The sequence below is a fragment of the Lentzea terrae genome, assembly GCF_003265345.1.
Classification (GTDB): Bacteria; Actinomycetota; Actinomycetes; order Mycobacteriales; family Pseudonocardiaceae; genus Lentzea; species Lentzea terrae.
Genome location: NZ_QFWW01000006.1, coordinates 366,985 through 482,031, shown reverse-complemented (window position 1 = coordinate 482,031; position 115,047 = coordinate 366,985). Strand labels below are relative to the sequence as shown.

At 68.7% G+C, this 115,047-nt stretch carries 98 protein-coding genes, 2 pseudogenes and 1 riboswitch (1 of these 101 only partly in view); of the genes and pseudogenes, 46 read left to right on the top strand and 54 right to left on the bottom strand.

What is annotated here, in order from left to right; all coding sequences use genetic code 11:
- The 4 genes from DI276_RS11355 to DI276_RS11340 form a co-directional block, all read right to left on the bottom strand.
- Window positions 1–249, bottom strand: the 5' portion of a protein-coding gene (locus DI276_RS11355) for a DUF3618 domain-containing protein (protein WP_112263211.1). 39 nt of this gene lie to the left of the window's left edge; the window shows 249 of its 288 coding nt (coding positions 1–249); its start codon is at window positions 247–249; the stop codon falls past the left edge of the window.
- Window positions 246–635, bottom strand: coding sequence for a phage holin family protein (locus DI276_RS11350; RefSeq protein WP_112263210.1), 390 nt, complete (start codon window positions 633–635; stop codon window positions 246–248). Before DI276_RS11350 ends, DI276_RS11355 begins: the two co-directional genes overlap by 4 nt.
- A 33-nt stretch (window positions 636–668) precedes the next feature.
- Complete coding sequence (gene trxA, locus DI276_RS11345; protein ID WP_112263209.1) at window positions 669–1,034, bottom strand: thioredoxin; 366 nt, start codon at window positions 1,032–1,034, stop codon at window positions 669–671.
- Window positions 1,035–1,217: 183 nt separating this feature from the next.
- A complete protein-coding gene (locus DI276_RS11340) occupies window positions 1,218–1,655 on the bottom strand; it encodes a peptidase inhibitor family I36 protein (RefSeq protein WP_112263208.1) in 438 nt (145 codons plus the stop codon).
- A gap of 550 nt (window positions 1,656–2,205) precedes the next feature.
- Here DI276_RS11340 and DI276_RS11335 point away from each other — a divergent pair.
- Genes DI276_RS11335 through DI276_RS11320 form a run of 4 tightly spaced genes read left to right on the top strand, consistent with a single transcriptional unit; the run spans window position 2,206 to window position 6,321 of the window.
- Window positions 2,206–3,105 (top strand): ABC transporter substrate-binding protein, encoded by a 900-nt coding sequence (locus DI276_RS11335; protein ID WP_408610530.1) that lies wholly within the window; start codon window positions 2,206–2,208, stop codon window positions 3,103–3,105.
- Window positions 3,095–3,910 carry an amino acid ABC transporter permease gene (locus tag DI276_RS11330; protein WP_112263206.1) on the top strand — a complete coding sequence of 272 codons (816 nt, stop codon included), beginning with the start codon at window positions 3,095–3,097 and terminating at the stop codon, window positions 3,908–3,910. Before DI276_RS11335 ends, DI276_RS11330 begins: the two co-directional genes overlap by 11 nt.
- A complete protein-coding gene (locus tag DI276_RS11325) occupies window positions 3,897–4,655 on the top strand; it encodes an amino acid ABC transporter ATP-binding protein (RefSeq protein ID WP_157984650.1) in 759 nt (252 codons plus the stop codon). The genes DI276_RS11330 and DI276_RS11325 overlap by 14 nt, the downstream gene beginning before the upstream one ends.
- Window position 4,656: 1 nt before the next feature.
- Window positions 4,657–6,321 carry an aminotransferase class V-fold PLP-dependent enzyme gene (locus DI276_RS11320; protein ID WP_112263204.1) on the top strand — a complete coding sequence of 555 codons (1,665 nt, stop codon included), beginning with the start codon at window positions 4,657–4,659 and terminating at the stop codon, window positions 6,319–6,321.
- A gap of 7 nt (window positions 6,322–6,328) precedes the next feature.
- On the opposite strand, the gene DI276_RS49870 is transcribed toward DI276_RS11320, so the two are convergent.
- Window positions 6,329–6,574, bottom strand: a complete 246-nt coding sequence (locus DI276_RS49870) for a hypothetical protein (RefSeq protein ID WP_157984649.1) — start codon at window positions 6,572–6,574, stop codon at window positions 6,329–6,331.
- Window positions 6,575–6,584: 10 nt separating this feature from the next.
- On the opposite strand from DI276_RS49870, the gene DI276_RS11315 reads away from it, so the two are divergent.
- Both DI276_RS11315 and DI276_RS11310 read left to right on the top strand, forming a co-directional pair.
- The gene (locus DI276_RS11315; protein ID WP_157984648.1) at window positions 6,585–7,463 is read left to right on the top strand and encodes a trypsin-like serine peptidase; all 879 of its coding nucleotides are present in this window, start codon (window positions 6,585–6,587) and stop codon (window positions 7,461–7,463) included.
- Window positions 7,464–7,472: 9 nt separating this feature from the next.
- A complete protein-coding gene (locus tag DI276_RS11310) occupies window positions 7,473–7,709 on the top strand; it encodes a hypothetical protein (RefSeq protein WP_112263202.1) in 237 nt (78 codons plus the stop codon).
- A gap of 61 nt (window positions 7,710–7,770) precedes the next feature.
- On the opposite strand, the gene DI276_RS11305 is transcribed toward DI276_RS11310, so the two are convergent.
- The 3 genes and pseudogenes from DI276_RS11305 to DI276_RS11295 form a co-directional block, all read right to left on the bottom strand.
- A complete protein-coding gene (locus DI276_RS11305) occupies window positions 7,771–7,872 on the bottom strand; it encodes a DUF397 domain-containing protein (protein WP_112263201.1) in 102 nt (33 codons plus the stop codon).
- A 66-nt stretch (window positions 7,873–7,938) separates the two neighbouring features.
- Window positions 7,939–8,342, bottom strand: a pseudogene (locus tag DI276_RS11300) (Scr1 family TA system antitoxin-like transcriptional regulator).
- Entirely contained in the window at window positions 8,257–8,754 is a 498-nt protein-coding gene (locus DI276_RS11295; RefSeq protein ID WP_112263199.1) for a helix-turn-helix domain-containing protein, read from the bottom strand. Before DI276_RS11295 ends, DI276_RS11300 begins: the two are co-directional and overlap by 86 nt.
- Before the next feature lie 156 nt (window positions 8,755–8,910).
- Here DI276_RS11295 and DI276_RS11290 point away from each other — a divergent pair, with 156 nt between their 5' ends.
- The 5 genes from DI276_RS11290 (at window position 8,911) to DI276_RS11270 (ending at window position 14,216) form a co-directional block, all read left to right on the top strand.
- On the top strand, window positions 8,911–11,181 hold the full coding sequence (locus DI276_RS11290; protein ID WP_232836600.1) for a chitobiase/beta-hexosaminidase C-terminal domain-containing protein: 2,271 nt from the start codon (window positions 8,911–8,913) through the stop codon (window positions 11,179–11,181).
- A 66-nt stretch (window positions 11,182–11,247) separates the two neighbouring features.
- Window positions 11,248–11,628: a PPOX class F420-dependent oxidoreductase gene (locus DI276_RS11285; protein ID WP_112263197.1), complete on the top strand. Its 381-nt coding sequence runs from the start codon at window positions 11,248–11,250 to the stop codon at window positions 11,626–11,628.
- The gene (gene cbiE / locus DI276_RS11280) at window positions 11,609–12,766 is read left to right on the top strand and encodes a precorrin-6y C5,15-methyltransferase (decarboxylating) subunit CbiE (protein ID WP_112263196.1); all 1,158 of its coding nucleotides are present in this window, start codon (window positions 11,609–11,611) and stop codon (window positions 12,764–12,766) included. Before DI276_RS11285 ends, cbiE begins: the two co-directional genes overlap by 20 nt.
- On the top strand, window positions 12,763–13,503 hold the full coding sequence (gene cobM, locus DI276_RS11275; protein WP_112263195.1) for a precorrin-4 C(11)-methyltransferase: 741 nt from the start codon (window positions 12,763–12,765) through the stop codon (window positions 13,501–13,503). The genes cbiE and cobM overlap by 4 nt, the downstream gene beginning before the upstream one ends.
- Window positions 13,500–14,216 carry a cobalt-precorrin-6A reductase gene (locus DI276_RS11270; protein WP_198680565.1) on the top strand — a complete coding sequence of 239 codons (717 nt, stop codon included), beginning with the start codon at window positions 13,500–13,502 and terminating at the stop codon, window positions 14,214–14,216. Before cobM ends, DI276_RS11270 begins: the two co-directional genes overlap by 4 nt.
- Here DI276_RS11270 and DI276_RS11265 read toward each other — a convergent pair.
- A complete protein-coding gene (locus DI276_RS11265) occupies window positions 14,198–14,572 on the bottom strand; it encodes a hypothetical protein (protein WP_112263194.1) in 375 nt (124 codons plus the stop codon). The genes DI276_RS11270 and DI276_RS11265 overlap by 19 nt on opposite strands.
- 341 nt (window positions 14,573–14,913) lie before the next feature.
- Between DI276_RS11265 and DI276_RS11260 the strand changes: the two are divergent.
- Window positions 14,914–15,833 (top strand): annotated as a pseudogene (locus DI276_RS11260) (nSTAND1 domain-containing NTPase).
- Here the strand turns inward: DI276_RS11260 and cobJ are convergent.
- From cobJ to DI276_RS11240, 3 genes are read right to left on the bottom strand one after another with little or no spacing between them, the layout of a single operon-like run.
- On the bottom strand, window positions 15,818–17,269 hold the full coding sequence (gene cobJ / locus DI276_RS11250; protein WP_112263191.1) for a precorrin-3B C(17)-methyltransferase: 1,452 nt from the start codon (window positions 17,267–17,269) through the stop codon (window positions 15,818–15,820). The pseudogene DI276_RS11260 and the gene cobJ overlap by 16 nt on opposite strands.
- The gene (locus DI276_RS11245) at window positions 17,266–17,886 is read right to left on the bottom strand and encodes a precorrin-8X methylmutase (protein WP_198680564.1); all 621 of its coding nucleotides are present in this window, start codon (window positions 17,884–17,886) and stop codon (window positions 17,266–17,268) included. The genes cobJ and DI276_RS11245 overlap by 4 nt, the downstream gene beginning before the upstream one ends.
- Window positions 17,883–18,923: a hypothetical protein gene (locus tag DI276_RS11240; protein ID WP_112263189.1), complete on the bottom strand. Its 1,041-nt coding sequence runs from the start codon at window positions 18,921–18,923 to the stop codon at window positions 17,883–17,885. The genes DI276_RS11245 and DI276_RS11240 overlap by 4 nt, the downstream gene beginning before the upstream one ends.
- 11 nt (window positions 18,924–18,934) lie before the next feature.
- Window positions 18,935–19,065, top strand: a riboswitch (cobalamin riboswitch).
- A 35-nt stretch (window positions 19,066–19,100) separates the two neighbouring features.
- Here DI276_RS11240 and cobN point away from each other — a divergent pair.
- Complete coding sequence (gene cobN / locus DI276_RS11235) at window positions 19,101–22,664, top strand: cobaltochelatase subunit CobN (protein WP_112263188.1); 3,564 nt, start codon at window positions 19,101–19,103, stop codon at window positions 22,662–22,664.
- A 47-nt stretch (window positions 22,665–22,711) separates the two neighbouring features.
- Here the strand turns inward: cobN and DI276_RS11230 are convergent, their stop codons facing one another.
- Together DI276_RS11230 and DI276_RS11225 are read right to left on the bottom strand one after the other, a co-directional pair.
- Window positions 22,712–23,305 carry a hypothetical protein gene (locus tag DI276_RS11230; RefSeq protein WP_112263187.1) on the bottom strand — a complete coding sequence of 198 codons (594 nt, stop codon included), beginning with the start codon at window positions 23,303–23,305 and terminating at the stop codon, window positions 22,712–22,714.
- Between the two features lie 96 nt (window positions 23,306–23,401).
- Complete coding sequence (locus DI276_RS11225) at window positions 23,402–24,049, bottom strand: helix-turn-helix transcriptional regulator (RefSeq protein ID WP_112263186.1); 648 nt, start codon at window positions 24,047–24,049, stop codon at window positions 23,402–23,404.
- 78 nt (window positions 24,050–24,127) lie between these two features.
- Here DI276_RS11225 and DI276_RS11220 point away from each other — a divergent pair, with 78 nt between their 5' ends.
- From DI276_RS11220 to DI276_RS11210, 3 genes are read left to right on the top strand one after another with little or no spacing between them, the layout of a single operon-like run.
- Entirely contained in the window at window positions 24,128–24,505 is a 378-nt protein-coding gene (locus DI276_RS11220) for a hypothetical protein (protein WP_119724474.1), read from the top strand.
- A complete protein-coding gene (gene folE, locus DI276_RS11215; RefSeq protein ID WP_269814248.1) occupies window positions 24,502–25,053 on the top strand; it encodes a GTP cyclohydrolase I FolE in 552 nt (183 codons plus the stop codon). Before DI276_RS11220 ends, folE begins: the two co-directional genes overlap by 4 nt.
- A gap of 10 nt (window positions 25,054–25,063) precedes the next feature.
- A complete protein-coding gene (locus DI276_RS11210) occupies window positions 25,064–25,621 on the top strand; it encodes a maltokinase N-terminal cap-like domain-containing protein (RefSeq protein WP_112263184.1) in 558 nt (185 codons plus the stop codon).
- Here DI276_RS11210 and lgt read toward each other — a convergent pair.
- Entirely contained in the window at window positions 25,551–26,423 is an 873-nt protein-coding gene (gene lgt, locus DI276_RS11205; protein WP_112263183.1) for a prolipoprotein diacylglyceryl transferase, read from the bottom strand. The genes DI276_RS11210 and lgt overlap by 71 nt on opposite strands.
- An 81-nt stretch (window positions 26,424–26,504) precedes the next feature.
- The gene (locus DI276_RS11200) at window positions 26,505–27,275 is read right to left on the bottom strand and encodes an EF-hand domain-containing protein (RefSeq protein ID WP_112263182.1); all 771 of its coding nucleotides are present in this window, start codon (window positions 27,273–27,275) and stop codon (window positions 26,505–26,507) included.
- Between DI276_RS11200 and DI276_RS11195 the strand changes: the two genes are divergently transcribed.
- Window positions 27,160–27,714, top strand: coding sequence for an RICIN domain-containing protein (locus tag DI276_RS11195; protein WP_112263181.1), 555 nt, complete (start codon window positions 27,160–27,162; stop codon window positions 27,712–27,714). The two genes, DI276_RS11200 and DI276_RS11195, sit on opposite strands and share 116 nt — an antisense overlap.
- A gap of 56 nt (window positions 27,715–27,770) precedes the next feature.
- The gene (locus DI276_RS11190) at window positions 27,771–30,536 is read left to right on the top strand and encodes an AfsR/SARP family transcriptional regulator (RefSeq protein ID WP_112263180.1); all 2,766 of its coding nucleotides are present in this window, start codon (window positions 27,771–27,773) and stop codon (window positions 30,534–30,536) included.
- Here DI276_RS11190 and DI276_RS11185 read toward each other — a convergent pair.
- A complete protein-coding gene (locus DI276_RS11185; RefSeq protein ID WP_198680563.1) occupies window positions 30,476–33,022 on the bottom strand; it encodes an AAA family ATPase in 2,547 nt (848 codons plus the stop codon). The genes DI276_RS11190 and DI276_RS11185 overlap by 61 nt on opposite strands.
- Before the next feature lie 279 nt (window positions 33,023–33,301).
- On the opposite strand from DI276_RS11185, the gene DI276_RS52950 reads away from it, so the two are divergent.
- Window positions 33,302–35,926 (top strand): helix-turn-helix transcriptional regulator, encoded by a 2,625-nt coding sequence (locus tag DI276_RS52950; protein ID WP_157984644.1) that lies wholly within the window; start codon window positions 33,302–33,304, stop codon window positions 35,924–35,926.
- On the opposite strand, the gene DI276_RS11175 is transcribed toward DI276_RS52950, so the two are convergent.
- Genes DI276_RS11175 through DI276_RS11165 form a run of 3 tightly spaced genes read right to left on the bottom strand, consistent with a single transcriptional unit; the run spans window position 35,880 to window position 37,812 of the window.
- Window positions 35,880–36,275, bottom strand: coding sequence for a LapA family protein (locus DI276_RS11175; RefSeq protein WP_198680562.1), 396 nt, complete (start codon window positions 36,273–36,275; stop codon window positions 35,880–35,882). The genes DI276_RS52950 and DI276_RS11175 overlap by 47 nt on opposite strands.
- Before the next feature lie 52 nt (window positions 36,276–36,327).
- The gene (locus tag DI276_RS11170; protein WP_112263177.1) at window positions 36,328–36,849 is read right to left on the bottom strand and encodes a DUF742 domain-containing protein; all 522 of its coding nucleotides are present in this window, start codon (window positions 36,847–36,849) and stop codon (window positions 36,328–36,330) included.
- 39 nt (window positions 36,850–36,888) lie between these two features.
- Complete coding sequence (locus DI276_RS11165) at window positions 36,889–37,812, bottom strand: anti-sigma factor RsbA family regulatory protein (RefSeq protein ID WP_112263176.1); 924 nt, start codon at window positions 37,810–37,812, stop codon at window positions 36,889–36,891.
- 102 nt (window positions 37,813–37,914) lie between these two features.
- Here DI276_RS11165 and DI276_RS11160 point away from each other — a divergent pair, with 102 nt between their 5' ends.
- Window positions 37,915–38,736 carry a MerR family transcriptional regulator gene (locus tag DI276_RS11160; RefSeq protein ID WP_112263175.1) on the top strand — a complete coding sequence of 274 codons (822 nt, stop codon included), beginning with the start codon at window positions 37,915–37,917 and terminating at the stop codon, window positions 38,734–38,736.
- On the opposite strand, the gene DI276_RS11155 is transcribed toward DI276_RS11160, so the two are convergent.
- From DI276_RS11155 to DI276_RS11110, 10 genes are all read right to left on the bottom strand, one after another.
- The gene (locus DI276_RS11155; RefSeq protein ID WP_232836577.1) at window positions 38,723–39,811 is read right to left on the bottom strand and encodes an MFS transporter; all 1,089 of its coding nucleotides are present in this window, start codon (window positions 39,809–39,811) and stop codon (window positions 38,723–38,725) included. The two genes, DI276_RS11160 and DI276_RS11155, sit on opposite strands and share 14 nt — an antisense overlap.
- Window positions 39,812–39,887: 76 nt before the next feature.
- Window positions 39,888–40,520: a GTP pyrophosphokinase gene (locus tag DI276_RS11150; RefSeq protein ID WP_232836576.1), complete on the bottom strand. Its 633-nt coding sequence runs from the start codon at window positions 40,518–40,520 to the stop codon at window positions 39,888–39,890.
- A gap of 16 nt (window positions 40,521–40,536) precedes the next feature.
- Window positions 40,537–42,468, bottom strand: coding sequence for a DUF4231 domain-containing protein (locus DI276_RS11145; RefSeq protein ID WP_157984643.1), 1,932 nt, complete (start codon window positions 42,466–42,468; stop codon window positions 40,537–40,539).
- On the bottom strand, window positions 42,465–43,535 hold the full coding sequence (locus DI276_RS11140; protein ID WP_112263172.1) for a TRAFAC clade GTPase domain-containing protein: 1,071 nt from the start codon (window positions 43,533–43,535) through the stop codon (window positions 42,465–42,467). Before DI276_RS11140 ends, DI276_RS11145 begins: the two co-directional genes overlap by 4 nt.
- Window positions 43,535–44,476, bottom strand: a complete 942-nt coding sequence (locus DI276_RS11135) for a hypothetical protein (protein WP_112263171.1) — start codon at window positions 44,474–44,476, stop codon at window positions 43,535–43,537. Before DI276_RS11135 ends, DI276_RS11140 begins: the two co-directional genes overlap by 1 nt.
- Window positions 44,473–46,605 carry a hypothetical protein gene (locus DI276_RS11130; RefSeq protein WP_157984642.1) on the bottom strand — a complete coding sequence of 711 codons (2,133 nt, stop codon included), beginning with the start codon at window positions 46,603–46,605 and terminating at the stop codon, window positions 44,473–44,475. Before DI276_RS11130 ends, DI276_RS11135 begins: the two co-directional genes overlap by 4 nt.
- Complete coding sequence (locus DI276_RS11125; protein ID WP_112263169.1) at window positions 46,602–49,757, bottom strand: tubulin-like doman-containing protein; 3,156 nt, start codon at window positions 49,755–49,757, stop codon at window positions 46,602–46,604. The genes DI276_RS11130 and DI276_RS11125 overlap by 4 nt, the downstream gene beginning before the upstream one ends.
- A 28-nt stretch (window positions 49,758–49,785) precedes the next feature.
- On the bottom strand, window positions 49,786–51,978 hold the full coding sequence (locus tag DI276_RS11120; protein WP_112263168.1) for a vWA domain-containing protein: 2,193 nt from the start codon (window positions 51,976–51,978) through the stop codon (window positions 49,786–49,788).
- A 179-nt stretch (window positions 51,979–52,157) separates the two neighbouring features.
- The gene (locus DI276_RS11115; protein WP_112263167.1) at window positions 52,158–53,129 is read right to left on the bottom strand and encodes a D-cysteine desulfhydrase family protein; all 972 of its coding nucleotides are present in this window, start codon (window positions 53,127–53,129) and stop codon (window positions 52,158–52,160) included.
- Window positions 53,130–53,146: 17 nt separating this feature from the next.
- Window positions 53,147–53,677 (bottom strand): NUDIX domain-containing protein, encoded by a 531-nt coding sequence (locus DI276_RS11110; protein ID WP_112263166.1) that lies wholly within the window; start codon window positions 53,675–53,677, stop codon window positions 53,147–53,149.
- A gap of 179 nt (window positions 53,678–53,856) precedes the next feature.
- Here DI276_RS11110 and DI276_RS11105 point away from each other — a divergent pair, with 179 nt between their 5' ends.
- Window positions 53,857–54,204: a hypothetical protein gene (locus tag DI276_RS11105; protein ID WP_157984641.1), complete on the top strand. Its 348-nt coding sequence runs from the start codon at window positions 53,857–53,859 to the stop codon at window positions 54,202–54,204.
- A 57-nt stretch (window positions 54,205–54,261) separates the two neighbouring features.
- Here the strand turns inward: DI276_RS11105 and DI276_RS11100 are convergent, their stop codons facing one another.
- Complete coding sequence (locus DI276_RS11100; protein ID WP_157984640.1) at window positions 54,262–55,035, bottom strand: hypothetical protein; 774 nt, start codon at window positions 55,033–55,035, stop codon at window positions 54,262–54,264.
- Window positions 55,036–55,191: 156 nt separating this feature from the next.
- A complete protein-coding gene (locus tag DI276_RS11095) occupies window positions 55,192–56,565 on the bottom strand; it encodes an IucA/IucC family protein (protein WP_112263163.1) in 1,374 nt (457 codons plus the stop codon).
- A 22-nt stretch (window positions 56,566–56,587) separates the two neighbouring features.
- On the opposite strand from DI276_RS11095, the gene DI276_RS11090 reads away from it, so the two are divergent.
- Window positions 56,588–58,015 (top strand): IucA/IucC family protein, encoded by a 1,428-nt coding sequence (locus DI276_RS11090; protein ID WP_112263162.1) that lies wholly within the window; start codon window positions 56,588–56,590, stop codon window positions 58,013–58,015.
- Here the strand turns inward: DI276_RS11090 and DI276_RS11085 are convergent.
- Together DI276_RS11085 and DI276_RS11080 are read right to left on the bottom strand one after the other, a co-directional pair.
- Entirely contained in the window at window positions 58,012–59,121 is a 1,110-nt protein-coding gene (locus DI276_RS11085) for an aKG-HExxH-type peptide beta-hydroxylase (protein ID WP_112263161.1), read from the bottom strand. The genes DI276_RS11090 and DI276_RS11085 overlap by 4 nt on opposite strands.
- The gene (locus tag DI276_RS11080; protein ID WP_112263366.1) at window positions 59,121–60,221 is read right to left on the bottom strand and encodes an FxsB family cyclophane-forming radical SAM/SPASM peptide maturase; all 1,101 of its coding nucleotides are present in this window, start codon (window positions 60,219–60,221) and stop codon (window positions 59,121–59,123) included. The genes DI276_RS11085 and DI276_RS11080 overlap by 1 nt, the downstream gene beginning before the upstream one ends.
- 152 nt (window positions 60,222–60,373) lie before the next feature.
- Between DI276_RS11080 and fxsA the strand changes: the two genes are divergently transcribed.
- The 4 genes from fxsA (at window position 60,374) to DI276_RS11060 (ending at window position 66,522) form a co-directional block, all read left to right on the top strand.
- Complete coding sequence (gene fxsA / locus DI276_RS11075) at window positions 60,374–60,541, top strand: FxSxx-COOH cyclophane-containing RiPP peptide (protein WP_093587801.1); 168 nt, start codon at window positions 60,374–60,376, stop codon at window positions 60,539–60,541.
- Between the two features lie 97 nt (window positions 60,542–60,638).
- A complete protein-coding gene (gene fxsT / locus DI276_RS11070; protein ID WP_112263160.1) occupies window positions 60,639–64,310 on the top strand; it encodes an FxSxx-COOH system tetratricopeptide repeat protein in 3,672 nt (1,223 codons plus the stop codon).
- A gap of 12 nt (window positions 64,311–64,322) precedes the next feature.
- Window positions 64,323–65,288: a hypothetical protein gene (locus tag DI276_RS11065; protein ID WP_112263159.1), complete on the top strand. Its 966-nt coding sequence runs from the start codon at window positions 64,323–64,325 to the stop codon at window positions 65,286–65,288.
- On the top strand, window positions 65,281–66,522 hold the full coding sequence (locus DI276_RS11060; RefSeq protein ID WP_112263158.1) for a pentapeptide repeat-containing protein: 1,242 nt from the start codon (window positions 65,281–65,283) through the stop codon (window positions 66,520–66,522). Before DI276_RS11065 ends, DI276_RS11060 begins: the two co-directional genes overlap by 8 nt.
- Here the strand turns inward: DI276_RS11060 and DI276_RS11055 are convergent.
- From DI276_RS11055 to DI276_RS11045, 3 genes are all read right to left on the bottom strand, one after another.
- Entirely contained in the window at window positions 66,497–68,635 is a 2,139-nt protein-coding gene (locus DI276_RS11055) for an AAA family ATPase (RefSeq protein WP_112263157.1), read from the bottom strand. The genes DI276_RS11060 and DI276_RS11055 overlap by 26 nt on opposite strands.
- Window positions 68,632–69,585 carry a P-loop NTPase family protein gene (locus tag DI276_RS11050; protein ID WP_112263156.1) on the bottom strand — a complete coding sequence of 318 codons (954 nt, stop codon included), beginning with the start codon at window positions 69,583–69,585 and terminating at the stop codon, window positions 68,632–68,634. Before DI276_RS11050 ends, DI276_RS11055 begins: the two co-directional genes overlap by 4 nt.
- 142 nt (window positions 69,586–69,727) lie before the next feature.
- Complete coding sequence (locus DI276_RS11045) at window positions 69,728–70,882, bottom strand: cytochrome P450 (protein ID WP_112263155.1); 1,155 nt, start codon at window positions 70,880–70,882, stop codon at window positions 69,728–69,730.
- Window positions 70,883–70,966: 84 nt separating this feature from the next.
- On the opposite strand from DI276_RS11045, the gene DI276_RS11040 reads away from it, so the two are divergent.
- Complete coding sequence (locus DI276_RS11040; protein ID WP_157984639.1) at window positions 70,967–71,545, top strand: TetR/AcrR family transcriptional regulator; 579 nt, start codon at window positions 70,967–70,969, stop codon at window positions 71,543–71,545.
- On the opposite strand, the gene DI276_RS11035 is transcribed toward DI276_RS11040, so the two are convergent.
- Together DI276_RS11035 and DI276_RS11030 are read right to left on the bottom strand one after the other, a co-directional pair.
- Window positions 71,526–71,966, bottom strand: a complete 441-nt coding sequence (locus DI276_RS11035; protein WP_112263153.1) for a hypothetical protein — start codon at window positions 71,964–71,966, stop codon at window positions 71,526–71,528. The two genes, DI276_RS11040 and DI276_RS11035, sit on opposite strands and share 20 nt — an antisense overlap.
- A gap of 73 nt (window positions 71,967–72,039) precedes the next feature.
- On the bottom strand, window positions 72,040–73,236 hold the full coding sequence (locus DI276_RS11030; protein ID WP_112263365.1) for a serine hydrolase domain-containing protein: 1,197 nt from the start codon (window positions 73,234–73,236) through the stop codon (window positions 72,040–72,042).
- Window positions 73,237–73,598: 362 nt separating this feature from the next.
- Between DI276_RS11030 and kdpF the strand changes: the two genes are divergently transcribed.
- From kdpF to DI276_RS11000, 6 genes are read left to right on the top strand one after another with little or no spacing between them, the layout of a single operon-like run.
- Window positions 73,599–73,700 carry a K(+)-transporting ATPase subunit F gene (gene kdpF, locus DI276_RS11025; RefSeq protein WP_112263152.1) on the top strand — a complete coding sequence of 34 codons (102 nt, stop codon included), beginning with the start codon at window positions 73,599–73,601 and terminating at the stop codon, window positions 73,698–73,700.
- A complete protein-coding gene (gene kdpA, locus DI276_RS11020; RefSeq protein WP_112263151.1) occupies window positions 73,700–75,322 on the top strand; it encodes a potassium-transporting ATPase subunit KdpA in 1,623 nt (540 codons plus the stop codon). The genes kdpF and kdpA overlap by 1 nt, the downstream gene beginning before the upstream one ends.
- Before the next feature lie 23 nt (window positions 75,323–75,345).
- Entirely contained in the window at window positions 75,346–77,325 is a 1,980-nt protein-coding gene (kdpB, locus tag DI276_RS11015) for a potassium-transporting ATPase subunit KdpB (protein WP_232836597.1), read from the top strand.
- A gap of 1 nt (window position 77,326) precedes the next feature.
- Window positions 77,327–77,854, top strand: a complete 528-nt coding sequence (locus DI276_RS11010) for a potassium-transporting ATPase subunit C (RefSeq protein WP_112263149.1) — start codon at window positions 77,327–77,329, stop codon at window positions 77,852–77,854.
- On the top strand, window positions 77,832–80,405 hold the full coding sequence (locus tag DI276_RS11005; protein WP_112263148.1) for a DUF4118 domain-containing protein: 2,574 nt from the start codon (window positions 77,832–77,834) through the stop codon (window positions 80,403–80,405). Before DI276_RS11010 ends, DI276_RS11005 begins: the two co-directional genes overlap by 23 nt.
- A complete protein-coding gene (locus tag DI276_RS11000) occupies window positions 80,402–81,079 on the top strand; it encodes a response regulator (protein ID WP_112263147.1) in 678 nt (225 codons plus the stop codon). The genes DI276_RS11005 and DI276_RS11000 overlap by 4 nt, the downstream gene beginning before the upstream one ends.
- On the opposite strand, the gene DI276_RS10995 is transcribed toward DI276_RS11000, so the two are convergent.
- On the bottom strand, window positions 81,042–82,223 hold the full coding sequence (locus tag DI276_RS10995) for a DUF418 domain-containing protein (RefSeq protein ID WP_198680561.1): 1,182 nt from the start codon (window positions 82,221–82,223) through the stop codon (window positions 81,042–81,044). The two genes, DI276_RS11000 and DI276_RS10995, sit on opposite strands and share 38 nt — an antisense overlap.
- Window positions 82,224–82,415: 192 nt before the next feature.
- On the opposite strand from DI276_RS10995, the gene DI276_RS53375 reads away from it, so the two are divergent.
- From DI276_RS53375 to DI276_RS10965, 6 genes are all read left to right on the top strand, one after another.
- Complete coding sequence (locus DI276_RS53375; RefSeq protein ID WP_408610529.1) at window positions 82,416–83,087, top strand: GbsR/MarR family transcriptional regulator; 672 nt, start codon at window positions 82,416–82,418, stop codon at window positions 83,085–83,087.
- Window positions 83,088–83,189: 102 nt separating this feature from the next.
- A complete protein-coding gene (locus tag DI276_RS10985; protein WP_112263146.1) occupies window positions 83,190–84,011 on the top strand; it encodes a DUF4097 family beta strand repeat-containing protein in 822 nt (273 codons plus the stop codon).
- 41 nt (window positions 84,012–84,052) lie between these two features.
- Window positions 84,053–87,124, top strand: coding sequence for a BTAD domain-containing putative transcriptional regulator (locus DI276_RS10980; protein ID WP_112263145.1), 3,072 nt, complete (start codon window positions 84,053–84,055; stop codon window positions 87,122–87,124).
- Between the two features lie 91 nt (window positions 87,125–87,215).
- Entirely contained in the window at window positions 87,216–88,424 is a 1,209-nt protein-coding gene (locus tag DI276_RS10975; RefSeq protein WP_112263144.1) for a cytochrome P450, read from the top strand.
- Window positions 88,425–88,451: 27 nt separating this feature from the next.
- Window positions 88,452–89,228, top strand: coding sequence for an alpha/beta fold hydrolase (locus DI276_RS10970; protein ID WP_198680559.1), 777 nt, complete (start codon window positions 88,452–88,454; stop codon window positions 89,226–89,228).
- The gene (locus DI276_RS10965; protein ID WP_112263143.1) at window positions 89,221–89,430 is read left to right on the top strand and encodes a hypothetical protein; all 210 of its coding nucleotides are present in this window, start codon (window positions 89,221–89,223) and stop codon (window positions 89,428–89,430) included. The genes DI276_RS10970 and DI276_RS10965 overlap by 8 nt, the downstream gene beginning before the upstream one ends.
- Window positions 89,431–89,440: 10 nt before the next feature.
- Here the strand turns inward: DI276_RS10965 and DI276_RS10960 are convergent, their stop codons facing one another.
- Window positions 89,441–90,136 carry an ankyrin repeat domain-containing protein gene (locus tag DI276_RS10960; RefSeq protein WP_112263142.1) on the bottom strand — a complete coding sequence of 232 codons (696 nt, stop codon included), beginning with the start codon at window positions 90,134–90,136 and terminating at the stop codon, window positions 89,441–89,443.
- Entirely contained in the window at window positions 90,123–90,725 is a 603-nt protein-coding gene (locus tag DI276_RS10955; RefSeq protein ID WP_198680558.1) for a TetR/AcrR family transcriptional regulator, read from the bottom strand. The genes DI276_RS10960 and DI276_RS10955 overlap by 14 nt, the downstream gene beginning before the upstream one ends.
- A gap of 106 nt (window positions 90,726–90,831) precedes the next feature.
- On the opposite strand from DI276_RS10955, the gene DI276_RS10950 reads away from it, so the two are divergent.
- Complete coding sequence (locus DI276_RS10950) at window positions 90,832–91,740, top strand: nuclear transport factor 2 family protein (protein ID WP_112263141.1); 909 nt, start codon at window positions 90,832–90,834, stop codon at window positions 91,738–91,740.
- Window positions 91,741–91,746: 6 nt separating this feature from the next.
- Here the strand turns inward: DI276_RS10950 and DI276_RS10945 are convergent, their stop codons facing one another.
- Window positions 91,747–94,596: a glycosyl hydrolase family 95 catalytic domain-containing protein gene (locus DI276_RS10945; RefSeq protein ID WP_157984638.1), complete on the bottom strand. Its 2,850-nt coding sequence runs from the start codon at window positions 94,594–94,596 to the stop codon at window positions 91,747–91,749.
- Window positions 94,597–94,943: 347 nt separating this feature from the next.
- Here DI276_RS10945 and DI276_RS10940 point away from each other — a divergent pair, with 347 nt between their 5' ends.
- Window positions 94,944–95,735 (top strand): alpha/beta fold hydrolase, encoded by a 792-nt coding sequence (locus DI276_RS10940; protein ID WP_112263140.1) that lies wholly within the window; start codon window positions 94,944–94,946, stop codon window positions 95,733–95,735.
- Window positions 95,736–95,738: 3 nt separating this feature from the next.
- Here the strand turns inward: DI276_RS10940 and DI276_RS10935 are convergent, their stop codons facing one another.
- Together DI276_RS10935 and DI276_RS10930 are read right to left on the bottom strand one after the other, a co-directional pair.
- Window positions 95,739–96,671, bottom strand: coding sequence for a M56 family metallopeptidase (locus tag DI276_RS10935; RefSeq protein ID WP_112263139.1), 933 nt, complete (start codon window positions 96,669–96,671; stop codon window positions 95,739–95,741).
- Window positions 96,668–97,030 carry a BlaI/MecI/CopY family transcriptional regulator gene (locus tag DI276_RS10930; RefSeq protein WP_112263138.1) on the bottom strand — a complete coding sequence of 121 codons (363 nt, stop codon included), beginning with the start codon at window positions 97,028–97,030 and terminating at the stop codon, window positions 96,668–96,670. The genes DI276_RS10935 and DI276_RS10930 overlap by 4 nt, the downstream gene beginning before the upstream one ends.
- A 79-nt stretch (window positions 97,031–97,109) precedes the next feature.
- Between DI276_RS10930 and DI276_RS10925 the strand changes: the two genes are divergently transcribed.
- A complete protein-coding gene (locus DI276_RS10925) occupies window positions 97,110–98,498 on the top strand; it encodes a VWA domain-containing protein (protein ID WP_112263137.1) in 1,389 nt (462 codons plus the stop codon).
- Here the strand turns inward: DI276_RS10925 and DI276_RS10920 are convergent.
- Window positions 98,479–99,285 carry an alpha/beta fold hydrolase gene (locus DI276_RS10920; protein WP_112263136.1) on the bottom strand — a complete coding sequence of 269 codons (807 nt, stop codon included), beginning with the start codon at window positions 99,283–99,285 and terminating at the stop codon, window positions 98,479–98,481. The two genes, DI276_RS10925 and DI276_RS10920, sit on opposite strands and share 20 nt — an antisense overlap.
- 180 nt (window positions 99,286–99,465) lie before the next feature.
- On the opposite strand from DI276_RS10920, the gene DI276_RS10915 reads away from it, so the two are divergent.
- Window positions 99,466–100,131 (top strand): response regulator, encoded by a 666-nt coding sequence (locus DI276_RS10915; protein WP_112263135.1) that lies wholly within the window; start codon window positions 99,466–99,468, stop codon window positions 100,129–100,131.
- Between the two features lie 10 nt (window positions 100,132–100,141).
- Here DI276_RS10915 and DI276_RS10910 read toward each other — a convergent pair whose 3' ends face one another.
- Entirely contained in the window at window positions 100,142–101,095 is a 954-nt protein-coding gene (locus DI276_RS10910) for a Rieske 2Fe-2S domain-containing protein (protein ID WP_112263134.1), read from the bottom strand.
- A 1-nt stretch (window position 101,096) separates the two neighbouring features.
- Complete coding sequence (locus tag DI276_RS10905) at window positions 101,097–102,308, bottom strand: monooxygenase (RefSeq protein ID WP_112263133.1); 1,212 nt, start codon at window positions 102,306–102,308, stop codon at window positions 101,097–101,099.
- Between the two features lie 205 nt (window positions 102,309–102,513).
- Here DI276_RS10905 and DI276_RS10900 point away from each other — a divergent pair, with 205 nt between their 5' ends.
- On the top strand, window positions 102,514–104,649 hold the full coding sequence (locus tag DI276_RS10900) for an MMPL family transporter (RefSeq protein WP_112263132.1): 2,136 nt from the start codon (window positions 102,514–102,516) through the stop codon (window positions 104,647–104,649).
- Between the two features lie 53 nt (window positions 104,650–104,702).
- On the opposite strand, the gene DI276_RS10895 is transcribed toward DI276_RS10900, so the two are convergent.
- The 5 genes from DI276_RS10895 to DI276_RS10875 all read right to left on the bottom strand — a co-directional run bounded on the left by DI276_RS10895 (window position 104,703) and on the right by DI276_RS10875 (window position 109,269).
- Window positions 104,703–106,112: a HAMP domain-containing sensor histidine kinase gene (locus DI276_RS10895; protein ID WP_112263131.1), complete on the bottom strand. Its 1,410-nt coding sequence runs from the start codon at window positions 106,110–106,112 to the stop codon at window positions 104,703–104,705.
- Window positions 106,109–106,792 (bottom strand): response regulator transcription factor, encoded by a 684-nt coding sequence (locus DI276_RS10890; protein WP_112263130.1) that lies wholly within the window; start codon window positions 106,790–106,792, stop codon window positions 106,109–106,111. Before DI276_RS10890 ends, DI276_RS10895 begins: the two co-directional genes overlap by 4 nt.
- 99 nt (window positions 106,793–106,891) lie before the next feature.
- A complete protein-coding gene (locus DI276_RS10885) occupies window positions 106,892–107,479 on the bottom strand; it encodes a TetR/AcrR family transcriptional regulator (protein WP_112263129.1) in 588 nt (195 codons plus the stop codon).
- A gap of 35 nt (window positions 107,480–107,514) precedes the next feature.
- Complete coding sequence (locus tag DI276_RS10880) at window positions 107,515–108,381, bottom strand: alpha/beta fold hydrolase (RefSeq protein WP_112263128.1); 867 nt, start codon at window positions 108,379–108,381, stop codon at window positions 107,515–107,517.
- Between the two features lie 36 nt (window positions 108,382–108,417).
- A complete protein-coding gene (locus DI276_RS10875; protein WP_112263127.1) occupies window positions 108,418–109,269 on the bottom strand; it encodes an alpha/beta fold hydrolase in 852 nt (283 codons plus the stop codon).
- Window positions 109,270–109,433: 164 nt separating this feature from the next.
- Between DI276_RS10875 and DI276_RS10870 the strand changes: the two genes are divergently transcribed.
- Window positions 109,434–110,435 (top strand): NADP-dependent oxidoreductase, encoded by a 1,002-nt coding sequence (locus DI276_RS10870; RefSeq protein ID WP_112263126.1) that lies wholly within the window; start codon window positions 109,434–109,436, stop codon window positions 110,433–110,435.
- Between the two features lie 31 nt (window positions 110,436–110,466).
- Here the strand turns inward: DI276_RS10870 and DI276_RS10865 are convergent, their stop codons facing one another.
- Window positions 110,467–113,568, bottom strand: coding sequence for an RICIN domain-containing protein (locus tag DI276_RS10865; protein WP_112263125.1), 3,102 nt, complete (start codon window positions 113,566–113,568; stop codon window positions 110,467–110,469).
- Window positions 113,569–114,240: 672 nt separating this feature from the next.
- Here DI276_RS10865 and DI276_RS50825 point away from each other — a divergent pair.
- Window positions 114,241–115,047, top strand: an 807-nt coding sequence (locus tag DI276_RS50825; RefSeq protein WP_112263124.1) for a family 43 glycosylhydrolase, incomplete at its 3' end; no start/stop codon positions are given.

Genomic DNA, 115,047 nt, shown 5'->3' with positions numbered 1-115,047 from the left:
CAGCGTGATGAGCACTGCCGCAATGGCCGCGGGATGCCGGCGCGCCTTCTCGACCTGCAGGGCCACCGGCTCCGGCAGGGAGTCGATCGCCTCGTTGGTCGCCACGGTCATCCTGACCTTGGTGTCGCGCGCCTGTTCCTTGACCCGACCGGGCACGTCGACCTTGTGCGCCAACGCTTCCACGGTCTCACCGAGCTCACGGCGGGTGCGCTCGACGTCTTTCTGGAGCTCGTCCTTGGGATCGCTCATCGGTGCGCACGCTCCTTGATCGTCGCGATGTCCTCCTGGACGTTGTCCATCGCCTGGCGCGGCACCGGGGGAGTCGCCTGCCGGACCTGGCTGCGACCCATGAGCGCCGCGACGCCCGCGATGAGCAGAAGGGCGGCCGCGACGATCAATGCGGCCGCCCACGGCGGAAGTACGAGGCTGAGGGCGAGGATGATGCCCGCGACGATGCTGAGCCCACCCCACCACGCGAACACGCCGGCCGCGCCGAACATCCCGGCGCCGACACCGGCGTGCTTGCCCTTGTCCTTGAGCTCAGCGACCGCGAGACGAATCTCGTCGCGCGCGAGCCTGCTCACCTGCTCGGACAGCTGGTTCACCAGCTGAGCGGTCGACGTGTCGGTGTTCATGCACGTCAGGTACCCACGGCCGGGGTTTGTGAATCAGCCCTGCTGAGCTTCCTTCACCTGCGCGTGGACCTCTTCCATGTTCACGTCACGCGCCTGCTGGATGAGGCTGTCCAGCGCGTTGCCCGGCAGCGCACCCGGCTGCGAGAACAGCACGACGCCTTCCCGGACGATCATCAACGTCGGGATGCTGCGGATGCCGAACGCAGCCGCCAGCTGCTGCTGCGCCTCGGTGTCGACCTTGCCGAACACGAGGTCCTCGTGCTTCTCCGACGCGGCCTCGAACGTGGGCGCGAACGCCTTGCACGGGCCACACCAGTCGGCCCAGAAGTCGACCAGGACGATGCCGGACCCACCGACCACCTCGTCGAAGTTCTCCGTGGTCAGCTCGACCGTCGCCATTGGGGTCCTCCTCGTTGTCCCTGGGGTACTCCGTATCAACGAACCTCGCTGGTCCGGAATTCCCCGTCGCTCAGGTCGGGCAGATCCGTCCGGTGCTGCGCGTTGAGCTTGCGGTAGACGCGGGTGAGGTGCTGCGATCTCCCGGTGCCGAGAGGGGGCGGGTGGACCCGCCCCCTCTTCACGTCAATTGCAGGTGCTCGAAATCCACCGGTGGGAGCGGAGGAGAACGCCGCCCGCGGTTACGTTCCATCCCTGTCCGCCTTGCAGGACGCAGTGGAACTTGCCGATGTAATCCGCGTTGCGGTAGATCTCGACACCGGTGAAGCTGCCGCTCGTGCCGTTGTTCTTGTAGGACTGCACACGCGTCGAACCGGCCCACGAACACCGGACGTTTCCGGACAGCCAGTCCGGGTCGGCGCCCGACCAGGCGCACCTGGAGCCCGTGCCGTTCAGGCCCGTGTAGGCGCAGAAGTGCCCGGACGGACATTCCCAAGCCATGATCGACACGTCGGCGGCCGTGAGCTCGGCGGTTCTGGGCTCGGCGGCACTGGCGTTTCCAGCTGTCAGTACGAACGCGGCCAGCACGGCGAGAAAAGCGACCACAAATCGTTTCATCTGCATGACGAACTCCCCTCAACTAGGTGGATGTGACAGAAATCAGGGCGCGAGTGCCCACGCACGCAGCGCGCTCTGGCGGCAGAAATGCAGCCGGCGGCTCTGCGCGGTGATCGCGCCGTCTGACCTGGTACGGGCCAGCACGGCGGACGAGCGGCTCTGGGTCTGCGGACCCCGGTCGCCGTCGATCCCGGTGTCGTGCCGTCCAGTGGTTCGGTGTCGAAGCGCGGAAGTTCTGGTGCCAGGTTTCCAGCCGCGCGTAGAACCCCGGCTCGTACCGAAACGATGTGGCCGCGCCATTCGGCTCGTAGTAGGTGGCGCAGAACCGGCTGCGGCCGCGGCGAGAATCCCTCGGCGCGACACATCTCGTGAGCGGTCGGGCATGACAGCATTTTTCGACGGCGCCCACGTCGCCCGCCCTAGTCCTGAGACCAGTTTTCGCAAAGCGGGCAACGCTGCCGGAGCTGCGGCCGACCGCGGCAGACGGGCCAGCTGGGCAGGTGGTTTCAACTTTTTGTGGACGTGTTCAACGTGGCGTTGTACGGTGCCCGCCATGATGCCGCGCCTGCTCGTGACCGCGTTGCTCGTCGCAACGCTTGCTGCTTGCGGAGGCACGTCTGACAACACGCAGACGAGCACCCCGCCGTCGTCGGACCTGTCGAGCGTCAAGAAGGACGACAAGCTCGCCGCGCTGGTACCCGCCGAGATCGCGTCGAGCGGGAAGCTCAAGGTCGGGTCGAACATCCAGAACCCGCCGAACAACTTCTACGACCAGGACGGCAAGACGCCGATGGGGTCGGAGGTCGACCTGATCAAGGCGATCGCCGCCAAGCTCGGGCTCCAGGCCGAGCACAGCGACATGGCGTTCAGCTCGCTGATCACCAGCCTGGAGACCAAGCGCGTCGACGTGACCATGGCCGCGATGAACGACACCGCCGAGCGGCAGCAGAAGATCGACTTCGTCGACTACTTCACCTCCGGCATCACGATCATGGTGCAGAAGGGGAACCCGCAGGGCGTCAAGGGTCCGGACGACCTGTGCGGCAAGGGCGTGGCGGTGAACCTCGGCAGCTCGCAGGAGCAGTTCGCCAAGGAGCAGAGCCAGAAGTGCCAGGACCAGGGCAAGCCCGAGGTCCAGCTGAGCGTCACCGACAGCGACACCGGCAACCAGAACCAGCTGCGCACGGGCCGGGTCGCGGCGATCCTCAACGACCTGCCGACCGCCGTGTATGTCGCGAAGACCGCTGGTGACGGCAGCTACTTCGAGGTCGTCCAGCTCCCGCCGATCAACGGTGGTCCGTACGGCATCGGCGTCAACAAGCAGAACGCCAAGCTGGCCGAGGCGATCAAGGGCGCGCTGCAGGCGCTGATCGACGACGGCACCTACACCAAGATCCTCACCACCTGGGACATCAAGCAGGGCGCGATCACGAAGGCCGCCATCAATGGCAAGTGATCTTCGCGAGAACCTGGAGGTCGTGCCGCTGCGCCATCCTGGGCGGTGGATCAGCGGCGCGGTCATCCTCCTGATCATCGTCGGCCTCGGCTGGGCGATGGCCGAGGCGGAGATCCAGTGGGAGGACGTGCCGGGGTTCTTCACGCACCCCGTGATGCTCGAAGGCCTGCTCAACACCATCGTGCTCGCCGTGGCGGCCCAGGGCGGCGCGATCGTCCTGGGCGTCGTGATCGCGTTGATGCGGCTGTCAGCCAACCCGGTCGCGCGGTGGTTCGCCGTCGGCTACATCTGGCTGTTCCGCGGGCTGCCGGTGCTGCTGCAGATCCTGATCTGGTTCAACCTCGCGCTGGTGTTCAAGAACATCAGCATCCCGATGCTCTTCACCGTGCCGACGAACGTGGTCATGACGGCGTTCGTGGCGGCGCTGCTCGGGCTGGGGCTCAACGAGAGCGCCTACATGGCCGAGATCGTCCGCGCCGGCCTGAGCAGCGTGGACTCCGGCCAGACCGAGGCGGCCAAGTCGATCGGCATGACGCCGATGACGACGCTGCGCAGAGTCGTGCTGCCGCAGGCGATGCGCGTGATCATCCCGCCGACCGGCAACAACTTCATCAACATGATCAAGGGCACCTCGATGGCGTCGGTGATCGCCTTCCTGGAGCTCATCCACGCCGCGAACAACATCTCCTCGCGCAACCTGGAGATCATGGAAACCCTGTTCGCCGCCGCGGCCTGGTACCTCGTGATGGTGTCCCTCGCGTCGATCGGGCAGCACTACCTGGAGCGTGCTTATGGCCCTCGTTGAGGCGGTTGGGGTCCGCAAGTCGTTCGGCCACACCGAAGTGCTGCGCGGAATCGACCTGGAGGTCGACCGCGGCGAGGTCGTCTGCCTGCTCGGCCCGTCCGGCGCGGGGAAGTCGACCTTCCTGCGCTGTGTGAACCACCTGGAGACCATCGACGCCGGCCGGATCTGGGTCGACGGCGTCCCGGTCGGGTTCCGATCTCACGGTGGGAAGCTCTACGAGCTGCGCGAACGCGAGGCGGCCCACCAGCGGCGCGACGTCGGCATGGTGTTCCAGCGATTCAACCTGTTCCCGCACCGCACGGCGCTGGAGAACGTCATGGAGGGCCCGGTCCAGGTGCTGCGCCGCGACCGGGCCGAGGTCCGGGCCGAGGCGGTGACCTTGCTGGAACGGGTCGGGCTCGCGGAGAAGGCGGGCTCGTACCCGGCGCAGCTGTCCGGTGGCCAGCAGCAACGTGTTGCGATCGCGCGGGCTCTGGCGATGAAGCCCAAGCTGATGCTGTTCGACGAGCCCACGTCCGCGTTGGACCCGGAGCTGGTCGGCGAGGTGCTCGACGTGATGACCTCGCTGGCCCGCGACGGCATGACGATGATCGTGGTCACTCACGAGATCGGTTTCGCCCGCTCGGTCGCCGACCGCGTGGTGTTCCTCGTCGACGGCGCCGTGGTGGAGAGCGGCACACCGGCCGACGTGCTGGACAATCCACAGCAGCCGCGCACGCAACAGTTCCTCGCAAAGGTGCTCTAAGTTGATCGACACCTCGTACCTCGCCCAGTTCCGCGAACCGGAGGGGTACCTCGACTTCGCCCGCTTCGGCCCGCCCTCGCTGGCTGTGGTCACGGCCACCTCGCGCCTGATGGAACAGGCCTCGCTAGCCGGTCCATCCACAGTGGACACGCTGATGCGCGAGGAACAACGGGTGAAGGCAGCCGTCGCCCGGTTGTGCCGCACGGACACCGACCACGTGGCGCTCGTCCCGAACACCTCGATCGGCCTGTTCCAGGCGGCTTTCGGGCTGTCCGGGACGGTCATGTACTCGGCGGCGGAGTTCCCGGCCAACACCTATCCGTGGGTGCGCGCGGGACTCCCGTCGGTGGTTCTCGACGGACCGGTGGCCCCGGCCGCCGTCGCAACCCGTCTGACTGCTGAGGTTTCCGCGCTGTCGGTGTCCGCTGTGGACTTCCGCACCGGCTACCGAGCTGATCTCTCTGCTTTGCGGGAGGTCCTCGGCGACCGGCTGCTCATCGTCGACGGCATCCAGGGCTTCGGCGTGGCCGACGAGCCGTGGGAACTCGCCGACGTGCTCGTGGTCGGCGGGCAGAAGTGGTTGCGGGCCGGGTGGAGCACCGGTTTCGTCGTGCTCTCGGACCGCGCTTTGGAGCGGCTTTCGCCTGTTCTTTCGGGTTGGACGGGTGCTTTGGATGCCGGCCTGTTCGACAACGCGGTGCACCAGCCTGCTCCCGATGCCGCGTCCTGGAACATCACGAACCTCTCGCCGGTCGTGTCCGGTGCCTTCGCGGAGGCACTGGAACTGGTGGAGCTCGCGGGCGTTTCGGCTTTGGACTCGGCCGTTTCGGACGTCGTCGCCGAGCTGGAGGAGATCGTGCTGTCGTGCGGCGGCAAGATCGTGTCGGCACGGGAGCGCCGGGCGGGGATCCTGGCGTTCACGATGCCCGAGGCGGCTTCCGTGGTCGGGGAGGCGTTGAACGCCTTCGGGGTCACCGCGACGGTGCGGCCGGAGCACGTCCGGTTGTCGCCGCACGCCACGACTTCGCGCGGCACGTTGGAACGGGTACGAGCCGCGTTGAAGTCGCTGTCCGGGACAGCTGCGTCACCGGTGCCGGCGGCCTTGTCGGCGCTGGTGCCGACGGTGGACAGCCTGGCCTCGGCTCTGGGACCGGACACCGAGGTCGTGGTGCACGACCTGTCGCGGCTGCCGAACTCGATCATCGCGATCGCCGGGTCGTTGACCGGGCGGCAGGTGGGCGGGCCGATGACCGACCTGTTGCTGGGGCTGGTGCGGCGCGGCACCACCACGGACATGCCGGGCTACGAGACGTATGCGCCTGATGGGCGGGCCATCTGGTCGTCGACGACGTTCGTGCGTGATGCTGCTGGTGTCGCCGTGGGGTGCTTGTGTGTCAATAAGTTGGCTGCGCACGAGGCTTCTGGGCCTGTTGAGCACTTTCCACAGGACGTGGACACGCTGCAGCGGGTGTTGGTCGAGAAGGCCATCGCCGACGTCGGGGTGCCGGTCGAGCTGATGAAGAAGGTGCACAAGTCGCAGGTCGTGCGAGTCCTGGACGAGGCAGGGTTCTTCCTCATCCGTGACTCGGTGGACCATCTGGCGGGTGTCCTGGAGGTCACCCGCTACACGATCTACAACTACCTCAACGAAAACCGAGCGAGCTGAAACGCGTCTATGCGACGCGGAATATCTTCCTTGCGCCAGTAGGCGGTTGTTGGGCCAAAATCAGCTGGCTACTGTGCTGTGCAGGCTGGCGAGTTTCGCCAGAGGGGAAAATCAGTTCCTTAGGGGGAACGATGATATTTGCCCGAAGATCGATGCTTGGCGTTTTTTCTGGTCTGACGCTCGTCGCGTCAATTTTGGTCGCCGTTCCGGCGAATGCCGAATCTGCGGCGAAAACGGACTCGATCGTCGGCACGTCCGCAGTCGTGTGGGACGAGAGCGCTCGCGCCGAGCGCAAGGTTTCACCCGCCGAAGCCCAGCGGATCGTCAACGAGTACTGGACGCCGGAACGGCTCGCGGCGGCCAAGCCCGCCGTCGCAACCGCCGGCCCGACGAAGACGAACGCGACGACGTCGGCTCCGACGGGGAAGGCCGCGACCGCCTCCGCCCCGGCAGCGCCGACGGTGACGGGCGGCCCGTCGGCCCAGGACGCCTGGTTCTCCTACACCAACGGCAAGATCTACTTCGTCGACCCGCGGAACAACGGCGGCTACCAGTGCTCCGGCAGTGCCGTGAACAGCGCCTCCAAGAGCCTTGTCGTCACCGCGGGCCACTGCGCGGTCGTGGGCGGCGGCAACGGACAGGTCATGCGGAACTGGGTCTTCATCCCGGGCTACCAGCGCGGCTCCGAGCCGCGTGGACGGTTCGCCGCCTACTGGTTCCACTACTCCACGGGGTGGTCGGTCCGCAACGACTGGCAGCGCGACTTCGCGTGGGTGGTGACGTACGCCAACAGTTCAGGCCAGAAAGTGGTCAACGCGGCGGGCGGCCACGGCTTCCGGTACAACGGCAGTTACAGCCGTTACGTGCACATCGCCGGCTATCCGGGAAACCGTGACGGCGGTGAGGTGCAGTGGTACTGCTGGGGAACGACCGACCGGTGGCCGAGCGCGAACGCCTATCGACTCGGCTGCAATTTCGGCGGCGGTGCCAGTGGTGGGCCGTGGCTCGAGAACTACCAGCCCAACGGCCTCGGTTACGTGATCAGTGCGACCCAGGGACTTCTGGACGGGAACAATTCCGGGCCGTATTATGACAGTCACGTGAACGACGTCTTCAATAACGCGAAAAACCAAACGCCGTAAGGAGGCTCCATGAGCACCCGCACGCGCATGGTTGTGGTGGTGGCGGTCATCGCGGCGACTGTCGTGCTGAGCGCCTCCGTGATCGCCGGGTTGCGCGGAACGGGTGATCCGGCCGCTCCCGCCGGTCCCGCCGGTCCAGAGGTGGCAGGTGGACCGGCGGAGCACACCGACCCGGACTACTGGACCGAGGAACGCATGCGCGACGCGAAGCCGGCCCCCATGCCGGAACCGCCCGCGGGTGGCTGAGAGCACCGATGAACGAGCGAGGCCCATCCCTGCCGCGGGGTGGGCCTCTGTGCTGTCGTGATCAGACCTGCGGGGAGCGCGAGCCGATCCAGCCGACCAGCGCGCTCCAGGCAGGGGTGGAGAACGCGAGGACGTCGCCGCTCGCGTTCTTCGAGTCCCGCACGGTTGATGACGCTGAAGTCGCGGTGGCTGAGGGGCGCTGCCGTGGGCGCTTACCTCAAGTTCGGGTTCATCCAGCTCCGACGAGCTGGCGGAGGTACTGCTTCAGCTTGCTGCGCGTTCGCTCTCCATCGAGGGCGACCTCGTCCAGCTGCTTGAAGTGCTGCCTCGCTTTGGCGATCGCGCCGAGATCCTGGACGAACACGCGCGCGAACTCCGACTCGCTGTAGGCGACCGGGTCGGCCTTCTCGAACTCCCAGAGCATGAAGCCGGCCGACAGCACGGCAACCTCCGCGGGAACGAGCCGGATCATGTGCGCCTTGGACAGCAGGCGCGTGTACTGGGCCTGCATCACCCGTCATCGCCCATGGGCTGCGGCAGCGCTAGCTCATGGATGTAGAACAAGCAATCCGGCCGATCGTGTCGCTGCAGGATCGCCTGGCGGTCTGTCCGGCACTGCACGAGTTCGGGTATCCGCTCTTCCGCGACGGTCCCGTTCGCGTGGTACACCCTCTCGGCGTACTCGGATGTCCTGGAAGAGACCTGGCACAATCAGCGTCTCGTAGCTGATGATCGTCCTGGCCGTGGACTCGGCTAGCCCGACCGTCCGCAGGTTGCCGGACAGCTGCACGAAGTACTCGTCGAAGGCGTACTGGTAGCGGCGCTTGAAGTCGTTGACGTAGTCGATGTCCTTGCCGCACATGGACAAGAACTGGATGAGGTCGATCTCGCTGGCGCGCGCCTTGCCGTGCTCGATGGTGGAGATCTTGCTGGGATCCCAGCCGAGCTTCTTTGCCAGCTCGTTGCTCTTGAGGCCCGTGCACGTCTCTCGGAGGCGCCGTAGCTCGTCACCCGGGTCCCTGCTGTACGCGGTGGAGGGAGTCATAAGCCGACGCTATGGCTTGAATCCAATCCAACAAGCCGCTCGTTCGGGTGAAAACGGTGGCGTTCCCGGTTCTTCTTTCCCACCGCTTGCATCTTTCGCTTAGCGACATCTCGTGTTTACCGTTCAAGTGTGAGAGCGCTCTCAAAGGTGAGATGGCTGGCCGGCCTGGCCGCCGCAGCGATTGCCCTGTCGTCACTTGCGTCGTCCACCGCTTCCGCGGCCGAGGACTACACGCAGAACGTGACGGCGCTGGACTCCACTCAGGCGAGGATCGACTTCACGCCGACGACCCCTGCCCTGTACGTCGACGTGCACTACCTGGTCCCCAACACTCCGCAGCAGAACTTCCGGATGACGAACAACGCCGGGACCTGGCAGAAGACGGTCGGGTCGTTGTCGTCGGGGACGCAGATCGAGTACTGGTTCACCTACGAGAAGAGCGGGCCGCAGTACGACACCCCGCACTTCACCTACACGCACGGCAGCGCGCCGGCGCAGGTCGCGGCGCCGACATTCAGCCCGCCTGGCGGTGCGTACACGTCCGCGCAGACCGTGACGATCACGACGGCCACCTCCGGCGCGGCGATCCGGTACACAGTGGACGGTTCGACACCCACGGCAAGCTCACCGCTCTACACCGGGCCGATCTCGGTGCCGACGAGCCGCACGGTCAACGCGATCGGCATCAAGGCGGGGCTCACGAACTCCGCAACAGCGAGCGCGACCTACACGATCGGCACGCAGCAAGGGTGTGCCCAGTCCGACACGCCGAACTTCGGGCCGAACACGCGGATCTTCGACCCCAGCATGTCGGCCGCGAGCATCCAGACGCAGCTCGACGCGGACTTCAACATGCAGAAGGACACGCTCACGGCGCAGATGGCGCCGCGCCGGGTCGCGCACCTGTTCAAGCCGGGCACGTACAACGTTCACGACGACGTTGGTTTTTACACGTCCGTCGCAGGCCTGGGGCGCAACCCCGGCGATGTCGTGATCAACGGTGACATCACGGTCGACGCGTTCAACGAGTCGGACAAGGGTGTGGCGCTGCAGAACTTCTGGCGCTCGGCCGAGAACATGGCCGTCAACCCGAGCAACGGCACCAACCGGTGGGCCGTGGCGCAGGCGGCGCCGTTCCGCCGCATGGACATTCGTGGCAACTTGGCGCTGTACCCGGCGAGCTACGGGTTTGCGAGTGGTGGCTACACGGCTGATTCGCGGGTGTCGGGGCAGACGGCGTCGGTCTCGCAGCAGCAGTGGTACACGCGCGATTCCAACTACGGCAGCTGGAACGGCGGCGTGTGGAACATGGTGTTCTCCGGAACGCCCGGTGCGCCGCCGAACACGTTCCCGTCGCCGCCGGAGACGACGCTCGCGACCACGCCGATCTCGCGGGACGTGCCCTACCTGTACCTCGAGGGAAGCCAGTACCGGGTGTTCCTGCCTTCCTTGCGCACCAACGCTTCCGGAGCGTCGTGGATCAACGGTGGTACGCCCGGTAGCTCGTTGCCGATGAGCCAGTTCTACGTCGTGAAGGCCGGGGACACCGCGGCCACGATCAACGCGGCGCTGGCGCAGGGGTGCAACCTGTTCTTCACGCCCGGCATCTACAACGTCAACCAGACGATCAACATCACGCGGCCGAACACCGTCGTGCTGGGCATCGGCTACGCGACGATCGTGCCGCAGAACGGCGTCACGGCCATGCAGGTCGCGGACGTCGACGGCGTGCGGATCAAGGGCATCCTGTTCGACGCGGGCACGACCCTGTCGAACTCGCTGCTGACGGTCGGCCCGTCCGGCTCGTCGGCCTCGCACGCGGCCAACCCGACCACGCTGCAGGACGTGTTCTTCCGCGTCGGCGGGGCGGTCGCGGGCAAGGCGACGAACAGCCTGGTCGTCAACAGCCACAACACGATCATCGATCACAGCTGGATCTGGCGCGCCGACCACGGCAACGCCGGCACCTGGGGCTGGAACGAGGCGATCGGTGACACGGGCCTCGTCGTCAACGGCAACAACGTGCTGGCCACCGGGTTGTTCGTCGAGCACTACCAGAAGTACCAGGTGATCTGGAACGGCCAGGGCGGGCGGACGATCTTCTTCCAGAACGAGATGCCGTACGACGTGCCGAACCAGGCCTCGTGGATGGCCCCCAACGGGGTTGCCGGGTACGCGGCCTACAAGGTCGGCGACAACGTCACCACGCACGAGGCGTGGGGGCTGGGCAGCTACTGCTTCTTCAACGTCAACCCGTCGGTGCGGGCCGAGCACGCGTTCGAGGTGCCCAACCGGCCTGGGGTGAGGATGCACAACCTGCTGACCGTGTCGCTCAACTACCAGGGCACGATCACCCACGTGATCAACGACGTGGGTGCGGTCACACCGCCGGGCACGGTGCCGGTGAACGTCGTCAGTTACCCGTAGTTCCGTAGTGCGGAACACACGGCCCGCTGCCGAGGCGGCGGGCCGTGTTCGTGCATGATTCGTGCCATGTCGATCGAGCGGGGCGCCGAGTTCGCCGAGTTCTGGGCCGAACGGCACCTGTGCACGTTGTCCACCGTGCGTCCGGACGGCACTCCGCACGTGGTGCCGGTCGGGGTCACGCTCGACCTGGACGCCGGCGTGGCGCGGATCATCACGGACGGCGGTTCGTGGAAGGTTCGCCACGTGCGCAAGGCCGGTTACGCAGCGGTGTGTCAGGTGGACGGTCGGCGGTGGTCCACGGTGGAGGGTCCCGCGGTCGTGCGGGAGGACCCGGCGTCGGTGGACGAGGCTGTTCGGCGGTATGCGCTGCGGTACAAGCAGCCTCGGGTGAACCCCACGCGTGTGGTGATCGAGATTCAGGTGCAGCGTGTCACCGGAACAGTCTGACGTCCCCGGCGACGTCACAGTTGTCGGCATCGGGGCCGACGGGTGGGACGGGTTGTCGCCGGCCGCGCAGAACGCGGTTCGCGGCGCGCGGGTGTTGATGGGCAGTCGACGGCAGCTGGAATTGGTGCCTGGGGACTTCGAGCGGGTGGCGTGGCCGTCACCGCTGGTCCCGGCGTTGCCCGAGCTGTTCGAGAAGTACCGCGACGTGTGCGTGCTGGCGTCCGGCGATCCCATGTTCCACGGAATCGGGACGACGCTGGTGCGCCTGCTGGGGTCGCGCGTCACCGTGATCCCGCACCCCTCGTCGGTGTCGCTGGCCTGCGCGCGGCTCGGGTGGGCGTTGAACGAGGTCGAGGTCGTGTCGCTGGTGGGACGGTCGCCCGACCTGCTGCGGCCTGCGCTGACGCCGGGGCGGCGAATATTGGTACTCGGTGGTGATCCGCAGACCGTTGCGGAAATCGCTGGGCCTATTACAGTGCTGGAGCAGTTGGGTGGGCCTGCCGAGCGGGTCTACCAGTGGTCCGGGGAAAGTGCGGATCCGCTGTGCGTCATCGCTGCCGAGTACGCCGGGAGCGCCTATTCGCGGGTGCCCGGGCTGCCGGACGACGCGTACGAGACTGACGGCCAGTTGACCAAACGTGAGGTGCGGGCTATTTCGCTGTCGACGTTGGCGCCGCTGCCAGGGCAGCTCCTGTGGGACGTGGGCGCCGGGTCGGGTTCCATCGCGATCGAATGGGCGCGGACGCACCCGACGTGCCGGGCGATCGCGGTGGAGCAGGATGCCGTGCGCGCTGAGCGAATCCTGCGCAACGCTGCGTCATTGGGGGTGCCTGGGGTCGAGGTCCACATCGGACAGGCTCCGGTCGCGTTGGAGGGGCTGGAGAAGCCCGACGCGATCTTCATCGGTGGCGGGCTGACCGTTCCCGGCGTCGTGCAGACCTGCTGGGACGCGCTCGGTGCCGGCGGGCGGCTGGTGGTCAACGCCGTGACGCTCGAGTCCGAGGCCGTGGTGGCGCAGTGGTACGCGCGGCTCGGCGGTGACCTGGTGCGGATCGCGGTGAACCGCGGGTCGTCGGTGGGCAAGTTCACCGGGTGGCGGCCGCACATGCCCGTCACGACGTGGAGCGTGACCAAGTGACCGTGCACTTCATCGGCGCTGGTCCCGGGGCTGCCGACCTGATCACCGTGCGCGGGCGTTCGTTGATCGAGTCGTCTCCGGTCTGCCTCTACGCCGGCGCTTTGGTGCCGGTCGAACTGCTGGACTTCTGCCCTCCTGGGGCGCGTCTCGTCGACACGGCTTCCCTGACGTTGGACGAGATCGTTGCCGAGCTGGCCGCGGCCACTGAGGCCGGGTTGGACGTGGCGCGGCTGCACTCCGGCGATCCGGCGGTGTTCAGCGCGATGGCCGAGCAGATGCGCCGGCTGGATGCGCTGGGGATCGCCTACGACGTGACGCCCGGCGTGCCGGCGTTCGCGGCGGCGGCGGCTTCGTTGCAGCGGGAACTGACTGTGCCCGGTGTGGGACAGACGGTGATCCTGACCCGGACTTCGCAGCGCGCCACGCCGATGCCCGAGGGTGAGGACCTGGACACGTTGGGTCGCAGCCGGGCGACTGTCGTGTTGCACCTGGCCGTGCAGCGGATCGCTGACGTGGTCGCCGAGCTGGTGCCGAACTACGGGCTGGACTGTCCCGTCGCGGTGGTGGCTTACGCGTCTCGGGCGGACGAAGTGGTGCTGCGCGGGACGTTGGACGACATCGCCGCGCAGGTCGAGGCGGCGGGGATCAAGCGGACCGCGGTGATCATCGTGGGGCGGACGTTGGGGGCGACGCAGTTCCCGGACAGCCACCTGTACTCGGCCACGCGCGTTCGATGATCCTGATCCTGGGAGGGACCGGCGAAGCGCGCGAACTGGCTGCTCGTGTTCCAGCCATCTCGTCGCTGGCCGGCCGGGTGAGTGAACCTCGCTTGCCGGTCGGCGAGGTTCGCGTCGGCGGGTTCGGCGGAGTGGACGGGCTGGTTTCGTGGTTGCGGGACAACGACATTCACGCCGTGGTCGACGCTACCCACCCGTTCGCGCGGCAGATCACGGCGAACGCTTTCGAAGCCTGTGCTCGGGCCGGGGTGCCGTTTCTGATCCTGCGGCGTCCGGGGTTCACGGCCCGGGACGGCTGGCAGTGGGAGGACAGCGTTGCTTCGGCGGCGCATCACCTGCCTGGCTCGCGGGTGTTCCTGACCACCGGGCGGCAGGATCTCGCGGAGTTCGCTCCGTGTCCGCAGTGGTTTCTGGCGCGGATGGTCGAGCCGCCGGAACCCCCGATGCCGCAACGGATCGAGGTGCTGCTGTCGCGCGGGCCGTTCACTGTGGACGGTGAGTTGGAGCTGATGCGGTCGCGGGAGATCGACGTGCTGGTGACCAAGGACAGCGGTGGGTCGATGACGTCCGCGAAGCTCGAAGCCGCTGAGCAGTTGGGGATTCCGGTCGTGATCGTGCGCCGGCCACCGCTGCCACCTGCTGAAGTGGTGGAGACGGTGGACGGCGCACTGCGCTGGTTGGGCGTATCAGCCGATCAGCACCACGAGCCGTAGATGTCGATGTGGGTGTAGTTGTTGATCTTGTACCAGCCGGAGTTCGCGCGGAGGTACCCGTAGTCGGTGTAGAGGCCGCAGGACCCGACGTAGAAGCCGTCCACGTCGACGCCGTACCCGCCCTTCGTCTCACCTGGGTAGATCCAGGCGGACGCGCCCTCCTTGTTCGCCCAGTCGAGGGTGTACTTCACCCGGATACCGGACGTGTTGGTGAGCTTGCCGCAGGTGTACCACTCGTCCGGCGCACACCCGTCGAGCGCGCCGATGCCCCCCTTGGGTTCGTCCGCCTCCGGCGCCGCCTGGGCCGTCGTCGGTGCGATGAGCGTGAGCGCTCCGACTGCGACTCCCAGCGTCAAGGCTCGAAGGGTTCTTTTCACCTTGTTCACTATTTCCTCCCCTTTTTGTGTCACATCGTGACTGCAACGTGTTAATTCGGTTTGTGCCAAACTATTCAGCTCCTGGGTGTGCTCCTTTCGTTCGGCTGAACGTGGAATCCCCCTTTCTTTTGTGTCATCACAGCAGGCTGCTTGGTTGTCCGGTAGGGGTGCGTTGCGTTAAACAACCCAGGTAAAAGCCGAGGTCGAGTCGCTCCAGGTCTGTCTTTATCGATGTCGTGATGTGTCGGGTGGAATTATTTGGCCAAGGTGGACCGGGTGTACAAATGGGTTGAGGTGAGTGCGCTCACAGGGGAGGGTCAATGCCTCGTCCCGAGCGGGAGTTGGCTGGTTCCGGTCCGATTGAGTCGTTGGCTGCCGGGTTGCGGGAGTTGCGTCGACGGGCGGGTAGTCCGGGTTATCGGGAATTGGCTGCGCGGGCCGGGGTTTCGGCTTCGACGTTGGCCAATGCCGCCAGCGGGAAGCACCTGCCGACGATCGCAGCGACGTTGGCCTACGTACGGGCGTGTGACGGGGATCCGGGGTGTTGGGAGCGGCAGTGGCGGCAGGCAGCCGCGGAGTGCGTGGGGAGCCGCCCGTCGGGGGCTGCCGATGACCCGCCGTATCAGGGGCTGCTCAGCTACGGGGTGGAGGACGGCGCCCGGTTCTTCGGCCGGGACGCGATGCGAGCGCAGCTCCTGAAGCTGGTGGAACGGCAGCGGTTCGTGGCCGTGTTCGGGGCGTCGGGCAGCGGGAAGTCCTCGTTGTTGCGCGCGGGGTTGATTCCGGCTCTGGCCGATGGTGAGCCGGTGCTCGTCGTCGACCAGTTCGAGGAGCTGTTCACGCACTGCCCGGACCCGGCACGGCGGAGCGGGTTCGTGGACCGGATCGCGGCGATGGTGACCGGCGGAGCCACCGTGGTGCTGGGCGTCCGGGCCGACTTCTACGCCCGCTGCGCGGAACTGCCGGTGCTGGCCGGGCTGCTGGCGGGGCGAACGTGCCCGTTCCGACGCTCATCGAGGACCAGTTGCGCGACGTGGTCACCAAACCCGCGGGCCAGGTCGGGTTGACCGTCGAACGCGCCTTGGTGACGAAGATCCTTGCGGATGCGTCGGGGCAGCCCGGCGCGTTGCCGATCAGCCACATCTGCACCGCGGTGGCCCGAGATCTCACCGAGGACGAGTGGCGGCACCACCTGCCCTCGACCCCGTACGCCCGGACCTGTGGTCAGCCGGTCGGGTAACGGCGCGGCGTGAACACCACGTTTTGGGGCGTCACCACGGTCTGCGACGAGCCGATGATCAGCAGGCAGCGCATGTCGATCGTGTCCGGGTCGAGGGCTTCGAGCGTGGTCACCCGGATTTCCTCTTCTGGGCCACCGACATCGCGTCCGACGACGATCGGCGTGTCCGGGGCGCGGTGCTTCAGAAGCAGGTCGCGCATGTCCTGGACCTGGTGCGTGCGGGCCTTGGACGCGGGGTTGTAGATGGCGATGACGAGGTCGGCCTTGGCGGCGGCTTCGAGCCTGGTGGCGATCACGTCCCACGGCTTGAGGCGGTCGCTCAGGGAGATCACCGCGTAGTCGTGGCCGAGCGGGGCGCCTGCTTTGGCGGCAACGGCGTTGGCGGCCGTGACGCCCGGGATGACCTGGACCGGCACGTCCTGGGTCTCTGCTGCGACCTCCAGCACTGCCGTGGCCATCGCGAACACACCGGGGTCACCGGAGGAGATGACCGCTACCCGCTTGCCCTTGCGGGCCAGGTCGAGGGCGAACGCTGCTCGTTCCGACTCGACCTGGTTGTGGGAGGCGTGTTTGGTCTGGCCGGGGCGGTCCGGGATGCGGTTGAGGTAGGTGGTGTAGCCGACCAGGTCGTCGGCGTTCTCCAGAGCCTGCTTGGCTTCCGGGGTGAGCCAGGCTCGGGTGCCGGGGCCGAGGCCGACGACGGTGACGTTGCCCTTCTCCGGCTCGGGCTTGGAGTGGCTGGGAAGCAGCGCCAGGGAGAAGTACGGGACGGTGTCCGGGTCGACGTCCGCGAGCTTCGAGGTCTTCTGGCGGCCCGTGGTGGCGCGTTCGACGTACCAGGCGTTGTCGAGTCGGTTCGACTCTTCGAGGGCCTGCTTGACGTTGCCGAAAGTGCGGCCCAGCTTGAGGATCGCGGCCGAGTCGGTGTTCTTGAGGCGTTCGGCCAGTTCCGCGGGCGGGAGGGTGCCGGGGAGGATCGTGAGGACCTCGTCGCGTTCGACGAGCGGGGTGCCGAGGACCGCGCTCGCGCCGCTGACCGACGTGACGCCGGGGACCACTTCCCATTCGTAGCGGTCTTTCAGGCGCTTGTGCATGTGCATGTAGGAGCCGTAGAAGAACGGGTCTCCGGCAGCCAGAACGACGACGTTGCGGCCTGCGTCGAGGTGCGCGGCTAGTCTGGCGGCGGCTTCCTCGTAGAACTGGTCGATCTCGCCCTGGTAGTCGTCGGTGTCCTCGGTCGTCACCGGGTAGACGAGCTGCTCGAGAAGCTGGCCCTCGCGGAAGTAGGGCTCCGCAATGGTTTTGGCGACGCTGCGGCCGTGGCGGGCGCTGTGGAAGGCGACGACGTCGGCTTCTTTGATGATCCGTGCGGCTTTCACCGTCACGAGTTCCGGGTCGCCAGGACCCAGGCCGACGCCGTAGAGCTTGCCCGTCATTCTTCCTCGCTCGCGATCGCGTTGATAGCCGCTGCCGTCATGGCGCTGCCGCCGCGCCGGCCGTGGACCACCAGGTGCTCCAGATCCGTTGCGGCCAAAGCTTCTTTGGACTCTTTCGCGCCGATGAAGCCCACCGGAATGCCCAGGATCGCGGCCGGGCGCGGGGCACCTCGCTCGATCAGGTCGAGCAGGTGGAAGAGCGCGGTCGGGGCGTTGCCGATGGCGATCACGGCGTCTTCGAAGCGGTCCTGCAGAAGTTCCAGGGCGGCGGCGCTGCGCGTGTTGCCGATGGTTTTCGCGAGCTCGGGCGTGCGCGGGTCCTGGAGGTAGCACAGGACTTCGTTGTCCGCGGGCAGGCGGCGGCGGGTGACGCCGGCGGCGACCATGTTGGCGTCGCAGATGATCGGGGCGCCGTCCTGCAACGCGGCGTGGGCGTGCCGCACGACGTTGGGGGAGAAGCCGATGTCGTGCGTCAGGTCGGTCATGCCGCACGCGTGGATCATCCGGACGACGACTCGCGCGACGTCCTGGGGGAAGCCGGCGAGGTCGGCCTCGTCGCGGATGGTCGCGAAGGAGCGGCGGTAGATCTCCGCGCCGTCCTTGATGTACTCCGTCACCTGAACTCCTCGTAGCCGTCGCCGGTCGCGACGAACTCGATCACATCGCCCGCCGGGCGGCCGCAGCGACGTGCGCAACCCGACCAGTGCACTGGGCCGGGAGTGTCGGACCTGGTCCCTAGAATTGAAATTGGGGGTACCCGGCCGGGGTCGTGTGTGTGGTGTGACGCGTTCACCCAGGCGCGCGCGTCGGCGCGTACGTCCGAGAGCGACTTCGCGCATCCAGGCCGGCCGGTGCAGGCGCTCACGCCATGCCAGGGGGACGCCGGGTCGGTGATCAATCCGGTGGTGTCGGTTCCTGCGGGCACGACCAGGCTGCGCCACGGGGTGAGCCGGACCGGGACGCCGGGGAGCTGGCGCGCGTCGAGGCGGCCCAGCGGCACACCGGGCGTGGTCGCGGAAGGTGCGACAGGGGTCACAGCCGGCGTGATGCGCGGGGCGTCCGTCGCGCCGAAGTGTTCGGTGATCTTTCGCACACCGTCGTCCACTTCGGACAGGCGCCAGGCCGGGCCGCGCAGCTCTTGGAAGAGGCGGGCGGCGGTTACCAGAGCGTCGACGGGGTCCTGAACGCGGACGCCGGTGTCGGTCCCTGCGAGCAGCAGCACGTCGTCGACCAGCCCGAAGTCGCCCCCGAGACCGCTCACCGGCAGCCCGACCGTCACCAGGAAACGTCCTGGTAGAGCGGCCAGCGCGGGGTCGGCGCAGAGGGCGGCGTCCAACGCGTCCACCAGCGCCTGGTTGGACTCCAGGGGCGCCGCGATGATGTTGCGGATGCGCTCGTGGGTGTCGGAGGGCAGCAGGCCCGCCGCACGCAGTCGTGAGCCCAGTTCGAGGCCGTCCGCGAGCCCTCTGATCTGGAGGTTCGCGCGCGACGTGAGTTCCAGCGACCCGTTGCCGAGCTCCAGTGCGGCGAGCCGGACCACGTCCCACTGAGCAGCGGAAAGAGTGCCGCCCGGGACCCGGATGCGCGCGAGCCCGCCGTCGGCCGCGGGATGCAGCTCGACGGCGCCTGGGCAGGCATCCGGGTGACTACGCATAGGTCGGACTGTAACCCGCCGGTTAGGGTGAGCCCGAACGACGAAGCGCAGGAGGAAGCCGGTGTGAATCCGGCGCGGTCCCGCCACTGTGACCAGCGAACGACGCTGGGAGTCAGGAACTCCGCTTCCGAGTCACCCGCAACCTGGGGCGAGGACCCCACGAGGGATGGAGCCTGCGTGATCCTGCTGCTGTCGACCTCCGACACCGACCTGCTGTCGGCTCGGGCGAGTGGTGCCGAGTACCGCCTCGGCAACCCCGCCCGGCTCACCGTCGAAGATCTGCCCGCGCTCGTCCAGGACGTGAGCCTGGTCGTGGTGCGCATTCTCGGCGGGCGCCGGATGTGGGAGGAAGGGCTCGACTGGCTGCTGGCCGGCGGGCTGCCCGTGGTGGTGCTGGGCGGTGAGCAGCAGCCGGACGCCGCGCTGATGGAACTGTCGACGGTGCCCGGTGGCGTTTGTGCGGAGGCGCACCTCTACCTGGCGCACGGTGGTCCCCAGAACCTCACGGAGCTGCACAAGTTCCTCGAAGACACGATTCTGCTGACCGGACACGGGTTCGCCCCGCCCGCGGCCACGCCGACGTGGGGTTTGCTGGAACGCGCCGAGGCAGAAGAAGGCCCGACCGTCGCGGTGCTCTACTACCGGGCGCATCACGTCGCGGGGAACACGGACTTCGTGCACGCGCTGTGCGACGCGATCGAGGCCAAGGGCGGGAACCCGCTGCCGGTCTACTGCTCGTCGCTGCGCACGGCTGAGCCGGAGCTGCTCGAGACGTTGCAGAAGGCCGACGCGCTGATCGTGACGGTGCTGGCGGCGGGTGGCACGAACCCGGCGAAGGCGTCGGCCGGTGGGGACGACGACGCGTGGGACGTCGGCGCGTTGGCGGCGCTGGATGTGCCGATCCTGCAAGGGTTGTGCCTCACGTCGAGTCGCGAGTCGTGGGACGAGAACGACGATGGACTGTCCCCGTTGGACACCGCGACGCAGGTGGCGATCCCGGAGTTCGACGGGCGGATCATCACGGTTCCGTTCTCGTTCAAGGAGATCGACGAGGACGGGCTGACCGTCTACGTGGCGGATCCCGAACGGGCGCTGCGCGTCGCCGGAATCGCGGTCCGGCACGGGAAGCTGCGCCACATTCCCACCAAGGACCGCAAGATCGCGGTGATGCTGTCGGCGTACCCGACGAAGCACTCCCGCATCGGCAACGCGGTCGGGCTCGACACGCCGGCGTCCACGGTCCGGCTGCTCAAAGCCATGCAGGAGCACGGTTACGACATCGGCTCTGAGCTTCCCGGCGTCGACGAGCTGGACGGCGACGCGTTGATCCACGCGCTGATCGCGGCCGGCGGTCAGGACGCGGACTGGCTGACGCAGGAGCAGTTCGAGAGCAACCCCGTGCGCATTGCCGCGGCGGACTACCGCGAGTTCTACGACACGCTGCCGGACGACTTCCGCGAGTCGATGCAGGAGCACTGGGGCGAGGCACCTGGGTCGTTGTTCGTCGACCACTCCCGGTCGAAGGATGGCGAGATCGTCCTGGCAGCGCTGGAGTCGGGCAACGTCGTCGTGATCGTGCAGCCGCCGCGCGGGTTCGGCGAGAACCCGATCGCGATCTACCACGACCCGGACCTGCCGCCGTCGCACCACTACCTCGCCGCGTACCGGTGGATCGAGTCGTCGTTCGGCGCGGACGCGGTGGTGCACGTCGGCAAGCACGGCAACCTGGAGTGGTTGCCGGGCAAGACGGTCGGCATGTCGGCGTCGTGCGGCACGGACGCGGCGCTCGGTGATCTGCCGCTGGTCTACCCGTTCCTCGTCAACGACCCCGGTGAGGGCACGCAGGCGAAGCGGCGCGCCCACGCAACGTTGGTCGACCACCTGGTGCCGCCGATGGCCCGTGCGGACAGCTACGGCGACATCGCGCGGCTGGAGCAGTTGCTCGACGAGTACGGCAACATCTCCGCGATGGACCCGGCGAAGCTGCCGGCGATCCGCGCGCAGATCTGGACGTTGATCCAGGCCGCCAAGCTCGACCACGACCTCGGCATGGACGACCGGCCGCACGACGCCGAGTTCGACGAGTTCCTGCTGCACGTCGACGGCTGGCTGTGCGAGGTCAAGGACGTGCAGATCCGCGACGGCCTGCACATCCTCGGCGAAGCACCCACCGGAAGCGTTCGCGTCAACCTGGTGCTCGCGATGCTGCAGGCGCGGCAGATGTGGGGCGGTCAGGTCGCCGCGCTGCCGGGACTGCGGGAGGCGCTCGGGCTCACGACCACGGCTCGCGAAGACGTTGACGCCGTTGAGGAACAGGCTCGCGCGCTCGTCCAGGCGATGGAAGACGCCGGGTGGGACGCCGAAGTCGCGAAGACCCTCCACGAGTCGACCGACGTGCAGAAGATCCTGGAGTTCGCGGCTCTGGAAGTCGTGCCGCGGCTCGCGCGCACCACGGACGAGATGACGAACGTGCTGCACGCGTTGGACGGCGGTTACATCCCGGCCGGGCCGTCCGGGTCGCCGTTGCGCGGCCTGGTGAACGTGCTGCCGACCGGCCGCAACTTCTACTCGGTCGACCCGAAGGCGATCCCGTCGCGGCTCGCCTGGGAGACCGGGCAGGCGATGGCCGACTCACTGCTCGAGCGCTACCGCACCGAGAACGACGGCGAGTGGCCGCCTTCCGTCGGCCTGTCGGTGTGGGGCACGTCGGCGATGCGCACGGCCGGTGACGACATCGCCGAGGTGTTCGCACTGCTGGGCGTGCGGCCGGTGTGGGACGACCAGTCGCGTCGGGTCACGGGCCTCGAAGTGATCCCGCTTCCGGAGCTGGAAAGGCCGCGCATCGACGTGACGGTCCGGATCTCCGGGTTCTTCCGCGACGCGTTCCCGCACGTCGTGTCCCTTTTGGACGATGCGGTGCAGCTCGTGGCGAACCTCGACGAGCCGGCGGAGCAGAACTACGTCCGGGCGCACACGTTGAAGGACCTGGAAGAGCACGGCGACCAGCGCCGGGCGACGCTGCGGATCTTCGGCTCCAAGCCGGGCGCGTACGGCGCGGGCGTGCTGCCGTTGATCGACAGCCGCAACTGGCGCGACTCGTCGGACATCGCCGAGGTCTACGCGGTGTGGGGCGGCTACGCGTACGGGCGTGGGGTCGACGGTGTGGCGGCGCGCCAGGACATGGAGTCGGCGTACCGGCGGATCGCGGTGGCGGCCAAGAACATCGACACCCGCGAGCACGACATCGCCGACTCGGACGACTACTTCCAGTACCACGGCGGCATGGTCACGATGGTGAAGGCGTTGACGGGCAAGGCGCCCGCGGCGTACGTCGGTGACAGCACGCGCCCGGAAGCGGTTCGCACGCGCACGTTGACCGAGGAGACGTCGCGGATCTTCCGCGCCCGCGTGGTGAACCCGCGCTGGGTCGGGGCGATGCGGCAGCACGGGTACAAGGGCGCGTTCGAGCTGCAGGCGACGGTCGAGTACCTGTTCGGGTACGACGCGACGACCGGTGTGGTCGCTGACTGGATGTACGAGAAGCTGACCGAGACGTACGTGCTCGACCCGGAGACCCGCAAGTTCCTGCAGGCGTCGAACCCCTGGGCGTTGCACGGGATCGCCGAGCGGCTCCTCGAAGCGGCCGAGCGGAAGATGTGGGAGCACCCGGAGCCGTCCACTTTGGACGCGCTGCGGGCTGCGTATCTGGAGACCGAGGGCGACCTGGAGGACGGCGCCTGAGTGTTGTGGGTGGTTGTGGCCGGCAGCCACAACCACCCATCAGCCGGCTACGGGTTCACGACGGTCTCACCGTAGAACAGGTCCTGCCCGGCATCCGCGATGCAGTGGACCGACATGTAGACCTGCGGGTCGGTGAACTTGTGGAAGCTGAGCCAGATGTCGCCGTAGCTGGCGAACCGCCAGTGGCCTGGCACGGCGTCGTCGCCGGGGTACACCTTGGTGTCGGCGATCTTGCTGGTGATACCGGTGGCGAACTGGGCGACGGCGATGTCGTGACCGAGGTCGGTGAGCGGTTTCTGAGGCCAGTCCTCAACGCCGTTGTGGTGCACCGACAGATATGCGGCGAGCACCATGCCCTGGTCGAACCTGGTCACGCCGCGCTTGGCGAGCTCCGGCCCCAGAACGTCCAGGTCGAGCCGTGTGGAGACGCCCCAGTCGTCGGCCGTCAGCGGAGCGGTCTTCTCGGACGTGGCAGGCAGGCTGCCGAGCAACCGGTAGCTGCCGCGGACGGTGAACGTGCCGTCCGGCTTGCCCGCCGTGGTGAACTTGACCTCGCACGATGAGGCTATTTCCCCCGTTGCCGCCCCGGCCGGCGACACGACGGCCACGGCCATCACGAGCGCGCCGAGAACAGCGATCATTCTGCGCATTGCGGTGTTTCCTCCCCAGGACCTGCCCACGTGTTGGGCTCACCGCGATGCTCGCACGAGGCACCGACACTTTTTGCGCGGTTGAACTTAGGCCTGGTCGAGGCGAACGCAGCAGTGACCTGGTGACGGATCGAGGCGCGCGGTGTGGCTGCGCGCCTCGATGCCGTCCAGGATCCCGCTGATCAGACAGAGGTTCATCCCGCACACCAGCTGGGTGTGCTTCTGCGCCAGGCTGTGGAACGGGCAGTTGCCCAGCAGGATCGTCTGCTCGTCCTGCTGCGGCTCGAACCCGAGGTCCTCCAACGCCTGCACGACTTCGCCGTCGGCCTGGGCGGCCAGGTCCTCGCCCCACTCGTAGGCCCGCCGGTTGAGGATCTCCCGCGCGGGCTCACCGGTGGTCTCCGCCTCCAGCAGCGCGTCCGTGAGCAGGTGGCTCGCGGCTTCGTAGCGCCGGTCCGGCAGCGACACCTCGATCTGCTCGCCGGAGCGCCGGTAGAGCTTGGCCGGACGGCCGGCGCCAGGCCCGGTGCGGCCGGAGCGGCGTTCGTGCAGCACGTCCAGCAACCCCATCTCGACCAGCTTGTCGAGGTGGAAACCGGCCGTCGTGCGCGGCATCCCGACGGCCTCGGAGGCCTCGTCCTTGCTGATGGGCGCGGTCTGGCGCACCACGAAGTCGTAGAGCTTGCGGCGGTTCGGCTCGTCGAGGGCCGCGACGGCGGCGACGGGGTCGGCCATCTCTAAAACCTACTTCGGTTGACGAAAATCTGCCAGTGGTTCTAACGTTAACGCAAGTTGTCGTTAGAAGGAGGAGTCATGGCAGTCCTGACGCGCACGGATCCGGCGACGCAGGCGTTCGTGCTGTTGCGCACGGTGTTCACGGTGGCGCCGATCCTGTTCGGGCTGGACAAGTTCCTGAACCTGCTCGTGGACTGGCCGGTCTACCTGGCGCCGTGGATCGACTCGATCGTGCCCGGCACCCCGCAGACGGCGATGTACATCGTGGGCGTGATCGAGATCGTGGCCGGTGTGCTGGTCGCGTTGCAGCCGAAGTGGGGCGGGCTCGTCGTTGCCGCGTGGCTGCTCGGGATCATCGTGAACCTGGTGACCGGGCCCGGCTACTACGACATCGCGTTGCGCGACTTCGGGTTGCTGGTCGGTGCGCTGGCGTTGTCCAGGCTGGCCAGCCGGTGACGATCGACGTCGAGGCGGCGCAGCAGGCGGTCATGGAACTGCTGAAGGCGTTGGGCAAGGACCCGTACTCGGTGCATCTGGCCGACACGCCGCGCCGCGTCGCCGAGGCGTACGCCGAGCTGCTGACGCCGCGTTCGTTCAACCTGACGACGTTCCCGAACGACGAGGGCTACGACGAACTGGTGCTGGCGCGCGGGATTCCCGTGCAGTCGTTGTGCGAGCACCACATGTTGCCGTTCCACGGGGTCGCGCACGTCGGTTACCTGCCGGGTGAGCGGATCCTGGGGCTGTCGAAGCTCGCGCGGGTAGTGGAGCGGTTCGCGCGCGACCTGCAGGTGCAGGAACGGCTCACCAAGCAGGTCGCCGACTGGTTGCAGGAACACCTGCAGCCAAAGGGAGTTGGTGTCGTGATCGAGGCGGAGCACATGTGCATGGCGCTGAGAGGCGTGCGGGTCAACGGATCCCGCACGGTCACCTCGGCGCTGCAGGGCGTGCTGCGGAACAACCCCGCGTCACGTCAGGAGTTCTTCACCCTCGTGCACGCGTAGCCTGCGACGCGTGGGGAAGATTCACAAAGGTGCCACCCTCAGCCCGCACTTCCGGGAGTTCCTGCCGGCGTGGGTTGAGGGTCAGGCGTGGTACGAAGGGCCGGGTGGGTTGCGGCCCACCGGTTTCCTGCGGTTCGAGGACCCGGCGGGCGAGGTCGGGATGGAGACGCACCTGCTCCACGACGGCCAGGCGGTGTACCAGGTGCCGCTGACCTACCGGCCCGCGCCGCTCGACGGTGGCACGCTCGTCACGACGGCGGAGCACAGCGTGCTGGGCACGCGGTGGATCTACGACGCGGTGACGGACCCGGTGTGGACCGCCGTGCTCCTGGACCTCGTCGCCACCGGCGGGGTCTCGGAGTCGGCTGCCCGCACCGGGTTCGGCCCTGCCGAGGCACGCGGCACGCTGATCCGCCGGTTCGTCCCGGAAGCGGCGGTGATCGACCTCGACCGGCGGCTCGTCCCGCAAGATCCGCCTGGCGACGCGGCCGCTGTGGTCACTGGTTCGTGGCATCAGGACGGGGTGCCGGCACAGGGCCGCCTCGCCGTCGTCCGGACAACCGCATGAAGACCACCGCGGTGAGGCCCAAGATCAGCGCCGTCCAGATGTTCAGGCGCAGCCCCAGGACGTGGTTCGCCGGGTCGGTCCGGAGCGCTTCGATCCACAACCGGCCCGCGGTGTAGAGCGCGACGTACAGCCAGAAGGCGCGACCGTTGCCGAGCCGGAAGCGGCGGTCCGCCCAGATCACGACGGCCGCCACCCCGAAGTCCCACAACAGTTCGTAGAGGAACGCGGGGTGGAACGTGCCCAGGACGACCGGAACGCCGTCCTGGAGGACCGCGCGGCCGGCCGACTGGTCCCACTGGTGGATCACGAGTCCCCACGGCAGGTCGGTGGGCCCGCCGTAGACCTCGTTGTTGAACCAGTTGCCGAGGCGGCCGATGCCCTGGGCCAGCGCGATTCCCGGGGCCGCCGCGTCCGCCATCGGGGCGAGCTGGATGCCCGCACGGCGTGCGCCGATCCAGGCTCCGAGCGCGCCGAACGCGATGGCGCCCCAGACGCCCATGCCGCCCTTCCAGATGTAGAGCGCCTCGATCGGGTTGCCGCCGGGGCCGAAGTACGGCTGCCAGGACGTGATCACGTGGTACAGCCGGGCGCCGACGACGCCGAACGGGACCGCCCAGTACGCGATCCGCGCCACGGCACCGGGGTCGCCGCCGCGCTGGGCCCAGCGGCGTTCGGTGAGCCAGATGGCGACGAGGATGCCGGCGATGATGCAGATGGCGTAGGCGCGCAACGGAATCGGCCCGAGATGCCAGACGCCCTGCGTGGGACTCGGAATGACCGCGTGCAGTTCCCCCAGAACCATCGTCTCAGGCTAGCCCCGGACCGGATGACCTCCCGGTGAAGTCCGGAGGCCAGTTGGTAGTGGGAAAGATCAGAGCCAGTCCTAGACCGGCCCGAACACGTAGGTGCCGGCCGCGGTGGCGTCGTCACCGGCCCAGAACTCCAGCCACAGCTCGGCGAACTCCGCGCGCGACAGCCTGCCGTCGCCGTCCGCGTCCAAAGCGGCGAAGTCGGTGACGCCGTCGTGGCCCAGCCAGGCGGCGATCATCGTCCGGTACTCGTCGGAGGAGATGTAGTCGTCGCGGTTCTCGTCGACCGCGGCGAACATCGCGTCGGCGGTGTGGGTGACGGCTTCCGGGGTCTTCGGGAGCGCGTCCACGATGTTCAGGACGTGGTCCACGGTCACCCGGTCCTCGCCGGCGGCGGCCGACAGGGTGGCCCACCAGCCCATCATCACGCCGGACAACAGTTCCTCGTCGCCGCCGCGCAACGACACCCACCGCGCGGTGAGTGCGCGGAAGTCGCTCTCGGTCAGGTAGCCGTCCCGGTTGGCGTCCATTGCTCCGAACACCACTGTCACCTTGCGTCGTTGCAGGTCACTCGCCATGCGCAGCACGATAGGCCGAACGTTGCAACGGAAACCATCGGCCGAACGGGTCCAAACCTGCCTGACCAGGTGACTCACGCGGTGCCAACGAAACGCAACCACGCCGGCCGCGACGCTCTGCCGCGTCACACCGACGCTTCTTGGAGGATGGATGAGCACCTGGTTACGCAAGGCGTTGACGGCCGCGGTGGTCGCGGCGTCGGCGCTGTTCCTGGTACCCGCTGCGGCGGTGGCAGTGGAGCAGCAGCAACCGGTGGTGCAGGGCATCAATCCGGGCACCTACCAGAACCTGATCAACAACTACCACCGCAAGTGCCTCGCGGTGAACTCGGCGGACAACTGGAACAGCAAGCCCGTGATCCACTACGACTGCTACAGCAACTACACCGACCAGTACTGGCGCTTCGAGCCGATCGACGCCGCGCCCGGCTACTACCGGCTCCGCAACCAGAACACCGGTCGCTGCCTCGCGGCGCCGAACCCCGGCAACGGCAAGAAGCTCGTGCAGTACGACTGCGTCGACGGCTGGTACGACCAGTGGTGGCTGCCCGAGCTCATGCCCGACAACGTCCACTACCGGTTGCGCAACTACAAGAGCAACCGGTGTCTCGCGGTGCCGTCCAACAAGGGCAAGAACGGCGAGAGTGCCGTGCACTACGACTGCATCCTCGGCTACAACGACCAGTGGTGGCAGATCTGGCCGTGACGTGACTTCCTCCCCGTGCCCCGGTATTGATTGCAGGGGCACGGGGAGGAAACCAGATGGCGGTGCGGTTCCGTCTGCTCGGCGATGTTCAAGCGCACGTCCACGATCGGCCGCTCGCGATCGGCTACGCGCAACTCCGTGCTGTGCTGGCGGTTCTGCTGGTCGAGGCGAACCAAGTGGTGTCGGTGGACCAACTGGTGGATCGGGTCTGGGGCGAACGGCGCCTGCCGCGCAAGCCGCGTGCCGCCGTTCAGCACAGCATCACCATGCTGCGCAACGCTTTGGAGCCCACGGCTGTGCCGATCGCCCGCAGGTCGACCGGCTACCAGCTCACCGTCGACCCGGAAACTGTTGACCTGCACCGGTTCCGTCGGCTCGTTCAGGACGGTCGCGCAGCCGATGACGACAGCAAGACCGCCGCCCTGCTGGAGGAGGCGCTGACGTTGTGGGGAGGGGAACCGTTCGCCGGCCTGACCACCGATTGGCTGGAATCGTTGCGCGCCACGCTGATCGGACATCGGCACGCGATCCGGCTCGACCTCGTCGACGTCCAGCTCCGGCTGGGTCTGCACGCCGCGGTGCTGCCCGACCTGGCCACGTGGGCGGCCGGCAACCCGCTGGACGAACGCCTGGCCGGACAGCTCATGCTCGCGCTGTACCAGAGCGGCCGGTCAGCCGACGCGCTCGAGCAGTACCGGCAGATGCGCAGGCGACTGGCGGACGAGCTCGGCACCGATCCCGGTCCGCCGTTGCAACGTCTGCACGAGCGAATCCTCGCGACCGACCCAACGCTGACTGCTCCCACCCGAGCCAGACCGGCGGTGCCGCAACAACTTCCGGCAAGACCACGGCGCTTCACCGGCAGAACGCGCGAACTCGCCGCCCTCGACGCCGCACTGGAGGACACCGTGGTCATCACCGCGGTCGGCGGACTCGGCGGGATGGGCAAGACCTGGCTCGCGTCGCAGTGGGCGCACGACCATCTCGACCGGTTCCCGGACGGCCAGCTGTACGTCAACCTGCGCGGCTTCGACCCCACCGGGCAACCAATGCCTGCCACGACAGCGGTCCGCGGCTTCCTCGACGCGCTGGGCGTCGCGCCGTCCGCCGTGCCGGTCGAGGTGGACGCACAGGCCGGGCTGTACCGGAGTCTGGTTGCCGGCAAGCGAATGCTCGTGTTCCTGGACAACGCGGCCGACAGCGCGCAGGTCGCGCCGCTGTTGCCCGGTAGCCCCACGTGTCGAGTTCTGGTCACCAGCAGGCGGCACCTCAGCGGGTTGGTTGCCGCGCACGGCGCGAAAGCGGTGAACCTGGACCGGTTGAGCGACGAGGAGGCACATCGGCTCCTGGCCGCACACCTGGGTGAAGATCCTCAAGCTGAGGAACTCCTGGCGTACTGCGCGGGTCTGCCGTTGGCGATCAGCATCGTGGCCGCCCGCGCCGCCGCGCACCCGGACCTCCCGTTGTCCGTGCTGGCCGACGAACTGCGCGAGCAGAGCACCCTCGACACCCTGGACGCAGGGGAGGACCTGGTGAGCTTGCGCGCCGTGTTCTCCTGGTCCTACCACGCGTTGTCCGCAGCAGCGGCGGAGGTGTTCGGTGCGCTCGGGCTCGCTCCCGGTGCGGACATCGGCCTGCCCGCCGCCGCGAGCCTCACGGCGTTGCCCGGTGTCCGTGCCTGCTTGAAGGAACTCGAACAGGCGCACCTCGTCGACCAGCACGCCCCAGGCCGCTACCGGATGCACGACCTCGTCCGGCTGTACGCGGCTGAACGCGCCCAGCGCGGTACCTCCGCGCTGGAGCGGGTGGTCGACTTCTACGTGCACGCCGCGTTCGCCGCGGAGCGGGTGCTGGACCCGCCGGGCCTACCGATCGTGCTCGGACCACCTGCGGCGGGCTGTGTCGCGCACGAGTTCGCGGACGAGGCAGCCGCGACGGCATGGCTCACCACCGAGTTGCCGAACCTCCTCGCGGTGCAGCAGCTGGCCGCCGAGCACGGCTGGCACGCCAAGATCTGGCACCTCGCCTGGGGGATGGACACCTTCCTGCGCAGACGGGGGAACTACCTCGATCTCGTGGCGGTGTGGCGGGCCGGTGTGGCGGCCGCGGACCACTCCCCGGACAGGCGCGCACAGATACTCGCCAGAAGGCGGCTCGGCGTCGCTTGCGGTGGACTGGGGCTCCACGCCGAAGCCCTCCACCACGTACGCATCTCACTCGACGCCTGTGAGGAGATGGGCGACGTCCTCGGCCAGGCCAACGCGCACCACGTCATCGCCGGGTTCTGGGAGGAACTGGGCGACGACCGGCGAGCCCTGGAACACGCCCTCCCCGCGCTGCGCCTGTTCCAAGAGCTCGACCTGCCCGTCTGGGTGGCGTGGTCACACACCCAGGTGGGCTGGCACCAGGCGGAACTGGGGTTGTACGAGCAGGCGCGCACCCACTGCGAGATCGCACTGACCATGGCTCGGCAGAACCGCGACCGGGAGCTGGAAGCGACCACATTGGACAGTCTCGGTCACATCGCCCACCACACCGGCCACCACAGCTCGGCGCTGGACCGCTACCGGCAGGCTCTCAGCGTGATCCGCGACATCGGCTACGACTACCACGAGGCCGACACGCTCAAGCGCCTCGGTCACACCCTGCTCGCGCTGGGACACCACGACCAGGCCCGGACGACCTGGCAGCGGGCGCTCGAGCTGTGTCAGGCCCAGCACCGGGCCGATGACGCCGCCCGCATCCAGCGGTTCCTGGACGATCAGTCCACGTCGAGCGCTTCCGCGAGCTGCAACCTGCCCGAGACACCGAGCTTGCGGTAGGTCCTCGACAGCACGCCCTCTACGGCGTGCGCGGGCATCAGCAACGTCGAGGCGATCTCCTCGTTGGACCGCCCGCGTGCCGCCAGAGCCGCCACCTGGTGCTCGGTCGGGGTCAGCGCGGTCGGGCCGGTCTGGCGCATCCGCCGAGGTCCGGCGCCGGTCGCGACCAGTTCGGAGTGCGCCCGCGCGGCCATCGCCGTCGAACCGCACTTCTGCGCGAGGTCCACCGCGTCACGCAGGCACGCGCGCGCTCCGGCCGTGTCGCCCTGACGTCGTGACACGACGCCGAGGTCGACCAACGCGCGCGCCAGTTCCAGACGGGCGGGTGAACCGCGCAGCACCCGCACGGCCTCTTCCAGCAACGTCCGGCCTGGCGTTCCTGCCGTGACTCGGCCTTCCGCGCGCAACGCCATGCCCAACGCGCGCGGTGCACCCCAGGCGCGTGCGAGCACGACCTCTTCGTTGGCGAACTTGCGCGCGCGTTCGCCATCACCCATCGCCGCGCAGGCCAACGCCGCCCCGGAACGCCAGGCCAGCGCGGCAGGATTGCGGTACGGCCAGGCTTCGCAGTGCCGTCCAGCAGCGAGGAACGACTCCAACGCCTCGTGGTCGTCGCCTCGTGCGGTCTGCATCCGTCCGCGAACGGTCAGCAATCCGCCGTACGGCCACACTCGCCGCGCTTCGTCGGTCGAGGCCTCGGCGATCAGTGCCGCCGCTTCGTCCAGACGGCTCTCCTCGAGCAGGATGTCGGCGAGCAGCGCGGCGTGCCAGGTCGAGATCGCGTGCCAGCGCTGGTCCTGCCGCAGGTGGTCACCGGCGAGCGTCAGGTCGGCGCGGGCGGAGGCGAGATCTCCCTTGCGGCGCTGGACGTTCGCGCGCATCACGTAGGTCAGCGCCCGCAATGCCGGTGCTTGGGCGCGGTCCACGTCGTCGAGCACGGTCAGTGCCGAGTCCAGGGAGTCGGCCAGGTTGAGGACCATCGCGGAGGCCAGCGCGGACATCATGGTCTCGGTCGACACCAGCGGAACTGCCTCGTCGGCACTGATGTCGCCGACCATCACGCGATGCAGCACCCCGGCGGGACTGGCCAGCGAAACGGACGCCGGCACGGCTTCCTGCCACGCCAGCCCGTGCACGGCGAGATGCGCCTGCGCCCACGCAGAACTGCCCGACAGCACGGTCGTCAGCTCGGCCGGCTTGCCCTCGGCGTGCAGGGCGTAGGACAGCGCGACCGCGGACTCTGCATCGTCCTCATCGGACTCGAAGGCCTCGCGCAACCGTGCGGTGGCACCGGGAAGGTTGCCGACCAGCTCGGCAACGCCCAACAGCCGCAACGCGCGCGACGGGTTCGCGACCGGTTCGCGCAGTGCCCGCCACAACAGCCGGGCGGCACCAGAAGAGTCGCCCTGGTTCACGGCCTCCTGCGCGGCCCGGTCCAGCACCTCGCCCGCCCACGGCTCCAGCCCCGGCGAGGTCTCCAGCAGGTGCTGGGCCACCACCCGGTCAGAGGCGCCGTGCGTGCGCAACGACTGTGCGGCCCGCAGATGCAAAGCAGCCCGCGTGGGCGCGGGCACGTCGTCGAGAACCGTCGGCCCGGCCACGCCGAGCAGCTCGACTGTGCGCATCGCCTCGGCCAGCTCGACCGGGCTCAACCGCGACAGTTCGGCCAGCACGCCGGGATGCGGCGACGGTCCGAGCACGGCCATGGCGTGCGCGGCGGCCACCACCGCGGCCGGACGACGCCGCAGCCGCGCCGCCATGATCTCGCCGGACACCTCCGCACCGCGTTGCGCGACCCGCCACGCGGCCTCGGCGGTCGGTGGCACCCCGTCCTCGGCCAGCGCCTTGACCAGCCGCGTCACCGTCAGCGGGTTGCCGCCGGTCGCCTCCAGACAGGCAGCCACGAACTCGGGAGCCGGTGCCGGAGAGATCAACGCGGCGATGTCGTCCAACGACATGTTGTCCAACGTGACCCGGCGACACGCGGCGATGATCTCGCCATAAGAAGGGTCGTCGCATCGCTCACCTGCGCCCACGGCCAGCACGAGAGAGATGGGCAAACGTTGGACGCGCAAAGCCAGGTAGGCGAGCCAGCGCAGTGACGCGGCATCAGCCCAGTGCGCGTCGTCCACGGCGATGAGCAGTCCACTCGACCCGGCGAGCGTCGCGGCCAGCCGGTACACGCCGTGCAGCACGGCGAAGTCGGCGGTCGACGTGGTCAGCTGGAGCGCTCCGAGCGCCTCCGATGGCACGAGGCCGGGGTCGACCATGTCGAAGAGCTGGGCCACGATCCCGAACGGCAGCTCGCCCTCGAGGGCACTCGCACGCGCCCGCACGACGTGCCTGCCGGAGGCTTCCCAGCGCGCGGCGAGGTCGTCGAGCGCCGCGGTCTTGCCCGTGCCGGGTGCGCCTTCCACGACGGTGGTCGTGCCCGGCGTCACCTGGTCGCTGATTCCGGCACACCACACTTTCAGCCGGTTTTCCAAGATCTCTCCACAATCCGTGGGTGAATGGATCAGCGGAATTGATGCTAGGAGAAAGAGCGCCACTTGCCCAGGTAAAGGTTCCTGCGCTACGGGCGTCTCAACAGGGATGGTGCCCGTATGATCCGCCGGGCTGCTACTCGAATGGGTAGCGGCAGCCGGGCGGCGGCTGCACGGGGTCATCCGGACGGCCCAGTGAAGCTGCCTCAGGGCTGGTCGTCGCGTGGTGGTTGTGGTAAAGCAGCGCAGTTCTCCGCCGCCGCGGAGCGAAAGGGAAAAATGGTGTCGGGGAATCGGGACGGGGTGTTCCGCGGCCGCGAGGGAGAACGTGAGCTCCTGAACAGCGTGCTGGACGCGGGCACCGGTGTGGTGTTGGTGGACGGCGCGGCGGGAACCGGCAAGACGCGGTTGCTGGCCGAGGCCGCCGCTGTCGCCGCACGCCGCGGTTTCGAAGTCGCCACGGCGCAGGACGAACTGGATCAGCCGTTTTTGCTGGCTCGTTTGGCGGAACGGGAACCGCAGGCACCCACGCTCGTCGTGCTCGACGATCTCCACCTGGCCGAGCCGGGCACCCTGGCCGCGTTGCGCGCACTGCTACCCGCCTCCAGCCACGAGAAGGTCGTCTGGCTGCTCGCCCGCCGCTGTGGTGAGGGAGCGGACCGCCTGTTCGCCGCCGCCGCACAGCGGGGTGCCGTGCGGATCGAGCTTCGCCCGTTGACGGACAACGTGATCGCCGAGCTCGTCACCGATCTCGCCGGCGGAATTCCTGATCATGATCTTCGAGCCTTGGCGTCGACGGCGCAAGGAAATCCCGCCGCACTGATCAGTCTCTTCGACGCTCTTCGCGAAGACGGTCAGGTGGAGATCTCCGCCGAGCACGCGTCGTTGCGCGGTGATCGCCTGCCGCGGCGCACCGAGGCGTTGCTGCGCGACCGCGTCAGTTCGTTGAGCGGCAAGGCACGGCACGTGCTGCAGGTGGCGTCGGTGCTCGGGCCGCGGTTCGAGCCCGGTGACGTCGCGGAGCTGCTGGCGTCCAGCACCGCGATCCTGTTGCCCGCCTTGGACGAGGTCATCGGTGCCGGGGTCGTGACGTCGCTGGAAGACCGGCTGGCGTTCCGGCACGAGCTGGTCTGGCGGCTGGTCGCCGACTCCGTGCCCCCACCCGTGCGGCGCGCGCTGCACCGCGAGGCCGGCGAAATGCTGTTGGGGCGCGGGGATTCCGCGGTCACGGCGGCGCAGCACCTGCTGCTCGGCGCCCAGCGCGGGGATGTGCGGTCGATCGACGGACTGGTCGCGGCAGCGATTGCCGTGCTGTGGAACGCACCCGACGCCGCTGCCGAACTGGCGGTGCGGGCGCTGGAGCTGACCGACCAGGCGTCGGTGCTGTTGGTGCAGCGGACGGTCGTCGCGGTGCGGGCGTTGACGGCGGCGGGGAAGCTCGCCGCGGCGCAAGCGCTCGCACAGGACGCGTTGTCCCGTCAGGTTTCCCCGGTTTCCGCCGCCAAGCTGCGGCACTGCGTGGCGACGACGACGCTGCTGGGCGCGCAGCACGCCGAGTCGGTGGAGATCACCGAGGCGTTGCTCGCCGAACCCGACCTGTTGCCGGAACTCGTGCCGTGGGTGGAGATCACCCGGATGATGGCGTTGCTCGGCCATGATCGGCGCCGGGCGGAGGAGCTCGCCGAAACGGTCGTGCGCACGCACACCGGTTCGCCGGACGACGTGCTGGCGACCGCGCTGGCGGTGCTGGCGGCGATCGCGCGCGACACCGGACAACCCGCCGCGGCACTGGAACTGGCACGCGAAGCCGCGCAGGCCGTCACCTCACACGATCTGTGCGCGTATCCGCAGTTGCTGCTGGCGACGCTGCTCTCCGGGCTGCGGGAGTTCTCGGAAGCGGACAGCGTGGTGCGGCGAGCGCGCAGCGGGCCGTCGTCGGTGGTCACCAAGGAGCTCATGACCTCGGTCGTGCAGGCGCGGATCCTGTTGCAGGCGGGGCGGATCGAGGAAGCGGCGGTCGAGGCGCGCAACGCGTTGTCGGTGGCGGAGGAGACCGGGCACACGGCGTTGGTCGCGCCGGCGTTGGCGGTGCTCGCCATGGTCGCGATCCACACCGGCGATCTGCCCGCTGCGATCGAGCACGTCGAGCGCTACCGCGGCCGCGTGCCGGTGGACGGGATCATGTTCTCGCGCGCCTACTACCAGTGGGCCGACGTGCTCGTTTCCTACGTTGGTTTCGGGCTGGACAAGGCGCTGGGGCTGTTGACGGACGAGTATCCGGGGCTGGTGGCGTCCGGGTTGTTCGCCGAGGAACCGCGTGCGGCCGGGTGGTTCGTGCGGCGGGCCGTGGAGGCGGGGGACGAGCGGCTGGCCAAGGCCGTGGTGGATCGCGTGGAGCGGCTGGCGGAGGAGAACCCCGCGTTCCGTGCGGTGGCGGCGGCCGCGTTGCACGCGCGAGGGTTGTTCGACGGCGATGCGTCGTTGCTCGAACGGGCAGCACAACAGCACCGCGACCTGTGGGCACGGGCGAACGCGGCGGAGGACCTCGGTGTGCTGCTGGCGTCGTCGCCGGACCGGGCGGCGTCGGTGAAGGCGCTGGAGAACGCGCTCGAGCTGTACCGGGAGATCGGTGCGTCGCGGGACAGCGCGAGGGTGCTGGGCCGGTTGCGCAAGCTCGGCCGGCGGCGACGGGCGGCTCCGGTGCGGCCCTCGTCCGGATGGTCCAGTTTGGACGACACCGAACGGGCGATCGCGAACCTGGTGGCCAAGGGGCAGACGAACCGGCAGATCTCGACGCAGCTGTTCATGTCGCCGCACACGGTGAACTTCCACCTGCGCAAGATCTTCCGGAAGCTGGGGATCAGCTCTCGCGTCGAGCTGGTGATGAGGTCGAGGGACGACCAGTGAGCCGTTTCGCCTGACGCCGCAACTGAAGGATCCTGGCCGCGCCGACGACCGCGACCAGCAGTGCGCCGCCGATCGCACCGAACAGCAGTGCCACGCCGAGCGGAAGGCTCGCCTCGATCCACAGGAAGTGGATGGTCGCGCTGTCACCGTTCTGCAGGATGAAGACGAGCAGGAAGATCAGCACCACGATCGCGACCAGCACGGCGATCCAGGTGCCGCTGATCCGGGTGGGCCGCAGCTTCTTCTGCGCGGCCGCTGGAGGAATGGTCGCCGGAGGCTTGGCTTGCCCGGCCGCCGGGATCGGCTCGGTGATCGGCGCCTTCGGGGTCTCGTCGCTGGGAGTCGCCACGGTGAGAATTATCGGCGACCCGGCGTGATCTCGCGCGCTGGCGAACGGGTGGCTACAGCTTCCGCAGGCCGTTCAGAACGCGTTCGAGCAGCGCCATGTTCGGCTTGTCGCCCGGCTCGTGCACGGCGACCAGGTCGAGCGTGATCAGGTCGCTCAGCAGCACTCGCGTGACACCCAGCGGGATCTTCATGAGCGCGGAGATCTCGGCGACCGACCGCGGCTGCAGGCACAGCCGCATCATCGACGCCTGGTCGTTGTTCGCGCGGTAGAGGCGGTCCTCGTCCGTGGAGAGCAGCGTTTCCAGGCGGAGGTCGTGGCGGGCCGCGGTCCGGCCGCCGGTGCGGGCGTAGGGACGGACGAGAGCGCTGTCCCGCGCGGGGGCGGGTGGTGGTTCCTCTTCCTGCATCGGCCACTCCGGCGGCGGTTCCGGTGGGCGTTGGCGCAACGGTTGCTGACGGGGCAGTTGCTGCGTCACCGAGTCGTTGGTTCGCTCGTCACGCAGCCGTCTGCGGGTCTTCGGAGACCCGAAACGGGCACCCGTGTAACCGATTTCCGTCGCTTCCTCGTCGTGCACGTGCTCAAGCTATAACGAGAACGCCCAAATGTATGTCGATCACGTTGCCTTTTTGTTGCCCAGATCGAATCTGACCTGGATTGCAGTGCCTGACGACGTCGTTTGGGTGCGCACGAGGTCGGCCAAACGGTTGACCAGCAACAGACCGCGACCGCCTGGATCGTTTGCGTGAACAGGCGTGCGGCCGGCCAGCACATCGGTGATGTGCCCGTTGTCGTTGACTTGGCAAACAATACTTTCACTTTCGGCCCACACCCGGACGGTGCTCTCACCGCCGCCGTGCCGCACGCTGTTCGTCGCGAGCTCGGTGACCGCGAGCGCGAAGTCGTCGACCCGATCTTGCGCGAGCCCGTGCTTCACGGCCTGCTCCCGCGCGAACGCCCGCACCGCAGCCATCGCACCAGCCGCGATGGACGTGCTGGCCGCGTGTTCGGGCGTGTGCAGGGGTAGCGAGTGCGCCGCGACGACCACCCGTGCGGGGTGGAAGTGGTCGCTGGGACGGTGGCCGCTCGCGTCGATCACGACCGGGTGAGTCTTCTCGGCGTCGGCCAGGACGTCGTGGCTGAGCGACGAGATGTCGTACGGGCAGAGAATGCTGAGGTTGCGGCCGCTGAAGGCGTAGTTGACCAACGCCTCGTGCAGCGCGCACGCGGGATACTCGACCTCGGTGCGGTGGTTCCACACCGGTTCGCTGATGATCCGCACGGGCCCGCGGTGCTGGTCGGCGAACACGCGGAGCTCGGGGATGATGCGGCCAGGGTTGCGGCCGGTCTCCGACAGGTCGATGAAGGTCACGAGGTGCGCGAACCCGCTGAGCGCCTCCTTGAGCAGCGTCAACTTCGTGTTCGGCACCGCGATGGCCACGGCTTCGGCGTTTGCGAGGCCTTCCACGACGAACGGGACCGTCCCGTCGATGTAGGACTCCTCGTCGGAGTAGAACAACGCCGGATGTGCGAACGTCATGTGCCACCTCTCGTCAACGCCCCAGGATGCGCACCCGGAGCGTTGCTCAAACCCATCATTTCTTGACCCTCACACCGTGTCAGCCCCTACACAGGAGCAGTCATGTTCACCATCGGAGACTTCGCCCAACTGGGGCGCGTGTCGGTGCGGATGCTGCGCCATTACGACGCGGTCGGGCTGCTCCCGCCGGCCCACGTCGACCCGTCGTCGGGCTACCGCTTCTACACCGCCACGCAGCTCCCCCGACTCAACCGGCTCGTCGCGCTGAAGGACCTCGGTCTGACTTTGGACCAGGTTCGCGTGGTGCTCGACGAGAAACTTTCCGTCGAGCAACTGCACGGAATGCTTTCGTTGCGGCGAGCTGAGCTGCGACAGCAGATTCTTGCGGACGAGTCGCGATTGCGGCGGGTGGAAGCACGTCTCCACGCCATTGAAAGGGAAGGCGCAATGCCCACTGACGATGTTGTTGTGAAGCCTGTTCCTGCTGTCCGTGTTGCTCGGTTGACCGCGACTGCTGCTTCCTACGGGCCGGAGGACATCGGTCCGGTCATCCAGCCTTTGTATCCGGAGCTGATCGCACGTCTTGAGCGCGCTGAGGTGCCGATCACCGGGTACGGGATCGCCACTTACGAGCCTGCTGACGGTGATGAGGTGCTGGTGCAGGCCGGGTTGACGGTCTCGGTCTCGCCCGCTGCTTCGTACGACTTCGAAGTTGTGGACCTGCCGGCGTTGTCCGAGGCGGCGACGATCGTGCACCGGGGGACGATGGACGACGTGGACGTCACCTACCAGGCGGTGGCGGCGTGGGTCGAGGCGCACGGGTACCGGCAGAACGGGTTCGCGCGTGAGGTGTACCTGCAGTACGGCGAGGGGGATCCGGCGGACTGGGTGACCGAGCTGCAGCTGGAGATCACCAAGCCGTGAGGGCGATGACGGCGGCCAGTGCGAGCAGGCCGGCCGGTAGTGAGGCGATCGTGGCGACCCCTCCGACGAGGAGCGGGCCGCCCGCGTCGCCCAGTTCCCTGCCGACCTCGGCGCTGCCCATCGTCTGACCCAGCCGGTTTTCTGGTGTGGTTCTGGCGAGTGCGGCGAACGCCAGTGGGGTCACGGCTCCTGACCCTGCTCCGATGAGCACGGCCGCTGTCAGCGTGCCGGGGAGTCCGGGGATGCTCGCCGCTGCCACGAAACCTGCTGCTGCGGCGAGGATTCCTGCTCGGGTGCCGGTTTTTGTCGTGATTCTGTTCGCGTCCAGGGCCCTGCCGATGCGGGGCTGGATGAGTGCTGCGGTGATGGCCAGGAGGGAGATGGCCGCGCCCGTGACGATCGGGCCGTGCTGGGCTGCCTTCACCGGGAGGAATCCGACTCCGGTGGCCAGTGCGGCGGTGGACGCTGCCAGTGCCGCGGTTGGTTTCAGGAAGTCCTTGTGGGACAGGCGCTTGGCCAGGTCCTTGACGGTTTGTCGGTGGCGGGGCAGGGGTTCGAGGTTCGGGACTGCTTTGGCCGCCCAGAGTGCTACTCCTGCCGCCATCGCCGCCATGGTGAGGAACAGGACGTCGAAACTGCCGAAGTGGATCAGGATGCCGCCGATCAGCGGGCCTGTGGTGTAGCCGATGCCTTTCCAGGCGCCGTAACGGCCGAACGCCTTGCCTCTCGCGTTGTCCGGGGTGAGTCTGGCGACCATCGCGCTGGCTGCTGGGGAGAACGCTGCTGCTGCCACGCCCTGGCCGAACCTCGTGATGGCCACGTTGTCGATGAGGGTGAAGGCGGCGCTGGCTGCGGCGAACGTTGCCAGGCCGGCGATCAGGACCGGGCGGGGGCCGATTCGGTCCGCCAGGGTGCCGAAGACCGGTTTGAGGAGGACCTCGGCGCCGTCGTAGATCGCCAGGATCAGGCCCAGTGCCAGGAGGTTGGTCTGCAGGAAGCCCAGGCCTGAGGCTACTGAGTGGGCGCCGAACGCTGTGACGAAGCCGGCTGCGCACAGCGGCAGGACCGTTTTCACTTCGGTGAGGATAGTTGCGGCTGGCGCCGACCCGGAAACTGAAGCCCAACCATCCCAACGCAACCACTGCAAACCCTCAGTGGTCGTCCTGGTGGATCCGCCGGTGCAACGACTCCATCCGCTCATCCAGCTGAGCCGCGATCAACGCAGAAGACTTCAGCTCGTCCACGAAGTCAGCAGGCGGGCTGTCGAAGTACTTGTAGAACAGCTTGTGCTCCAGCGTCGCCCAGAAGTCCATGGCGATGGTGCGCAGCTGCACCTCCACCTTCACGTGCTCGACGCGGTCCGACAGGAACACCGGAATCCGCACGATCAGGTGCAGGCTGCGGTACCCGTTGGGCTTCGGGGACGCGATGTAGTCCTTGGTGCGCAGGATCTCCACGTCGTGCTGCCGCGCCAGCATCGCCGAGACGCGGTAGACGTCGGACACGAACGGGCAGATCACCCGCACGCCGGCGATGTCGTCGAGCACGTCGCCGATCGACTCGACGTCCAGCGGCAAGCCCTTGCGGCGGAGCTTGTCGAGGATGCCTTCCGGCTTCTTGACGCGGTTCGTGATGTGCTCGATCGGGTCGTGCCGGTGGACCGAGTCGAACTCCTCGGAAAGGATGCGGAGCTTCGTCATCAGCTCCTCGATCGCGAACTTGTACACGAGCAGCCGCCGCTCGAGGTCGCGAAGGAGCGAGAGGTCGTCGGCCAAGTCGGTCACGACACCAGCCTACTGATCACCTGGACTGCTTTCCCGTGAGCTGGGTCAACCAGTCGTCGTTCTGGCGGGCGATGACCTGCTCGCAGCTCGTCACGAAGGTGTCCTCCACAGCCGGGTCGGGGTGTGCGGGCAGGGTGTCGACGAGTTGTTCGAGGTCAGCCACGGTGCGGTGGTAGCGGACGACGAGACGGTCGTAGCCGGTCTGGGCGATGTGCGTGGTGACGGCACCGGCGATCGTGGTGAGCAGACCCACCCACACGGCCAGTTCGTAGCCCTGCACAGCACCGACTGCCGCCAGCGCCGCGGCCATGCCCTGGAAGACGTACTCGGCCATCTTCAAGCGACCCAGGCTGCGCTTCAAGCGCTCAGCCGTGGCGCGGTGGTAGTTGATCTGGTCGCGCACTCGGTTGTCCACATAGGAGCGGTGGTCGTGGATCACCGGCGTTTCGGCGGCCACCCCGTGCTTCTTCTCCTCCCCCTCGAAGTGGTCGATCAGCTTCGTGAGCCGAGCCACCGCCTCGCGGTCGCGGTACGGAGACGCGCCCGCGAGGTACTTGCACACCTCGGCCTTCACCTGCTCGGCGGTCCTTCGCGCGGTCGTCCACGCCAGGCGCTCGGCTGGCTCCTGCACGGCGCGGAACCAGATGCCGAGCACGACCAGCATCGCCGTGACCACAGCAGCCGCGATGCCGGCGACAGGTGGCCAGGAGGGACTGAACTGCGCGGCCAGCACCGTGAGCAGCGCACTGCCGGCGAGCGTGCCGAGCACTCCGAGCCGGAACGAGACAGCGCGGCGCTTGTGGTCGTTGGCCAAGTGCGACCACGCCTCGTGCTTGCCCCACATCTTGCGGGCGAGGCTTTCGTCGACCGGCGGTCTGGTGACCGGAACACCCTCCACGAACGAGGGGCGTGCGACCAGAACACCCTGCTCGGCCATCCACCGGCGGCTGATCGCGGCGTCGAAACCCAGGTAGCCCTTGAATCGCTGGGCCTGCACGAACGTTGCCACGAACGGGTCCGGCGCGTTCACGCGGTCCTCGATCCACGCGCAGATCTGCTCGTGCCACGCCTCGCCGTCGATCTGCCCGGCGAGCTCGGCGAACTGCGCGAGCCGTTGCGGCAGCGGGGCGTCCCCGTGCACGAGATCCGGCGCGGGCCAGGTCGCCCTGGGTGGCGGCGAGGGGGCCTCGAACACGACCGCCGGCTCGTCGACGAGCTCCGGAACCACGGTCGGGTCCGCGAGCCTGGCGAGCAGCTGCTCCGCCTCTTTGGTGGCCCAGTCGTTCGGCCGCAGCTCCGCACGCACGTCGATCCGCTGCCGTTCCTCCGGCGCCTCGACGTCCGCAGCCGGCCACTCGGGCAGGAAGACGACACGAGGCAGGTTCGGGCGGGCATCGTCCTGCTCGTAGGTGGAGAACGTCCACTCGCGGTTGTGCACCAGGGCCCGCAGCGTCCACATCACGGACAGCTCGCGCCCCGCCGGCACCCCGACCACGCTGTAGGCGGCGGTCGGCCAGGACAACACCCGCGCGAGGATCGGCAGCAGCACCGGGTCGTCCAGCGGCCGCACGTCGGCGGTGAACTCCGCCAGGTCCACGTCCGCCAGCTCGTTGCTGCGCGGCCGTTCGTCCAACCACCCGTGCCAGCAGGTCATGGCCGGCACCAGGCGCGCGATCGTGCGGCGGTCGCCCACCAGCGCGTGGGCAACGTTGCGGCCGACGTCGCCCGGCCGGGCCGAGCGGCGCAGCAACGCGGCGGTGCCGTCCCGGAACGTCAGGTGGCTGAACGAGACCCGAGGTGTGGCACCGACACCGAGCAACCGGCTGTGCTGGCGCAGCTTCTCGTTCCAGCCGTCCCACCTGTCGGCGTCGTGAACGGAGAACGACGCCGCCACCAGGTTCATGCCTTTGCTGTCGCTGACGGCGAACAGCAGCTGGTCCACGCTCATGTGCCCACCTCCGCGGCTTCCGGGTGGTCGACGAGTCCGCTCATCGCGAGCAATGCCAGCAGCGGCCGCAGAACACGGGCCGGCCGGACACCGCGCGGGAACAGGTTGTTCTCGTCCGCCTGCGATCCGGTGGCCGACACGACGTGCATCGTGCTGCGCTGGAACCGTTCGAACACGTCGAGCATGTGCCTGGCCTGAAACCGGTCCAGGAACGCGTAGACGTCCCTGCTCTCCTCGCGGAAAGCCTCGGCCTCCAACGGCGAACGCAGATCGTCCCGCCGGATCCAGTAGTCGACCGGATGTTCGTAGCGGAGTTCGTCCGCTTTGGACAGCACGACCGCCACCGGCAGCTTCGCCACGTCCGCCCGGCGCCCCATCCGTTCCAGCGCACCGGAGAACGCCGGGTTGCGGTCCACGTCCTTGTCGCCGCGCAACGCCGGCACCGCGCTCGCCGGATGGTCGACGAACATCAACGCGGTCGCGCCCAGCACGAACTGGCCGCCCAGCGAGTGCGGCCCCGACTGCACGAAGTCCTCACCGGCCACGTCGAAGAACACGATCGGCCTGGTCGTCCCGGCAGTCGTGCGGACCAGGAGATAGGTCGCGAAGTCCTCGCGAAGGTCCTTGGTGGCGTTGAGCTTGTTGCCGCGCATGAGCTGGTCGATCTCGCGCTGGAACGCCGCGTGCCGCAGCTCGTCCGCCGGTTCGAAGGTCAGGCCGTGGTGGCGCAGGTCGCCGCGCAACGCCTCGTGGATCATCGCGGTCAGCAGGTGGGTCTTGCCGGACGCGTGCCGGCCGATCATGCCGATCACGATCGGGTCGCCGTGGTCGCGGTGCGAGACCGGCAGGTAGTGCTCCTGGTTCTCCTTGCCGGGGTTGGGACATTTCACGTAGCAGCGGGCCCGGCGGTCCTTGCGCTTCACCTCGTTGGTGATGCCGGAGAGATCGGCTTTCACCCAGCGGGCGCCGCTGTCGTCGACCACCCGCCGGTAGAGCGCGTCCTCGCGCCACGCGAACGACTCCAGGCAGATCGGGCACTGCACGCGTTTGGTACCGGGTGTCGTCATCAGATCACCGCCACGAGGATCGCGATCGCCGCGACGACCAAGAACACGACGATCGCCAGTGGTGCCAACGGAATCTGCTGAGGCTTCGGCGCAGAAGCAGGTCGCGGCACAGTCGGTTGCAGGACCGGCCGTGCCGCAAGCTTCGGCGGACGCAGCTCGTCGAACCGGTCGTAGCCCGGCTGCATCGCGGACGTCACGTCGACCGGTCGCGGCAACGGATCCCGGTCGTTCAGCCGTTCCAGCATCTCCAAGGCGGTCGGCCGGTGCTGCGGATCCGGCTCGAAGACACCGCGCAGCAACGACGCCAGCACCTCGGGCTGCGACGCCAGGTCCGGCGTGTCACCGAGCGCCACGTGCTTGCCGGTGAACAGTTCGTAGACGACCCGGCCCGCCGCGCGCACGTCGTGACCGGGATGCGCCACGGAACCGGTGCGGGACAGGCGTGGCGCCTCGCCGGTGCCCACCGCGTGCTGCAGATCCACCAGCTGCGTCGTCGCGCCGTCCCAGCACAACGAGGAGAGCCCGACCGAGCCGTGCACCAGGTCGACGGCGTCGAGCTGGGCCAGTGCGCGGAAGAGCCCGATCATGAACCGGCGGCGCTCGTCGATCAGCAACGTCCGCAGCCCGCCGTCGACGCACTTGCCGATCGGCGGTTCCAGCAGCAGGAACGGTTCTGCGGAGTCGAAGTCGTAGCCGACGATCTGCGGCAGTTCCGGCAACGGCCGCAGGTATCTGGTGTGCAGCCGGGTCAACGCGCGGATCTCGTTGTCCAGCAGCACTTCGGCGTGAGCGAGTTCGACCGGGTTCGCCTCGGCCGGCAACGTCCTGAGCACGAGCGTGGTGCCGTCGTCGGTCTTCACGCGGTCCGCGTCGAGGGCCTGGACCAGCCAGGTCGCCTCGCGGCCGGCCGGATCCCGGCCGGCGAGCTTCTCGAAGTTCATTGCGTCTGCACCTCACGCGACACGTACCTGGCGAGGATCGGGGTGAGCCGCAGCGCGCCCACCGCGTCGCCCTTGGTGCGGATGACCTCGTCGGAACCGCCGTCGATCGGCGGCAGGTCCATGTCCGCCGACGCGAAGTGCACCACCTTCGCCCCGTCGGCCTGCAGCAGACGGACGTCCTCCGCCGCGCACAGCTGCGTCATCCGGCTGCGTTCGGTGAGCTGCAGGATGTGCCGGGACGACGCCGAGCTCTGCCACAACTGCGCGGCGAGCCTGCGTCGTGGCCCGTCGTCGGCGACGAACGACGGCAGCTCGCGCAGACCGGCGCGTTCGAGGTGCTTGTCGTACGCGTCGATGAGCTTCCGGGCCCGCACCACGGATCGCTTCGAGTCACCGGACATCGGCAGCCGCGACGCGATCGCCTCGAACGACGGCTGCAGCACCTCCAGCGTGACCGCCACCAGGTCGTGGTGCAGGACCTCGGCCAGCCCTGCGGAGGAGTCGCCGAACGTGTGCTCGCCGTCGAGGTCCTTGGCCTCCCTGATGACGTCCTGGAAGACCTCGACCACGGCGTCGACCCCGCCGGCGATCACCAGCAGCGAGTCCGCGAGCCGGCGGCTGCGGTCGGCGGGCGACCAGCGTTGCGCGATCGTCCGCGACACCTGGTCGGACAGCCGCCGGTCGGCCGCGAAGGCCTGGCGCAACGGCACCGCGTCCCGCCACCGGGCGACGATCCTGCGCCAGGCCAGGTAGGTCGAGAGCAACAAGATCACGACCAGGCCCAGCAGGATGCCCGTCGCGACGAGCGGGCCCGGTGACCAGTCGAGCGCACCGCCCAGCCCGATCGCGCCGCACGTGCTCACGACGAAGAGCGTGGTCGCGTAGAGGTAAGCGAGGTCGAAGTCGATCCGGGAGTTGGCCGACAGCAACGTGATCAGGCCGAGCCACAACGGCAGCATCAGCAGCAACGGCCACGCGCCCAGACCGGTCAGCAGGGTGCTGAGCATGGTCGTCAGCCCGGCCACCACCAGTAGACCGCCGACGGCGCCCGTCCAGACCTGCACCGGTGGCGGCGAGATCAGCCCGCGGGCCCACTTCTCCAGGTCGGCGGCCGAGTCCTGTTCGGACACCGCGAGGCTGCGTGCGGCACCGAGCTGGTTGCCCAGCCGGCGGGCCTGCTCGGCGATGCCCGGCAGCGTGCGGCCGCCGATCAGCTCGGCCGTCACCGCCTTGTGCAGCGCCACCGCCATTTCCTCGGAGTTGACCGGCGCGGGGGAGGGCAGGCCCTGCTCGACGAGCTCGCCCGGCGGCGGATAGCCCTCGGCAAGGCTCGAATCCACGTCCCTCAACGCCTTGCGCGCCACCTTGTGGTGCTGCAGCAACGCGTTGCCCGCTGCGGACAGCCGGTCGAGCACGACCCGATGGGCCGCCCTCAGACCGAAGAGCCCGCGCCACGTCCGCCACCGGTCGATCGACCGGGCGGCGGACTGGAGTTCGCGCTGCGCCTTCGACATCGCCTCGTACAACGGTGATCCCTGGCGCACGGACGTTGCGTCGCCCTCGACCGCCGAGCGCATCACCGAGGACAGCTCGGTCGACTCGCGGTCGTGCAGCCGTGCCGCGACTCCGGTGGCGACGAGCTGCTGCAACGCCTGCAGCTTCAACGACCGCATCATGCCCGGCTCGACGACCGCGTAGTCCACGGCCAGACCGGGGCTCGCGGCCTGGTGCGGCAGCACGCCGACGTCCGCGAACACCCGGTCGAACACGTTGGGCAGCCGCAGCGCCGCGAGCAGGTCGTCCACAGTGGCCTCACCGCGGCCGGCGCCCGGCCGTTGCGAACCGCCTTCCCACGGCACACCGAGACCGTCGCCGACCCACAGCGTCACGCCGACACCGGCCAGCGCCGACGGGGTGCGCAGCACGGGATCGGCGCCGATGCCGCCGATCGCCACCAGCACGACGCCGGTGACCTGCGGCAGTCGCGCGAGCCGTTCGAAGTGGTGGTGGTGCTCGCTCAACGCGTCGGTCGTGTCGACCACCAGCACCCGGCTCGACGGCAGTTCCAGCGTGTCCGCCTGACCTTCCGGGGTGCGGAGGTCCAGCGTCATCACGGGCTCGGGGTTCACGGGCGCAACCATTCGGGATCACGCGCGACCCACTCGCGCAGGTCGTCCAGGTTGTCCTGCAACGGGTTCGTGACGCCGCGGAACGGCAGCCGCAGCGCGCCGGGCAGCGTCTCCTCCCAGAACTCCCGCAACGCCAGCAACCTGCGCGTGCCGCTCTCGCCGGTGCGCTGACCCAGTTCGGTGTCGATGCGGGCCAGTTCGGCCGAGGCCATGCCGACGATCTGGTCGAAGAGCTGCGCCGGCTTGTCCGGCCGCCGGTCGACCCCGCGCGGAGTCGTGGAGATCAGCTTGGCGCAGAAGTCGCGGCGGATCTGCTCGTCGTCGGTGAGCACCCACGCCTCGTACGCGGACAGCAGGCTGGCCCAGCTCGACATGCGGCCGAACGGTTCGAGCGGCAGCCGCATGCTGGCCTGCGCGCCGTCGCCGAGCTTCACGGTGATCGCGGACGGCGAGTCCTCCGCGCCCGTCACGGTGATCTGGTCGTTCCACGCCGCGCACAGCAGGTGGTGCAGGATCCGTTCGCGGTGCTCGGGAATCGTGGCCAGGTAACCGAAGTCGTAGCCCAGCCGCTGCCGCCACTTCAGGAAGTCCTGCTGCTCCTCGTTCTTGAGCGCGTCCGACCAGTGCTTGAGCACCTCGCGGACCTCCGGCACCTCGGTCAGGCCCATCGAGCTGCGGAACAGCACCACCGTGATCGACTCGGCGGCGATCGGGCGGAACTCGACCACCGCGTCCTGGCGCGGCAGCGAGACCTCGCCTCGCAGGAACTTCTCCAGCTCGAGGTCCTTGGCCGCGGCCGGATAGCTGAACAGGATCCGCAGCTTGCCGGTGCCGCTCGGCGCGAACCCGCCGGGCACCAGCCCGGCGAGCTTCTCCCGGAACTGCGCCAGCTCGTCGTCGCCGACGCGCGCGCCCGGCTTGCCCGCCGCGGCCGCCAGCAGCTCCTGCAACGCCGGCAGCAACGGCCGGTGCTGCCCGTCGCGGAAGGAGAAGAGCCGCTTCACGGCCTGCTTCACCTGGTCCTTGACGTGCGCCACCGCCATCGCCGGGCCGCGGCCGTCCAGCACCATGTCGTAGGCGTGCTGCCAGCCCTCCTCGCCGAGGATCTCGGTGACGAGGTCGCCCGCCGTCGCGGTCGGGTGCAGCGTGCCGCCCTGGTGCACGTAATAGTCCACGAACCGGCGCACCACCGCGTCGTAGAACGGTTCGAGGTCGCCCTGCCGCGGCAACAGGTACGTCACGCCGACGCGCTGCTGGTACAGCTCACGGGCCCGCGCGCTGAACCGGCGCTCGCTCTGCCGTGCGTGCTCCTCGAACGCCGTGACGAGCGAAAGCACCTGCTGCTGCACGGCTTTGAGCTTGAGGTCCCAGCGCACCGCCTGGTCGTTCCAGGCGGCGTGCCAGACCCGCTTGGCCCGCCACTCGTACCACTCGTTCTGCCGCTTGATCGCCGCCTGCACGGCCGGGTCGGAGAACTGCAGCTTGCGCAGGAACTTGCCCTTGATACCGGCGGAGGTCGGCGGGTTCAGCGTCAGGCCGGGCGGGGCCGCCGGTTCGCCGCGGCGCAGTTCGAGGATCTTGGCGAACCCGAGCGCGCTCGGCTCGTCGGTGAGCCCGTCGTGGCCGTTGAGCACGCGCCGGAGCCGGAACAGGTCGATCTCGCCCAGCAACGACTTGACCGCGCGACCGGCGTCGAACGTCTGCACCATGTCCGGGATCTGCCGGGCCAGCTGCTGGTCCAGCGTGCGCAGGCCGGACTCCATCGTGCGGGCACGGGTCGCGAGCGCCCTGGAGATCGCCTCGGCACCGCTGACCGCGGCCACCTCCTTGATCGGCACGGGTGCGCGCAGCCGCAAAGGGTCCACATTGGACTCGGTGAAGAACCGCTCGATGAACGGCGAGTTGTTCTCCGCCTGCCCGGTGGCCGGCCGGTCCAGCTCGGTGACCGCGGCGGCGAGCAGGCGGGAGCTGATGATCTCCGCGATGTCGTCCACCGGAACCGTCATCGACGCGACCGAGCTGGTCGACACACCGCGGTTGCCGATGCCGGTCGGCGCGGGCACCTCGCGCTCGACCGCGCTGTTGATGAACGAGTCGGCGAAGCTCATGTAGGTCTGCGCGATCGCATGGGTGCCGCCGTCGCCGTCGGTGCCGAGATCCGTGCCGATCAACGACAGCACCAGCGACACGATCGACCGGTGCAGGTCTTCGCGTTGCACGCCCGCGCCCTTGCCGAAGAGGAACGCGGTCTGCACGGTCGAGGCGCGCAGCCGGATCTCCTCGCGGTCCGGGTAGCGCACGGACAGCGAGCCGCTGATGCCGGAGCTGTCCAGTTCCGTGCCGGCGACCTGGGCGTTCTGGTCGTCCACCAACCGGAACAGGTCGAGCAACGACCGGCCCGCGTTCAGCCTCGCCGCCCGGCCCCCGCCCAGTCCCTCGTCGAACGCGGACGGCATCAGCACGAGCGGGAAGATCCTCGCGCGGTAGTCCTGGTGCGCGAAGACGTCGCCGATCAGGTGCAGGAAGTCGAAGAAGATGCCACTTCCCGTGCCGCCCGCGACGCTGAACGCCACGAAGACGTCGCACGACAACGCCCGGTGGCCGCCGCCGAGCAGCGCCAGCTCGCCGAGCGAGTTGTTGATCGCGCCGATCGCCTTGCGCAGCGGGGCTTGGGCGGCTGACGTGCCACCGCGGAACGTCTCGAACAACGCCGCACGGCCCACGGTCGGCAGCTGACCCGCGCCGCGGGCGAGCGGGCCGATCCGCGGTTCGCCGGTGGGCGGTGGCAGCCACGGGTCGACGTACTGCGAGGCGGCCAGGCGCAGGCTGCGCGCGACCTCGGGATAGGTGTCGTGGTGCGGCACCAGTTCGCGGACGAGGTGCATCGTCCGTTCCGCGGCCGGCAGGTACTCCGGGTCCGGCACGACCCGGCGTTCCAGCGCGCCGAACTCGTCCTCGCTGAGGTCCGCGTAGACGAACTGGAGACACGACGGCAGCTGGTAGGGCAGGAAGTTCTTGCCCTGCATGCGGTGCTGGAGCTCGGTGCCGTCCGGTCCGCACAGCTCCTCCCGCAGCCTGCGCTCCAGCTCGGCCCCGACGCGACAGCCGGTGCCACCCAGTCCGACGTACAGCATGGGCTGGTAGATCTGCATCTGGTGACCCTTCCGGTGGAGCTTGGAGCTAGAGCAGGGTGGACGGTCGTTCTTCCGGCTCCGCTGCCGAGAACTGGTCCTGGTTCTGGTCGTGGGAGGCGCGCTCGTCCTGCACCTCGATGGAGAGGTTCGCGCTGATGGTCATGCGCTCGCCGAGGTGAAGCGCTTGTGTGTCGCCGTACGGAGTGCGCAACCGCAGCTGTCCGCCGACTCGGGTCAGCTCGTAGCTGTCCTCGCCACCCGCCGAGTGCGCGAGCTGGGCAAGTCCGGTGTGGACCTCGTCGAGGTAGAAGCGGAAGACCGGTGCCGGCTGTTCTGGTGCGGCCAGATCGCCGAGCGGCTGGTAACCGTCGTACAGGTAGACCACGAGCCCGCGGACGTCGCGTTGCCGGCGCCGGTGGATGAACAGGACCAGCGCGGCGGTGAGGACGGCCGCGACGGTGAGGGCGATCGCGATCTCGGTGAGCGGTGGTGGTTCCGCGACGTTCGCGGTGATCCGCCACTCGTAGATCACGTCGTCCGGCTGCTCGTCGTCGACGACCTTGAGCGTCAACGCGTTGGCGCCCTTGACGGTGTCGTCGCCGAAGGCCAGGTCGAAGTCGAACGTGCTGGTGCCCGACGGCGGCACGTCGAGCACGGTCTGCTCGCCGGGGATGCTCGCCACCGTGCCGGGCGCGGTGTCGGCGACGATGATCCGCGCCTTGCGGGCCCGGCCGGAGTTGTTGGTGACGGTGACCTTGCCGCCGACCGTGTCGCCTGGTGCGACGTTCCAGTCGGTGTTGTCGAACGAGGCGACCGCGGCGATCGGGCGGGGACCGGTCACGAGTGCGGCGTCGACCGTCCTGGTGTCGCTGCTGATGCCGATGCCCGCGATCGTGCCGCTGAACTTGACGGTGCCCTTCGCCTCGCCCGGGATGACGATCTTGCCGGAGTAGATGCCGTCCTGGCCTCTGGTGTCACCGTTCTGCGCTTCGTCGTTGAGCGGAATCGGGGTGGTGAAGCCGGTTCCGGCGAGGTCGGCGGTGAAGGAGACGTCCTCGAGCTCGGCCGGGTCGGTGATCGACCGGCTCCTGGTCTGCAGGCTCAGCGCGACCGTGACCTCCTGGCCCGCCTGCGGCGCCGGCGGGTTCACGGTCATGCTCGACCGGATCGCGCCCTGGTACATCACGACGGTGCTGACGTCGAGCGCGGGCACGCCCGGTGCGGACGTGATCTTCACGGTCCACATGCCCGGCAACGGGTTCACGATCCGGAGCCCCTCGACCGTGCCGTTCTCGCCGCTGACCTGGAACGTGGAACCGCCCTGGGTGCCCGACTTCGGCACGGTCTTGCCGTCCGGGTCCACATAGGACACCGTGATGCGCGAGTCGTGCTTGGTGACCAGGATCGAGCCATCGGTGGCGATCAGCGGGATCCTGACCTTGGCCTCCGCGGTGCCGCCGCTGCTGACCGGCGTGCGCTGGATGTCGCTCGCGCCCACGCACCTGCCCGCCTGGAAGGCCTTGATGAGCGCCTGGGCGACGTCCGCGCTGCTGCTGACGACGGTGGCGGCCGGAGTCGGTGCCTTCGCTCCGCACTGGCCCTGGAACGAACCCTGCGCGAACCTGGCGAGCTGGGCCTGGTCGACGCCGCCGAACCCGAGCGGCCAGACCTGGATCTTCTCCCGGTTCACCTCCTGCAGCAGCGTGCCGATCAGCTCGTGCGCGGTGCGGTTGCGCTGGTCGCCGATGTTGTCCGGGCCGTACCGCGGGCTGTCGGTGACGTCGAGCTTCCCGTCGGTGAGCAGGAAGATCAGCTTCGGGCCGTTCTTGTCGCCCTTCAGATAGCTCAGCGCCTGCTGCAACGCGGCCGCGTGGTCGGTGCCGTCGCCCACTCCTGGCGTCCTGCTCTTCAGGTTGCGCGTGCAGTCGCTGAGGCGCTGCCGGTCCTGCGCGGTCGCGACGGTGCTCGGCGGGCACACGACGTCGACCGGCGACTGGCCGCCGTTGTCGCTGCCGAACCCGACCACGGCGATGGTGCTGGACGGCGCGAACTCGCCGAGCGCGATGAGCGCGGCGGCTTCCCGTTCCCGGTCCATGTCCTGGGCGCCGATGCTGCTGGACTCGTCGACCAGCACCACGATGTTCGCGGGGGAGATGGCGGGCTCGGGTTGCTGCAGGGCCGTGCCTGGCGAGGTCAGCAGCAGGGCGGCCGCTGTCGAGGCGAGCACGGAGAGACGCATGAGTCAATTCACCCACTGACGCTCGTGGAATGTACCAAGGATTGGTACCGCACTAATGGCGGGACCGGTCCCCTCATATGAGCGCGATTATGCCGAAACTAATGGGTGAAAATCATGGACAAAACCTGGCCAATAGCTGACCGAAGTTCTGTCAGGCGCCTTTGTGGTGTGGTGCGTTATCAGAACTGGGCGACGGCTTCCGGCGCATAGCCGTAAAAGCCAGGAAGACCACCCGTGTGGAGGAACACGAGCGGAACTTCGCTGGTCGGAGCCAGGTGTTGGAACTTTGCCGCCGCCTTGCCCGTGTAGACCGGGTCGAGGATGACGCCCTCGGTTTCCGCGAACAGCTTCAGCGCGTTCCACATGTCCTGGGTCGGCACGCCGTAACCAGGACCGATGGTGTCGTCGGTGCAGGTGACGTGCGCGAGCTCCGGTTTCGGGCTGTGCAGGAGTTCGGCGGCGTCGTTCGCGAGGTTCCGGAGTTCCTGCTCGGCGTCTTGTTCGGCGTGCGAGACGCTCGCGGCGTGGACGGTGCCCGGCCAGCCGAGCAGTTCGGTGCCGAGCGCGATTCCCGCCGCCGTGGCGCCGCTGCCCTGCGGCACGACGATGGTGGCGTTGTCGATGCCGCGTTCGTTGAGCTGGCCGATGAGCTCGAACGCCGCCGCGACGTAGCCGAGCGCGCCCAGTCCGTTCGAACCGCCGACCGGCAGCGTGACGGCCTTGTCGTGGTTCACGCGTTCATAAGCCTGCACGGTCTCGTCCGCGTCCGCGCAAATGTGCACGTTGGCACCGAACATGTGGTCCAGCACGACGTTGCCGGACTTCTCGTACGCGTCACCCGTCATCGGCACCTTGGCAGTGAGCACGAGCTCGCACCTGAGCCCGAGCTTCGCGCACGCGGCGGCGGTCTGCCGGCCGTGGTTGGTCTGCAGCGCGCCGAACGTGATGATCGTGTCCGCGCCGTCCTCGATCGCCTGCCCCAGCAGGAACTCCAGCTTGCGCAGCTTGTTGCCGCCCGCGCCGAGGCCGTTGACGTCGTCGCGCTTGATCAGGACCGGCGGGCTGCCGAGCGCGTCCGCGAGTCGCGGGGCGTCGTCCAGCGGGGTCGGCCAGCTGCCCAGTGCGACGCGGGGAAATGCGCTCAGGTCCATGGGTGGCAGCTTAGGTGTCAGATCTCGCGGCCGAACTCGGCGTACCGCGTGGAATCGCTCTCAAGGGCGTTCAGCGCGAGCGTGAGCCTGCGGTGCAACGACGGGTAGATCCTGGGCTTCGCTTCGTCGAGCGTCAGGTACAGCACGCCTTTCAGTTCGGGATCATGCGCCACGGCACCGTCCACAATTCCACCGTCGAACACGAACTGGTGACAGTCGCGCCACACACCGTTGCGAGGCGTCCAGTCGACGACGAGCAGCCGGCCAATTGAGACGTCGAGCCCGAGTTCTTCGCGGAGTTCGCGCGCGGTCGCGGCTTTCGGGGACTCGTCGTCCTCGGTGATGCCGCCGGGGATGTCCAGCACCGCCTTGTACGTCGGCACCACGAAGAGCACACGTCCTGTGGAATCACGGATCAGCGCGCCGCCGGCGGAGGTCTTGGTGGGCCTGCGACCGGCCACGCCGGGCTCGTACTCGAGCTCGGCCGGACCCTCGTCCAGAACGTCGGCGGCGAAGGTGGCGGGGTCTCCCGCGTGCTGTGCGGACACAAGTTGATGATCACACCACGGGGTGAATCCCGCACGGGGGGTGTACGACCGTTCGTACCTGGTGGGTGAAGGTGCCGAAGATGACGGACCGCAACCAAACGACCAGGAGTACGCTTACCGTTGTAACTCCGTGCGATCAATCGCCGATGTCCACGGCAACATCGGTGGAGGTGACGCCAATGGGGGCAACCGGTGCCGCCAAGCGCAGACGCGACGGTAGATCGGCCCCGTGGTCGGTGGTCGGGCTCACTGTCGTGTTCGTCGTGGTGGCCCAGGTCCAGTTCGCCATCGCGATCGCGGAATCGGTCTGGTGGCCGGCCGCGGTCGGGATGCTGCTGCTGGCCGCGGCGGTCGCGTTCGTGAAGACGGCGCGCAGGCTGCGTTGGGAAGACAGCGACCCGTACGAGGCACCGCCCGAGGCGGCCAAGCCGCTTCCGGCCGAGTACGAGCGCCACGTGGACGCCGACGGAAGCCTTGCTCGTGCGGTCGGCGACGTGGTCCACGCGTCCCGGCGCTGGCGGGCCTGACAGCCTCACAGAGCGGAGACCGGGCCTGGCAGGACGGCCCGGTCATTTCGCCGTGTCTCAGTCCAGCAGCCCCAGTTCGTTGGCCACCGTGCCGGCCCGGTAGACCAGGTCCGGCCGGTGCGCCTTGACCCGCCCGAAGTCAACCGATGCGAACAGGACTCGCAGGTTCACCTCGCAGTCGCGGTAGCCGCCCTCGTGCAGCCGCAGCAACGCGTCGAGCATCGGCACCTCGTAGTCACTGGTGGCAGTGGAGAACTGCACGTCCTTGAACACGCCGAGCAGTTCTTCATCAGGACCGCCGCGGCCGATTCGATCACACAACTGCATGACGAACGCGCTGCTCGTCCCGAGCACGGTCTTGGAAAGCTGTCGCAAGGTCTCCGCACTGACGAGGACGTCACGGCGCAGGCAGTCCAGCACCACATCCGGGTAGTCGTCGGCCCAGCGCACGTAGTGCCGTGCTCGGTCGTCGGGGTGCACCGGGGACGCGTTGAGCTGGATCAAGGCCCTGGCGTAGTCGACGTCGTAGCGGTCTCTCGGCAGTGCTTCGAAGGCGTGCCTGAACTGGTTGCCGGCGGGATCACCGGTGAACCGGACGTCCAATGCCGCCTGAGTCAACGAGATGCGTTCGGCCACCCCGTCCAGCTCCACAGTGGACGGTAGCGGGATGCCGATCGCGAGGGTCACGTACGGCGGGTCGTCCCGTCGTACGTAGAGCGACTCGATGAGGGTGTTCCACTCCGCGCCCGACAGCTGCGACTTCCAGAAGGTGGTCAGTTTCGGCCAGTCCTCCACGCCGATGTCCCGAGATCCGCAGACCCTCGCGAGCACGACGTGCAGCAGGACCAGGTTGAGGCCGTAGATCGCGTACCGGGCCGGCAGAGCACGCTCGTGCGTTGCTGTCCGACGAGGCGATTCGCGATGCCGCACGGCGGATGGCCGAAGACATCGCGGCGATGCCCGGACCGGACGAGGTCGTCGCCGAGCTCACCCGCTGAACGGGTTGGGCAGGTGCGCCCACTGCGTGGTCTGCGGAACGAGCCGCATCAGCGTCAGCGGTTTGGCCGGCAACGGGTCGTGCAGCAGCGCGTGGCGGTCGGGCGTGTCCGGTACCGACTTCGCCACCGTTTGCCAGAGTTCGTCCGCAGGCGCATCGAGTGCGGCTACGAGCCCGGTCATCGCCGTTGCGAAGAACGTCGCGAACGTCTTGGTGCGCAAGCCCTCCGCGTCCGCGTGCAGGCGGTCCGGCAGGTCGGGGCGCGGGCTGACGCGGATGTCCGCCAGGTCGCGGTAGAGCAACCGGCGCGGCCGTCCGTTCACCAGGCCCACCAGCAGGTTCTGTTCGTGCGCCTCCAACGCCACGCCGCGGGCGAGCAGCGTCATCAGCGGTGGCACGGCCAACTCGGCGAACTCCGCGAGCCACTCGACCGGGTCGCCGAGCGCGCGGATCGGGGGTGGCCCGCCGTCGACGGGGCGCGCGGTCAGGGCGGCCAGCGGCAGAAGGGTTTCGCCGTCGCGTGGCATTGGTTTGTCGCGCAGGATCACGCCCAGCGCGCGGTTCGGTTCGCCGTTCGTGCGCATCGCGGCGGAGGCCCTGTTGTGCTGCAGCTCGATGCCTTCGACCACACCGCTGAGGAAGTCGGACACCGCGGTGGCCGTCGTGATCGAGTTGCCGGAGATGTCCCGCACGGCTGACGTGATCTGGGCGCTCAGCGTGGTTTTGACGTGCCAGTCGCCGGTCGAGAGGGTGCGCAGGGCCATCAGCGGTTCGGCGTCCAGGGTGCCGACGCTGGAGACGTTCAGGCGGTCGGCCTGCCACGGGTGCACCGGGAGGATCACGTGACGGCCGTCGCGCAGCTCGTCCGGCCAGTCGCCGAACACCACGTGGTCCGCGGCGGGGTGCAGGCGCAGCGCGACCACCGGCCGGTGTTCGGGGCCGTACGCGAGGTGGTCGAGAGCGGTGAAACCGGTGCGGTTGCGGCAGCACGGGTGCAGCGGATGGCCGTCGACCACGCTCTGCTCGTGCTCCTCCAGCGACCGGTCGAGGAACGGGGTGGTCAGCGGGCTCGTCGTGCGGGAGAGCGCGAGTCCGGCCACGCTGTGGGCGACCTCGGCGGCCAGGTTCGCGGAGCCCGGCCAGCGCAGTGCGGTGAGGAGGGCGACGGGGTGGAGGTACTCGGCCTGGTCGACGCTGACCTGCGGCAACGGTTCGATGGCGAGGGCGCGGTGCAGACGTGCGAGAACGGCCGCGCGGGCTGCGGGCAAGGCCGCGAGGAACCGCTCGGCCCGTTCACCGTCCAGTGCTGCGGCGAATTCGGCCTCGACCGGCGTCTGCGTCAGAATGATCAGATCTTGACACATCGCCAGAGGGAAGCGGGCACCGGTGGAAGCGACCGCTGACGGCATCACGTCGACCGCCCTGCTCAACTGCCTGCGGCGCGAGGTCGGCCGGCTGGGCCCGGACGGCACGATTCGCCTGCCGCGCACCGACGTTCTGCTGCGCGCACGCCAGGGACGTTGGTTGTCCGACCCCGAGGTTTTCACCGGTTCGTGGCACCCCCTTTCGTGGCACGAACTCGCCGTGCTCATCACGAAGGAGCTCGGCGATCCGCCGATCGGTTTCCTCGACGAGATCGCGGGTTCGCGGTCGGCCATCGCGGCGGTGCTGGCTGCCCGCCCCGACCCGCCCGCCGACCTCTACCAGCGGTCCGAGCAGGCGCTGATCGCCGGCCACCGCTACCACCCCGCGCCCAAGGGTCGTGGCGGCCTGCCCGCGGCGGCCTGGCTGCCCTACGCGCCCGAGGTGCACGCGAGCTTTTCGTTGGTGCACCTGGAAGGTTCGTTCGTCGACGACGGTGAGGTCCCGCTGCCCACCGGCGTCCTGCCGGCCCATCCGTGGCAACTCTCGTTGCTGGGGCGCACGGGAACTCTGGCTGATCACCTCGTTTGGCCGACGTCGTCGGTGCGCACGGTCTACGACCCGGCCGCCGACCTGTTCTACAAGTTCAGCCTCGACGTGCAGATCACCAACGACGTGCGCCGGCTGTGGGCGCACGACCTGCGCTGGGTCCCGCCGCTGGCCCGCGTGCTGAGACCGGTGTTCGAGGACATCGCCTCGACCTATCCCGGCACGGCGTTCCTGATCGACCGCGGCTACCGGACGTCGCCGGAATCCGTTGAGGGCCTTGCGGTCGTGGTGCGCGACGGCGTGCGGCGGCACACGTTGCCCGGCGTCACCCCGTTGCTGGCGGCCGGGATCAGCGAGGGCTTCGCGGGCAACCCGCTGGACGGCCTGGACCGGGACCGCGCGCTGCGGTGGTTCCGGCAGTACGTCTCCGTTGTCGTTCCTCCGGTGCTGCACGCGTTCTTCGCGCACGGCGTGGTCATGGAGTGCCACCTGCAGAACGTCCTGGTGGGCGTGGACTCCGAGGGCATGCCGGTGCAGGCGTTCTACCGCGACCACGAGGGGATGCGGTTGCTGCCACGGCATGCGGCGCTGCTGTCCGAAGTGGACGGCTCAGGTGGGTCACGCGGTGTCTCGGAGGCGAAGGGCTGGGAGCGGCTCCAGTACTGCCTCGTCGTGAACCACCTGATGGAGATCGCGGGCGCGGTGCTGGACCGGCACCCCGGGCTGGACCTGTGGCCGGAAGCCCGGGACGTGTTCCGCTCGTACGGGTCGTTCCCACTGCTGAAGTCGTTGCTGGAGAGCCCGTGCGTGCCCGCGAAGGCGAACCTGCTGCTGCGCTGGACCCGCGCGGAGGGTGCCGCGAACCGGTACGTTGACTGTCCGAACCCGTTGTACTGCAACTAGTTGATGGTCTCCCATCGAGTGCGGTGGTGGATCAGCGCGGCCTCGGCAGCCGCCTGGGCGGTGGGAGACACGGTGTCGGTCCAGCCGTCCAGGACCTCGGCGATCTCGGTGACGAGGACCGTGCCGAGTTCGGTGAGCTTGCCGCAGCTCAGCGCGGTGGCCGCGGCCTGCCGGGTGGCGGTGCGCCAGCGGGCGTGTTCCTGCTCGGCCTGGTGGTCGTGGTACCGGCGCCAGAAGGCGGCCACGCCCAGGTGGGCGTAGATGCCGTGGAGCAGGCCGGCCAGCGGGCGGGGGTCTGGCCGCCAGGGGGCGTAGTACAGCTCGCCCGAGTCCGCGGAAGTGAGCGGGAACAGGTCCATCAGCACCGAGAGTTTGCCGTGCTGCAGTTCGTGGGTCAGCGCCAATGCCGCCGTTCGCGGATCTGGTGGCAACGAGAGGTAGACGCAGCCGAAGGCGTCTGCGGCGGTCGCGCTGGCCATGTCGTGGACGGGCGAGGGAATGACCGACAGCGTGGTGATGGCGGCCGCGCACTCCTGTGCGACCTCGAGGTGGTGGCGGCTCAGCTCGTCCCAGCCCGCGGCCAGCACCTCCTGCCAGCGCGGCACGTCCACGTCGGAGTCCAGCTCGACCTCCAGGTTTCCCATGGTCAACCGGACCGGCGGGAACGGGAGGTGCGGAAGACCGTCCACCTGCAACAGTCCTCCTGAGACGGAATAGGTCGTGCCGCCGCGCGCCCGGCCCACGGTGGGCAGGAACAGTTCGGCGCACGGCGCATCGACCCGCACGTCGGCACCTGCACGGATGGCGGTCGCCACCGCCATTCCGGCGAAGAGCGAAGGTGGCGCGGTCTCCGGTGCTCGGCTCGCTCTGCTGACGGCGGCCCCCGTCAGCGGGTGTGCCAGGACGAGGTCCGCCGCGTCGGTCGCGGACACTGCTTTCCAGGCTTCGTAGGCCGCGCGGACGTCCGGCGCCGCGTGCCGGGCGATCAGCGAGATCATCATCAGGGTTCGGCTGCGGCGGGCCGACCTCAGCAGCCTGATCGCCTCGGGGCCACCGCCTCCCCTCGCCAGTTCGAGGAAGAGCGACCTGGAGATGCGATGTGTCATCAGGGCTTCCTGGTGAGGGCGGCGATGTCGGTGTGCAGCCGCTGCCGGACGTGCTGGATCAGCCGGAACATGTCGGCGCAGTAGACGGTGCGGTGCCCGAACCCGGCGTCGGCGCGGTAGCGGTGCGCCGGCAGCCCGCCGCCGCACACGGCGCGTACTTCGCAGTCGTGGCAGGGCAACGGGAGCACGTCCGGCACGAGCAGCTTTGCCGCGTCGTCGAACGACGCGTCCGACACGTGCAGACCCGTCACCGCCGCGCCGTGGAACGTGGACGCGAGCTGGTCAGGGCCCTCGATGGCGCCGTCCGTCTCCACGACCACCATCAACGTCGGGCTCGAACCGATGCCCTCCACTGCGGACCTGCCGCCCAGCAGCACGTTCACGATCTCGCTGAACATCCGCACCGACGTCTCCGGCACGGGCGCGCGGTACCAGCGGTCGAACACCGCGATCAACCAGTCGGCATAGGCACCGACACCCGGTGGCGGTGAGGTCCAGTTCCCGTGCGGCAGCAAGAAGTCGACGACCGGCGGGGTGAAGGCGATCAACGCCTCGTAGGTCGCGACCGGGTCGCTGGCGAGGTCGATCGTGCACAGCAGCCCGCCGTAGATCGACCGGAACCGGCTCTGCGCCAAGGTTTCCAGTGCGCGAGCCACCGCCGCGTGACTGCCGGCGCCGGACCGGTGCACGCGGTGCCGGTCGTGATCAGCCTCCGTGCCGTCGATGCTGACTCCCACCCGCACTCCCAGCTCCGCCAGCACCTCCAGCACCTCTGTCGACAACAGCAGGCCGTTGGTCTGCAGGGAGAACTGGGCGACATCGCCCGTCGCGACGCGTACGGACGTCACGAAGTCGCGGACCGCCGAGATGCCGGCGAGGAGTGGTTCGCCGCCGTGCAGCACGACGTCCACGCTCGGCAATGCGTGTGTGCGAACGTGTTCTCCGATGCGGAACGCGGTCTGCTCGAACACCTCCGCGGACATCCGGACCGGCCTGGAGCGCCACCGCTGGTCGGCCATCTCGTAGACGTAGCAGTAGTCGCAGGCGAGGTTGCACCTGCTGTGGATCTTCACCACGAACTGGCGCAGCGGGTGTTCCATCAGTGCTCCAGTCCGGTCGGCTCCGGGGATGGTGACACGTTCGCCGCGCACCGGTATGTCCACCGGTAGAGGGATTCCGAGTCATCCACCTGCATGCCCTGACTATGATTGCGCGGCACCGCTGAACCGACCGGCCGGGCGAGGAGCACGACGTGGCTGATGATCCTGAACTCACGTCCGAGCTCATCGACGTCTCGGGGCTCACCCCGGAGCAGGTCGACGCGCTGCCGGAGTCGGTGCTCAGGAACTCGCTGCGGCGCGCGCTCGCCGAGGACCCGTCGACGCCGGGGCAGTACGCGTCGTTCCAGAACCGTTTGTAGCCGTTGCTTTCACCTGTTCAGCAGATCCACCCCGCTGGATCACCAAGTAGCGTGAGCACCCCTTCCTGCCACCACAGGCACTCGCGGGGGAGACGTGATGCGCTCTGTCGTCGCCTTTCTCTCTCCTGGCGCCGGTGCCGGGCAGACGAGCACGCTGGCGAACCTCGCCGTGGTGCTCGCCGGCTCTGGCAGGCGGGTGCTGGTCGTGGACTGGGTGACGGAACCTCCGCGCACGTCCGAGTACCTGGCGCCCTTCCTGGTGGACCACCTGGCGCTGGACGACGTGCTCGGCGCGAGTCTCGCGGCCGCGGTGGCGGCGAACCTCGGCCAGGTACCGGATCCGGACGTCGCACGGTTCGCACTGCCCGACTCCACCGGTGTCATCGACGTGCTGACGGTCGGCACGACGACGTCTCCGCCGGACGGCAGCTCACCGGCTGAGCTGCGGGACCTGTTGCTGGGCACCGACTACGACGAGATCTTTGTGGACGCCTCCACCGCCGTGCGCCGTGCGGTGGTGCCCGAAGTGGTGGCGGAGCTGTGCGACGCCGTGGCGTTGTGCTTCACCCCGCGCGAGGGAGCGATCCGGAAAGCGGCCGACCTGGGCATCGCGGTGAGCCGGCGGGCGCGGCGGCAGATCGACTTCATCCCCGTGGCCACGATGTTCGACGAGCAGTACCTGTCCAGGGCCGAACGGGCACTGGGCGCGATCCGCGCGGCGTTCGCGGTGTTGCTGGAGAACCAGCGGCGCAGGCTGGTGGCACGCGGCGCGGTTGAGATCCCGTACCGGCCGTACGACGCGTTCGACCCGTTGCTCGCGGTGCTCGTGGAACAACCGGGACCTGGGTCGCGATTGCTGACCGCCTATGGGGAACTCGCGGCGGCGGTGACGGACGGCGCGGTCGAGGTCACTCCGGCGGTGTCGCAGCTCATCACTTCTCGCTATCGCCGCCTGTACGGCCTGGAAGCAGGTATCGACCTACCGCCGCTGGTGCTCCTGCACGACACGAGGGGACGACCCTGGGCGGACTGGATCCGCGACCAGGTCACGGCCGCCGGCATGCCCGTGCTGGGGGAAGGAGCGGACGTCGGTTCCGGCGCCGGGACCGTGCAGATCGCGTTCGTGGAAACGGAAGACGGTCTGGGGCAGGACCTGAGGTCGGCGTTGGACCGGCTCGTCGGGCAGGTCACCGCGCGCGGCGCCGAGGTCGAGGTCATCAGGCTGCTCGTCGCGAGTGCCCAGGACGACCCGGAGCTGTCCGCCACCACCGTGTCGCTGGCGGACACGACGGAGGAGCGCGCACGACAGCGGCTCTTCGCGCACTTCGGTCTCGTCGAGTCGATCGATCCGACAGCTTCGCAGGGCAGTCGCTTTCCCGGCAGCAGCCCGCGCGTGCGCGTGCTGCCGCCTCGCAACCAGGACTTCGTCGGACGCGAGCGCGAGCTGGAGCACCTCCGCGACCGGCTGGCGCCGGGCCGCAGCGCCCAGGTGCAGGTGACGGGGCCACCCGGCATCGGCAAGAGCGAGTTCGCCCGCGAGTACGCGCACCGGTTCGCGCACGACTACGACCTCGTCCACTGGGTGGCCGCCCACGACCGGCAGGCCCTGTCGGACGCCATGGGTGAGTTGAGCGCACGTGTGCGAGAGGTCGTCGGCATGCGCGGCGGCGACGTCCTGAGCGCTCTCGCGGCCGACCCGGCCAACCGCTGGCTGATCGTCTACGACAACGCCGACGATCCCGAGATCGTCGACGACCTGGCACCCGCAATCGGTGTGGGGCACGTCCTCGTCACCACCACGCGGCCGCACCCGCTGACCGGTGAGGAGCTGCCGCTGACCGAGCTCTCGGCGGCGGAGAGCACGTTGCTGCTGGCCAGACACGCTCCCGGCCTGTCCGGTGTGGACGCTGCGGCGGTGGCCGACGCGGTGCGCCACCAGCCGCTCGCCGTCGAGCTGGTCGCGGCGTGGCTCAGCCAGATGACACAGGTCGCCGGCACTTCGGCGGAGCTGTCGATGGTCGTGGCCGAGCTGCTCGGCAGGCTGACCGGACAGGACGACGACGCGGTCGACGCGCAGGTCGTCGACCTGCTGACGGAGACCGCGCGGACCACCCCGCTCGGCCGGGTGACCGTGCTGCTGGCCGAGATGTGCGCCTTCCTGTCGCCGGAGGGCGCGGACATCAGGATGTTGCGGGCCAGCGCGGTCTGGCACGCGCTGGTGGCGGCCGCCGGCGAGGACGCCGCACTGCTGCAGGGCGGTGCCGACGAACTGGACCTCGTGCTGTGGGCGGGCGCGCGGTCCGGGCTGCTCGAGGTGGACTGGGGCCGCCGGCCGTTGGTGCGCATGCATCGCGTGGTGCAGTCGGTGCTGCGAGAGCTGATGCCACCGGACGTCCGCGCGGTACGGCGCGAACAGCTGCTCGCCGCCCTCGCCGCGTACGCACCGTCCGATGTGGACAACGACTACACGTCGGGTGTGCGGCGTTACGCGGAACTGCAGAAGCACGTCAGCTTCTCCGGTGCGCTGGAGTCGAGCGCGGAACCGGTGCGCCGCTGGCTGGTCAGCCAGGTGCGGCACGCCTACCACGACGGAGGTTCTGGCGGCCGGTGGCGAGTGGCGCTCGCGTTGGCAGAGAGGCTCATCGAGCGCTGGTCGGCCGAGTTCGGCGACGACGACGGCCTGCTGCTGAGATTGCGCGGACAGGCGGCGAACCTCTGCCGGGTGCTCGGCGACAACCACTCCGCGAAAGAGCTCGACAACGCCGTTCTCGGGCACCAGCGCAGGTTGCTGCCGCGCAACCACCCCCAGACGCTGATCACCGCCCGCGGTCTCGCCGCCGACCTGCGCGGTCTCGGCAACTTCGCGGATGCGCTGATCGAGGACCAGGTGACCTGGGAGGGGTTCCGGCAGTCGCTCGGCGACGACCACCCGCACACCCGCATCGCCGCGAACAACCTCGCGCTCTCCCACTACCTGTCCGGTGACGCGCGGGCCGCGCTCGACATGGAGCGCGACAACTACCGTCGCCGGGCCCGGCTGTTCGGGCAGAACGACATGCAGACCTGGTGGTCGATGTGCAGCATCGGCACCTATCAGCGCGAGCTCGGCCGGATCACGGAGTCGGTCGAGTCGCTGCGCACCGCGCGCGAGCACGTGCAGGCGCTGCGGCCGGAGACGAACCCGCTGGGGCTGCGGATCCGGTGGAACCAGGCGATCACCGAACGGCACAGCGACCGGGTGCCCGCCGCGGCCGACCGCAACCGGAGGACCCTGCGCGACTACGTCGACCAGTTCGGCGAGAAGCACCCGTGGACGCTGGGGTGCCGGCTGAGCCTCGCCCACGACCTGCGCAGGCTCGGCGACCTCGAGGCCGCGGCCGAGCACACCACCGCCTGCCTGACCGGCTTCACCCAGGACGTCGGACTCGACGAGCACCACCCGTTCGTCGCGGTGTGCCGGATGGCGCTGGCCCGCATCCGGCTGGACATGGGCGAGCTCGACGCGGCCGGTGAGCTGATCCAGCTGGCCCGCAACGAGTTCACCGCTCACCTCACCGAGACGCACCCGTGGACGCAGGTCGCCAAGTACCACCACGCCGCGATCCTGCACGCGAGAGGCGAGCCCGACCACGCCAGAACGCTCGTGGCGGAAGTTCATGAGGCGTGCGACGACTACCTGGGCAGGGACCATCCGTACACGCTCGTCACAGGCGCGAACCTGCGGAACGGCGACTGGGCACCCATCGACGTCGACGTACCGCAGACCTGAGGACGGTGTCTGGTGAGCAGCGAGGAACCGGTCGCCGTCAGCACGGCGAGCCACGTCGGCGCCGCATTCGCCGACGCGATCGAGCTGTGCCGGGACGCCGTCGCCCGCGACGACGCGATCGGGCACCTGTCGCACTACAGCTTGGGAATGCACAACTTCTCGGTCGACCGGTCGGCTGAGGTCGACCAGTGGCGGCGCGACGAAGTGGTCGCGCTCGGTCGCCGGTTGTCGTTCCAGTTCACCAGCCTCGACCGCGCGGTGCACGACGCGCGCACCGGTTCGTTGATCCGGCTGGTCGCGCAGTCGGCCGAGGGCGCCGTGATCTGCGTGACCTCGCAGCCGGGTGACCAGCTCGTCGGCGTCGTCCGCGCACCGGCGGACCGCGAAGCCCTGCCGTGGACTCCGCATGTGCGGGAGGCGGACGAGCTCGTGTCGATGCTCGCGATCACGCTCCGCGCCCATACCCGGTTGAGCTCGCAGAACCCAGGGGGGTTCGAGACGGTCCAAGACTTCGTGCCGATCATCGGCGAGGTGACCGACCCGAAGGTGACCGTGCGCAAGCCGGACGCTCCCGGCGTGGAGCGGATGGCCGAGCTGGCCGCGGATGCGTTGCGGCACAAGCACCTCCACTTCGTGGCGTACTGCGTGGACGGTGAGGTGGCGATGACGGCGGACTCGCTCGGCGCGCCGGGGCTGAGGTCGTTCTTCACCCAGATCCACGTCGACCTGCGGCGCAGGTTCTACGTCGCGCTGAGTCGTCAGCTGCCCGAGTCGGTGACCAAGTTGAACCGCATGCTGTCCCCGATACCGGGTGGCCGGCTGCTCCGGCTTGTCCTCGATGTCGATCAGGGTGCCATCTACTACTACCACCTGGGCACCGGGCGTTATCTCGTCGGCGTCACGCTGGACCAGAGCGGTGTGATGCACGCAGACGACTACACGGCACGCCTCGCGGCCCAGGTACTGCGTGATGGCTGAGCGGCCGCAGCACAAGGCGCTGTCCCACCGCGCCATCACGCTGGCGGGCCTCGCCCTGGTGCTGCTCGGTGTCGGACTCGCGATGCTGCTGGTCTGGGCGTACGGCGGAGGTACCGACGCGGAGCGCAACAAGCTCGACGCGATCAGGACGGCGGGCGCGATCGTCGTGGGCGCCGGGGGAGCCGGAGCACTGTGGCTGGCCGCCCGCCGGCAGCGCTCGGCTGAGATCTCGGTGCAGCAGAAGGTACACGACCAAGAGCAGGCGGAGAAGGCGCACTCGCTCAACGAGCAGACTGCGGCGAACACGCGGGCCGACGCGGTGGAACGACTCGTGACCGAGCTGTACGGCAAGGCCGTGGAACAGCTGGGTTCCGACAAGGCCCCGGTCCGGATGGGCGGCATGTTCGCGCTGGAACGGCTCGCGCAGAACGTTCCCGGTCAACGGCAGACGATCGTGAACGTCCTGTGCGCCTACCTGCAGATGCGGTTGCCGGAGGAAGACCAGCAGGAAGCGCAGGTGCGGACGCGAGCGCAGACGATCCTCATCGCCCACCTGCGGCCGGACGCCGGGGAATCCTTCTGGGAGAACACGGATCTCGACCTGAGTGGCGCTCAACTGTCCGAACTGGACCTGAGCGGCTGCAAGGTCCGGCACGGCAGGTTCGGCGGATGTCGGCTGAGCGGCACGACCTCGTTGCGGCGCGCGGAGTTCGCGCAGCTGTCGTGCGACGGTGCGACGATCGAGGGCGAGGCGTTGTGCGACGAGCTCACCGTGACCGGAGAATCCTCCTGGCAGCAGGTGGAGTTCCGCGGCTCCACGAGGTTCGACGGGGCACGGCTGCGTGGTCGCACCAGGTTCGACCGGGCCGCGGTGACCGGCCAGGCCGTGTTCGCCGGTGCGGAGTTCGGTGGTGACGTCTCGTTCGACGGCGCGGTGTTCCGCGGCGACACCCGGTTCCAGCGCGCGGTCTTCCTGCGGATGGCCTCGTTCGACGGGGTGGGCTTTGCCCAGCAGGTGCGGTTCACCGGAGCGTGCTTCGCGGGCGAGGTGACGTTCGACGGCGTCCGGTGCACCGATCTGCGGTTCGACGACATCACCGCGCGGGTCGACCTGCCTGGTGCCGTGACGCGGGCGTGGCCACCGGGATTCGCGCTCGGCGAGGCCTGTCCGGCGCCACCGGACCGCGTGGGCGAATGGGCGCGGTTGATCAGCGAAACGCGTGGCGGACGTTGAGGGGGAGGTTGTAGAAGGTTCGCACCAGGTCCGGCTTGCTGCCGTCGGCCAGCTCCTCCAGCTTGGCGATCGGCACCTGCTCGGTGATCCGGTCGAACGCGTGGCAGATCTCGTTCAGCCGGTCGTAGGCGCCGGCCGGAATCGGGGAGATCGCCGAGGCTTCCTGGTACCAGGCACCGACCTCGGCGCGGAACCGCACCACGATCTCGTGCAGCAGGATCGCGACGGCGGCGGGTTCCAGTCCCTTTCGCAGGTGCAGCAACAGTTTCGACGGCCGGCCGCCGGCGAACTCGTCGGCGAGGACCGCGTTGAGGTCCAGCACCTCGGTCAGCCGGTCGATCGCCCTGGTGAACTCCTGGTCGACCAACGGCGGCAAGCGGACGGGCGGCTCGCCCGCGGCCTGCCCTCCGTCGCGCACCAGCCGCAGTTCCTCGGCGATGTCCTCCAGCCTGCCCGCGATCATCTCCATGCGGTCGTCGGAAGTGGAGCGGACCTGGTCCAGCCGTTCCGCGAGCCGTTCGACGAAACCGTGGATGCTGGCCTGCTGCCGGGTGAGTTGCTCCAGCGCCTGGTGGATCTTCTCGATCGGCTCGTACCTGGACTCCGTGCGGACCTCGTCGCGGATGGCGCGCAGCAACGCCTTCAGGTGGTCGGCGTACGCGAGCCGTTGGTAGGCCAGGGGAGGGCGGCTCAGCACACCGGCGAGCCGGTCGGCCGGCTCCGGGGTCAGCGCGCCGTTCACCACGAGCAGCACCCGGCAGTCGAGCTCGACCTTGCGCAGCGCCAGCACCTTCGAGGTCAGCCGCTCGGCGTCGCGGGAGTTCAGCAACGAGTCCGTCAGCACGACCGCGCACCTCGCCGAGCCGGCCGGGAACGTCACCCAGAAGTCGACGCGCGTGTCCACGGACTGCCCGACGAAGTGGCGTTGCAGGTAGGTGAGGCCTTCGGCGTCGAGCACACGGGCCGTCGCCGCCTCCACGTCGTCCACGCTGGACAGCCCGACGCTCCTGGCGGCCTCTCTGACCTGCTCGTCGGTGATCTGCGTGCCCTCGGTGGACCACCTGCGGTACAGCTCGCTGCACAGCTGGATGATCTTGCGCGGCACGCCGTCCGCCAGACCGACGAGGTAGCTGACGACCTCCCGCGAGAACGGGTTGTCCCGCACGTCGCCGAGTGTCTGCTCGATGTAGTCACACACCTGGTCCGTGCCGAAACCGGACATCCTGATCCGGTGCGTGATCCGTTGCCGCACGTCCGCCCGCAGCTCGGTCTCGAGCTCCGGCAGCCCGGCCAGCACGAGGAACGCGCCGGCGGCGTCGAACTGCTGCAGCAACGACTTGAACGCCGTCATGCCCGCGTCGTCCTGGCCGGCGGTCACGATCTTGTGCAGCTCGTCGATCACCATCAGGAACTGGCGGTCACCGCGTGCGTAGAGCCGGACGAACGCACTCAGCACCGCCAGCGCGGCACCGTCGGTGTCGAGCCGCTGGTCGATGGTGCGTTCCACCAGGATCTGGTCCGGTGGCCCGCCGCGCAGCCAGCTCCACACCGCGTTCTTGAGGCGCTGCTCGCCGTCGTCCTCCCGCAGCAACAACGCCAACGCCTTGCTGAGCATGGGATGCCGCGTGATGTCGGCCAGCCGCGTCTCCGTCCGCCCCAGCAGGCTGGACAGCGGCAGCGACACGTTCCGGACCGCGTGCTGCGGGTCGAGGGCGCCCAGGCGCAGGAGCTGGACCTGGTGCGGCGACAGTATTCCGGTGGTGTGCAGCTCGTCGGCGATGATCTCCCTGTACACCTCGTTGACCGGTTCGAGCACGTCCTCCTGCCGCAGCGTGAAGGCGAACGTGCGGTACAGCTCGGCGAGCCCGTTCGGCGTCGCCTCGAGGTAGATGCGCCGGCACCGCTCGTCCACGTGCCGGAGCAGTTCGGAGGCCAGACGGGACTTGCCGGTGCCGTAGTCGCCGACGACCACGATCACGTTGCCCGTGCGGGGAGTGGCGAGGTAGTCGTCCAGGTGCGCCTTCGCCACGCGGATCGGGTCGGTGTCGACGCTCGGCCCCTCGACCTCGGGCACGTGGGTGACCGCCATGGAGCTGAACGGGTTCACGGTCATCGGCGGATCCTGAGGTCGTCGAAGAACTTCTCGTAGAACAGCCGGGTGATGTCCTCGTAGGTGACCCAGTCGTCATCGGTGTAACCGCTGTCCTGCTTGCCGCGTTCTTCGTACACCTCCGAGAGAATCCGCTGCAGCATCGCGATCGACCGCAACGGCCCGGCGGCCTTGTCCATCGTCTCGGTGCTGATCCGCGGGTAGTGCCCCCGTTCGTGGTGCCTGGTCAGCCGGTCCTCGATGAACCGGCGCACGTCGCCCTGGTTGAGCGGCCCCACGGCCAGCGTGATCGGCGGTACCGGCGAGGAGTCCCGCACCTTCAGCACCTGCGCGTGCCCGAGATAGGAGGACTCCGCGAAGAACAGCAGCCTGCGCCGCGCCAGCCCGGCGTACGCCACGACCTCCTGCACGACCTCGTCCGCGGGCGGCAGCAGCACGATCAGCACCACGTCGTCGGGCAGCGCGTTGCCGAGGCCTGCGTACAACCGGCTGGGGCGCACCGAGTCCAGGCTCGCGAGCGCCTCCGGGGCGAGCAGCGCGCTGTGCGCCAGCTCGTCCAGCAGCCGTGCGGCGACGAGACCCATCCGCTCCTCGACCGACTGCCGTGACCCGTCCCTGGTGAGATCGACGACGACCCCGCGCAGACCACGTTCGGTGAGCCGGTCCCGCGTCCACCGCGCACACCGGTTGATCAACGCGGTCTTCCCGCACCCGGACTCACCGGTGACGAGCACGAGCCTGCCGTCCTCGCGGAGGTTCTCCACCGCGGCCATCCGGCGCGTGTACTCCTGGAACGCCGCGAGCGTGTGGTTGACGTCGACGTACAGCTCGTCGTGCGACTCGTACCGCCACGGGCAGAGCGGACGCAGCGGCGACTCCTCCCAGCCCGGCACGAGGAACGGGTTGATCGCCGGTGGCCCTCCGCTGTCTCGCCGCATCGTCCCGGAGCTCACCGCCTCTCGTGTCCAACTCCCATGTCGCCACGCGGGTACGGAGTATTACCACGGCCCGCACACGTGCGAAGACCGCCGATCGGTGTGAAGTCGTTTTCCACTTGGCCGTGGAATTTCCGCGACTGTCCTCTTAGGACTTGAGTTACCAGGTCACGTGCAACGAGTGCAGCCCGTAGACGGCGCTGAAGATCCGGAAGTCGGCCTTGTCGTCGGCCAGCGCGAGGCCGGGGAACCGGCGCAGCAGTGCCGGGAAGGCGATCCGCATCTCCATCCTGGCCAGCGGTGCGCCGAGGCAGTGGTGCACGCCGTGGCCGAACGCGACGTGCCGGGACGAGCCTCGGGTGACGTCGAGGACCTCGGGGTTCTCGACGACGGCGGGATCGCGGTTGGCGGCGGGCAGGGACGGGAACACGAGCGAGCCGGCCGGGATGGTGTGCCCGGCGATCCGCACCTCGGTGGTGGTCACGCGCGGCATCGGCGTGTGCACGATGGACAGCCAGCGCAGCAGTTCCTCGAGCGCGGGCTCGACCAGAGCGGGATCTTCGCGGATCAGGGCCAGTTGGTCCGGGTGCCGCAGCAGTGCGAGCGTGCCCAGGCCGAGCATGTTGGAGGTGGTCTCGTGCCCGGCCAGCAGCAACAGGCCGGAGATGCCGATCAGTTCGTCGGTGGTCAGGTCGTCGCCGTGCTCGCGCACCAGCATTCCCAGCATGTCCTCGCCGGGGTCGGCCTGCGCGCGGGCGACCAGACTCGCCATGTACGCGCGGTCTTCCCTGCGCACGGCGTCCTGCTCTGCGGCCGGCAGGGAGATGTCAAGCATTCGTGCGGTCCGGTCCTGGAACTCGGCGCGGTCGGCGTACGGCACGCCCAGCAGCTCGCAGATCACCAGTGAGGGCACCGGCAACGCGAAGTGCTCCACCAGGTCTGCCGGGCGTCCGGCCGATTCGAGGTCGTCCAGTGCCGCGTCCACGATCTCGGTGATCCGCGGCTCGAGCCGGCGCATGCGGCGCACGGTGAACTCCGGTGTGAGCATCCGCCGCAGCCGCGTGTGGTCCGGCGGGTCGAGCGAGAGCAACTGCCCGCTGGTGTCCTCGCCGGGCTGCCCGAACGGCGCGATCGCGTTGCTGAACCGCGTCCCGTCCGCGAACACCTCCCGCACGTCCTCGTACCGGCAGATCAGGAAGGCGGGCATGCCGAACGGTGTCGTGAACCGCACGACCCCTTCGTCGTCACGTATCCGCGCGAGCTCGTCGACCGGGTCGAACCCGTTGCGCCGCATCTCCAATGGCACTTCCGTCATCTGCTTCCCCTCTCTTGCGCCACGAGAGAAGCGTACTCCGTCATGAGACATGCGTGTCTCATGACGGAGCGGTAATCTGACCCGGTGGCCAGATCGGAAGCAGGGATGCAGCGGACGCGCACGGCGATCCTCGACGCCGCCGCACGGCTGTTGAGCTGCCGGCCGGACGCGGCGATCGCGGAAATCGCGGACGAGGCGGGCGTCGGCCGTGCCACGTTGTACCGGCACTTCCCGACGAGGGAGTCGCTGCAGCAGGGCGTGGCGGAGGTCGGCATCGCTGAGATCGTCGACGCCTTCGAGGCCGCCGGACTGGACGAGCTGCCCGCCGACCGGGCGATCGCCAGGATCACCGCCGTCGTCATGCGCAACGGCGCCAAGTACGCGGCGGTGATCAGTCAGACCAGCGCCGAGCTGTGCGACCCGGCCGACCTCGACCGCGCCACCAAGCCGCTCCGCGAGGTCGTCGACCGAGGCATCCGCGACGGGGTGCTGCGGGACGACCTGCGCGGCGAGACGATGTTCATGATGTTCGCCGCGGTCCTCGAGCGTGCGCTCTTCCTGACCATCGGCGACCAGATGACTCCGGAAGAAGCCACCGAGGTCGCCCTGGCGATCTTCCTCGACGGTGCGCGGAACCCGGTGGCTACTCGTCGGATTGGATGATCATCAGTCGGAAGGTCGTCGACGGCGACTCGCGTCCGCAGGTCTGCAACATGTGCCAGGCCAGGTTGCCGGGGCCGTTGTTCGCCTGGGGAAGTCGTTCCCTGCTGATCCCGAGGACGCCGTCCTCGCTTTCGTCGAGGATCTCCGGCGTGCCGACGAGCACGGCCAGGCCGAACGCCAGCACGTCGGCGCGCAGGTCGTCGTCGAGGTCGTCGGTGAGCCCGATCTTGCACTGCGGCTCGCCGTCGTCGTCGGCACCGAGGCCGACCAGACCCGCGAGTCCCGCGCTGTGCGCCGCCGGCACCTCGAACACGCGGATGCCGGTGCCCATCGCCAGTGCCATCAGTCTGGCTGTCGGAGTGGTGAGCAGGGGGTCGTGGATCGAGGCTCGGCCTTCGGGGTTTTCGGTGCGGTCGCCCATGATGGTTCAGATCGTATTGCGAAACGCACTCAACGGCCGAGCGGGTTGACCCGCTCGGCCGATGGTGTGTCGCCTAGCTCTGCCGGCCGCAGATCACCTTGTTGACGAGCGTCTTGTCCGCCTTGTCGTAGGCCACCGCCAGTTCGGTGTCGGACACCTTGTCGCCGTAGGTCAGCGACAGCTCGAAAGTCCTGCTGCCGTCGGGGGTGCTGGCCGTGATCGTGCCGTAGCCGTGGAAGCCGCCCATGCCCTTGTAGACGACACCGCAGTCCGGGCCCCCGTCCTGCACCCACAGGCCGAGGCCGTAGCTGCCCTTGGGGTGGGGCTTGCGCATCTCGGCCAGCAGCGGGGCAGGCAGGAGCTTGCCGCGGTGCAGTGCGGAGAAGAACGTGTGGAGGTCCTTGGTCGTCGAGATGAGCTCACCGGCGCTGGTCGCCCAGGAGGGGTTCTGGCGGGTGATGTCGACGACCTTGTACTGTCCGGCGTCCTGGTAGCGGTAGTAGCCGTGAGCGTGCGGCCCGGGGATTTCCGGCGACGTGCCCGGTGCGAAGGTGTCCCGCATCCCGAGCGGGCGCAGGATCCGTCGCTGCAGCTCGTCGGCCCACGGCCGGCCGGCGACCTTCTCGATCACCAGCCCTGCCAGCAGGTAGTTGATGTTCGTGTAGCCCCAGTCGGTGCCCGGTTCGAACACCGCCGGCTTGGACAGGCTGAACCGCGCCAGCTCCTCCGGCCGGTAGGTGTGGAACCGGTTGTCCACGAACTCCTGGCCCGCCAACGGGATTCCCGGCACGATCGTGCCGTCGGGCAGCTGCGCGCCGACGTAGTCGAACAACCCGCTGGTGTGCTGCAACAGCATCCGCACCGTGATCCGCCGGTCGATGTTGTACTCGGGCAGGTAGTCGGCCACCGGCGCGTCCAGGCCCACCTTGCCCTCGCCGACCAGTTGCAGCACCACGGTGGCCACCAAGGTCTTGGTGTTGCTGCCGATCCGGAACCGGCCGTTCGTCGGCGGCTTCGCGGTCGAGCCCACCTTGCGCACCCCGGCGCTGCCGACCCAGTCGCCCCGCTCGTCGTGCACCCGCAGCTGGACGCCGGCAAGACCGGAGTCGACGATCGCCTGAGCCGTCGCCTGCAGGTCAGGACGACTCGGTGCGGCGGCGGCCGTCCCCGAAAAGGCCACTCCGGCCAGCAGCGCCGCGGCCACCGCCGTGACGCCGATCCGCCGCGCCTTGTTGTTGGTCTCACTGGTTTCAATCGCTGAGCTCGTCATGGCGATTACGATCACCGGCCGCCCTGACACCGGACAGTCACCGCGCTGACACGTCCTGACAGCGGCCAGGGTCCCGAACGAGATCTTGACGGCCGGTCGGATCACACCGGGTCACCTCGGCTCGCACCTCTGGGTGAGACGCAGTTCTCAGCGGCATCAAGAACGCGTAAAGGAACCGCGAGGGGGCGTCAAGGTGCCGTCAGGTGGCCCTGACGTGCGGGTTTCCCTCATGCACGCTTGCTCGCGTCAAGACCACGTCGTTGTCGTTGAAGGGAGCGCGCCATGGCCGATCTGGCCTACGCGTTGCTGCTGGTCGTGAGTTTCCTCGTGCTGGGTCTCACCGTGCGCGGACTGGAGAAGTTGTGAGCGGCACCGGTCTGGTCGCGAACGCCGTAGGCGGCGTGATCGCGTTGTTGTTGATCGTCTACTTGTTCATCGCACTGATCCGGCCGGAGAAGTTCTGATGTCACCTCTCGTGGCCGGCCTGGTGCAGGTCGGCGTTCTCATCGTGGCTTTGGCGCTGGCTTACCGGCCGCTCGGCGACTACATGGCGCGGGTTTTCCAGGCAGAGAAGCACTCCAGGCTGGAGCTGGCGATCTACCGGATCGGTCGCATCGAACCGAACGCCGAGCAGAAGTGGAGCACCTACGCTTACGGGGTGCTCGGGTTCTCCTTCGTCGGCATTGTGTTCCTGTACGTGATCCAGCGGGTCCAGGCATTCTTGCCGTTCGACTTCGGCCGCGGCAACGTGCCGGAAGGCATGGCGTTCAACACCGCCATCAGCTTCGTGACGAACACGAACTGGCAGTCGTACGTGCCGGAAGCCGTCATGGGCCACACGGTCCAGATGATCGGTCTGACGGTGCAGAACTTCGTGTCCGCCGCGGTGGGTCTGGCCGTCGCGATCGCGTTGGTGCGCGGCTTCGTGCGGAGTCAGACCGACCGGCTCGGCAACTTCTGGGTCGACCTGGTCCGCGGCACGATCCGGATCCTGCTGCCGCTGGCGTTCGTGTTCGCGATCGTGCTGATCGCGCTGGGCGTCACGATGAGCCTCAAGTCCGGTGTGGACGTTGACGGTCAGACGATCGCCAACGCGCCGGTCGCGTCGCAGGAGGCCATCAAGGAGCTCGGCACCAACGGCGGCGGTGTGCTCAACGCGAACTCGGCGCACCCGTTCGAGAACCCCAACGAGTGGTCGAACCTGATCGAGATCTTCCTGCTGCTGGTGATCCCGGTGGCGCTCACCCGCACCTTCGGGCAGTTGATGGGGAACAAGAAGCAGGGTTACGTCCTGCTCGGTGTCATGGGCCTGATCTGGTCCGCGATGCTCGCGGTCGTCTGGGCCGCCGAGGCGAACGGCATCAGGCCGTTGGAGGGCAAGGAACTCCGGTTCGGTGTCCCCGCCAGCGCGCTCTTCGCGAACTCGACCACCGGCACGTCGACCGGTGCGGTCAACTCGCTGCACGACAGTTTCACCGGGCTCGGTGGCGGCGGAGCGTTGCTGAACATGTTGTTCGGCGAGATGACGCCGGGCGGGGTCGGCACGGGCCTGTACAGCATCCTGGTGATGGCGATCATCGCGATGTTCCTGGCCGGCTTGATGGTCGGCCGCACGCCGGAGTACCTGGGCAAGAAGCTGGGCCGCAAGGAGGTCACGGCGGCTGCGGTGTCGATTCTCGCGATGCCGACGGTGTTGCTGATCGGCGCGGGTATCGCGGCGATCCTGCCGAGCACGCGAGGTGCGCTCAACAACCCCGGCTCACATGGCCTGTCGGAGATCCTATACGCCTACGCGTCGGCGTCGAACAACAACGGGTCCGCGTTTGCCGGCATCACGGTGACCAACGACTGGTTCCAGTCGTCGCTGGGCCTGTGCATGCTGTTCGGCCGGTTCATCCCGATCATCGCGGTGCTGGCCCTGGCCGGATCCCTTGCGGCGCAGAAGAAGGTGCCGGTCACGGCGGGCACGCTGCCCACCACCGGGCCGCTCTTCGCGACCCTGCTCACCGGGTCGATCGTCCTGGTCGCGGCGCTGACGTTCGTTCCCGCTCTCGCTCTTGGTCCCATCGCGGAGGCACTGCTGTGACCACGACTCTGCTCAAACCTGCTGTGGCACAGGAGAAGACACCGGCCAAGCCGAGCATCGCCGCGGCCGTCCCGGAGGCGCTGCGCAAGCTCCATCCGCGCTACCAGCTGCGCAGCCCTGTCATGTTCGTCGTCTGGGTGGGTTCGCTGCTGGTCACCGTGTTCGCGGTGACCGACCCGAGCGTGTTCACCGTTGCGGTGGCGCTGTGGCTTTGGTTCACCGTGCTGTTCGCGAACCTCGCCGAGGCCGTCGCGGAAGGACGTGGCAAGGCGCAGGCGGACTCGCTCCGGAAGACCAAGAAGGACGCCGTCGCACGGCTCCTCAACGGTGACGTCGTGGCCGGAACCGAGCTCAAGATCGGTGACCTGGTCGTGGTCGAGGCGGGCGAGGTCATCCCCGGCGACGGAGACGTCGTCGAAGGCATCGCGACCGTGGACGAGTCGGCGATCACCGGTGAGTCCGCGCCGGTGATCCGCGAGTCGGGTGGCGACCGAAGTGCGGTCACCGGGGGCACGACGGTGCTGTCGGACCGGATCGTCGTCAGGATCACGACCAAGCCCGGCGAGACGTTCGTCGACCGGATGATCGCGCTGGTCGAAGGCGCGGAACGGCAGAAGACGCCGAACGAGATCGCGCTGACGATCCTGCTGTCCACGCTGACGATCATCTTCCTGCTCGCGGTCGTGGCGCTGCAGCCGTTCGCCATCTACTCCGGCGGCGCGCAGTCGGTGGTCGTGCTGACCGCGCTGCTGGTCTGCCTGATCCCGACGACGATCGGCGCGTTGCTGTCGGCTATCGGCATTGCGGGCATGGACCGGCTGGTGCAGCGCAACGTGCTGGCCACGTCCGGCAAGGCCGTTGAGGCCGCCGGTGACATCGACACGTTGTTGCTGGACAAGACCGGCACGATCACGTGGGGCAACCGGCGTGCCACGGAGTTCATCGCCGCCAACGGAACCGACGAGCGCAGGCTGGCCGAGGCCTGCCGGCTGTCCAGCCTCGCCGACGGCACGCCGGAAGGCCGCAGCATCGTCGAGCTGTGCGTGGAGAAGTACGGGCTGCCGGCCGAGCCGTCGGACGCGGAGAAGATCGGCGAGTTCGTGCCGTTCACGGCGCAGACCCGGATGTCCGGCATCGATCTGAACGGTCGCAGCATCCGCAAGGGAGCGGCCAGCGGGTTCACCACCTCCGACGAGGTTCAGGCGATCGTCGACCGGATCAGCGAGGACGGCGGCACACCGCTCGTCGTGGCCGAGAACGACGAAGTGCTCGGTGTCATCCGGCTTTCAGATGTGGTGAAGCCGGGCATGAAGGAACGCTTCGCCGAGCTGCGCGCGATGGGCATCCGCACGGTCATGGTGACCGGCGACAACCCGTTGACCGCCAAGGCGATCGCGGCAGAGGCAGGCGTGGACGACTTCCTCGCCGAGGCCAAGCCCGAGGACAAGATGGCCCTGATCCGCCAGGAGCAGGAGGGCGGCCGGCTGGTCGCGATGACCGGTGACGGCACCAACGACGCCCCGGCGCTCGCGCAGTCGGACGTCGGTGTCGCGATGAACACCGGCACGTCGGCCGCGAAGGAGGCCGGCAACATGGTCGACCTCGACTCGGACCCGACCAAGCTCATCGAGATCGTGGAGATCGGCAAGCAGCTGCTGATCACGCGCGGTGCGTTGACGACGTTCTCCGTGGCGAACGACCTGGCGAAGTACTTCGCGATCCTGCCGGCGATGTTCGCGGCGATCTACCCGGCGCTGGGTCAGCTCAACATCATGCGCCTGGCGACACCGCAGTCCGCGATCCTGTCGGCGGTGATCTTCAACGCGCTGATCATCGTGGCGCTGATCCCGTTGGCCCTGAAGGGCGTCCGCTACCGGCCGTCCAGCGCGTCGGCGTTGCTGCGGCGCAACCTGCTGATCTACGGTCTCGGCGGCATCGTGACGCCGTTCGCCGGGATCTGGCTGATCGACCTGCTCGTGCGACTCATCCCCGGGATCGGCTGACATGGACAACTTCTTCAAGCAGGCGTGGGCAGGGCTGCGGATCCTGCTGGCGCTCACGGTCGTCTGCGGTGTGCTGTACCCGCTGGCGGTGTGGGGCGTGTCCCGCATCCCCGGCCTGCACGCCAACGCCGAGGCCACGGACACCACGCTGGTGGCGGTCGTCCGCACCGGCGACAAGTACTTCGTGCCGCGCCCGTCCGCCGCGACGCTGCCCGCGTCGGGTGGCTCGAACAAGGGCGAGCTGAACGAGGACTACACCAAGATCGTCGCCCAGCGCCGCACGGAGATCGCGCAACGCGAGGGCGTGCCGGAAAACGCGGTGCCGCAGGACGCGGTGACCGCCTCGGCTTCTGGTCTCGACCCGGACATCAGCCCGGAGTACGCGGAGATCCAGGTGCCACGGGTGGCGCGGGCCAGCGGTCTGTCCGCGGAGAAGGTCCGGGAGCTCGTCAAGGCGAACACCGGTGGCACCTTCACCACCACCGTGAACGTGACGGCGCTGAACCGTGCCATCGACGCAGTCAGCTGAGCGACGCCGCGGCGAGCTGCGCATCTACCTCGGTGCCGCTCCCGGTGTCGGCAAGACCTTCGCCATGCTCGGCGAAGCTCACCGGCGCCGGGAGCGCGGCACCGACGTGGTCGTCGGCCTCGTCGAGACGCACGGACGGGAGAAGACCCAGAGCCTGCTCGACGGCCTGGAGATGCTGCCCCGCAAGGAGATCCACCACCGCGGCGTCGACTTCACCGAGATGGACGTCGATGCGTTGCTGGCTCGTGCGCCCGAAGTCGCGGTCGTCGACGAGCTCGCGCACACCAACGTGCCCGGCTCGCGCAACGAAAAGCGCTGGCAGGACGTCGAGGAACTGCTCGACGCCGGCATCGACGTGCTGTCCACGGTCAACGTCCAGCACCTCGAGTCGCTCAACGACGTCGTCGAACGGATCACCGGTGTCACGCAACGGGAAACCGTGCCGGACGAGGTCGTCCGCCGCGCCGAACAGGTCGAGCTGGTGGACATCACGCCAGAAGCGCTGCGCAGGAGAATGGCGCACGGCAACGTCTACGCCGCCCACAAGGTCGATGCCGCGCTGGGCAACTACTTCCGCGTCGGCAACCTGACCGCGTTGCGCGAGCTGGCGTTGCTGTGGGTGGCCGACCAGGTCGACGTCGCGTTGCAGCGGTACCGGCACGACCGGCAGATCACCGACACCTGGGAGACCCGCGAGCGCGTCGTCGCCGCGATCACCGGCGGACCGGAGAGCGAGACGTTGATCCGCCGCGCCCGGCGCATCGCCCTGCGCGCGGGCGCCGAGCTCCTCGTGGTGCACGTGCTGCGCGGCGACGGGCTCACCGGTGCGTCACCCGAGGTCGTGGCGAAGTGCCGCAAGATCGGCGAAGACCTCGGCGCGACGTTCCACTCGGTGGTCGGCGACGACGTGCCGACCGCGTTGCTGGAGTTCGCGCGCGGCGTCAACGCCACCCAGCTCGTGCTCGGCACGTCACGACGTTCTCGGCTCGCACGCGCGCTCGACGAGGGCATCGGCGCCGCCGTGATCCACGACTCGGGCCCGATCGACGTGCACATGGTCACGCACGACGCCGCACGACGTGGCTTGCGCTGGGAGATCGGCCGCAACGCGCTCGGCCGGGGGCGGCAGCTCGCGGGCTGGCTGGCGGCGGTGCTGCTGCCGGCGTTGAGCACCGTGCTCGGCCTGTTCTGGCGCGACGACATCGACTACTCCACCGACCTGGTCGGGTTCCTGCTCGCCACCTGCGTGGTGGCGCTGGTCGGCGGACTGGGGCCGGCGCTCGTCAGCGCGTTCCTCGGCGCGGGCCTGCTCAACTTCTTCTTCACGCCGCCGTACTACAGCCTGGCGGTGAACACCCCGGAGAACGTGATCACCCTGGTGGCCATGGTGATCGTGGCGACGATCGTCGCGCTGGTGGTGGACCGCGCCGCACGGCTGGGGGAGCAGGGCGCTCGTGCCCGCACGGAGGCCGCCCTGCTCGCCTCCTATTCGCGCACCGTGCTCACCAGCCCGTACCCGTTGTCGCGGCTGCTGGAGAAGATCCGGGAGAACTTCGGCCTCGACTCGGTCGCCTTGCTGGAACGCCGGGGCGGCGGCTGGGAACGCATCGCGTGCGTGGGCCCGCGTCCGTGCGACGAGCCGGACGAGGCCGACGGCGACATCGCGGTCACCTCCGACATCCACCTGGCGTTGCGGGGCAAGACGTTGCCGGCGAGCGACCAGCGCGTGCTCGAAGCCGCTGCGGGCCAGGCGTTGATGGCACTGCGCCAACAGCGCATGGCCGCGGAAACGGCGGACGCGCAACGCAAGGTCGAGACGACCGAGCTGCGCACCGCGTTGCTGTCCGCGGTCGGGCACGACCTGCGCACCCCGTTGACGTCCATCAAAGCCGCGATCGGCAGCCTGCGCGACCGCGAGCTCCGACTGTCCGAAGAGGACACCGAAGAACTCATGGCCACCGTGGAGGAATCGGCGGACCGGCTCAACGGCCTGGTGGACAACCTGCTCGACTCGTCCCGGCTCGCCACCGGATCGGTGGCCCCGGTCATCCGGCCGGTCACCTACTACGAGGTCGTCGCCAGGGCGTTGTCGGTCATCGACGAGCGCAACACGATCTCGGTGAGCGTCGACGAGCACCTGCCGGCCGTGCAGGCGGATCTCGGGCTGCTCGAACGCGTCGTCGCCAACGTCATCGACAACGCGCTGCGGCACGGCCGGATGTCCCCGCGCCGGCGCGTCGACGTCGACGGTGACGGCCGCGTCACCGTCGACGAGCCGGAGATCGCCGTGCGGGCCAGTGCGCACGGGGATCAGGTGGAACTGCGGGTCGTCGACCACGGGCCCGGTCTGCACAAGAAGGTCGTGGACCGGGTCTTCACGCCCTTCCAACGCCTCGGCGACCGCGACTCCACCCCCGGCGTCGGACTTGGGCTGAGCGTGGCGAAGGGTTTCACCGAAGCGATGGGCGGTGAGATCAACGCGGAGGACACGCCAGGTGGCGGGCTCACAGTGGTCATCTCACTTCCCCGGTACGAGGAGAACAGGGCATGACCTCGGTGCTGGTCGTCGACGACGAACCGCAGATCGTCCGCGCGCTGCGGATCAACCTCAGCGCCCGCGGTTACGACGTCCTGACCGCCTACGACGGCAAGACCGCGCTGAGCGTTGCCGTGGAAGGAAAACCGGACGTAGTGGTGTTGGACCTCGGGCTGCCCGACATCGACGGCGTGGACGTGATCGCCGGGCTGCGGGGCTGGTCGTCCATGCCGATCATCGTGCTGTCCGCCCGCACCGATTCGGCGGCCAAGGTCGAAGCGCTGGACGCGGGCGCGGACGACTACGTGACCAAGCCCTTCGGCATGGACGAACTGCTGGCGCGGCTGCGTGCCGCGGTGCGCAGGAAAACCGTGCAGGTGCTGGAAGAACCGATGGTGCAGACGTCGACCTTCACCGTCGACCTCGCGGTCAAGCGGGTGCACCGCGACGACCGCGAGGTGCACCTCACCCCGACCGAGTGGGGACTGCTGGAGATCCTCGCCCGCAACCCCGGCCGGCTCGTCTCGCAGAAGCAGCTCCTCACCGAGGTGTGGGGACCCACGTACGTCGGCGAGACGCAGTACCTGCGGGTGTACCTGGCACAGCTGCGGCGCAAGCTCGAGGTCGACCCGTCCCGTCCCCGGCACCTCGTCACCGAGCCGGGGATGGGCTATCGGCTGGAGTTTTAGCGCGCGGGTACGACATCCGGCGCAACAGCACCTCCATCGGTCCGCGCTGTCCTGTGCGGCGCATCCATTCGGCGAGCAGCACCGACACGACGAAGACTGCCGCGGCGATGCCGTAGCTGCCGGCCAGGCTCACCTCGGCGCGCAGGTCGAAGGTGAACGGGTAGAACAAGGCCAGCCACACCGCGGACTGGAACAGGTAGAACGTCAGCGAACGCTGGCCGAGCGCGGCCAGTGCGGTGGTGAGCCGTCCGGGCCGGTCTCCGATCCGCGCCGCCGCCAGGCCCACGGCGGCGGCCAGGCCGATGCCGCCCGCGAACCCGGTCAGGTCGTGCGCGGCCGCGACCGTCCACTGCAGACTGATCGAGTCGGTGTGCCACACCCCGGCAGCCAGCAGGGCAGCGGGCAACCGGCCGAGCAGTGCCAAGGCGAGCAGGCCGAGAGCGGCGCGGCGCAGCGTGCTGCGGTGCTCGGTCGGACGGTCCAGGAACCTGCGGCGGGCCGCCCAGATCCCCAGCAGCATTCCGGGCAGCACCATCACGACACCCAGCAGCGCCTGTGCCGGCTTGGTCACGTTGGCGAGGACGTGCGCGCCGTAGTTGGGCTCCATGAACGGCGCGAAGGTGACCGGTGCGCCGGCCTGGAGGCCGAGCTGCGCGTTCACGCTCTGCCAGGCGAGCAGCAGCGTGGCGGGCAACAAGGTCAGCGCGGCCGTCCAACCGAGCGTCCTGTCCGTCGCGCGCACCATCGGTGTGCACAGCAGCAGGGCGAGACCGTAGATGGCGACGATGTCGATGGGCACCAGCAGGATGGTGTGCGCGAACCCGATCAGGACCAGCCAGACGCTGCGGCGCCGCAGCAACTTGCGCAGGCCCGGCCAGTCGCCGCCGCGGGCGTGGTGCCGGTGGGCGAGCTGGCCCAGGCCGTAGCCGAACAGGAACACGAACATCGCGCGGGCCTGGTTGTCGGCGATCAGCGATTTCATGAACAGCGTGACGTCGTCGAGCAGCGGCAGGCCCGAACGCCAGGAGCTCAGGAACCCCGGTGCGTGCGCCAGCGCGATGAGCAACAGCATCAGGCCGCGCGCGAGGTCAGGGGCCAGCGAACGGCCGGCCGGGACAGGTGCGGTGTACGAATTTGTGTTCACGATCCGCGAAAGCTACGAAGCCTTCACTGATCGGTCAACGAACTTGAGCACCGCTCATGGCCGTTTGAACTGGTCAGAATCCTGCAATCCGTGCGTTGGTGCTGCCGATGAACGCAACGGGGTCGTGTTGCGCTGACCGCGTACAGTCCGGGCATGCCCGAACGCAGGCTGAGCCAGTAGGACCGGCAGCGCATCGCCGCCGGACTGACCGCAGGGCTCGGATACGCCGAGATCGCCCGTGAGCTGGGACGGTCCACCTCGACGATCTCCCGCGAGGTGGCCAGGAACGGCGGTCCGGCCGACTACCGCGCGGGGGAGGCACAGCGGGCCTCCGTCCGGCGCGCACGGCGGCCGAAGAACGGCTCCACCCGCCCGGCGCCGGTGCCCGCTGACCCGTACGGACGCGACCCGGACGCGGTGGCCGACGCGTTCGAGGAGCTCACCTCGATGCTGGCGCAGACCGGCCTGCCGCAGATGGCGGCGAGCGTGTTCGCCTGCCTGTACGTCACCGACTCCGGCAGCCTCACCGTCGCCGATCTGGTGCGGCAGCTGCGGGTCAGCCCGGCCTCGATCTCGAAGGCCGTGGCTTTCCTTGAAGCGCAAGGACTTCTTCGTCGAGTGCGGGGCACCTCGAGCCGGCGGGAGCAGTACGTCCTCGGCGGCGATCTCTGGTACCGGTCGCTGCTGGCCACCGCCCAGCGCAACACCGCGCTGGCCGACAGCGCCCGCCGCACCGCCGAGATCCTCGGCTCCGCCACCCCGGCCGGTGCCCGGCTCGCCGACGCCGCCGTGTTCCTCGACCGCATCGGTGAGGAGCTCGTGCAGGCTGTCGAGCGGTGGTGGCACGACCGCCCAGGGCCCTGACACCTGCCCTGACATCGGTTCCAGCCGGTGTCAGAGCCGTGACAGCGGCGTGTCCGGCCGGTTGGCGAACGTGGTCGCAACAACCCAAGAAGGAGACCCGAGATGTCCACGTTCACCACGCCGAACCCGATCACCGCCACGCTCACCACCGCAGGCGCCCGTGTGCGGATCACCGCGAGCGAGCGTCCCGACACGGTGGTGCGGGTCGAGCCCGTCAACAGCGCCAACGCCAAGGACGTCAAGGTCGCCGAGAAGACCAGGGTCGACTTCTCCGACGGCGTCCTGGCCGTCAAGACGACCAAGTCGGGCGACCAGAACGGTTCCGTCGCCATCACCGTCGAGCTGCCGGCCGGGTCCAGGCTGATCCTGCACACGGCGTGGACGGAGGTGCAGGCCGACGGTGTGCTCGGCGACTGCGAGGTCAACATCGGCTCGGGGCAGGTGCAGCTCGACCGCGTCGCCTCGCTGCGGGGCAACCTCGGTGCGGGCGGGCTCGCCGTCGGCCACGTCGCCGGGACCGCTGTCCTGGACGGCAGCTCGGCCGCTGTGCGCATCGGCGAGGCCGAGGGCACCGTCAGCTATCAGGGCTCGTCCGGGAAGGTCTGGATCGGCCACGCCCACGCGGACGTCGACCTGGGCGGTTCCGACGGCAGCTTCGACATCGGCAGGGCCGACGGCAGCATCACCGCGAAGGCTGCCAACTGTCCGATCCGGATCGGACAGGTCACGCGCGGTCAGCTGGAGCTGATGAACGCCTCCGGCGGCATCGAGGTCGGCATCACCGCGGGCACCTCCGTCCAGGTCGACGCGAAGAGCACGAAGGGCCTGGTGCGCAGCTCCCTGCCGAGCCGGAACGACGGCGCGGTCAGGGTTCACGCCCGCACGCGGCTCGACGACATCGTCATCCACCCGGTCGCTGCTTGAGCGTCAGCGATCTGCCAGGAGCCCGTGGCAGGATCGGGCAGGTGCAGATCGGGATTCTGGGACCTTTCGAGGTTCGCGCGGACGACGGCGCTCTCGCGGACGTGCCCGGTGCACGGCTGCGAGGGCTGCTCGTCGCTCTCGCGCTCAGCCCGGGTCAGGTGGTCTCGAAAGCGGCACTGGTCGACTGGATCTGGGGCGAGCACCCGCCGGCCGATGCGGCGAACGCCTTGCAGCGCCTGGTTTCCCGGTTGCGCAAGGCACTTCCGGGTGCGGTCGTCGAGGGGCTGACGGACGGCTACCGGCTGACGGTGGACCCGGACGCGGTCGACGCGGTGCGGTTCGAGAGGCTCCGCAACGACCAGGGGCCGCTGCGGGTGCAACGGTTGCGCGACGCGCTGGAGTTGTGGCGCGGACCGGCCATGCAGGACGTCGGTCTGCAGGACAGCGAGGCGTTCGAGGCGGCGGCCACCAGGCTCGAGGGACTGCGGCTGGCGACCGCGGAAGACCGGTTCGAGGCCGAGATCGGCCTCGGTCACGGCGCGGACCTCGTCACCGAGCTGACGGACCTCGTGGCCGCGCATCCGGTGCGGGAGAAGCTGGTTGCGGCGTTGATGCGCGCGCTGGTCGCCGCGGGACGGAACAGCGAGGCGCTGCAGGCGTATCAACGCGCGCGGGAAGCCCTTGCCGACGAGCTGGGCGTCGACCCGTCACCCGAGCTGTCCGCGTTGCACGTCGCGTTGCTGCGCGGCGAGGTGGGGCGCCGTGAGGACACCCGCAAGACCAACCTGCGCGCCGAGCTGACGAGTTACGTGGGCAAGCACACCGATGTCGCCGCGGTCCGCGAGCTCGTGTCCGATCATCGGCTGACCACGCTGACCGGACCGGGTGGATCAGGAAAGACAAGGCTGGCAACGGAAACCGCGCGCACGCTGCTGGGTGACCTGCCGGACGGCGTCTGGCTGGTGGAGCTGGCGGCCGTCGAGGACGACCTGGCGTCGGCGACGTTGTCCGGGCTCGGCCTGCGGGACGCGCTGCTCGGTGACGCGTCGAACGTGGAGCCGGCGGACCGGCTCGTCGCCGCGCTCCGCGACCGGGAGACGTTGCTGGTGCTGGACAACTGCGAGCACGTGATCGAGGCCGCGGCCGCGCTCGCCCATCGGCTGCTCGGGGAGTGCCCGCGGCTGCGGATCCTCGCGACGAGCCGGGAACCGCTTGGCATCACCGGTGAGGCGCTGTGGCCCGTCGAACCGCTCGCCCTAGCCGACGCCGTCCAGCTGCTGGCGGACCGGGCGGCCGTGGTGCGCAAGGACTTCGTCGCCGACGCCGAGACAGTCGAGCGGGTTTGCCGCGCACTGGACGGGATGCCGCTCGCGATCGAGCTCGCCGCGGCCAGGTTGCGCACCATGTCCGTGGACCAGCTCGCGCACCGGTTGGACGACAGGTTCCGGTTGCTGACCGGTGGCAGCCGCACCGCGTTGCCCCGGCACCGGACGTTGCGCGCGATGGTCGACTGGAGCTGGGAGCTGCTGAGCGACGCCGAGCGGATGGTGCTGCGCCGGCTGTCGGTGTTCGCCGGTGGGGCGAGCCTGGAGGCGGCCGAACGGGTCTGCGCCGGTGATCTCGTTGCGGAGTACGAGGTTCTTGAGCTGTTGACCTCGTTGACGGAGAAGTCGCTGCTGGTCGCGTCCGCGGAGGGCGCACCGCGGTACCGGATGCTCGGCACGATCAAGGAGTACGGCGCCCAGCGGCTCGCGGAGGCGGGGGAGTCGGAGCTGGCCCGGCAGGCGCATCTCGCCTGTTTCACCGAGCTCGCCGAGGCTGCGGAGCCGCGGTTGCGCCGTTCCGACCAGTTGGAGTGGCTCGCCACGTTGAAGGCGGAGCACGACAACATCGGTTCGGCGATGCGTGGTGCGCTCGCGGCCGGTGAGGCGCACGCGGCGATGCGGCTCGCCGCGGCCGCAGCCTGGTACTGGTGGCTCGTCGGCCGCAAGTCCGAGGGCATGGAGCTGATCACCGCGGCCATCAACACCCCCGGTGAGGTGCCCGACGAGGTCCGGGCGGTGGTGTACGCGCTCACTTCGATGTTCGTCACGTCCGGACCGGGTGCCGTGTCCGAAGCCGCGCAGTGGGTGCACAAGGCCTACGAGTTCGGCAGACGCGCTCCGCACGTTCATCCGGGGCTGCGGCTCGTCGTTCCGCTGGAACGGCTGCTGAGCGAGCCGGACGCCGTGCTGCCCGCGTTCGAGTCGTTGCTGGCCGACGACGACCCGTGGGTGCGCGCCTTGTCCCGGCTGCACATCGGCAAGGTGCGGGTCTCGCTCGGCCAGGGCGAGGAGGCGGAGGCGTGCTTCGAGGAGTCGCTCGTCGAGTTCCGGGTGCTCGGCGAGCGGTTCGGCACCTCCTTCGCCCAGACCGAACTGGCCGACCGCCTCGCCCTGCGCGGTGAGTTCGCCGAGGCGTGCGAGCACTTCGACCACGCGATCGCGGTCGTCGCCGAACTCGACGCCCTCGACGACGTCGTGCAGTTCCGCGTACGACAGGCACGGTTGTACTGGCTCATGGGGGAGAAGGACGCCTGCGCGGCAGCCGTGGCCGAGGCGGGGCGCCGTGCCGAAGGGGTCACCTGGCCGGGCACGCTGGCCGCACTGGCACTGGCGAAGGTCGAACTTGCCGCATGGAACGGCAACGCCTCAGAAGCCTTCGAACAGCTCGATGTCGCAATGAAGTTGCTCGGCGACGAAGGAATGCAGCCACACCTGCGTGCTGCGGCGCATGCCCTGCACGGGCATTTCACCGACGATCTGGGGGAGGCACGCGAGCACCTGGCCGCGGCCTGTCAGATGGCGGCCGAGACGGGACACGCGCCTCTGGTCGCGCAGACGATCGTCGGGGTCGCAGACCTGGCCGTACGGCGTGAGCAGTACGAGCAGGCCGCGCGGCTGCTGACGGCGAGCGCGAGCGTGCTCGGCCTCGCCGACCTCTCCAACCCGTACGTGTCCCAGATCGAGCAGGCAGCCCGGCATCACCTCGGCGACGCGGCGTTCGACGTGGCGGCCAGGGAGGGGGCGGAGACCGGCTGGGACGAGCTGGTCGCGGTGACATTGGCTCCCTGACCCCGCTCTTGGCCCGTGTCAGCGTCGTGACAGCCCCGTGTCTGGCCTCTTGCTGATCGTGGTGGCACACACCACCACGAGGGGAAATCCGATGAGCCAGATCGTCCTGCAGGTCCTGCCGACCGACCGCGACGCGGGCCCGTTCGATCCGCCCAGCCAAATCACGGCGTTGCGCGAGACCCGGCCGGTCAGCCCGATGACCTTCCCGGACGGCCACGAGGGCTGGCTGGTCACCGGTTACGACGCGGTGCGCCAGGTCATGTCCGACACCAGGTTCAGCAGCCGCCAGGACATCGGCATCATCCACGTGCCGTTCGAGACACCCGGTATGCCGGAGCAGACCGAGCCGTCCCCGCAGGTGCCTGGTCTGTTCATCAGCATGGACCCGCCGGACCACACCGCGTTGCGCCGCAAGCTGACCGGCGCGTTCACCGTGAAGCGGATGAAGCAGCTCGAAGACGACATCGTCGCCATCACCGAACAGCAGCTGGACTCGCTGGCAACGCTGACCCCGCCGGTAGACCTCGTGCAGGAGTTCGCGCTTCCCGTGCCGTCACTGGTGATCTGCGAACTGCTCGGCGTCCCGTACGCCGACCGCGAGACCTTCCAGTCGAACTCCTCGAGGTTCATGGAGCGCGACATCGCCCTCGACGACAAGCTGGCCGCGTTCGGCGCGATGTTCGGGTACCTGGCGGAACTGGTGACGGCCAAGCGGGCCGACCCCGCCGAGGACATCCTCTCGGACCTGGCCCGCGACGAGGACCTCAGCATCGAGGACCTGACCGGCATGGCGTTCCTGCTGCTGCTGGCCGGCCACGAAACCACCGCGAACATGTTGGCACTGGGCACCTTCGCGTTGCTGGAGCACCCGTCCCAGCTGGCCGAACTGCGAGCTGACCCGTCGCTGGTGCCCGATGCCGTCGAGGAGCTGATGCGCTACCTCTCGGTGGCGGACATCTTCTACCGCTATGCCACCGAGGACCTCGAACTCGGCGGCGAAACGATCCCCGCGGGCTCGACCGTCGTCGTCTCGCTGCTGGCCGCCAACCGCGACCCTGCCCGGTTCGAGCACCCCGACGTGCTGGACGTGCACCGCAAGGTCCGCGGCCAGGTCGCCTTCGGGCACGGCATCCACCAGTGCCTCGGCCAGCAGCTGGCCCGCATCGAGATGCGCGCCGGTTTCGAGGGCCTGCTGCGCCGCTTCCCGTCGTTGGAGCTGGCTGTGCCGGCCGCCGACGTGAAGCTCCGCACCAACATGAACATCTACGGCGTCCACTCACTCCCGGTCACCTGGGCCTGAACCCAACTGTCTACTTAGGAGCGAATCATGAACCAGCCCTGGACCGGCATGCTGCCCGTCGATGACACGTCGCTGTTCGTGCAGGACACCGGCGGCCCCGGCCGTCCCGTGGTCTATTTGAACGGTGCCTACGCCGACCAGAAGCACTGGAAGCGCGTCATCGCCGACCTCGGCCCCGGCTACCGCCACATCACCTACGACGAGCGCGCCCGCGGCAAGTCCAAGCGCTCGGCCGACTACTCGTTCGAAGGCGCTTTGCGTGACCTGGACGCCGTGTTGAAGGCGCGGGGTGTGGAGCAGCCGCTGCTGGTCGGCTGGTCCTACGGCGGCATCATCGGCTGGCACTGGGCCGACCGCCACCCGAACCGGGTAGCGGGCCTGGTGACCGTGGACGCCTTCCCGGTCGGCCTGACCGGCGAGGCCGGCCGGGACCGGATCCGCAAGACGTTCCGCAGCTACCGCCTGCTGCTGCCGATCGCCGCCCTGTTCGGCATGGGCGCCAGGATGAGCGCCGACCAGCACGCCGACGTCGGCATCGACGCCAACGAGGTCGCCGCCGCCAGCGTGCCCGTGCTCAGCCGCCTGACCTGCCCGGTCCGCTTCGTCCTCGCCACCGGCGACAGCCTCGGCAGCGAGGCGGGGGAGATGGAGGAGGGCCGCAAGGTGCTCGACGAGGTGCTCGCCGCCAACCCGCGCGTCAAACTGAGCGCGAAGGTGGCCAGCAACCACAGCAAGATCCTGCGCAAGGACTCCCCGGCTGTTGCGCGGGCCGTCCGCGAGCTGGAGGAGGTGCGTCATGGCTGAGCAGTTCGATCAGCTGGTGGAGCGTGCAGCCGCGACGGGTGACCTGGAGGAGTTGCGGCGTCTGGCTGACGCGGGCAGCTCCGACGCGGTCGACGTGCTCGTGGAGCTGGCAGGCGAACGCGAGGACTTCGACGAGCTGCGCAGGCTGGCCGCACTCGGGAGCAGCGACGCCGCCGACGTGCTGGCAGAGCTGCAGGAGTAGCGCGTCGCCGTCAGCCCTTCGCTGACGTCCCGCCCTGTTCCCGCAACCACCGCACCAGACCGGCTGCCTCGCTGCGCTGCGCCGCATCCAGCGGCGTCAGCGGCTCCCACGGCGGTATCCAGTTCAGCTCGGCGCCGCGCTCGAGGAGAAACGCCGCGCACTCCAGCTGACCGCCGTGGCAAGCACCCCAGAACGCGACGTTCACGGCTTCTGTTGCAGCGCCGGGAAAGTAGGCCTTCACGCGATCGAGAAGTCCCAGCGTCGCCGCGTCGGTGAGCGTGGTCGTGGCACCGCGCGCGACGAGCCTGTGGGCGGTGCTCCACTGTGCGAACGCCCGTGCGTCGGCCAGCGGGGTGCCGCCCGCGATGACGGCACCGTCGGCCTCGATGTCGGCGCCGGCGTCGAGCAGTGCGTCGAGCGCCTCGACGTCGCCGCTGCTGGCCGCCCAGTGCAGCGGCGTTTCCCGGTGTGATCCCACGAATCGCGCGTTCACGTCGGCGCCGGCGTCGACGAGCACACCGACGGTGTCCGCGACGTTCGGGAAGTGGCCCGGCCAGTCCGTTGCGATGTGCAGCGGCGAGCGGCCGTCGATGCGGGCGGCGGCGAGTTCGGGGTGATCGCGCAGCAGTTGGCGGAGCGCATCGGTGTCGCCCGTGCGGATGGCGGCGGTCAGCGCCTCCGCACGCGGGTCGTCAGCGGGCAACATCGTGACGCACCGGCTGTACGGCGGCCATCGCGTCGTCCACCAGCCTGCGCAGCGAGTCGGTTCCGTCGCTGACCAGCCAGGCGATGTTCGCGACGTTCAGGCAGGCCAGGGCGGCGGCGGTGAGCGCGGCCGGGCCCGGATCGGCAGGCTGGTTCATGCGTTCGGCGACGAGTGGCGTCAGCAACTCCTGCCAGTGCAGCTGCTGTTCCAGCCGGCCGGCCCGCAGCGCCGCGGACTGGTCGGTGATCCGCAGCAGCGCCAGGCCGTACCGCGGGTCGCGTTCGGTCGCCTCCACGATGACGTCGAACGAGTGGCGCAGTGCGGTCCAGGCGTCCTCGCTCGCGGGCCGGTCGGCCAGCACGCTCGCCAGGAGCTCGCCGACCGCCTCGAACTTCACGAGGACGACGTCCTCCTTGGTGGCGAAGTAGCGGAAGAAGCTGCGTTGCGACATGCCTGCTGCGGCAGCGATCTCGTCCACCGTCGTGGCGTCGTAACCCTGCTGGACGAACAGGTCCCACGCGACTTCCATCAGCTGCGACCGCACCGCTTGCCGGGTTCTCTCCCGCAGTCCGGGCTTTCTCGTGGTCACCGGGCCACTGTAGCGTCCGCCAGAAGTGACGCCGACTGCACAACGTGTCAGTGGCTGACATTTTTGTCGTATGCTGTCGGAACACGTCACGACTCGGAGGTAAGAGATGCGGTCCACCACTGCCAGGAAGGCGGTCGCAGTCCTGCTGGCCGCCACCTTCGGCGTCGCCGCGGCTGTCGCGCCGGCGGCAGCGAGCCCGCCCGCCGTCCGGCAAGCCGAAGCGCTCGAACTGCACAAGGCCATCACGGTGCAGGTGCTGAAGCGGCTCTTCGAGGACGGCGACGTCGCGGTCGTGGACCGGTTCATCCGGCCCGACTACATCCAGCACAACCCGCTCGCTCCGGACGGCACGGCCGCGCTCAAGGCTCTCGCGGGTCCCCTCGCCGCGCAGTTCCCCGACCTGAAGTACGACATCAAGCGCGTGATCGCCGAGGGGAACCTGGTGCTCGTGCACTCCAACGTGGTGCTCACACCCGGCACGCGCGGCACGGCGGTGGTGGACATCTTCCGCTTCGACGGCGAGCACCGGATCGCCGAGCACTGGGACACCGCCCAGGAGGTGCCAGCGACGTCGGTCAGCGGCAACGACATGTTCTCGACGGTGAGCTCACCGCGGACGAACCGGCCGGGCCCGCGCTGGGTCACGCCGTTCGCCAAGTCGGTCGCGACCGCGTACTTCGACCAGCTCCTCGTCCGCAAGGACGTCGACGCCGTCGACCACCTGGCTCCGGAGTACCACCAGCACAACCCCCTGATCCCCAGCGGTTCGGCAGGGTTGCGGGAACTGTTCTCCGGGCTGTTCCAGCAGTTCCCGCACCTGACGGTCGAACGCAAGCGGGTCGTCGCCGAGGGCGACCTCGTCGCGGTCCACGCGCACTACCGGACCGGACCTGAGGACCGCGGCCAGTCCGTTGTGGACATCTTCCGCGTCGGCAAGGACGGAAAGATCGTCGAACACTGGGACGTGGTCCAGGCCGTGCCCGCGACCTCGGCGAACGACAACACGATGTTCTGACGTGGATCAGCCGAAGACCTGGACTTCGGCGAGTGAGAGCGGCCGGTCCGACCCGACGAGCTGTACCCGGACGTAGCGCGCGGTGCGGTTGACGGGCAGGGACAACGAAGTTCCGACCGCGGTGGCCTGGAAATGGCTCCAGACCCCGGTTTGTGCGGCGGTCGTTTGCGGGTTGGTCGAGGTGAAGGGCGTGTCGGAGGCGAAGACGTAGAACTGGCGGAGCCGGTCGGCGCAGCAGTCGGTCCGGTTCCACAGTTCGATCGTGCTCACAGCCTTCGAGGCGCCGAGGTCGACCTGCCACCACGGGTTGGTGTCGAGCGGGTTCTCCGAGGTGTGGGTGACGGAGCCGGACCAGAAGGCGCCGTTGGTGTTGCCGTCGACCGCCCTGCTCGCGACCGCGCCGGTGGCGTACGTGCTCGACTGGCTGGCCGGCGCGTTCAACGCCAGGTTGACGGGCTTTTTGAAGTTGCCGGTGGCGCGGTAGGTGCGTCCGGCGGTGGCGGTGAAGGTTCGCCGGTCACCGGTGCCGGTGGTGGTGACGGGTTGTCCGGTCGCGGTGTCGATCAGCGTGTGCTGGCCGGCGAAGATGCCGCTGCGCAGCGTCAACGGGCCGGTGCGCGTGGGCTTCACGGTGAAGTCGACTCCGCCGGCCGCGGTCCAGGACGCGTCCACGGTGACGTTGCCGCGGGCCTTGAGACCGGTGACCGAGCCGGACGGCCAGGCGGACGGCTTGGCCGGCAGGACGTGGACGTCGCCGTTCTGGCTCTGCAGCAGCATTTCGGTCATGCCGGCGGTGGCGCCGAAGTTGCCGTCGATCTGGAACGGCGGATGGGTGTCGAACAGGTTGGCCAGCGTGGAGCCCTTGAGCTGTTCGGCGAGCATCTTGTGGGAGTGGTCGCCGTCGAGCAGCCGCGCCCAGAAGTTGATCTTCCACGCCTTGCTCCAGCCGGTGCCGCCGTCGCCGCGGTCGGTCAGGGTGGCCTTCGCGGCGTCGCCGAAGGTGGTGCCGGCCGCGATCTGGTGGCCGGGGTGCAGTCCGTAGAGGTGCGAGACGTGCCGGTGCTGCGGCTCGCCGGTGATGGCGTTGCTCTTCCACTCCTGGAGCTTGCCGTCGCCGATGCGCAGGCCGGGGTCCAGCGCGGCGAGCTTGTCCTGCAGCTGTGCCCGGAACGCGGGGTCGACGCCGAGTTCGGTGGCGGCGGCGATGGTGTCGGTGAACAGACCCTGCACGATCTGCTGGGCCATGGACGCCCCCGCGGTGAACGGGCCGTGCTCGGGGGAGTAGCTGGGGGTCACGACGAGTTTGCCGTCACGTGGGTCGGTGCGCAGGTTGGCGACCCAGAACTCGCTGGCGCCCTTGAGAAGCGCGTACGCGCGGTTGATCAGAGCCGGGCTCTTGCTGAACGTGGAGAGGTCGTAGACCTGGGAGGCCAACCAGCCGTTGGCCTCGGGGAACCAGAACGCGGTCGCCCAGTCGTGCACCCCGGTGAAGCCGAACGGGTTGGTCTCGTTGTGCACGACCCAGCCGCCGGTGCCGAACATGGAGTTCGCGGTGACCTGGCCTGGCGCCTTGAGCGCCTCGACGAACCGGACGAACGGTTCCGCCGTCTCGCCCAGGTTGGTCTGCTCGGCGAGCCAGTAGTTCATCTGGATGTTGATGTTGGTGTGGTAGTCAGCCGACCACGGCGGCGAAGTCGAGTTGTTCCAGACGCCCTGCAGGTTCGCCGGCAGCGAGCCGCTGCGCGACGAGGCGATCAGCAGATAGCGGCCGTACTGGTAGAACAACGCCTCCAGCGCCCGGTCGTCCGGCGACGAGCCGCCGGTGTAGGCGGCGCGCAGGTCGTCGGTGGGCTTGTTCGGCATGATCTGGCCGATGTTCAGCTTCACCCGGTCGAACAGCGCTTTGTGGTCCGCGACGTGGGCGGCGCGCAGGGTGGCGAACGACTTCGCCGCCGCACTGTCCACAGTGGCCTTGACGCGGGCCGCGGGATCCGAGGTGCGGTAGTTCGGGTAGGTGTCGGCGTAGTCGGTGCCCGCGCCGAGGACGAACGTCGCGCTGTTCGCGCCCGACACCGTCACCGCGTTTCCGTTGCTGGTCACGGTTCCGCCGTCGGTCAGCACCTGGATCTGCGCCTCGAAGATCATGCCGTTGTTGGCGAGCGTGCCGCGGATTCGCAGCCGGCCACCGGATGCCGTTGCGGTGAAGTCGCTGCGCGGTGAGGTGTAGCGCAGGGTGAACGACACCTTCCCCGGCTGGTCCGCGCCCAGCCGCCCGGCCACCACCTGGTCGGGGTAGCTGGCGAAGTACTCGCGGTCGTAGCGCACGCCGTTGTTGGTGTAGCTGACCTTGGCGGTGGCGTCGGCGATGTTGAGCTCACGCCGGTAGCCGGAGAACGAGGTGGACTGCCCGGCCAGGTCCAGCCGGAGGTCGCCGAAGGTCTGGTAGGCGCCGAAGTTGGACTTGGGCTGTCCCAGCTTGCCCGCCACCCACTTCGGGTCAGCCTGGCCGTTCTGGTTGATCGCGTTCACGACCTCGTCGAGCGCGCCGGGACGCGGCGACGTCCAGTTGCCGAAGTTGTAGCCGGCCGCACCGGGCCCGCCGGTCCACAGGGACTTCTCGTTGAACTGCAACTGCTCCGACGTCACGCCGCCGAACACCATCGCGCCCAGCGCACCGTTGCCGATCGGCAGGGCCCTGCTCTCCCAGTCGCTGGCCGGCTCGTCGTACCACAGCGTGCTGCCGTCCGCCGCCTGCTGCGCGTGGGCGGAGGGGCTCGGTTCGGAGCCCACCACGAGCCCTGCCGACGCCACGGTGACGAGAGCGGCTGCCGAGAGCCTCATGAGCGACCTGCGCATGGACACCCTCCGTTGGGTGTTGGGGGACGGGCCAACGCAGCATAGGTCCGATGTATGCAGAAGTGGTAGCTCCTTGAGGCTGTCTTTGTCGCCGTGCGGTACGGCGCGGTTTTGCGTGCGATTAGGGAACTTTGTGCACGATTCGCACCCTGGCGAGGTTGGTTCGCCCAGCGGCATCGTCCGCAAGACATCCGATGCATCGACGGGAGACCCTGAAGGGTGTGACCGCCTGACGTGGGCGGTCAGGTAACCGCCGCGGTTGCACGCGATACCCCAAGGGGGTATATCTGGATACCCCTACACCGTATCCGTACCTCGGTGTGAACCCCGCAACAGGAGGTGCGCGCATGACATCCGACAACTACTTCGTTCGCGACGGTGCGCGGATCGCATACCAGCTCACCGGTTCCGGAACGCCGATCGGTTACGCCCACGGCGTTTTCCTCAGCCGGCGCGCGGTGCGGCGGCTGGAGCTCTTCGACGTCGACGCACTGGCCGCAGGACGCCGTCTGCTCACCTACGACCAGCGCGGACACGGAAACTCCACCGGCCGTCCAGAGCCGGACGACTACCGGTTCGAGAACTTCACGCGCGACCTGCTCGGGCTGCTGGACACGCTCGAGCTCGACGAACCGATGGACTTCGCCGGATCTTCGCTGGGGTGCGACGTCGCGTTGCGTTCAGCGATCGCCGCACCGGACCGGTTCCGGCGGCTGGTCCTGCTTATTCCGCCTGTCGCATGGGAAACCGGACCGCAGAAGGCACGAGACTGGTATCTCGACACCGCTCGCCGCATCGAGACCCACGGAGCACCGGCGTGGCGCGAGGAGTGGGCCCGCAGCGAGCCGCTGCCGATCTTCGCCGGTTATCCGAAGTTCGACCTGACCCCGGACGTGGCGGACGAACTGCTCGCGCCACTCCTCAAAGGCGTCGGCGCATCCGATCTGCCGGCTCCCGAGGAGATCGCGCAGCTGAGCCATCCCACCCTGATCCTGGCCTGGGCCACCGATCCGTTGCACCCGGTGGCCACGGCGGAACGACTGCACGAGCTCATCCCGAACTCGGTTCTGCACGTGTCGACCTCGGTGGAAGACATCAAGACCTGGACGAGCCGTGCGGCCACTTTCCTCGGCGACTGAGCGCTAGCCGGCCGGGCAGACCAGCAGCATCAGGGCCGTCAGCCCACCGGCGGCCGCGATGGCGGGCAGCACCATGGCCGTGGCACCCGCGAGACCGCACGACAGCAGCCGCCGCACCGTGCTCGGAGCGCTGCGCCGTTGGTGCAACCGCGCCAGCCTCGTCTCCACGGCGTCCCTGCTCATCGCCAGGGCCGCACCAGGTGCACCGTGTCCGGCCACCCGCAGCAACGCGACTCGCACGTTGTCCGCGCCATGAGCGCGCACCGCGGCTGTGTCGGCCGCCATCTCGACGAACTCGCGGATCGCGATCGCCGCGTGCTTGAACAGCGGCAGGAACGGCAGGGTGGCCGCGACGACATCGCCGATGGTCACCAGGAGGTGGTGGCGCCCCTCGAGGTGGGCCCGTTCGTGGGTCAGCACGGCCTCGACCTGCGCCGGGGTCAGGTGGCGGTGCAAACCGTCCGTGGCGACCACGACGCCGGGCTTGCCCGCGAGGCTGAACGCCAGTGGACGGTCGTGCTCCAGCCAGAGCGTCGGGTGCGGGCCCGCTTCGCGACGTGCCGCGATCCGCAGGACGTCCAGGTGTCGCCGGCCCTCCTGCGCCCGCTGACGCGCCGTGCGGCGGCCCACGACGGCGACGCGTGTGAGCAGGGCTGTCAGCGCAGCGGTGCCCGTCAAGCCGCTGACCGCCTCGACGGTCGGGCCGCTGCCGTGTTGCAGCGAGTCCCAGCAGTGGTGGAACACGGTCAGGACGCCGAGCCCGTGATCGGGGATTACCAACAGGAACATGGCGCCGGCGACCGTGGTGATCACGGCGACGACGGAGACGAACCACGCGACCAGCGCCACCACCGGGTCTGCGAGCCGGACGAGCCGGCGTGGTGCCAGCCAGCCGACCAGGGCAGCTCCGAGGAGCAGTGCGAGGGCCACGGTCATTTCTTCGAAGCCTTCCTCCGCAGCGCTTTGCGCAGCACGTCGGACTCCTCGTCGGAGGCCGTCTGAGCGAAGTGCAGCAGGGCGGCCTGCGGGTCACCGGAGGCACTGAGGATCTCGCGCACCGCGTTCGCCGCTGCTTCGGCGCGGGTCGTGGTCGCGGCGTACAGGTAGGCCTTGCCGTCGAGCTCGCGGGTGAGCCATTGCTTGCGGTGGAGGTTGTCCATCACCGTCATCACGGTGGTGTAGGCGAGGGCCTTGCCGGTGTCCAGGCGTTCGAGCACCTGACGCACCCGCAGCGGCTCACCGGCGTGCCACAGCACGTCCATCACCGCTGCTTCCAGTTCACCCAGTCCGCGCATCGCACACCCTTTCCGCAGGCCAAGGGTACGCGACGGCCGGTTCCGAAGGTCACGCCAAGGCTCCCCGATGTGCGGGTGGGTGGACTCACGCCACCCACCCGCGCCGCTGTTCGTCACGCTGCTCGACGACAACGACGCCATCGGTGTCGTCCGCTTCGCCACCGACGCCGCCGAGGCCGCCGAGGCCGCACCGGTCACCGACGCCGGCCCCATGATCGGCGGAGCAGGCCGGCTGGCCGCCTCCACCGCGATCACCGGAACGCTCACCGACCCCAGCGGCCTCACCGCCATCGGTGACGGCCTGGAAAGCGCCGCCACCCAGCTCGCACCGGTCACGATGGACTACGACCACGCCGCCACGATCGTCTTCACCGACGGCCACGAAACAGCGGACAAGACCATCGCGGCCGCGGCGTCCTCCGTCCACAGCCGGGTCTTCGCGATCGGCCTGGGCACCGCCGACCAGCTCAACCCGGGCGCCCTGTCCGACATCGCGAACGGCACCGGCGGCTACCTCCTGCTGACCGGCAACCCCGGCGCGGACGACCAGTTGTTGCTGCAGAAGTACTTCGCCCAGGTCCTCGCCGGAGCGACCAACTCGGCCGTCGTGGTCGACCCGGACGGCTTCGTTCCGTTGGGCGGCAAGGTGATCGTCCCGTTCCTGCTCACCGCCGCCGACATCCGCGCCGACGTGCTGGTGCTCGGCGAAGCCGCCCGTGCCCTCGACGTGGAGCTCATCGCACCGGACGGCCGCACCATCAGCCCGACGGAGGTCGTCGCCGACACCTACCGCGCGCTGCGGGTGGCAGGACAGGCGGGGGAGTGGCAGGCGGTGCTGTCCGTGGACGGCCGCCAACTCGACCGCTGGATCACCCAGCTGCGCAAGCGGCTCGCCGACCGCAAACGTGGCGGGCAGTTGTTCGAGCGGATCGTCACGGGCATCAAGACCCACGGGGTGCCGTTCACGCTCAGCGTCCAGGCCCGCAGCGCGCTGCGGCTCGGTGTGGCACTCGCGCAAGGCTCCCGGCTGCCGGGCAGCCCGGCACAGTTGACGGCGACGTTGACCGACAGCGGGATTCCCTTGTCCTCCGCCCGGATCAGCGCCGTGGTGACCACCCCTGCGGGAAGCCAGGCCGTCATGTCCCTGTCCGCGCAAGAGCCCGGGGTGTTCGGTGCCTCGATCCCCACTGCTGAACCGGGCGTGTACCGCGTGCTGGTTCGTGCGGCCGGTGCCGACCTGCGCGGTACGTCGTTCACCCGCGAGGAGCTCCGGACCTGCGCGGTGTGGGCTCGCGGTGACGAAGCGCCTCCGCTCGTGATCGATCCCCGGCCGCGGCCCGATCGCCACCTGGACGGCTGCGCGCTCCTGCTCTGCCTGCTCGAGAACGACGGCGTGCGCCGGCTCCTGGAGCGCAACAAGATCGACCCGGACCGCGTCGCCGCTTGCGTCAAGTCCGCTTGCCGGTAGCCGCGTCGAGGAACTCGCGGATCGCCGGGGCCACCGCGGCGGCAAGGCCTTCCGCGTCCCTGAGCTCGGCGGAGAAGGCTGCCGGTGCGAGCCGCCCGTTGCGGAGCAGCCGTGCGAGCGCCTCGGCCAGTGCTGCGGGGTGCCGGTGGTCGATGCCGGGAAAGATCAGCGTCGGCGCGGCGATCCCGGCCAGTTCGTCGACGCTGCGGAAGGCACGGTCGCGCCCGATCGCCGCGGCCGCGGCGATGCTCTCGGGGTCGGACCGCGGGATGGCGTCGCGCACCAGAGCGGCGATCACCGGCGCGAGATCACCCAGGACCGGTTCCCACGCCGCCTGGATGCCCGCGGTGCGCACGCGGTCGGCGAAGGCGTCCATGAACTCGATCTCCGCCTGCTTCGCGTGGTCGTCCTCGACGTCCTCGACACTGATCAGGACCGCCGCCGCGACGCGGTCGGGATGTGCGAGGCAGGCGCGCAACGTGATGGTCGCGCCGAGGCCGGTGCCACCCACCGCCGCGCTGGAGACGCCGAGGTGATCCAGGAGCGCGGCGACGTCGTCCGCGTACCGAGCCCAGGTGTGCCGCGCTGGGTCGGCACACACCGAGCGGCCGTACCCGCGCACGTCCGGCAGCACCACGGTGTACCGGTCGGCCAGGCGGGTGGCCAGCGGCACCAGGCTGTGGTGGTCCGGCCCGCCGCCGTGCAGCAACACCACCACCGGCCCCGACCCCGTGGTCGCGCCGTGGAGCGGCCAGCCGTCCGCGCCGGGATAGCTGAAGTCGATCACCAGACGATCCTCGTGCCTTCCCCGGACAGACGACAACCTCGCTCGGCTCAGCGCCGGCGGCCAACCAGCCTGAGCGCCGTTTTAACGGTCGTCTCAGGTCTGCTCGGTATGAAGTAGGCATCGTCGGCCCCGCACGGACGGCGGCTGGACCGTCCACGTGCCCCTGAAAGGCAGCCGTTCATGATCTCTGTGCTCGTGGTGGACGCCCAGCCGCTGCAGCGCTTCGGGTTTCGCATGCTGCTGGAGAGCACCCCCGACACCAAGATCGTCGGCGAGGCCGAGAACGGCACCGAGGCCGTTCGGTGGGCCACCGAGCTGCATCCCGACGTGGTGCTGATGGACGTCCGCGTGCCGGGCGTCGACGGGATCGAGGCCACCCGGCGCATCGCCGCCGCCAGTCGGCGTTCGCGAATCCTTGTGCTGACGACGTTCGACGTGGACCGGTACGCGTTCGCCGTGTTGCGGGCCGGGGCGAGCGGGTTCCTGCTCAAGGACACGCGCCCGGAGGAGCTGCTCGCCGGCATCCGGGCCGTCGCCGCCGGGGACGCGGTGATCGCGCCTGCGCTGACTCGGCGGCTGCTCGACACGTTCGCCGACCAGCTCGACGACGACCTCGGCGGGCCCGTGCGGAAGGATCCCCGGCTGGACTCCCTGACCGGCCGCGAGCGCGAGATCCTCGTCGCCATCGGCCACGGCCTCACCAACGGCGAGATCGCGCAACGGTTCACGCTGTCGGAGTCGACGGTGAAGACCCACGTCGGGCGGGTCCTCGCCAAGATCGGCGCACGGGACCGGATCCAGGCCGTCATCCTCGCCTACGACCTGAGACTCACCCGGCCGATCTAGCGCTTCATGATCAGGCGAGCACCACCTGACCTTCGACGACCTTGACCGGGATCTTGACCAGCGGTGCGGGTGCCGGCCCTCCGGTCACCTGACCGTTCTCGTCGTAGGTGGCGCCGTGGCAGGGGCACCGGAATCCAGGGCCGACGTAGGAGACCGGGCAGCCCTGATGACTGCAGGTGGCGTTGAACGCCAGGAAGGTGTCCGGCGCCGGACGCAGGAGATGGGCGGGCTTCCCGTCCGGCATGGTGAAGCTCTTCGACGAGCCGACGGCGACGTCGTCGACGGCAGCGATCACCGGGCCGTGGCTCACCGAGTCCGCAGGCGAGCCGGCAGGGCGCCGGGCGAGCGCCAGCACGCTGCCCGCGGTGACTCCGGCAGCGGTCGCCGCCCCCGCGATCAGACCGCTCCGCAGCAGGGTGCGCCGCTCGACGTCGTCCTGCACGGTCCCGTCTTCCTCCGGCGTGGGGTGCACCGGCAGGCCGAGCCCGTGCCGCACCTTCGCACGCAGCCGGGCACTCAGTGACAACACTCCGGCGTCGCCCGCGATCAGCAACGGAGTCCAGGCGAAGGCGAACACGATGTCGGCCCCGACGTAGTACGGCCGAGTCGTCCAGCTCACCGTCAGGAAGAAGCTGAGCGAGAGGAGGACACCGCCGAGGGCGGCGAGCCGCGTGAACAGCCCGAGCAGGGTGGCGAGCCCGACCGCGATCTCCCCGAAAGCGATCGCCAGCCCGGCGACGGTCGCGTGGTCGGCGGCCAGCGAGACCAGCGGGCCGATCGGGGAGGTCGCGGCGGCGTTCACCATCTGCGCGTGGACACCGAGTGGGGAGGTGTCGTCCAAGTAGTGCGTGTCGAGGAGCTTGGAGAGACCGGCATAGGCGAAGGTGCCACCGAGAAAAACACGCAGTGGCAACAACACCCAGACCGGCGACCGCCTCGGGAAGTCCAGACGCAACCGGGTCATGTCAGGACTTGTGGGGAGAGACCGTCATGATGCCCGTGCACATCTCGTCGCTGGTGCCGTCGCCCCACACCACGTAGCGAGGCGGCAGCTTGCTCAGCTGCGGCAGCTTTTTGCGCAGCCCCGCGTCGTGCGTGCACGTCACCCGCAGCGTGTCCCCCGGACCGATCTCCACCGGCTCCGGCAGCTTCACCAGCCGCTGGTTGTCGAAGTCGAACTGCGGCACGTCGAGTACGACCTTGGCGTTCGGCTTGCCCGGGTTGAGTTCGACCTTGATGGACCGCCCGAGTAGATGCATGTGGCCGAAACCGGCGAACAGCGTCATCGGTGCCGGCACCTCTTGGTCGCAGGTCTGGGTGTTACCGGGCTTCGGGGCGCTCTGGCCGCACTCCTCCAGCTGCTCGTCCGCGGTGCCGCCGACCTCCGGCCCGAACCGCTTCGTCACGTCCGCGATCGAGGCCGCCCGGTCGCAGAGCGGACCCGACTCGTCGGCGGCGCAGGGCAGGTCGGTCGGCGCGTCGAGTGGAAACGTGTCGAGTTCCCGGGTCTGCGGCGTGCCGTCCGTCAGCCGCAGCCGCACCGCCGAGCGGTCCGACCCGGCCGGTTTGCCGTCGGTCGCGAGCAGGTTGTAGTGCATCTGGAGGACGATGAGGCTGCCCGGCTCCAGCTTGAAACCGACGTCCTGGGTGAACAGCGTCTCCGAGGCGCCGGGCGCCCAGGTGTCCACCCACGTCGCGCCCGGCTCGTCTTCCTCCACGTCGGCGCCCTTCACGCCGGTCCCGCTGAAACACTGCCAGCCGACGCCGGGGGTCTTCGCGTCCTGCTCGCGCACCAGGGCAGCGCCGCGCGGCGGCACCGCGTACACGATGGCGTGGTGCGCGAGGGCGACGTTCTCCGGCGTGACCTGAGTCCCGGTCAGGAACGCCGCCTTGGTCAGGCCCGGATCGATCACCTGGCACCGGTACTCGTCCGTGCCGCTGTCCCCCGACGGCGTGGGCGTGTAGGCCTCGGCCATCTTCAGGTCGACGAACCGCTCGCCGGCGCGCAGCGGCTGCGGCGGAGCCGGCGGCTGAGCCGCGTGCCCGTTGTGCGGGCCAGTCGGGACGGGTGCCGCACCGTTGCCGGCGTTCGACCCACAGGCGACGACGGTGAACGCCGTCGCCAGCGCCACGGTGGCCACCCCGAACCTCCACAGTGGACTACTAGATTTCGTCATGTCCTGAACGCTAGGCCGAAATCCGTCCCGTTTCGTCGTACCGCGGTCGTCACTTCGGGAGGGAGGCGGTACGACGGTACTACTCCGTTGAGTCCTCTTAGGACTGCCGACGGTCCTGAACACCGCATTAACGGTCCTCTTAGATTCGCTCGGTAGGAAGTCGGCGCCAGATAGGCGAAGTAACACGTGTGTAGGAGGCTCGTGAATGGCAGTCGACGCAGCGCCGCCCGCCGGTCGGTTGGCAGGCAGGTGGGTGCCGTGGTTGGTGATCGGCTTGTGGTTGGTGCTGACGGTCGTCATGGGGCCGTTGAGCGGAAAGCTGAGTTCGGTCACCACCGACAAAGCCGTGGACACCCTGCCGGCCGGCGCCGAGTCCACCAAGGTCGCGGTGCTGGAGGACAGTCTTCCCGGCGGGGAGGACAACACGTTCGTCTTCGTGTACCACCGCGACACCGGCATGACCGATGCCGACCGCGCGGTGGTCGAGCGCCACTACGGCACCCTTGCCAAGCGGTACCCGCCCAAGGTGGCGGCCCCGGCCGGCGAGGACGACGAGGGCCCGCAGACGAGACCCTCCGCCGACGGCAAGGCGATGATGTTCACCCTCGACGTGAGCACGACCTACGGCGGACCGGAGGCCATCGTCGGCCCGCTGCGTGACGCCGCGAAGGACCGCCCCGCCGGCCTGGAACTCGAGGTGACGGGCCCGGCCGCGGTCGACGGCGACATGGACGCCGTCTTCGACGGCATCGACCTGCAGGTCCTCCTCACCACCATCGTCGTCGTCACGCTCCTGCTCATCATCACCTACCGCAGCCCGGTGTTGTGGCTCATCCCGCTGGTGGCCGTGGGCGCGGCCGCACTGACCTCGATGGCGACCGTCTACCTGCTCGTCAAGGGCTTCGGCATCGTGGTCAACGACCAGAACTCGGCGCTGCTGACGATCCTGGTGTTCGGCGTCGGCACGGACTACGCGCTGTTGCTCATCGCCCGATATCGGGAAGCGTTGCACCACCACGAGAACGTCCGGGTCGCGATGATCCACGCGTTGCGCGGCGCGGCGCCGGCCATCGTCGCGTCCGCGGCCACCGTGGTCGCCGGCCTGCTCTGCCTGCTCGTCGCGGACCTCAACAGCACCAGCGGGTTGGGCCCGATCGGCGCGGCCGGCATCCTGTGCGCGTTGGTGGCCATGCTGACGCTGTTCCCGGCGCTGCTGGTGGTCCTCGGCAGGCGGATCTTCTGGCCGGCCGTCCCGCGGTTCAGCACGGCCGTGGAAGAAAAGCCGGGGATGTGGGTGCGGCTCGGCGCCGCCATCAGCCGCCGCCGGTGGGTGGCGACGCTCGGCTCGCTCGGAGTCCTCGGCGTTCTCGCTCTCGGTCTGACGGGCAACACCGGTGCCCTGCGGGAGCAGGACCAGTTCGTGTCCGCGCCGGAGTCGGTCACCGGCTTCACCGTTCTGCGCCAGCACTTCCCGGAGCTCGGCGGCCAGCCGATGACGATCTTCACACGGCCGGCGCACCAGGAGCGGGTGCTCGACGTCGTCAAGGGCGTTCCCGGTGTGGCGGTCGCCGTCCCGGGTCAGACCAGCGGTGGCTGGGCCGACATCTCGGTGTTCCCGAAGGACGCACCGGACACCGTCGCGGAGTACGACACGATCAAGCGGGTGCGCACCGCCGTGCACGCGGTGAGCGGGGCGGAGGCGATCGTCGGCGGGCCCAGTGCGGAGCACCTCGACACCGAGGAGACCACCAGCCGCGACGAGAAGCTCGTGATCCCGCTGGTGCTCGTCGTCGTCCTGATCATCCTCGGGCTGCTGCTGCGAGCGGTGGTGGCCCCGCTGGTCCTGATGGCCACCGTGGTCGTCTCGTTCGCGGCGGCCTTCGGCGGCAGCGTGTTCGTCTTCGACACGATCCTCGGGTTCAAGGGCATCGACTACTCGGTGCCGTTGCTGGCGTTCCTGTTCCTGGTGGCGCTCGGTGTCGACTACAACATCTTCCTGGCCAGCCGGGCACGGGAGGAGGCAGTGCGTCTGGGCACCCGAGTGGGCATGCTCAAAGCCCTGTCCGCCACCGGTGGTGTGATCACCTCGGCGGGCCTGGTCCTGGCGGCCACGTTCGGTGTTCTCGTCTCGCTTCCACTGGTGATGCTGATCGAGGTCGGGTTCCTGGTCGCCTTCGGCGTGCTGCTCGACGCCCTGCTGGTGCGGTCGATTCTGGTGCCCGCCCTCACCCTGCTGATCGGCCGGCGGATGTGGTGGCCGAGCCGGCTGTCCCGACCGGTGGAGCTACCGGACGTTCCACGGCCGCTTGCCGACGACGAGGAGCCCGCGCTGCAACGGTGAGCGCGGCGGCACGGACGAGATCCGGGACGAGCTGAGGCCCCGTCCCGGATCTTTCACGGGCCTGACGGCTGTGCGAGCCGGGCGGCCGGAAGGTCCACCCGAAGCAGCGCGCCACCGCGTGCGGAGCGGGCCACGGTGGCCCGGCCGCCGTGGGCGTCGACGACCCGCTGCACGATCGACAGCCCCAGACCGGATCCCGGCAACGCCCTGGCGCTGTCGGCACGGTAGAACCGGTCGAACACCCGCGGTGCGTCGGCGGCGTCGATGCCCGGCCCGGCGTCGTCGACCTCGAGCACCGCCGACGCGCCCTGGACACGGAGCCGGACCTGGACCGGCTGGTCCGCGGGGGACCACTTGCCGGCGTTGTCGATGAGGTTGAGCACCGCCCGTTGGAGCGCAGCGGGACGCCCGCTCACCCACACGGAGGTCACGTCGAGCGCGACCTCGACGTCAGGCATGCGGGAACACGCCTGCGCCGAGGCGGCCACCACCACGTCGGCCAGGTCGATCAGTTCGGTGTTCTCGTCGCTGACGTCACCGCGCGCCAGGTCGGTCAGCTCGGCGGCAAGGGTGCTCAACTCGGCCACCTGGGCGCCGAGATCGTTGAGCAGCCGGGTCCGGCTCTCCGAGGGCAACGCGCTGTCCAGGACGCCGCGCCGATCGAGCCGGATCAGCAGTTCGATGTTGAGGCGCAGGCTGGTGAGCGGGGTCTTGAGCTCGTGGGCGGCGTCCTCGGCGAGCAGCCGCTGGGCCTGCCGGGAGTCCCGGAGCGCGGCGAGCATGTCGTTGATCGACTGGATCAGCTGCCGGATCTCCCCACCGCCCTCGTCCGGGATGTCGGCGTCGAGATCCCGGGTGTGCGCGACACGTACCGCGGCGGCGGTCAGCCGGTCGATCGGTGCCAGCCCGGTCCGCGCCACGGCCCGCCCGATCAGGGCGCCGCAGACCACGCAGAGCAGCCCGATCAGCAGCATGCCGAACCCGAACCGGTTGATCGGGCTGTCGTCGGCGACGCGGGCCACCTGGACCGCGCCGTCGCCTGCCCGCAGCGTGTAGATGAAGTAACCGTCTTCGTCGCTGTCGCCCGACTCCATCAGGTCGGCCGACGCGCCCTGCGCCACACGCCCGGCGTGTTCGCTGACCGGGGGCAGCGCGGGCTGGCCGACCGGCGTCCGGATCGAGCCGTTGGGCAGGATGACCCGCACCAGCCGACCGGATCCGGGGTACGGCGGCAGCTCGACCTGCGCCAGACCGGCGCGTTCCGCGTTCGCCGCCAGGACGCGGGAGTCGGCGCGCAGCTGGTCCTCCGCGGTGTTCCGCAGCTCCCAGTCCAGCAGCTCGCTGGCCACCTGGAAGGCCAGGAACACGCTGACCGCGATGGCCGTCGCCGCGATCACCGTCAGCCTGGTCCGCAGGGACCGCCGCCGCCACCAACGGGTGCCCCGGCCGGCGGGCTTGCTCACGGAGGAGTCTCCCGCAACGTGTACCCCAAGCCGCGCCGCGTGTAGATCAGTCGCGGCTCACCCTCGGCCTCCATCTTGCGGCGCAGGTAGCTCACGTACACCTGGAGGTTGTTGGAGGTGACGCTCATGTCGAAGCCCCAGATCGCCCCGAACAGCTCGCCTCGGGTCAACACGCGGGTCGCGTTGCGCACGAGGACCTCCAGCAGGAAGAACTCGGTCCGGGTCAGGCGGAGCGGCCGCCCGCCCCGCCACGCCTCGAACCTGTCGGGATCGACCCGGACGTCGGCGAACGTCAGGATCTGCGACTCCTCGTCGCCCGGCGCCCGGCGGCGCAGCAGGGCCCGGACCCTGGCCAGCAACTCCTCGGTGGCGAACGGCTTGGGCAGGTAGTCGTCGGCGCCCGCGTCCAGCCCCGCGACCCGGTCGGAGACCTGATCCCGGGCGGTCAGCATCAGCACCGGCAGATCCCGGCCAGCTGCCCGCAACCGCCGGCAGGTCTCCACCCCGCCGAGGCGGGGCATCATCACGTCGAGGATCAGCAGATCCGGCTCGTCGCCCTCGACCCCGTCGAGCACGGCGAGACCGTTGGCGACGGTGCTGGTGTCGTAACCCTCGACCTGGAGCACCCGCTCCAGCGACTCACGGATGGCCGCCTCGTCATCCGCGATCATGATCCGCACGCCGGCCCGCCCTCCAGTCGATGCTTTTGCCGCTCATCGTCCCCGATCAACCTGAGGCCAGGATTAGAGCGTCGCCGGGACTTTCGTCGTGCGAACTGCTCACCGCGCCGGCGTCGCGCGCAACATCTTGAGGGCGTTGTGGATGCCGTGCTCCAGAAGATCGTCCGCGAGTTGGGGATCGGTCAGAGTGCGGGAGAGCTGAAGCGTGCCGACCATCAGGGCGTAGACGCTGAGGACGGTGGTGCGCACCGACTGCGGGTCACGCGGTGCGAGCCGCGCGGCGATGTCGTCGATGAACGCCAGTCCGCTGCCGGTGTACGCCTGCCTGGTCGGCTTCGAGCACCGGCTGATCTCGTCGAGCAGGGCCGCCGAAGGACAGCCGTCCTCGGGGTTGTCGCGGTGTTGCGGCGAGAGGTACTCGCGGACGATCTGCTCGATGCCGGCACGGCCGGGAGGCACCTCGGCGAGCCGTTCACGTTGTTCGCGCATCTGGTCGGCGATCACGGAGGCGACCAGGTTCTCCTTGGAGGTGAAGTGGGCGTAGAAGGCGCCGTTGGTCAGGCCGGCGTCCTTCATGAGCGTGGCCACTCCGGAGCCGTCGATGCCGTCGCGCTTGAGCCTGCGGCCTGCGGTCTCGATGATGCGCTGTCGCGTGGCGTCCTTGTGTTCGCTCGGGTACCGTGCCATGCCTCCATGATAGTACGGTCATACGTTCATAGGCGTCAGCGCGCGAGGAACTCGAGAGCCGTTTCGACGAACTCCGCGTGAAACTGGAAGATTCCGCCGTGGCCCGCGCCGGGGTAGATCACCAGTTCGCTGTTGGGCAGGCGACGGGCGAGGTCGTGCGAGTTGCTCGTCGGCACCATCCGGTCGTTGTCGCCGTTGGCGACGAGCACGGGCTGGGTGATGCTGGAGAGGTCGGCCGGTTGTGCCAGTCCCCAGCGGTGGATGGCCTTGAGCTGTGCACGGTAGGACTTGATGGAGATCGCCTTGTCCCGGTCGTTCCCGCGCTCCTTGAGTCGTGCCAGGAACTCTTTGCCTGCGCGACGCCCGTCGGGAGTCCTCGGGAAGAACAGGAACTGCTTCGGATCCTGGAACGTGACCAGCGCCCGCAGGGTGTCGAGGTGCGCGATCCTGGTGACGTTCTTGATGCCCTCGCCGCCGGCGGGTCCGGTGCCGGCGACGACCAGCTTGCGAACAAGTCCCGGTTCGTCCTGGGCGATCACTTGGGCGATCATGCCGCCCATGGAGAAGCCGAGGAGATCAACCTCGGGCAGACCCAGTGCGCGGATGAACATGACGGCGTCGTCCGCCATTGCCTGGATCGTGTTCGGGGTGGTGCCGGTGGACGCGCCGACGCCGCGGTTGTCGAACGCGATGACCCGGTGGTGTGCGGCGATGCCGTCGACGACTCCGGGGTCCCAGTTGTCGAGCACCGCGGCGAGGTGGGTCAGGAAGACCACCGGGACGCCGGTCTTCCGGCCGAGTTCGCGATACGCGAAGTCGATGCCGCCGGCGGAAACGGTGTGAGTGGGTGCGTCCTGATAGGACAAGACCAGGTCATCTTGGAACTGGTGTTCGCTGTGCATGACTTCGCCCTTCTGCGAGTGGGTTTCCCTGAGGTGTCAGTGGCCTAGGAAGAGGTCGACCTGGGCGACGAACTCGTCGATGTGCTGGAACAGGAAGGCGTGACCGGCGTCGCCGTAGAGGACGAGCGTGGAGTCCCGAACCTGCTCGACCGCCTTGTAGGAGGCCACGGCCGGGATCATCACATCGTGCATTCCGTTGGCGTACAGGACCGGCTGGCTGATTGCCCGTAGTTCGGACTTCAGCTGGTCCCAGTCCACGGCGAGGAGACGGGCGACGGCGGCGAGTTGCCCCTGGGCGGCTTCTTCGGAGACCGCAGGAGCGCCTGTCTGCAAGCGCTTGGCGACCTTCGTGAGGTGCTCAAGCCCGGACGCACGGGCGTCGTCGTTCTCCGGGTAAAAGAGGTAGAGCAGATCCTCGGCGTCGGCGGACGGCTTGGCCATGATGGTGAGAACTCGCTCGCTCATGTCAGGAGTGCCAGGCGCCACGCCAGGTCCACTGCTGCCGGCGACGATCAGCTTGCGCACGAGGGCGGGCTGGCGGAGAGCGACGTGCTGCGCGACGATGCCGCCGAGGGACCAGCCGAGCAGGTCGACCTGCGTCAGGCCGAGCGCTTCGACGAACTCGATCGCGCCGTCGGCGAACCCTTCCGCGGTATCGCGTGGCTCACCACCGGTGTAGCCGATGCCGACGTTGTCGAACAAGATGACGTCGCGGTTCGCGGCGAGGCGGTCGACGAACTCCGGGTCCCACCAGTCGATGGTGCCGCGGAACCGCATGAGCAGCACCAGTGGTACACCTCCGCGAGGGCCGGTCCGGCGGTAGGTGAACGTCACCGAAGGAGCGGCCACGGTCTGGTTTTCGAGGGTGTCGGCCGCGTAGAGCGTCATGGGTTCCTCTTCCGCATCAGTGGTCCACGTCCGATGAAAGTATGACCATAATATAACGACGGCGCACATGGTAGTATGGTCGTAATCCAATCTCTGGGAGTCAGCATGTCAACGTCCGGGTCAGTGGCAGGTTTCCGTGTGGCCAACACGGATGGCGGGCTGGTATGAGGGGTTTCGTGGTCGACCGCTACGCGAAGAGCGGCAACGAACTTCGGGCCGCTGAGATGCCTGAGCCCGAGGTGCGAGAACACGACGTGCTGATCCGGATCCACGCCGCAGGGGTCAACGTGCTGGATTCCAAGATCAGGAATGGCGAGTTCAAACTGATCCTGCCCTATCGCCTGCCTCTTGTCCTGGGCAACGACGTGGCCGGCGTCGTGGTCCGGACAGGCAGCGGGGTGCGGAACTTCAAGCCCGGCGACGAGGTCTACGCGCGTCCGGGCAAGGATCGGATCGGTACCTTTGCGGAGTTCATCTCCGTCGCCGAACCTGATCTGGCGTTGAAGCCGACGCGGTTGACGATGGAGGAGGCGGCGGCCGTCCCGCTGGTCGGTCTGACTGCCTGGCAGGCTTTGGTGGAGATCGCCGGCGTGCGGGCCGGGCAGAAGGTCTTCGTCCAGGCCGGCTCCGGTGGCGTGGGAACGTTCGCGATCCAGTTGGCCAAGCACCTCGGCGCGACCGTAGCCACGACGACCAGCGCTGCCAACACCGACCTGGTCAAGAGTCTCGGCGCCGATGTCGTGATCGATTACCGGGCGGACGACTTCGAAACCGTTCTGCACGACTACGATCTGGTGCTGCACAGTCAGGACAACGCGACGCTCGAGAAGTCCCTGCGGGTGCTCAAGCCCGGTGGACTGCTCATCTCGATCTCAGGCCCACCGGATCCCGCCTTCGCGCGCGAGCTCGGAAAGCCGATGCTGGCACCGGTGATGCGGGTGTTGAGCCGTCGGGTCAGGAAGGCAGCCACCAGTCGCGAGGTCGGCTACAGGTTCCTCTTCATGCGCGCCAACGGGGATCAGCTTCGCGAGATCGCGTCCCTCATCGACTCCGGTGTCATCTCGCCAGTGCTGGATCGTGTCTTTCCGTTCGAGAAGACGAACGAGGCCATGGCATACGTCGACGCAGGGCGTGCGAAGGGCAAGGTCGTCGTCAAGGTCCAATAGGTTTGGACGATCGGTCGTCAACAAGGTCGAGCTAGTTCACCCGGACGATCTGCCACTGCTGGCTGTTCGCCCCGGTGTCCGTGACCTGGACGATCCGGCCACCCGCTGTCGTCGACGAGCCGGACACGGCGAGAACCTTGCCGCTGTTGGCGTTTCTGAGCTTGCTGTACCCGTTGCCGGCGTCGACCAGCTGCCAGCGCTGGTTGCTGTCGTTCTTGTCGGTCCACTGCACCACGGCCGCGTCGTCCGCGGTGGAAGCACGATAGACGTCGATCAGCTTGCCGCTGCGTCGGCAGGAAATCTCGAACACGCCCTCGCTCACGGGCTCGAACTTCCAGTTCTGGTTGTCAGCGTTGTTGTAGGCCCACTGGATGATGCTCGCACCGTCCGAAGTGGACCCAGAGGAGACGTCAACGGCCAGCCCGCTGTTCCTGTTCACGATCTTGTAGTAGCCGTTCGGCGCGAACCCCACGCTGGAGAAGGCGTCCAGCGCGCACACCGCGCTACTTGCGGCCGGGTTCTTCGTTCCCTTGCACACGACCTTGATCGTGTGCGATCCGACGGGCAGGTCCGTCTTGCGGAACAGCGCGACCTGCTTCGTCACGGACGGCGCGTAGGCGTCGATGTCGGACTGCACGAGCGTGCCGTCGAGGTAGACGTCGACCTTGCCCATGTTGGGCTGCGTCATGCTGACGTACTGGACAGCGGTTCCGGTGAACGTGTACTCGGCGGAGTTGCCGGCCTGCGCGGTGTAGCTCTCCGACCCGTGGAAGTCCTGCGTGTCGTTCCAGTTGTTCCACGTGCCCGTGTACGTCACGCGGGCGTCCTTGTCGTCGACGTGGGTCCAGTGCTGCCGGACGACCGACGCCGACTCCGCGGACCGGTTGCCCTGGGCGTCCACGACGTACAGCTTGTAGTCGCGGGACTGCTCCGGGATGGCGATGGTGGTCGCGGTGCCGCTCGCCCTGGTCATCGTCGGGCCCGGGGTGAAGCTGGTCGTGCCCGGCGGGGCCAGCCAGATCGTCTTGGTCGCGTCGCCGGTGCTCCTGATCGGAACGGACGATGCCCCGGTGTCGTTGAACGTGCTGGCCGGCAACACCCGGTCAGGAGAGGACGCGCCGTTGCCGGGCAGGATGTCCCGGTACGCCGGTTCGATGCCGGAGTTCACCGTGATCCGGTACGCCGCCGACGGCCAGACGTTGTCCGGGTAGGCACGCACGTCCTCGATGGTGCTGTTCGGCACGTTCTTGTTGGCGATCTTGTTGATGGTGCCGTAGGTGTTCCTGATGGTCAGGTCGTGCTGGCGTCCCCAGGTGCCCGAGTTGATCGCGTACGCCGTGTCCGGTGACAGGTGCAGGACGTTGTCGTGGTGGTTGATGAACGCCGAGCCCTCGTCGGGGTGCATCCCGTACTTGTGCCCGGCTGGAACTCCGTGGAGGTAGTTGTTGCTGATGGTGGTGTTGGGCTGGCTGCCCAGCGTGTAGATCGGTGCCGAGTCGTTCAGGCGCTGCATCGTGTCGACGATGTGGTTGTAGCTGATGTTGTTGTTCCTGGCCGTGGTGGTCGGCACGTTCGGCACGACGGAGTTCGCGGAACCGTCGAAGTTCCACCAGCCCCAGCCGAGTGTGATGCCGTTCCACGGCGCCTTCTCGATCAGGTTGTGGTGCGCGGACAACGTGTCGACGAAGTAGGCCGAGATCGCGCTGCTCCCGTTGAACAGCACCGCGCTGTCGTGCAGGTAGTTGTTGCTGATCTCGATGTTCTTGCAGAGACCCTCGACCGACGCCGGGTACTTCTCGTTGTTCGTGCCGGTGTGGTCCCCGATGTAGATGTGCTGCGGATGCCCGACGTTGACCGCCGATCCGCCTACGTCCTCGGTGTGGTTGCCGATCAGCTTCGAGTCCCGGACGTCGTTGTTCAGGGTGATGCCGTCGGCACCGGTGTGCTGGACCTTGTTGCGCTCCAGCACGATGCCGTCCGCGTTCTCGAGCTGGATGATCCCCGGCGGCAGTTCGATGTTCCGGTAGGAGTAGGCGTGGAAGTTCTTCTTCCCGTAGAAGCGGTCGCCCCCGTTGCCCTGCTGGGCCTGCTTGAACGACGAACCGGCGACGTCGAACAGGTTCCAGTCCGAGTGTTGAACCGTGATTCCGCTGAAGGTCAGGTTGCGGACGTGGCTGGAGGTGGAGGTGCCGGCGATCTTGAGCACCGTGGCCACGTTGTTGGGCGCCCAGACCGACGCGGTCGCCATGTTCTCGTTGTCGGCCTTGTAGTAAAAGACGGTCTGGTTGGCCCGGTCGAAGAAGAACTCGCCCGGCGCGTCCAGGAACTCGCGGGCGTTCATGATCTTCTGACTGCCGGTGGCCTGGAAGTCGCCGTTGTACGCACCCTGGGCGATGGCCGCGCCGGGCTGCTGGAACAACGCGACACGGCCGGCGCCGTCAGCAGTCGTGGTGACCTGCCGGACGCCCACGATGGCAGTCGTCCACGTCGTCGCCGTCTGGATCTCGATGTCACCCTGGTTCGCCGCGATCACGGGCAGGTCGGACAGGTTGTACCTGGACCCGTCGCACTCCGACCCGGACTCCCACGCCCACGGCGCCTGCCCGGCGGTGACGGTGTAGGTCCCGAGGCAACCGAGCGAGTTGATCGTCTTTGAGGCCATGGATGCGCGCTTGTCGTTGACGTAGAGCGCACGGAGCTTGTTCGCGCGGCTGAGCGGAGCCTTCCAGATGTTCCCGCTCTGCTGCGTCCACCCGGTCACCCTGACGCCGGCGTTGAGAACCGGCGTCTCACCTGGATAGGCGGAGTAGAGCACCCGGTGGCCGTTCGTCCCCGAGTCGCCCGGTGCGAACTCGATCATGCTTGTCACCGGGTAGTTCCCGCCGCGCAGATACACCTGGATGTCGCCGGTCATGGTGGCGTTGACCGTGCGGACGACGTCCCTGGCGCGCTGCACCGTCCGGAACGGCGAGGTGATCGTCCCGGCGTTGGTGTCGTTGCCGGACGGTGAAACGTAGAACGTCGCCTGGACGGCGGCAGCCGCCGACTGTGCGGGACCCACGAGCAAGAGCGCGAACAACGTCAACGCCAGCGAGCACGACAGTGTTCGCCGGGCAGCACGAAGTGAAGCCACACTGGTTCCTCTCGTCGATCTCCGTTGATCGGGCAACCGCAGGCATCCCAGGGGTGACAGCTGGCTGGAACGTAAGACGTAATACGTCCGATGTCAATGGCGGGGATCGTCGACCATGCCGTCTCAGGAGGGCCGGACCGCCGTGTGCTGTCCATAGTGGACGGACATCGCTTCGTGGGTGAAAAGTGTTGGCACGCTTCGGTTCTGGTGTCGTATTGAGATGCCAGAGAGCAGTTTTGGACGGCCCAGGCCTGCTTTCTCAAGGTTCTCAAGGGTTGCCAACCGGCGATCGCCTACCTGCTCGAACAGGAATGTTAGCGCTAACATACGTGATTGCCGAACTGAATCGGTGGAGTAGTGATCGTCGAAGTCCTCGCTCTGATCGCCAGGTGCGATCCGGTCGTCTGTGTCGCAGAAGCGCTGACCCAGTAACGATCCTGGCGGCGCACTGGCGTTCCCGGTGTCAACCTCGCGTCCCCTGAAACGAGGTATTGGGCTTCTTGCTGTCGACTGTTAGCGTTAACGCACTCTGCGTTCGATCAGGGCTTCGAGTCCATATAGGACACAAACTCGCCATATCGCAGATTGGGAGTGATCAGCATCGAGACTTCACGCGTTGGGAGCCGGAATGTCCTGCGCGGCGTCCTGGCCGCCGGTGTGCTCGTAGGTTCAATGGTGATCGGTGTGCAGCCGGCGAGCGCCGCGAACCCGATCATCCCCGACCGTTTCGTCGCGGACCCGTCCGCGCACGTGTTCAACGGGCGGGTGCACCTCTACCTGACCGATGACCAGACCAACAGCGGCACGTACTGGGACTCGAAGTCGTGGCGGTCCTACTCGTCGTCGAACCTGGTGGACTGGACCGATCACGGCGACATCTTCTCGATCTCGGGCTTCTCCTGGGCGAGCCAGTACGCGTGGGCGCCCGGCGCGACGGAGCGCAACGGCCGCTACTACCTCTACCTCCCGGTGGACCGGACCAAGATCGGCGTGGCGGTCTCGTCGTCGCCGACGGGCCCGTTCACCGACGCGCGGGGCAGCGCGCTGGTGGACAAGGCCCGGGACGCCAACACCGGCGAGGAACCCATTGACCCGATGATTTTCACCGACGATGACGGGTCGTCGTACATGTACTTCGGCACGCGCACGCCGAAGGTCGTGCGGCTGGGCGCGGACATGGTGTCCACGACGGGGCCGATCATGGACGTCGGCCTGTCCGGTGCGACCAAGTACGGCGAGGCGCCGCACGTGCACAAGGTCGGTGGCACCTACTACTTCTCGTACTCGACCGGCTGGCCGGGTCAGATCCACTACGCCACCGGCTCGTCGCCGGCGGGCCCGTTCACCTACCGCGGCGTGCTGCTGGACTACGTCAACGTCAACACCAACCACCACTCGCTGTTCCAGTACCAGGGCCAGTGGTACGTCGCGTACCACAAGAACGCCCTTGAGGGCGGCGGCAACCACAAGAGGTCGGTC

What these genes read in the sequence shown, in the direction of transcription:
- DI276_RS11165 (WP_112263176.1), bottom strand. Translation starts at nt 37,812, where the DNA reads ATGACGTTCGCACATCCGGCGTTGTTCTACTCCGACGAGGAGTCCTAC.
- DI276_RS11120 (WP_112263168.1), bottom strand. Translation starts at nt 51,978, where the DNA reads ATGCGTCTCTCCGTGCTCGCCTCGACAGCGGCCGCCCTGCTGCTGACC.
- trxA (WP_112263209.1), bottom strand. Translation starts at nt 1,034, where the DNA reads ATGGCGACGGTCGAGCTGACCACGGAGAACTTCGACGAGGTGGTCGGT.
- DI276_RS11160 (WP_112263175.1), top strand. Translation starts at nt 37,915, where the DNA reads ATGTTCACCATCGGAGACTTCGCCCAACTGGGGCGCGTGTCGGTGCGG.
- kdpA (WP_112263151.1), top strand. Translation starts at nt 73,700, where the DNA reads ATGTCACCTCTCGTGGCCGGCCTGGTGCAGGTCGGCGTTCTCATCGTG.
- DI276_RS11270 (WP_198680565.1), top strand. Translation starts at nt 13,500, where the DNA reads ATGATCCTGATCCTGGGAGGGACCGGCGAAGCGCGCGAACTGGCTGCT.
- DI276_RS11220 (WP_119724474.1), top strand. Translation starts at nt 24,128, where the DNA reads ATGGCAGTCCTGACGCGCACGGATCCGGCGACGCAGGCGTTCGTGCTG.
- DI276_RS10960 (WP_112263142.1), bottom strand. Translation starts at nt 90,136, where the DNA reads ATGTTGCCCGCTGACGACCCGCGTGCGGAGGCGCTGACCGCCGCCATC.
- DI276_RS11010 (WP_112263149.1), top strand. Translation starts at nt 77,327, where the DNA reads ATGGACAACTTCTTCAAGCAGGCGTGGGCAGGGCTGCGGATCCTGCTG.
- DI276_RS10945 (WP_157984638.1), bottom strand. Translation starts at nt 94,596, where the DNA reads ATGCGCAGGTCGCTCATGAGGCTCTCGGCAGCCGCTCTCGTCACCGTG.
- DI276_RS10870 (WP_112263126.1), top strand. Translation starts at nt 109,434, where the DNA reads ATGAGGGGTTTCGTGGTCGACCGCTACGCGAAGAGCGGCAACGAACTT.
- DI276_RS11195 (WP_112263181.1), top strand. Translation starts at nt 27,160, where the DNA reads ATGAGCACCTGGTTACGCAAGGCGTTGACGGCCGCGGTGGTCGCGGCG.
- DI276_RS11000 (WP_112263147.1), top strand. Translation starts at nt 80,402, where the DNA reads ATGACCTCGGTGCTGGTCGTCGACGACGAACCGCAGATCGTCCGCGCG.
- DI276_RS11030 (WP_112263365.1), bottom strand. Translation starts at nt 73,236, where the DNA reads ATGACGAGCTCAGCGATTGAAACCAGTGAGACCAACAACAAGGCGCGG.
- DI276_RS10965 (WP_112263143.1), top strand. Translation starts at nt 89,221, where the DNA reads ATGGCTGAGCAGTTCGATCAGCTGGTGGAGCGTGCAGCCGCGACGGGT.
- DI276_RS11085 (WP_112263161.1), bottom strand. Translation starts at nt 59,121, where the DNA reads ATGACACATCGCATCTCCAGGTCGCTCTTCCTCGAACTGGCGAGGGGA.
- DI276_RS10900 (WP_112263132.1), top strand. Translation starts at nt 102,514, where the DNA reads ATGGCAGTCGACGCAGCGCCGCCCGCCGGTCGGTTGGCAGGCAGGTGG.
- DI276_RS10875 (WP_112263127.1), bottom strand. Translation starts at nt 109,269, where the DNA reads ATGACGCTCTACGCGGCCGACACCCTCGAAAACCAGACCGTGGCCGCT.
- DI276_RS11340 (WP_112263208.1), bottom strand. Translation starts at nt 1,655, where the DNA reads ATGCAGATGAAACGATTTGTGGTCGCTTTTCTCGCCGTGCTGGCCGCG.
- cobJ (WP_112263191.1), bottom strand. Translation starts at nt 17,269, where the DNA reads ATGACGGGCAAGCTCTACGGCGTCGGCCTGGGTCCTGGCGACCCGGAA.
- DI276_RS11310 (WP_112263202.1), top strand. Translation starts at nt 7,473, where the DNA reads ATGAGCACCCGCACGCGCATGGTTGTGGTGGTGGCGGTCATCGCGGCG.
- DI276_RS11060 (WP_112263158.1), top strand. Translation starts at nt 65,281, where the DNA reads ATGGCTGAGCGGCCGCAGCACAAGGCGCTGTCCCACCGCGCCATCACG.
- DI276_RS10970 (WP_198680559.1), top strand. Translation starts at nt 88,452, where the DNA reads ATGAACCAGCCCTGGACCGGCATGCTGCCCGTCGATGACACGTCGCTG.
- DI276_RS11330 (WP_112263206.1), top strand. Translation starts at nt 3,095, where the DNA reads ATGGCAAGTGATCTTCGCGAGAACCTGGAGGTCGTGCCGCTGCGCCAT.
- DI276_RS10985 (WP_112263146.1), top strand. Translation starts at nt 83,190, where the DNA reads ATGTCCACGTTCACCACGCCGAACCCGATCACCGCCACGCTCACCACC.
- DI276_RS11285 (WP_112263197.1), top strand. Translation starts at nt 11,248, where the DNA reads ATGTCGATCGAGCGGGGCGCCGAGTTCGCCGAGTTCTGGGCCGAACGG.
- DI276_RS11140 (WP_112263172.1), bottom strand. Translation starts at nt 43,535, where the DNA reads ATGACGACACCCGGTACCAAACGCGTGCAGTGCCCGATCTGCCTGGAG.
- DI276_RS11190 (WP_112263180.1), top strand. Translation starts at nt 27,771, where the DNA reads ATGGCGGTGCGGTTCCGTCTGCTCGGCGATGTTCAAGCGCACGTCCAC.
- DI276_RS10905 (WP_112263133.1), bottom strand. Translation starts at nt 102,308, where the DNA reads ATGACGAAATCTAGTAGTCCACTGTGGAGGTTCGGGGTGGCCACCGTG.
- DI276_RS10975 (WP_112263144.1), top strand. Translation starts at nt 87,216, where the DNA reads ATGAGCCAGATCGTCCTGCAGGTCCTGCCGACCGACCGCGACGCGGGC.
- DI276_RS11230 (WP_112263187.1), bottom strand. Translation starts at nt 23,305, where the DNA reads ATGATCGCTGTTCTCGGCGCGCTCGTGATGGCCGTGGCCGTCGTGTCG.
- DI276_RS11145 (WP_157984643.1), bottom strand. Translation starts at nt 42,468, where the DNA reads ATGAGCGTGGACCAGCTGCTGTTCGCCGTCAGCGACAGCAAAGGCATG.
- DI276_RS10910 (WP_112263134.1), bottom strand. Translation starts at nt 101,095, where the DNA reads ATGACCCGGTTGCGTCTGGACTTCCCGAGGCGGTCGCCGGTCTGGGTG.
- DI276_RS10885 (WP_112263129.1), bottom strand. Translation starts at nt 107,479, where the DNA reads ATGGCACGGTACCCGAGCGAACACAAGGACGCCACGCGACAGCGCATC.
- DI276_RS11035 (WP_112263153.1), bottom strand. Translation starts at nt 71,966, where the DNA reads ATGGGCGACCGCACCGAAAACCCCGAAGGCCGAGCCTCGATCCACGAC.
- lgt (WP_112263183.1), bottom strand. Translation starts at nt 26,423, where the DNA reads ATGGTTCTGGGGGAACTGCACGCGGTCATTCCGAGTCCCACGCAGGGC.
- DI276_RS11105 (WP_157984641.1), top strand. Translation starts at nt 53,857, where the DNA reads ATGGGGGCAACCGGTGCCGCCAAGCGCAGACGCGACGGTAGATCGGCC.
- DI276_RS11325 (WP_157984650.1), top strand. Translation starts at nt 3,897, where the DNA reads ATGGCCCTCGTTGAGGCGGTTGGGGTCCGCAAGTCGTTCGGCCACACC.
- DI276_RS11295 (WP_112263199.1), bottom strand. Translation starts at nt 8,754, where the DNA reads ATGACTCCCTCCACCGCGTACAGCAGGGACCCGGGTGACGAGCTACGG.
- DI276_RS11115 (WP_112263167.1), bottom strand. Translation starts at nt 53,129, where the DNA reads ATGGACCTGAGCGCATTTCCCCGCGTCGCACTGGGCAGCTGGCCGACC.
- fxsT (WP_112263160.1), top strand. Translation starts at nt 60,639, where the DNA reads ATGCGCTCTGTCGTCGCCTTTCTCTCTCCTGGCGCCGGTGCCGGGCAG.
- DI276_RS10930 (WP_112263138.1), bottom strand. Translation starts at nt 97,030, where the DNA reads ATGCGCGGACTGGGTGAACTGGAAGCAGCGGTGATGGACGTGCTGTGG.
- DI276_RS10935 (WP_112263139.1), bottom strand. Translation starts at nt 96,671, where the DNA reads ATGACCGTGGCCCTCGCACTGCTCCTCGGAGCTGCCCTGGTCGGCTGG.
- DI276_RS11225 (WP_112263186.1), bottom strand. Translation starts at nt 24,049, where the DNA reads ATGGCCGACCCCGTCGCCGCCGTCGCGGCCCTCGACGAGCCGAACCGC.
- DI276_RS11240 (WP_112263189.1), bottom strand. Translation starts at nt 18,923, where the DNA reads ATGCGTAGTCACCCGGATGCCTGCCCAGGCGCCGTCGAGCTGCATCCC.
- DI276_RS11350 (WP_112263210.1), bottom strand. Translation starts at nt 635, where the DNA reads ATGAACACCGACACGTCGACCGCTCAGCTGGTGAACCAGCTGTCCGAG.
- DI276_RS11135 (WP_112263171.1), bottom strand. Translation starts at nt 44,476, where the DNA reads ATGAACTTCGAGAAGCTCGCCGGCCGGGATCCGGCCGGCCGCGAGGCG.
- DI276_RS11200 (WP_112263182.1), bottom strand. Translation starts at nt 27,275, where the DNA reads ATGCCCTGCACCACCGGTTGCTGCTGCTCCACTGCCACCGCCGCAGCG.
- DI276_RS11335 (WP_408610530.1), top strand. Translation starts at nt 2,206, where the DNA reads ATGCCGCGCCTGCTCGTGACCGCGTTGCTCGTCGCAACGCTTGCTGCT.
- DI276_RS10915 (WP_112263135.1), top strand. Translation starts at nt 99,466, where the DNA reads ATGATCTCTGTGCTCGTGGTGGACGCCCAGCCGCTGCAGCGCTTCGGG.
- DI276_RS11080 (WP_112263366.1), bottom strand. Translation starts at nt 60,221, where the DNA reads ATGGAACACCCGCTGCGCCAGTTCGTGGTGAAGATCCACAGCAGGTGC.
- DI276_RS11125 (WP_112263169.1), bottom strand. Translation starts at nt 49,757, where the DNA reads ATGCAGATCTACCAGCCCATGCTGTACGTCGGACTGGGTGGCACCGGC.
- DI276_RS10880 (WP_112263128.1), bottom strand. Translation starts at nt 108,381, where the DNA reads ATGCACAGCGAACACCAGTTCCAAGATGACCTGGTCTTGTCCTATCAG.
- DI276_RS11095 (WP_112263163.1), bottom strand. Translation starts at nt 56,565, where the DNA reads ATGTGTCAAGATCTGATCATTCTGACGCAGACGCCGGTCGAGGCCGAA.
- DI276_RS10950 (WP_112263141.1), top strand. Translation starts at nt 90,832, where the DNA reads ATGCGGTCCACCACTGCCAGGAAGGCGGTCGCAGTCCTGCTGGCCGCC.
- DI276_RS11045 (WP_112263155.1), bottom strand. Translation starts at nt 70,882, where the DNA reads ATGACGGAAGTGCCATTGGAGATGCGGCGCAACGGGTTCGACCCGGTC.
- DI276_RS10940 (WP_112263140.1), top strand. Translation starts at nt 94,944, where the DNA reads ATGACATCCGACAACTACTTCGTTCGCGACGGTGCGCGGATCGCATAC.
- DI276_RS11055 (WP_112263157.1), bottom strand. Translation starts at nt 68,635, where the DNA reads ATGACCGTGAACCCGTTCAGCTCCATGGCGGTCACCCACGTGCCCGAG.